Raw genomic sequence first — 112879 nt, 5'->3', positions numbered from 1 at the left:
GCTGGCCCAGCTTGCCCGCGACCTGGTTGGCCAGGAAGCGGGCCGTGATATCGGTGCCGGTGCCGGGCGCATTGCTGACAATGACGCGCACGGGCTGGTTGGGATAGGAAGCGGCTTGCGCCCACATGGGCAAGGCCGCGCTGACGATAGCCAGGCAGAAAAAACGGCGGTTGATCATCGAGTCTGTCTCCGATAGGTGGAAAGGCGCCGACTTCGCATGCCGCCGAACCCGCGTTGCCAATACCGGCCGGGCAGCTTGCCGTCAGTCTGGCTGCGAATATTGCCACCGGCTGCGATGGCGGCAATCACCGGCGATGGCTTGTTCCGTACATCAGCACCGCGGCCGATGCAAAAGGCGCCGCATGGCGCTTGCGGCACCCTCCCGAAGTACGGAACACAAGGCACGGGCGCATTGATAATCGGCGGCGCCGCCGATCTAATTCCCGTATACCAGGGAGAAAGACATGGACATGAAAATCGCAGGGCAGCGCGTACTGATCACCGGCGCCTCGCAAGGCATCGGCGCCGGACTGGCGCAAGCCTTCGCGGCCGAGGGCTGCCACCTCGCGCTGACCGCCCGCTCGGCGGACAAGCTGCAGGCGCTGGCGCAGGATCTGCGCGGCCGCCACGGCGTGCAGGTGGACGTGCTGCCGCTGGACATGACGCAACCCGGCGCGGTCGACCAGGTCGCCGCCTTCGCCGGCGATATCGACGTGCTGGTCAACAACGCCGGCGCCATTCCCGGCGGCAATCTCTGGGACGTGGACGCGCCGGCCTGGCGCCAGGGCTGGGAGCTGAAAGTCTTCGGCTACATCGATCTGGCGCGGGCGGTCTATCCGCGCATGAAGCGCCCGTGGCCATGGCGTCATCCTCAACAACATCGGCAACGGCGGCCAGAACCCCGACTTCAACTATATCGCCGGCTCGACCGGCAATGCGGCGCTGATGGCGTTTACCTGCGCCCTGGGCGGCCGCAGCCTGGAAGACGGCATCCGGGTCATCGGCGTCAACCCCGGGCCGGTGGCCACCGAACGCATCGCCAAGGTCCTCAGGAGCCACGCCGCCCGCCTGCTGGGCGACGAACAGCGCTCGGACGAACTGCTGGCCGGCTATCCGCTGGGCCGCACCGCCACGGTCGCGGAGGTCGCCGACCTGTTCGTCTACCTGGCGTCGCCGCGCTCGGCCTATACCAGCGGAACCATCGTCACCGTGGACGGCGGCATCTCGTCCAAGCGATCCGTGGCATGAGCATGTACCGACGCATTTTCTCGCCGCTGCGCATCGGCGGCGTCGAGATTCCCAACCGGATCGTGCGCACCGCGCACGCCACCCGGCTGGCCCAGGGCTATGTCAACGACGACCTGATCGCCTACCACCTGGAGCGGGCCAAGGGCGGCGCCGGGCTTTCCATTCTTGAAAGCACCTCGGTCCATCCTTCGTCCACGTTCTCGCTGAGCGCGGCCGACGACGGCGCGATCGCTCCCATGCGCCGCCTGGCCGACGCGATCGCGCCGACCGGCATGAAACTGTTCACGCAGCTCTGGCACGGCGGCTATACCGACCCGGCCGCCGATGGCGGCCTGCCCTGGGCGGTCGGCCCGCTGCCCGGACGTTACTCGGTGGCGCCGCCGATTCCGATGACGACCGGGCAGATCGGCGAACTGGTCGAGGCCTACGGCAAGGCGGCCGCCCGCATGCAGGCGGCCGGCCTGCATGGCGTGGAAGTGCTGGCCGGCGCCGGCTACCTGTTCTCGCAGTTCTTCTCGCCGGTGCTCAACCAGCGCGACGATGCCTACGGCGGCAGCTTCGACAACCGCATCCGGGCCTTGCTGGAAACGCTGCGCGCCATCCGCGCGGCGACCTCGCCCGATTTCGCCCTGGGCGTGCGCATCGGCGGCAGCACCGACGCCCGCATCCTCTCCACCGACGACGTCAACGCCATCGCCTTGCGCGCCCAGGCCGAAGGCCTGATCGACTTCGTGAACATCACCCATGGCGACTACTACTTCCACGTCGAGCGCTATGCCGGCATGGACCGCCCCGTCGGCTACCAGCTGCCCGCCAGCGACCACGTCAGCCAGGGCATTACCGTACCGCGCATCATCGTGGGCCGCTACGCCACGCTCGACGATGCCGAGCAGGCCCTCAAGGAAGGCCATGCCGAGATGATCAGCATCGTGCGCGGCATGATCGCGGACCCGATGCTGGTCGCCAAGGCCCGTGACGGCCGGGGCACCGAAGTGCGCCCCTGCATCAGCTGCAACCAGGGCTGTATCGGCGGCGTGTTCACCGGCCGCATGCGCTGCGCGGTGAACGCCGCGGTCGGCGACGAGCGCCGGCTGGCCGAAGACCTCATCGTCGCGGCCGCGCAGCCCCGCAAGGTGGTGGTGGTCGGCGGCGGCGTGGCCGGCATGGAGGCCGCGCGGGTGGCCCGGCTCATGGGCCATCGCGTCACCCTCATCGAGGCCGCTTCGGACCTGGGCGGGCTGCTCAACACCGCCAGGCGCCTGCCCAAGCTGCACCTGATCGGCGACATCGCCATCTGGCTGGAAAGCGAAATCTATCGCCTGGGCGTGGACGTTCGGCTTGCGACCTACGTGGAAGCCGACGAAGTCCTGGCCGAACAGCCCGAGGTCGTCATCGTCGCGACCGGCTCGCAACCCGTCGATGCCGGCGAGTTCCGCCAGACGGCCGACCCGACCGCAGCGCTGGCCATCGCGCCGGATGCGCGCGTGCTGACCTCGTTCGAACTGGGCATGGAAAGCCGCGGCGATTTCGGCAAGACCGCGCTGGTGTTCGACGACGTCGGGCATTACGAAGCCATAGGCTGCTGCGAAGCGCTGATCGAGGCCGGCGCCGAGGTCACCTATGTGACGCGCCACCAGATGTTCGCCCCAGCCGTCGAAGGCACCGGGCGTACGCAGGCGGCCCTGCAGCGCTTCTACAAGGCGGGCAATTTCCGCATCGTGACGCAGTCGGCGCTGGTATCGATCGAGCGCGGCAGCGCGCAGATCCGCTCCCTGTATGGCGAGCGCACCGAGACCGTGGCCGCCGAGACGGTCGTGCTGGCCGGCTACCGGCAGTCGCAGAACGAAGTCTGGGCAGCGCTGCGCGAACGCGTACCGCAACTGCATATCGTGGGCGACGCGCTGTCGGCGCGCGATATCCAGCCCGCGATCCGCGAGGGCCACCTCGCGGCGCGGTCCATCACCTGAGCCACCACCACGCCTCAAAGGCCCAGATACGCCTTCTTGATATCCGGGTCGTTGAGGAACACCTCGGCGGGGCCGTGCTTGACGACCGTCCCCGATTCCAGCACATAGCTGTAGTCGCTCACGCGCAGCGCGACCTCGGCGTTCTGCTCCACCAGCAATACGCTCACGCCCTGCTGGTTGATGTCGCGCACCACTTTGCTGATGACATTGACGAAGGCCGGCGCAAGGCCGATCGTGGGCTCGTCCAGCAGCAGCATGCTGGGCGCGCTCATCAGCGCGCGGGCGACGGCCACCATCTGCTGCTGTCCGCCGGACAACGCGTTCGCCGGGCTGGGCAGCTTGGCCTCGAGGTCGGGGAAATAATGCAGGCAGGTCGCCAGCAGCTCGGCCCTCCTGCGCGCGTCGTCGATCCGGTAGGCGCCCATCTCGAGGTTCTCGCGCACCGTCATGCTGCCGAACAGGCGCCGGCCTTCGGGCACCAGCGCGACGCCGTGCCCGAGAATGACGTTGGGTTCGCGGTTGGCAAGCGGCTTGCCGCCATAGTGGATCTCGCCCCCGGCCACCTTGACCAGCCCGGTAATGGCCTTGATCAGCGTCGACTTGCCGGCGCCATTGGCGCCGATCAGGCTGACGATGCTGCCGCCCTTGACCTCCAGGTCCACGTCGATGATGGCGGGAACGGTTCCGTAGCTGACCGACAGCTTGCGCACCGTCAAGGTATTCTCAGAGGCCATGCGCTTCCCCCAGGTAAGCCTTGAGCACCGTCTCGCTGGCCTTCACCTCGTCCGGCGTGCCGCTGAAGATGATTTCCCCGTGGTGCAGGACGTAGATTCAATCGCAGATATTCATCACCGCGCGCATATTGTGCTCGACCAGCAGAATGGACATGGCGTACTCGGACTTGAGCCGCCGGTAGACACTCAGCGTCTCGGCCACCTCGGTCTGGTTCAAGCCGGTCAGCGGCTCGTCCAGGCACAGCAGGGAGGGCCGCGCCGCGAATGCCATGGCCATGCTCACCAGGCGCTGCAGGCCGTGCGGCAGGTTGCGGGCAATGTCGTTCTCGTGCCCGGCCAGGCCGAACAGCGCAATGGCCTGCGCGATGACCTGTTCCTGCTCGCTTGCGGCCACGCGGCCGGTGCGCCGGCCGCCCAGGCAGCCGATGAGCACGTTGTCGCGCACGGACATGGACGGCAGATAGCTGCCGTGCTGGAAGGTGCGCACCAGGCCCTGCCTGCTGATGCGTTCCGGCTTGGCCTTGGACATATCCGCGCCGGCGATCTCCAGGCTGCCCGAAGTGGGCCTGAGAAAGCCGGAAAGCAGGTTGAACGTCGTGCTCTTGCCCGCCCCATTGGGCCCGATCAGGCCGACGATCTCCCCCCGCGCGATCCGGATGTCGACGCCGGATACCGCCAGGAGGCCCTTGAACTGCTTCGAAAGATTCTGCCCCGTGAGCAGCATTGATCCTGTCTGCATGCGGTCCTCTCAGCGACTCTTGAACAGGCCCATCAGGCCCTTGGGCATGAACAGCACCGACACAATGATGGCCAGGCCGTAGAGAATGTGCTCGTTGCCTCCGAGGGTCTGCGCATAGCTGGCGATCCCCACGAGCAGCACCGCCCCGATGATGGGCCCCAGCGGGCTGTCCTCGCCGCCCACCTTGAGATAGGCCAGGGCGAAGGTGGAGAGCATGAAGCCGAAATCCAGCGAACTGATGACATTGCTCGCATAGGCATGCACCGAACCCGCCAGGCCGGCCACCGCCGATGCGACCGCGAAGCACAGCACCTTGGTCATGAAGACCGGAATGCCCAGGCTGCGCACCACGTTCTCGTTGTCGCGGATGGCGACGAAGACCTTGCCCAGGTTCGAGCGCTCCACGAACAGCAACGCCACGATCAGCGCGAAGCACAATACCGTCGCGAAATAGTGGTAGTGCGCTTCGAGCCAGATCGGCGGGAAAATGCCCACCAGGCCCGAGTTCCCGCCCAGCACGTCGGTGCGGGTGTAGAGAATCCGCAAGGCCTCGGTGAACGCAAAGCCGATCAGCAGGAAGTACGGCCCCTTCACCTTGAGCGTGATGCAGCCGAACACCACGCTCACCGCCAGCGCGAGCAGCGCGCTCAGGGCCAGGATCAGGAAGAACGGCAGGTCCAGGTAGTTGGCGATATAGCCGGTGCAGTACGCGCCGATGCCGAAGAAGGCCGCCGTGGCGAAATTCAGTTCGCCGATCAACAGCACGAAGCGCAGGCTGGTCGCCATGACGGCGGCAACGCTCATCCACACCACCAGGTTGCCGATATAGCCGCTGCCCAGCGCGATGCAGCCGACCAGCACCGCGGCGATGAACAGGATGAATACGAGGTCTTTGCTTTTAGTCATTGCCGAAAAACCCCTTGGGCTTGATCAGCAGTACCAGCATCACGATGACGAAGATGGTCAGGTTGGCCGCCGAAGGGTCGAAGTAAAACCCGATGAATGATTCCAGAAGCGCGATCAGCAGACTGCCGAAGATGGCCCCGACGATGCTGCCCATTCCGCCCACCACCACGGCGATGAAACCCTTGACCAGGTACGAATCGCCCAGCGTGGGCGTGACCGCCGCCACCGGCGCGATCAGCATGCCGGCGATGGCCGCCACGCCGGTCGCGATCAGAAAGCCATAGAGCGCGATCTTGCGATAGGCGATGCCCTGCAGCATCGCCGCCTCCTGGTCGATGGCCACGGCGCGCAGCGCCTTGCCGAACTTGGTGCTTCGAAGCAGCGTGATGATGAGGGTCGTCAGCGCCACGGCGAACACGAACAGCACCAGGCGCTGTTTCGAGACCGACAGGCCCAACAGGTCGACGTTGCCGTCGATCAGCGCGGGAACGGGGCGTACCGCACCGCCGAATATCTCCAGCATGAGGCCTTCGAAGAACAGCACCAGGCCGGCCGACAGGATGAAGGATCCGATCATGTCGCGCTCCAGCCGCTTGAAGCCGAACTGGTACAGCACCAGCCCGAACAGCAGGCAGGCTGCCAGTCCGGCCAGGCCCGCAAGCAGGTAAACCACGAATGGATTGCCCACATGCGGAGCCAGCCAGGAAAGCGCCAGCGACAACACCAGTGCCGAAAAGGTGAAGAACTGGCCGTGAGCGAAGTTCACGACCTTGAGCACGCCGAAGATGATCGTCAGCCCGAGCGAGAAAAGTATGTACACCGAGCTGATCTGCAGCGCCGTGAACAGCAACTGGAGGTTGTCCTGCATGAGCGTGGCTCCTGGCTTATTTCTGCACGCGGCCGACTTCCTTCAGCGCGGTCCCGGAGATCTGGGTAATGATGACGGGCAACTGCATCTGCTGGTCGCTGCCGTAGACGCTCTTGCCACCGAAATCGACCTCGCCGAAGAAGGACTGGAACTTGACGTCGGGCATGACCTTGGCGACCTGTTGCGGGTCGACGCTCTGGGCCTTTTCCATCGCCGCCTTGATCGCGTACACCGAGTCGTAGAAGCCGATCTGCACCGAGTTGATGTTCTCGCCGGTGACCTTCTTCACGCCGTCGTTCAGCGCTTTCTGGTGCGCGCTCAAGCCATCCACGGCCACCGCGGCGCCCAGGTACGTGCCATCGACGGCATCCTTGCCGGTCGCCAGCAAGCCATCGGCTCCCGTGCCCACTTCCACCACCTTCACGCCGTTCCAGCCCAAGGCTTTCAATTCCCGGAACACCAGGCCGGCGTCGGCCGGCGGCGTGGAAGCCAGGTCGACCAGATCGGGCTTGAGGGAATTCAGCTTGGCGGCGATGGGCTGGAACTCGCTGGTGCCGCGTTCGTACCAATCGCTTGCCAGGACTTTCACGCCATTCTTTTCCCAGGCGGCCTTGGCCACCTTCTCGGTTTCCTGGCCCGTCGCGTCGTTAGGGTTGAGCAGCACCACGGTCTTGATTTCCGGGTGCAGCTTCTTGACGTGCGCGATCATGGGCTCGGAGATTTCATTGACCGAGTTCATCTGCGTAAAGGTCAGCGGAAACTTCGGCCCCTTGATCGAATTGCCCCAGGCCGCGGTGAACAGCAGCACACCCCTGCGCTCGGTCAACGACTGCAATGCGCGCACCGGCGCCACGCCGATGCTGCCCGCCACGTACTTCACGCCGTCGCGCGACACCAGCGCCTGCGCGACCTTGGCGCCTTCGGCGGCGTTGTACTTGTTGTCGTAGCCGACGCACTCGAAGTCGTAGACCTTGCCCTGGACCTTGACGCCACCCGCGGCCTTGATCTCTTCGGCTGCCTTCGCGCACAGCCATTCGGAGCCTTTGCCCCAGTTGGCGCCGGAGCCGGACAGGGGAATCGACATTCCCAGCTTGATGGTCTCGGCATGGCTCAAGGTGGCGGCCGCCAGCATGGCAATCGCGAAACCGCTCTTAAGCGTTACCGCAAGGTGAAACGATGTTTTCATGATGTCTCCTTCGGACGGGCTCGTGAAGGCTAAGCCGCCTGGCCCGTACGCATTAGATGCGTGGAGACAGAACCCGGTCAATCCAGACCGCGCGGTTGTTCCGTACCCTGGAAACGCGCGCCAGGCGCGGCATCATGATGGTGTTGCGGCCAGTCTCAACCGTCCTTGCGGCCGCCGGCAAAGCGCGCCACGCCCGCCTCCAGCGACGGCGACTGGGTCCGATAGCGATGCTGCATCCAGCGTTCGTGGCGCAGCCCATCCGACAGCGGCAGCTCCATCGATTTGCGCACCATCTCTTTCATCGACGCCAGCGCCAGCGCATCGGCCCGGGCGATTTCGCCGGCCAGCTCCAGCGTGGCGCGCTCCAGTTGCTCGGCGGGCACGGCCTGCGCCGCCAGGCCCAGCTCGACCGCCTCCTGGCCCGTCATGCGCCTGCCCGTCACCAGGTAGTACATGGCGCGCTGCAGGCCCAGCTTGCGCGGCAAGCGCTGGGAACTGCCGCCGCTGGGCAACAGATTGCGGCGGATGTGTTCGTCGCCCAGCTGGGCCTGGGCATCCGCGATCATCAGGTCGCAGGCCAGCGCCAGCTCGAAGCCGCCCGCCATGGCATAGCCGTTGACGCTGGCCAGCACGATCTGCGGCGCGGACTCCAGGCGCTCGTAGGTGTCCTGCATCAGGTCCTGGTGGCGCATATGCGCCGCGCGATCGGCCAGCACCCCGCCGGCCAGCCACTTGAGGTCATTGCCTGCGCAGAAGGCGCGCCCTTGGCCGCGGATGACCAGGACCTTCACGTCCGCGGCCGCGCCGCATTCGCGCACCGCATCGTTGAGCATTTGCAGCGTCGGTCCGTCCAGGGCGTTCATCCGCTCGGGGCGGTTCAGCGTCAGGCGCCGCACATGGGGCGCGGGATTGTCGATCAACAATGTCATGCTGGGTTCTCCGGCGTCATCGCCATCGGATGGATCAAACCATTTGCAGGATGTCGTCCAGCCCCGCGCGTTCGGTACGGTATCCGTTGACGGGGTGCGCGCGGTCCGCGTAGCCGAACGAAATGCCGCACACCACGGCGCGCCCTTCGTCCAGGCCGAAATACCGCCGGATGAATCCCGACTGCATCGCCAGCGCGGCCTGGGGCGTGGTCGCGACGCCGTGGGCATGGGCGGCAAGCAGGAACGCGCCGACAAAGCCGCCCACGTCCACCGCGCCATACGCGCCCAGCTCCCGCGCGACCGTGACGATGGCCACATGGGGCGCGCCGAACAGGCGGAAATTCTCGAACGACTGGCTCGCGCGGCGCGCCTTGTCGTCCCGCTCGATACCCAGCGCCTCGTAGAGCTGCAGGCCCGACCTGCGCCGGCGATCCAGGTAGACGCCCCGGTACTCGGCCGGAAACGGCAAATCGGAATCCAGCTCGGGATGCCGGCGCGCCTGCTCCATCAAGGCCTGGCGGAAACGGTCGGTGCTCGCGCCCGAGGCAACCACCAGCTGCCAGGGCTGGGTGTTGCACCACGAGGCGGTACGCCGCGCCACATCGACGATGTCGCGGATCACCGCCTCCGGTACCTGGCGCGGCAGATAGGCGCGGCAGGTGGAACGCCCCGCGCTCAGGCGCTTCAGCGCTTCGATGTCGGCGTGGCCTGCGGTCATGAATGCGACTCCCGGAAGATCAGTCCTGGCCCAGCGGCGGCGCCGCCGGTTCGGAGGAAAAGTGGTGTTGGAGGATGCGCCAGCGGCCCGCGTCGCGCCGCAGCACCAGGGTGGCGCGCAGGGTCGACCGCGTCTGCGCCTGGCCGGCCAGCGTGAACGCGAAACACACCATGCCCTGGGCAAGTATGCAATCCTCGCCCAGCGTGCGCAGCGCCGTCTCCGACAGCGTCATGCCGCCGGCGAGGATCACGCCGTCGTAGGTGGCGAAGTAGGCCCTTATGGACTCACGCCCCACGTAGTGGCCGGGACGTCCGCCAAACAGCAGGCCGTCCTCGCAATACGTGGCGGCCAGGCCGTCGGCGTCCCAACGCGCGCCCGCGCGGTTCCATTCGGCGCACACCGCGTCCAGCGCGGGCTGCGCGATATCGCAGAGATCGGCCACGCGCGCCTCCTCAGCCTTTCGGCGCGCCGGCCGTGCTCATCAGCTTGCGCCATTTTTCCAGCTCTCCGGGGCCGGCCGCCTTGGCGGTCGCGGCATCCTGGATGTCCACTTCCAGGCCCTGCTGCCGGCACAAATCCTGGAACTCGGTCGTGCCGGCGGCCGCGGTAACGCCTGCGGACAGCCTGTCGACGATCGCCTGCGGCGTGCCGCGCGGCACGAACAGCCAGATCGGCGAGGCCGTCTCGTAACCGGGATAGCCCGACTCGGCCACCGTCGGCACATCGGGCAGGCTTTGCGAGCGCTGCAAGGTGGTTACCGCCAGGGCGCGCAGGCGGCCGCCCTTGATCAGCGGCAACACCGAGGACATGCCGTTGAAGCTGAGGTCGATCTGCCCCGATGCGGCGTCCAGCGCCACCTGGCCCGGCGCCTTGTACGGGATATGGTTGAGCTTGACCTTCGCCATTTCCTCGAACAGCGTCGCGGCCAGGTACGAGGTCGTGCCATTGCCGGACGAACCATAGGTAATGACGCCCGGCTTCTTCCTGGCGGCCTCGATCACGTCGCCCAGGGTCTTGTACGGGGAGCTCGTCGACACGGAGATCACCAGCGCCGAATTCGCGACGCGGGCGACGGGCTCGAAGTCCTTGACCGCATCGTAGGGCGTATTCATCACCAATTGATTGGTGTAGTGCTGCGCATAGGTGGTCAGCAAGGTATAGCCGTCGGGCGTCGCCTTGGCCACGAATTCCGTGCCTATCATGCCGCTGGCGCCAGCCTTGTTCTCGACCACGACCGGAACGCTCCATGCCTTGCCCATGCTGGCCGCGATCTGGCGCGCGGTCAGGTCCGTGCCCGATCCCACGCCGGTCGGCACGATGATGCGCACGGGTTTGCCATCGGGAAAATCCGCGCCCATGGCGGGGCTGGCCAGCACGGCAAGCATGGCCAGCGCGGCGGCGCCGAAGAGTGTGCGCGCAATCGTCATGATCGTCTCCTTAGATAAAGGTCTGTCTTTCTTGGTATGCGAGGATGTGTTCGTCCGGCAGCCAGCCGCGCAACGCGGCGACGGCATTGCCGGTACTGAGCGGCGCGGGCGGCTCGGGCCGCCCCGCCGGGGTGCGCGAAAAGCGCGGCCCCGGCGCGGGATGGACCACGCCCTCGATGTCGGTCAGCGTGCCGCGCTGGCGGATATGCGGATGCGCGAGCGCCTCGTCGAAATCCAGCACCGGCGCCAGGCAGGCGTCCGACGCTCCCAGCAGTTCGGTCCACTCATCGCACGTGCGCTCCCGGAACCGGGCCGCCAGAACCTGCTTGGCCTGCGGCCACGCGGCGCGGTCCATTTGTTCCTGCAGCAGCGGATGATCCTGCAGCTGCAGTTTCTCCAGCAACAGCCGGTAGAACTTGTCTTCGATGGGCGCCACCGACACATACTTGCCGTCCGCGCATTCGTACACCTCATAGCAGGGCGCGCCCGTATCGACCAGATTGGTGCCGCGCTGCTTGCCGTGCATGCCCGCGCCATGCATGCCCATGATCACCGTCATGAGCGAAGCGACCCCATCCACCATGGCGGCATCGACCACCTGGCCCTTGCCGGACCCGCGCGCCTCCAGTATGCCGGCCAGCAGGCCAAAGGCCAGGTACAGCGAGCCGCCCGCGTAATCGCCCAGCACGTTCAGCGGCGGCGTGGGCGCCTGCCCGGCCCGGCCCATGGCATGCAGGGCGCCCGTGATGGAAATGTAGTTCAGATCGTGGCCCGCCGCCTTGGCCAGCGGCCCCTCCTGCCCCCAGCCCGTCACCCGGCCATAGACCAGGCGCGGGTTGCGGGCCAGGCACGCATCCGGCCCCAGGCCCAGGCGCTCCATCACCCCCGGGCGGAAGCCCTCGATCAAGGCGTCGGCCTGGCCCAGCAATTCCAGCACCATCTCGACGGCGGCCGGGTCCTTGAGATCGACGCGGATGGACTTGCGGTTGCGCAGGCCCAGGTCGAACTGCACCGGACGCGGCGCCCCCAGCCCGGAGGGCTGCTTGCGGTCCACGCGGATCACCGTGGCGCCCAGGTCGGCCAGGAACATGCCGGCCAGCGGCCCCGGGCCGATGCCCGCGATCTCGACCACCTTCACGCCGGCAAGCGGGCCAGGACGGTGGCCGGCCTTCGCAGCATCGCCCATCTCAGATCACCCCTGCGCCGCGCAACTGGTCGAGCTGGGCGTCGGACAGCTTGAGCAGGCCCTGGTAGATCTCGTTGTTGGATGCCCCGAGCTCCTGGGCGGGTTGCCCGAAGCTGGAAGGCGTGCCGGAAAACTGGATGGGCAGGCCCATGCCCATGGCATCGATATTGGCCAGGCCCGGGTGCTCCAGCTTGACCACCGCGCCGCGTTGCCGCAATGCCGGATCCTGCAGCACCTCCTGGGGCGAGCGCACCGGCGCGGCCGGCACGCCGCGCTTTTCCTGCAGCTCGTGTATGACTTCGGCGCTGGTATGGCGGCGCGTCCAGTCCTCGATCATGGCGTTGATCTCGGTCGCGTGCTTCATCCGCGGCCCCCGCGTGGCATAGCGCGGGTCCTCGGCCAGCTCGGGCTTGCCGATGGCCTGCATGAGACTGCCGAACCAATCCGGCTGGAAGGCCACCATCGCCACATGGCCGTCGGAGGTGCCATAAACCCCGAACGGCACGAGCCGGTCGTGGAAGTTGCCCGAGCGCTTGGGATAGCCGTGCGCCATGAACACGTCGAAATGCTCTTCGGCCACCAGCGAGGCCAGGCAATCGAGCATCGATACCTGCACGCACTGCCCCTCGCCCGTCTTGCCGCGATGGATCAGCGCGGCGAGAATCCCGTTTACCGCGTACAGGGGCGCGACCATGTCGGCAATCGGCAGCGCCCAGCGCGTGGGCGGACCATCGGCGACGCCGGTCACGTCCATGATGCCCGACAGCGCCTGCACGATGATATCCATGCCCTTGAGCTTGGGATACGGGCTGGGCTCGCCGAAGGCCTTGACCGAAGCGTAGATGATCTTCGGGTTGGCCTTGCGCACGCTCTCATAATCCACGCCCAGGCGGGCCGTGGTGCCCTCGCTGGCGTTCTCGATCAGGACATCGCACTCCTTGGCCAGCTCCATGAACAGCGCCCGACCCTGCTCGGTCTTCAGGTTCAAGGTGACGCTTTTCTTGTTGCGCGCCCGGTTGAGCGTGGTCAAGGACACCTCGTCCTCATGCCTGACGCCGAAGTGAATGCCGTCCTTGCCGACATAGGGCGGATTGTTGCGCGCGATGTCGCCGCCGCCCGGCGATTCGACCCGGATCACTTCGGCGCCCAGGCCGCCCAGCAGCAGCGAGCCCAACGGGCCGGCCAGCGCCACAGTCAAATCAAGAACGCGTATACCTTCCAAAGGTCCTGTTACTGCCATGGCCGTCTCCTCAAGCCCTGTGCGGTCGGGGCCCGGCCATCGAAGGCCGGGTTGGCGCCGCAACCATTATTGGGAACATCCGCGCCCGCCGCTCAATACGACTTGGGCAGCCCCAGCTTGCGCTCGGCGATGTTCGACAAGACCAGCTGCGGCGAAACCGGCGCGATGTAGCCGATCCAGGCCTCGCGCATGAAGCGCTCCACGTGGTACTCCTTCGCATAACCGTAGCCGCCGTGCGTCAGGATCGAGTTCTGGCACGCTTGCATGCAGGCCTCGGACGCCAGCAGCTTGGCCGCATTGGCCTCCGATCCGCAGGACTCTCCGCGGTCGTACAGGTCCGCCGCGGCAAGCATCATGTGATTGGCGGCCTCCAGCTCGGCCCAGCTGCGCGCCAGAGGATGCTGGATTCCCTGGTTCTTGCCGATGGGGCGGCCGAACACCACGCGCTCCTTGGCGTACTGCGTGGCCAGCTTCAGCACGGCGCGGCCCATGCCGACCTGCTCCGCCGCCACCAGGACGCGTTCGGCGTTCATGCCGTGGAAGATATAGGACAGCCCCTTGCCCTCTTCGCCGATCAGGGCATCCTTGGCTACCGGCAGGTTGTCGATGAACAACTCGTTCGTATCCACCGCCCCCCGGCCCAGCTTGTCGATCTCCCGGATGTCGACGTAGTTGCGGTCCAGTTTGGTGTAGAACAGGCTCAGCCCTTCGCTGTGCTTCTTCACTTCCTCGATCGGCGTCGTGCGTGCCAGGATCAGCATGTGGTCGGCCACCTGCGCGGTCGAGATGAAGACCTTTTTCCCCGTGATCAGGTAGCTGCCGTCGGGCTGCTTCCTGGCCACGGTCTTCAGCTTCGTCGTGTCCAGCCCCGGATCTGGCTCGGTGACGGCGAAGCACGCCTTGTGTTCGCCGCGGCCGAAGGGCGGCAGCCAGGCCTGCTTCTGGGCCTGCGTGGCGAAATGCACCACCGGCTGCAGGCCGAAAATGTTCATGTGGATGCTCGACGCCGCGGCCTGTCCGCCGCATTCGGCCACCACGCGCATGAACAGCGCGGCCTCGGTCACGCCCAGGTTCGCCCCGCCCACCTCCTCCGGCATGCAGATCCCCAGCCAGCCGCCGCTCGCGACAGCCTCGAAGAACTCATGGGGAAACTCATGCTTCTTGTCCTTCTCGCGCCAGTAGGAATGCGGAAAGTCCGCGCAGATCTTCTCCGCCGCGTCGACAATGGCCTGCTGCTCTTCGCTGAGCTGATAATTCATGCTGCATCTCCTTGTAGCGACGCGATCAGGCGGCGGGCCTGAGCATCATCAGGCCCGTGCGCACGGCCGTGCATACAATCTCATCGCGCTGATTCCTGGCCACGTGCTTGAAGGTGACGATGCCGGAATCCTGGCGGCTCCTGGACAATCGGGTTTCAAGGATCTCGGTCTCGACGCGAATGGTGTCGCCGTGGAAGGTGGGCTTGGGAAACGCGATCTCCCCGAAGCCCAGGTTCCCCAGCGTGGTGCCCAGCGTGGTCTCGTACACCGTAATGCCGGCCACCAGCGCCAGCAGGAACATGCTGTTGACCAGGCGCTGGCCGTAGATGCTGTTCGCGCTGTACTCGGCATCGATGTGCAGCGGCGCGCAGTTGTAGGTCATGGCCGAGAACAGCACGTTGTCGGTCTCGGTGACGGTACGGCGGATGGCATGCTCGACCACCATGCCGGTTTTGAAGTCTTCGAAATACAGGCCTGCCATGTCGGATCTCCTGGGTATGGGGGGTGTTGCCGTGCTCAGGCGTCGAAGGCCCGCGCGAGCGCAATTACCTCGTGCGCGGTCTTGACGTGGGCGATGTCGATGTGTTCGCCGTCGTACATGACCGATGCGCGGCCTTGCGCCTGGGCGGCGTCGAGCGCGTCTATCATTCCTTGGTAATACGCCACGTCCTCGGCCGTCGGCGTATAGGTGCGGTTGATCGTTTCCACCTGCATCGGATGCAGGGCCAGCTCGCCGGACATGCCGAGCTGGCGGTCGAACGCGGAAGACCGGGCCAGTCCCTCCAGGTCCTTGATCTGTTGCCAGATGCCGCCGATGGCCTGCTTGCCCGCGGCGCGCGCGGCCATGACCACGCGCGATTTCAGGTACTCGGTTTCGCGGCCTTCCGGCGTCCAGACGAACTTCAGGACGCGCCCCATGTCGGCGTTCTTGGCCGTGGCGCCGACGATGCCGACCACGCGCGGCATTTGCGCGATCTCGTAGCACAGCTGCATCGAGCGCGCCGTTTCCAGCAGGGGGATCAGACCGATGGAGCCCAGCGGCAGATTGGCGCGCGTTTCCGCCTCGGCGATCATGCTCGAGGCCATGTACACATCTTCCGGCCCCCAGGGCTTGGAGATGACGACGCCTTCGACGCCGGGCTGCGCCACGGCAAGAATGTCGTCCAGGTCATAGATGTGCGCGCTGCGGTTGATGCGCACCCAGATGCGCTGGCCCTGGGCGATCAGCGCGGGGATTTTCCGCGCCACCAGCTCGCGCGCGGCCAGCTTCTCCGCGGGCGGCACGCTGTCTTCGAGGTCGAGAATCAGTGCGTCGGCCTTGGCCAGCGCGGCCTTGTCGAGCATGGACTCCTTGTTGCCGGGAACGAAAAGAAAGGAACGGATAGGCTTCACTTGCGTCGTCATGTCCACCTCGACTTGGGGGTATCGATCAGGTTCAGTCGGCCGCCAATCTACCAACTGATAGTTAGCTGCCTAACAACAGTTAGTTAGTTTTACGACGAAAGCGCGCGCCCGAAACTAGGGTTTTCACTGAGTGAAGGACGTCGCAGGCCCGCATCGGGCGGCGGGCGCGGGGCGCCGCGGCGCCCCCCCTGTTCAGGCGCCGGACCAGGCCTGGCGACGCAGGCCCGGAAGGTCGCAGCAGCGTGCGACCGCCTGGATCAGCCTGGGCGGCCGGCGTCAGAGCTGGCGGCGGCCCGGGCGGCGATATATCCGAAGGTCAGCGCGGGGCCGATGTTGATGCCCGCGCCGGGATAGTTCCCGCCCATGATGCTTTGCATATCGTTGCCGGCGGCGAACAGCCCGGCGACGATCCGTCCGTCGCCGTCCAGCACCCGGGCATGTTCGTCGGTCGCCAGTCCCGCGAAGGTTCCGATGTCGCCGATCAGCAGCCTGACCGCATAGAACGGCGCGCTGCGTATCTCGGCCACGCACGGGTTGCCGGCGTGGCCGCCGTCGCCCTGGAAGCGGTTGTACCGGGTGCTGCCCTTGCCGTACTCCGGGTCGATGCCGCTCGGCGCTCCCGCGTTGAATCTCGCCAGCGTCTCGGCCAGGTTCGCGGCGTCGATTCCCGCCTTTCCGGCCAGGTCCGCGATCGACTCGCCCCTGATCAGGTAGCCCGACTTCACGTGCTTGCCGACGGGAAACGGGAAAGGCTTGACGAAGCCCAGCCCATAGCGCCTGAGCGCGCGGCGGTCGCAGATCAGGAAGATGTCGCCGTCGCTGCCCGACTTGATGTACGCACGGCCGAAGTCATGGTACGAGTGGGATTCGTTGACGAATCTCTTTCCATTGCGCAGCACGGCGATCATTCCCGGTTTGGCTCGGTCGATCACATGCGGGAAGGCCGCCGTCTCGCGCCCAGGCATGGGGACCAGGGAGACCGGCATCCAGGCGGCATTGTCCGGCAGCTGGTTGCGCACCACGCCGCCGGCCGACATGCCCAGCCGCAGGCCGTCGCCCACGTTGCTTGCGATAACCGGCGAAGCATGCGGGCGCCCCGCTGCCACGTGCCTGAAGAGTTCCTGCTTGAGCGCGGCGTCGTTGGAGAATCCCCCGCATGCAAGCACCACGCCGCGATCGGCCCGGATTCGTCGCGCGGGCTTGCCGTCGATGCTGACCCATGCCCCCGTGACCCGCCCGCCCTCGCGCTCCAGCCTCTCCACCTGGGTCGAGACGCTGAACCTGACGCCGGCGTCCATGGCGCTGTTTATCAGCCTGGCCGCCAGCGCATTGCCGTTGGCAAGCCGGGTTCCGCGCCGATACAGCAGCAGGTCGCGGCAATGGGCCGCGAGGCGTTTCGAGACGATATACGCGGACTTGACGGACCGCGTGGCGTTGAAGAAATGGCCCAGCTCGGTGCCGGACCCGATGTTCAGCCCGAACAGCGTGGTTTGCCGCAAGGGCCGGCGCAGCAACTTGATATGCTTGCCCAGCAGGCGCGCGTCATAGGGTTGCGCGACGATGGAGCGCCCCATGGCGGCGCCCGGGGCTTCGGAGTGGTAGTCGGGAAACGTCGGCGACGCGAGAAACCTGACCTCGGTGGCATCCTCCAGGAAGGCAACCATCTCGGGGCCGTGCTTCAGGTAGGCCTCGACGTGAGGCGCGGAGTAGGCCTCGCCCAGCTCGTGCTTGAGATACGTCGCGGCCTGCTCCGTGGAGTCCTCCACGCCGGCGCGGCGCGCGACCGGGCTGCAGGGAATCCAGGCCCAGCCGCCCGATACGGCGGTGGTACCGCCAAGCACCGGGGTTTTCTCCACCACCAGCACATCGAGCCCCAGCTTGCGCGCGGTGATGGCGGCGCTCAATCCGGCCGCGCCCGAGCCGATTACCAAAAGGTCTACCTTGTCTTCCGTGGTCATGCATTCCTCTGCCAATGACGGACTGCGGCCCTGCCCCAGCATATCCTGGCGCCGGGCGGCCATGCAGGCCTTGCGTGCGCCTATGGCGCGTCCGGAAGCAGGTCCCGGCGTATCTTGAAGTACATGTCGTGCCGGTCGCGGGTGGACCAATGATTGGCGGGATTGCGCCCCGATGGCGGCTGCTGCGGCGCAAGCACCGACTCATAGACATTGGTTCGTTCGGCGACGCGCCAGTCCGGCCTGGCCGCGAACACATCGATGTACCTGCCCAGCACGATCAGGTTGGCGCCGCCGCCGGCCTGGCCATCCAGCCACAGCGCCCTGGCCTCGCGCGCGTCGCCGTCCAGCGTGAAGTGGGCCTGGTAATAGGTTTCCACCAGGGCCCTGCGGCCGGGCAGCCATTCGACGAGCAAATTGCCGATGAAATGCATCGACTGATGGATGGCCGCATGGCGCCGTGCAATCCATTCGATCATCCCGTCGATGCCGCCCCGGTATTCGCCATGATCGTCGGTGGCGCCTTCATGGAAGGCGGCCCGCACCGCGCTCCAGTCCTTGCGGTCGATGGCGCGGGCGTATTTCAGGATCACGTCCTGGATTGCCATCCGGCCGCGGATCTCTTCGATGCAGCCGGCCATGGGATCGCCTTGCATGGTCAGAGCGTGCCGTAAAGTCCGGCGTCCCTCACCGCCTTGCCCCATTTTTCCAGCTCGGCCTTCTGATAGGTCGACAGCGCCTCTCCTTCGAGGGGGAAGGTTTCTATCCCGAAGGTGGTGACAAAATCGCGCACATACTTGCTCTTGGCCGCCTTGCGCAGCGAATCCGTGAGGATCTGCGTCACGTCGGCCGGCGTACCCTTGGGAACATAGGCCGCAAACCAGCCCGCGATATCGACATCGGCCAGGCCGTATTCCGCCAACGTGGGGATGTCGGGGTAGGCGCTCAGCCGCGCGGGCGCGAGCACGGCGAGCGGCCGCACGCCCTTCGAGAAGAACGGCTGGATCGACGGCATGTCCGCCGCGATCATGTCGACCAGCCCGCCCAGCATGTTCGACATGGCGTCATTGAGCGACTTGTACGGGATATTCAGGTAGTCCACGCCAGCCGCCTTGGCCACCATCTGGCCGGCCATTTTGGTGGTGGCGGTGTAGCTGGCATAGGTATGCTTGCCGGGGTTCTTGCGGGCCGCCTCGAGAAAATCGGCCGCCGTGCCCTGCGGGAACGACGGCCCCACCGCCATGACCAGGGTCGTTTTCATGGTCCCGATCAGGGGAATGAAGTCGTTGATCGGATCGTAGGCCAGCTTCTTGAAGATGTGCGGGTTCACCACCTGCGTCGACAGGGACGTGAACAGAATGGTGTATCCGTCGGGCGCGGCGGTTTTCGCCGCCGAAACCCCGATGACGCCATCGGCGCCCGGCCGGTTTTCCACCACCACGTTCGCCCCCAGATCCTCGGACAGCGCCTGCGCGTAGGCGCGCGCGCCCGCGTCGAAGGAGCTGCCCGCCGTGAAGGGCACGATCAGCCGCACCGGCCGGTCCTTGTTCGGAAACGGCGCGGCGCCGACATGGGCGCAGAACGCGGAAAAAGCCAGCATGGCCAGCACAGGCACGGCCCGCCGGAAAATCGAACTCCCCATCTCAACGTCTCCTCGTGGATCTTTCACAGACCATCGTTTGTTGGCGCCGGGTCGCGGCCGGCCGCATCCGGCGCCGGCCTTCCAGGCGCAGCGAATTTATCATGAAATTGAATGACTAGTCATTCAATTTGTGTGCCCCCCAGCCATCCTGCCCGCGGGCGATGGCAACGAAGGGCCGCGCCGTGGCTCAAGGCAGCCGGGCGGATGGAAAATCGGGAGCCCGCTTGTTGCGTACCGCGTCCAGGCCCTCCCGGGCGTCCGCGCCGAGGAATCCGAGCATCTCGATGCCGAGCGACGCATCGAAGATCGGACCGGCCATGTGCATCCAGTTGTTCAGCGCTTTCTTGGTGCCGCGGATGGCGGTCTGGCTGCCCCGCGCGAGTTTGGCGGCGATGGCCATGGCGCGCTCCATGAGTTCGTCGCGGGCCACGGCGAAGGTGACCAGGCCCAGCCGCTCCGCCTCCCTGCCATTGATGAAGTCCGCGGTCATCAGGTAGTACTTGGCCTTGGCCATGCCGCACAGCAAGGGCCAGACAATGGCGGCATGATCGCCGGCGGCCACGCCGATGCGGGCGTGGCCATCGGTGAACGTGGCGTCCTCGGCGATGACGCTGACGTCGGCCAGCAGCGCGACCGCCAGTCCGGCGCCGACCGCCGTGCCGTTGATGGCCGAAATGATCGGCTTCTCGCAAGCGAGCATGTTGTAGACGATGTCCGCCACTTCCTTCATGACGGCCGTGACCACCTCCGGATCGCCGATCATGCCTTCGATCCATTCCAGGTCGCCGCCGGCCGAAAAGGCCCGGTCGCCGGCGCCGGTGACCACCACCACCTTCACGCTGGCGTCGTCATTGATCACGTTCCACAGCTTGCTCAGCTCCCAGTGCAGGCGCGCGTTGGTGGCGTTCATTACTTCGGGGCGATTCAACGTGGCCAGCAGCACGCCATCCGGGCGGCGGTCGAAGTCGATGTGCTTGAAGTCGTCGTAGTTCATATCAGCCTTGATCGTGGTTCTAGGGAAATATCCTGTTGACGGGCAAAAGGGTGTCACGTAAGCTAAATGAACATTCATTCGATGTCAATTTCAAGCCTGCGGATAACGGCGGGGGAGTCGCAACCGACTATGAACAGCAAGGGCTTTCTGATGGTGACCATGGAACCGCCATCGGCCATGGAGGAAGAGTTCAACGAGTGGTACGACACCGAACATCTTCCCGAGCGCGCGGCCGTCGACGGATTCGAGACGGCCCGGCGATACGTGTGCCTGGACGGATTTCCGCGCTATATGGCGGCCTATGACCTGAGTTCGCCCGCCGTGCTGGAAGGCGAGTCCTACCGCAACATGGCGGGCGAGCGCTTCAGCCCCTGGTCCCAGCGGATACTGCGCAAGGCCAAGGGCCTGTGGCGCGTCACCGGCGAGCAGGTCTACCCCGGCCAGGCGCGCGCCTGCGAGGCGCCGCGCCTGCTTCTGCTGCACTACCGCGGCGTCCCGCAGGCCGCGGCCGCCAGACTGGTCGACGAACTGCGCGCCACTTACGAACCCCACGCCCAGGTCAGCCAGCTGCGGGTCATCCGCTACCAATCCGGCGCCGGCGAGCCGCCCGGCCATGTCGCGCTCATCGAGGGCAAGGGCAGCCTGGGCGCCCTGCGCGGTCCCGCCCTGGAGGGGGAAAACGGCCGTTGCATCGTGGTGGCAAACGAGTACGCTCGATACTGGGCATACGCGCCCAATCCCGTGCTGGGGAAAGTGCTGGACGACTGACCGCGGCGCGCGGCCCCGACGGACACATCGAAACTCGCATTGGTTCAAACATGGCTCTGGAAAATTATCGAATGACTGATCATTCAAAAAATCCGCTGCAATTCGGATTTCCGCTGGGCGCTGGCTTGGCCGCCCCCTCGGAAGATCCGCTACCGCTTGGCGAGCGCGTCGCGGCGAAAGTGCTCGCCAGGCAGGCCGAGGCCGCGCCGGATCGGCCTTTTGTCTATTTCAACGGCCAGTGGCTTACCTATGCGGAAGCCGACCGGCGCGCCAACCGGGCCGCCCACGCGCTGGCCGCCGCCGGCGTCAAGCCAGGCGATCGCGTCGCCATCGACCTGCACAACCGCCTCGAGTACCTGGATCTGTGGTTCGGCCTGTCCCGGCTCGGCGCCATACAGGTGCCGATCAATACCGATTACCGCGCCCCGCAGATCGCCCATACCTTCAAGCGCTCGGGCATCGACGCCGTGGTGGTCCAGGCCGCCCTGTTGCCCGAGCTGGAAGCGGCGCTCGAAGGCCTGGAAAGCCGCCCGGCGCTGCTGTTGCTGGACGCGGCCCCCGCGCAAGTGTCCGCCGCCCGCGGGTTCGATTACGCCGAGCTGGTCGCGGCCGCCTCCGACGCGCCGGTGCCGGGCTGCGCCGATGTCAGCGGCGCGGACATCGGCGCGGTCATGAACACCTCCGGCACGACCGGCCCGTCCAAGGGGGTGCTGCTGACGCACGCGCAGCAGTACATCCTGGGCCGGATGATGGCCGCGGACATGCATCTCGGCCCGGACGACGTCTACTACAACTACTTCCCGCTCTTTCACAACACCGCGCAGGCGATGCTGACCATCCCCGTCATGCTGGTCGGCGCCCGCATGGTGCTGACCGAGCGTTTCAGCACATCGCGCTTCTGGCCCGAGGTGCGGGAGCACGGTTGCACCGCCTTCTACTACATCGGCGAGATCCTGCACATCCTCTTGAAGTCGACCACGCGGGAAGACAGCAAGGGCTCGACCCTGCGGGTCGGCTGGGGCATCGGCGGGGCGGCGGACGACCTGGTGGCGTTTCGCGAGCGCTTCGGCGTCGACCTGCGTTCGGGCTATGGATCCACCGAGGCGAACGTGCCCTGCTACGTGCCGCACGGATCGGCCAAGGCCGGCAGCGCGGGACGCGCCGCGCCCGGGTTCGAGATACGCATCGCCGACGAGCACGGCCAGGCCCTGCCCGCCGACAGCGTGGGCGAGATCCTGGTGCGGGCCGCCGAGCCCGGCGCCCTGATGGCCGGCTACGACGGCGATCCGGCGGCGACCGTCGCCGCGTGGAAAGACCTGTGGTTCCACACGGGCGACTCCGGCAAGCTGGACGCCGATGGCGATCTCTACTTTACCGGCCGCATCAAGGACGCGATCCGCGTGCGGGGCGAGAACGTATCCGCTTTCGAGGTCGAGCGCGCGATCAGCGAGGACGCCGCCGTGCTCGAGGTGGCGGCGATCGCGGTGCCGTGCGAACTCGGCGGCGACGACGTGAAGATCGTCGTGGTCGTGCGCGACGGCGCGCAACTGGAGCCCCAGGCCCTGGTCGAGCATGCGCTCGCGCGGCTGCCCCGGTTCGCGGTCCCGCGCTATGTCGAGTTCGTCGACGCCCTGCCCAAGACGCCCACCAACAAGGTGATGAAACACGTCCTGCGCGCCCAGCCTTTTACCACCAACACATGGGACCGCCTGCAAACGCCGCGGTCCGGAACCTGAATCCTGCGGAGATTGTTTTGTTCGATTTGAGCGGAAAGACCGCCCTCGTCACCGGGGCAAGCCGTGGCATCGGCCAGAATGTCGCGCTGTGCCTGGCGCAGGCGGGCGCGAACGTCGTGCTGTGGGGACGCGACCAGGCGGAACTGGAACAGACGCGCGTACGGATCGACGAATACGGCGTCCAGTCCACCATCGACGCCTTCGACATTACCGAGGCCGAATCGGTGCGGCGCGCCACGGCCCAGGCCATCGAGCGTTTCGGCCACCTGGACGTGCTGGTCGTCAACGCCGGCGTCAATGTGCTGCGCCCCTTCCTGGACTGGACCCCGCAGCAATGGGACCACATGATCGGCGTGAACCTGGTCGGCGCGATGCACACGCTGCAGGCCGTCGGCCGGCACATGACCGAGCGCAAGCAGGGCAGCATCATCACCATGTCGTCCATCTACAGCCATGTGGGCGCGCCCGACAACAGCTTCTATTGCCTCACCAAGGGCGGCTTGCTGCAACTGACGAAAAGCCTGGCGATGGAATGGGCCCGCCACAAGGTGCGCGTCAACGCGATCTGCCCGGGCTGGATCGAGACCGACCTGACCGCGCCGTACATGCAGGACGCACAGGTGCGCGCGGCCGGGCTGAAACAGATTCCCTTGCGCCGCTTCGGCCAGCCCGCCGATATCGGTCCGATCGCCGTCTACCTGGCCTCGGACGAGGCGCAATGGACGACCGGCCAGAGTTTCGTGGTCGACGGCGGGCAGATCGCCCGCTGAGGAACCACGCCATGTCCATTGAAACCTCGAACCTGCCCGGCCTGAAGGAAGAGCACGAACTGCTGCGCTCGCAGGTGTGGCGCTTCGTCGAGCGCGAAGTCATCCCCCATGCGCAGGCGTGGGAGCACGATGGCCATACGCCCCGCCCGGTGATCCGCCGCATGGGCGAGCTCGGCATGCTCGGCATGCGCTTTCCGGAAAGCTACGGCGGCGCCGACGCCGATACCGTCGCCTCGGTCGTGTTCGCCGAGGAACTGGGCCGCAGCACCTTCGGCGGCTTCGCCATCACCATCCTCACCCAGACCGATACAGCTTCGCCGCCCATCGCCGCGGTCGGCACGCCGCAGCAGAAGGCGCGCTATCTGCCCGCCATCGTCCGCGGCGAATGCCTGGTCGCTATCGCCATGACCGAGCCCGACGTGGGCTCGGATATCGCCACGCTGCGCACGCGCGCCGTGCGCGACGGCGACGAGTGGGTCCTGGACGGCGCCAAGACCTTCATCACCAACGGCGTGCATGCCGACCTTTACGTGGTGGCCGCGCGCACCGATGCGTCGGCCCGCCCCTCGCAGGGCGTCTCGCTGTTCCTGGTCGACAAGGGGACGCCCGGACTGCGCGTGGAGCGCCGCCTGGACAAGATGGGCTGGAAAAGCTCCGACACGGCGCAATTGTCTTTCGATGGCTGCCGCGTGCACGCTGGCGCCTTGCTGGGCAAACCGAACCGCGGTTTCGCCGCGCTGATGAGGAACGTCCAGAACGAACGCCTGGTCCTGGCGGCGCAGGCCCTGGGGGGGTCCCAGGCCGCGATCGCCCAGACGCTGGACTACACCAGGCTGCGCAAGGCCTTCGGCGCCACCCTGTGGGACAAACAGGCCATCAGGCACCGCCTGGCCATGCTGGCGGCGCGGGTCGAAAGCGCCCGCCACTTCGTCTACAGCGTCGCCGCCCTGGATGCGCGCGGCGTGGAGTGCGTCAAGGAAGTCTCGATGATCAAGGCCCTGTGCGGGGAACTGGTCAACGAAGTCATGGACGACTGCGTGCAGTTTCACGGCGCGACGGGCTACATGCAGGGCACCGCGGTCGAGCGCATGTACCGCGACGCCAGGGTGCACGCCATCGGCGGCGGCGCTACCGAGATCATGCTCGAGGAAGTGGCCAAACGGATGTAGGCGCAACACATATGGGCACAGCGTGCCGGTGCACGGAATAGCAAACCAAAAGGAGCAAGACCATGTCGCAGGACTTCAACGATAAAGTGGTGCTGTTGGGCGGGGCCTCGGGCGGGATCGGGCTGGCCGCCGCCAGGATGATGCTGGAACGCGGCGCCCGCGTCGCCTTGCACTATCGTTCCAGCGCCGACGAGCTGAACAAGATCGCCGCGCAGTACGGCGACGAACGTGTGCTGCTGGTCAAGGGCGACCTGACGCGGCGCCAGGACGTCGCGGCCATCGTCTCGGCCACCGTCGAGCGCTACGGCAAGATCGACGCATTCATGAGCACGGTGGGCACGGCGCTGCGCATCCTGCCCTTTCTCGAGACCTCGGAAGACACTGTCGACCTGACCATCGCGGTGGAGCTGCGCAGCGTGATCGACTCCGTGCGCGCGGTACTGCCGGAACTGATCCGCAACGGCGGCGGCCGCATCGTGATCATCGGCTCCGATTCGGGCAAGGTGGGCACCAGCGGCGAATCGGTCTCGGCCGCCTGCCGCGGCGGGGCCATCGCGTTCGCCAAATCGATCGCGCGCGAGTATGCCCGGCACAACGTGCTGGCCAACGTCGTTTGCCCGGGTCCGACCGACACCGGGTTGTGGGACGACCTGGTGAAGAACGACGAATTCGGGGGCAAGATCGGCAACGCCATGGTGCGGGCCATTCCCCTGCGCCGTACCGCCCGGCCGCAAGAGGTGGCCGCCGCGGCGGTCTTCCTGGTTTCGGACGAGGCATCGTTCATAACCGGGCAGGCCATCAGCGTCAGCGGCGGCCTGACCATGTGCTGACCGCCATGAACACGCCGGCCCACACATTGATGCCCTACGACGCGGCGCTGCGCAGCTTCCCCGGGCTGCTGCGCGCGCCCGAGGCGGCGCGCACGCGGCTTGGAGTGATCCTGCCCAGCGTCAATACCGTGGTCGAGCCCTGGTTCGGCCAGGCCGTCGCGGCCGACGTCCGCGTGCACGCGACCCGCATGCTGCTGGCCAGCGAAGTCACGGCCGAAGCGCTGCGGCGCATGGACCACGAGGAAGGGCTCGACGCGGCGCGGCGCATCGCCAGCTGCCGTCCGGACGCGATTGCCTACTGCTGCACGGCTTCCAGCATCGTCCAGGGGCTGGATTACGACCGGCGCCTGCGGCAATCGCTCGAGGAAGCGACCGGCAAGCCGTGCTTCACGGCCGTCGGGGCGATCATCGAGGCATTGCAGGCATGCAACGCGCGCAAGATCGCCATCGCCTCTCCGTATACCGACGCGATCGATCATGCCGAAAAGGCATTCTTCGAGGAAGCGGGCTTCCAGGTGTTGAACGCCGCCAACCTGAACATCGCCGAATCGTTCGCGCTGGCGGCGCCGGACGCGCGCCAGATGTACGAGCTGGCGCAGCGCGCCTGGCACCCCGACGCCGACGCGTTGCTGATCAGCTGCCTGAACATGCACGCCCAGGAAGTCGTCGGCCTGCTGGAACAGCAGCTGGGCCGCCCGGTCATCACCTCCACCACCGCCACGCTCTGGAAACTGTTGCGCAGCGCGGGCCGCGCAGACCGGATACCGGGCTATGGCCGCTTGCTGGCCGAGCACTGAGCGGCGGGACAACGAGCAAGGGACGAAAAGGAGCTTCGAATTGAAAGTAGGCATCGTGGGCGTAGGCCTGATTCCATGGCGGGTTCGATACGCCGACAAGACATATTATGAACTGGCCCTGGACGTGACCAAGGCGGCGCTCGAGGATGCGCGCCTGTCGCCCGGCGACGTGGATCACGTCGTCTGGGGGCTGTCCGACCTGATGGTGGCCTGGGTACGGCAATGCTGCCCGAGCACCACCATGCAGGACTACATCGGCATGGCGGGCAAGTCGTCGGTGCACGTCAGCGCCGGCGCGGTCACCGGCGCCATGTCGGTGCGGCAGGGAATGATCGAGATCATGTCCGGCATGTCGGATGTGACGCTGGTCGTAGGCTCCGGCAAGGGCATGGATCTCTGGGACCCGGAACAGAACAAGCGGTCCTCGGCGTTCCTGAAGGCCATCATGCTGGACCTGGACACCAACTGGGAAGTCCCGGTCGAACCGCTGGCGGCAGCCAACTTCGGCTTCGCCGTGCAGGCGCATATCGACCGGTACGGCGCGCCCACCGAAGCGCAGATGGCCAAGGTTTCCGTCAAGAACCACCGCAACGCGCTGGCCAACCCGCTGGCGCAAAGCGGCATGGAACTGACCGTCGACGAGGTCATGAACTCCCGGCGCATCGCCGGCCCCATCAAGATGTTCGACTGCTGCCTGTACAGCGAGGGCGCGGCGGCGCTGATCCTGGCCTCCGAGGACCGGGCGCGCGAGATCTGCGACGATCCGATCTGGATCGAGGGCGCCGGCGCGTCCAACCTGCGCAGCTACATGCCCGACTTCGACCACCTGGGACGGCTGCCCTGCCAGCAGCAATCGGCGCAGCGCGCCTATTCCATGGCGGGCATCAGCGATCCCCTCAGGCAGCTCGATTTCATCGAAACCCACGATTTGCTCAGCGGGGTCGAGCTCATGAGCTATGCCGAGCTGGGCCTGTGCGAACCGGGGCAAGGAGGCCGGCTGATCGACGAGGGCTTCACCGAGCGTGGCGGCCCCATGCCGGTCAACCCCTCCGGCGGCATGATCGGCTGCGGCCACGCGGCCGGCTGCTCGGGCATCTCCCGCGTGGGCGAAATCGTGCAGCAGCTGCGCGGCCGCGCGGGCGGCACGCAAGTACCGATCAACCAGGGGCGGGCGATCTTTTCGGCGATCGGCGGACCCGGGATTTCGCAGAGCTGCACCATCGTATTGGGGAAATCATGAACGAGACGGACATTTTCGAAGTCGAGCTCGAGGACGTCTACCGGTACCGCCTCAGTTACGGCGGGCAATCCGCCTATTTCCACGGACTGCAGAACAAGACGCTGATCGCCAGCCGCTGTTCCGGCTGCGGCTTCGTGTGGCTGCCGTTGCGCCCGATCTGCTCCAAATGCTACGCCCCCGCCAGCGAATATCCGTTGAGCGGCAAGGGCGAAGTCATCACCACGATCGTGCTGCCGCAAGCGCCGGCGCACCTGGCGCACCTGGACGCCGTGATTGCCACGGCGCTGGTGCGGCCCGACGGCGCCGACACATGCATCAAGGCGTTCATGGTGGTGGGCGAGAACGGGGCGCCGCCGGGCACGCGCGTCGAAGCGCGCTACCTTTCGAAAATCCGCACCATCGCCGATTTCTACTTCGTGCCCGAACAGGCATAGGCGGCAGGGCGCGCACCGCGCCCGCCCGCGCCAGTCTCAGGCGGCGCGGCTGCGCCGGGCGCGCTTTTTCGCCTTCGGCGCGGGGGCCTGATCGGCATCCTCGACTTCGGGCTCGCTTGCGATACGGGTGGGGCACAGCTCGCCGGCGCGGCGCAATTCCTCGTACCGGCTGGTGCCGCGCGGCAGCAGCAGGCCCATCCAGGGCGCGTGGATGGCCTGCTCCAGGTACTCGTCGAGCGTGACGATGTGGCGCAGGCGCCAGTGCTTCAGCGGCCACGCATGGGCCGCGACAATGATGCGGTAGACCAGCAGCTCTTCATGGGTCTGGGCCAGGTAGCCCGCGCGGATGCAGTCGGTGACGCACTCGGTGATCAGCTGGTTGGTTTCCAGCTCGAGCTCTTTCATCTGCTCGATGTACTCGGGCTTGAGCGACTTCGTTTCGCGATAGGTCAGCAGCACCGCCTGCTGGTTCGCCGCGATCACGCGCGTATAGGCGTCGATGGCCCGGTACAGGCGGGCGATCGGGTCTTCGACCCCCTTCAGCGCCAAGGGCATTTCTTCCTTGTTGCGCTGGACGATGTGCTGCAACGCCAGGAACAGCAGGTCCTGCTTATCCGATACGTACTGGTACATCAGCCCGGCGCTGACGCCGGCTTCGTCGGCGATGTCCTTGACCGTGGCCGCGTGATACCCCATCCGGGAGAAGAGCTTGATTGCTGCCTTGACCAGTTGCGCGCGGCGCCTTGTCACCAGAGAGGACTCATCGACGGTGTTTTGCATTTTGATATGGAACTCCTGCAGCCGGCTCGAAGGCGCCGCTGTAACCCGAAAGCCCGGCGCCACGGCCACGGCCGGTCGCGCCAAGGCACGGACGCATTATGAACCAATGTTCATCCAAATGCCAAATTGATACCGGATTTTCTTGATCCGACGCCTTCCGTTCGGGATTTCCACTAGCTGTTTCCCCAGGATTGCCAATTGACAGGCTTTCGGCGCGGCCCAATAATGAATGAATGGTCATTCGATAACATTCCAAGAAACCACGAGAGAGAGCTCAGGATGAGAGACAAATCCCCCGACGGCCACCGGCCGGTCGACGCGCAAGTGAACCAGACACGCCGGCGCCTGACGCTGGGCACAGGCGGACTGGCCGCTGCCATGGCCTTCCCCGCCATCGTGCGGGCGCAGCCCAAGCGCATTCCGATAGCCGTCGTGGCCGGCCTGACCGGCCGCGCCGGCCCCTGGGGCATCCCGGTCAACGATGCCGTGCGGCTCGCCGTGGAGCAGATCAACGCCTCGGGCGGCATCAAATCGAAAGGCGGCGCGCAGATCGACCTGATTTCCGTCGACCATCAAAGCAATCCGCAGATGGCCGGCACGCAGACCGAGCGGGTGATCCAGGTCAACAACGTGCTGGCGGTCATCGGCAACGTCACCAGCGGCGCGACCATGGTCGGCAGCGCCGTGGCGGAAAAATCCCGTACCCCCATGGTCAGCACCGATCTCGGCGATTCGCTGACCCAGCGCGGGATGAAGTATTTCTTCCGCATCGGCGCGAAAGCCAGCCATCTGGCGGCCACCGCCGTGGACTTCTCCGAAGCCATGATCAAGGCCACCGGCACCAAGCCGCGCAAGGTTGCGACCATGGCGGACGACTCCACCTTCAGCCAGGACGCCATCCAGGGCGCCATCGCGCGCATCAAGAAGACGGATTGGGATGTCCAGGAGAACGTCTCCTTCCCGGCCGGCAAGGTCAGCGATTTCCTGCCCGTCCTGCAGCGGCTGAAACTGTCCGGCGTGGATCTCATCTTCCACGCCCTCTTCGCGCCTGACGGCATACAGATCATGCGGGCCATGAAGACGCTCAATTACGACCTCATGGCGTCGGTGCACATCGCAGGGGCGCCGTACACGCCCGAGTATGTCGAGAACCTGAAGAAGGACGCCGCGTTCGTCACCGATGCGGTGGGGTTCGTTCCCGAGCTGGTCGCCAACAACCCCCTGCTGGCCAACTACGCCAACGCCTACAAGGCCAAGTACCGCCGCGACCTGGACGATCAGGCCTCGCTCGCGGTGACATGCGTGGGCGCGCTGTACGACGCGCTGGAGCGCGCCCCGGATCTCAGCCGCGAAGCGCTGACCGAAGCCCTGCGCGCCACCGACCTCCAGGCGGGCGGAAATCCGTTCGTGCTGCGCGATGGCGTCAAGTTCGACCAGGCGGGCGACAACGTCCGGGCCAAGGGCCTGGTGATGCAGCTGCTCGACGGACAACAGCGCATCGTCTACCCGGCCGACATCGCCACGACCAAGCCGGTATGGCCGATGCCGCCCTGGTCCAAGCGCACCTGACAATCCTTTTACGCCCGATCTCCATGATGTTCCTGACTCTGTTATTGGTGGGTATCGTCAGCGGCGTGCTGGGAGGGCTGATACTGGCCCTCCTGTCCACCGGCTTCAACCTTGCCCTCGGGGTGTCCCGCGTCGTGAACTTCCAGCACGGCGCCGTAGTGCTTTGGTCGATGTACGCGGCCTACGTGCTGTGGGAGGCTACCGGCATCAATCCCTATCTCGGCCTGCTGCTGATCGTGCCGGTGGCTTTCGCCATCGGCTACTTCCTGCATCGCTGGCTGATCATCCGCTCGCTCCAGACCCCTGAAGACAGCCAGATCCTGTTCTCCATCGGACTGCTGATCGCCTTCCAGTACCTGGCCCAGTTCGTCTATTCCACGGACGCCCGCTCGCTGACCGAGGAAAGCCTGCAGCATTCCCTGATCATCGGTCCGGTCATCCTGCAATACACCCGGCTCGCCGCCGCCGCCGTCTCGCTGCTGGTGCTGGTGTTGCTGCATCTGATGCTGACCCGCACCGATCTGGGACGCAAGCTGCATGCGTGCGCCCAGAACCCCGTCGGCGCGCGGGTGGCCGGCCTGAACGTCGAGCACCTTTCGGCGGTAGCGCTGGGCATCGCGGCCGCCTGCGCGGCGGTCAGCGGCACCGCCCTGGCCACCATGGCGCCCATCTTCCCGGAACGGGCCTTCGAGTACTCGCTGGCCGCGGTGGTGGTGTCGGTGCTCGGCGGGATGGGCAGCATGAGCGGCAGCATCCTGGGCGGATTGATCGTGGGCGTCATCATCGCCGTCTCGCAGGTCACCGGCCATGGCGATCTCGCGCTCGCCATCGTCTATGCGCTGGTTTTCCTCATCTTCCTGGTCCACCCGACGGGGCTGATCAGTGCGGTCAAACGTTGAGCACGCAGGAAAATGTATGTTCTCTAAATTGACAGACTCATTCCGGCAGCAGGGAACGACGCTCTGGTGCATCGCCGCCCTGGTGGTCGTCGCGGCGGCGGTCGCCGCCCCGTGGATGAATCCTTACTACACCCGGGTCATGACCATGGGCCTGATGTGCGGCTACCTGGCCGCCAGCTGGAACCTGATCGGCGGCTATGCGGGCCAGATGTCGCTGGGCCATGCGCTCTTCTTCGCCATCGGTTCCTATTCGGTCGCCCTGCTTGCCCGCATGCCGGACGTTCCGCTGGTCGCCGCGTTTCCCCTGGCCATTCTGGTCTCCGTCGGGCTGGCCTGGATCATCGCCACCATATGCTTTCGCTATGCGCTGCGCGGCATCTACTTCGCCGTCGGCACCCTGTTGCTGGCGGAGATCGCCCGCATCCTGGTCATCAACAGCGATGTGCTGGGACGCTCGCAAGGCCTGCAGATCCCGGGCATGCAGGGCGCCCTGAACTTCAGCTTCGGCTCCGACCTGCCCTTTTTCTACATCTTCCTGGGCATATCCATTGCCCTGGCGCTGGGCAGCCTGGCGCTGGAGCGCTGCAAGCTGGGTTACGACCTCGTGGCCCTGCGCGAGCAGGAAGAAGGGGCGCAGGCATTGGGGGTGGATGTCGCCGCGATCAAGCGGCTGGCGTTCGTCCTCAGCGCCGCGCTGACCTGCGTCGGCGGCGTCATCTACGCGGGCCTGGTCAGATACGTCGAACCCGGCTACGACCTGTCGCTGTCCATCACCCTGTTCATGGTCATGGGCGCGGTGCTGGGAGGACGGGGCACCGCCCTGGGGCCGTTCCTGGGCGGCGTCGTGATGGTCATCGTCCAGGAGACGCTGATCACGGTCGGCAGCGCGTTCGGCACGACCTCCGTGTCGGCGCTGGCGCAAATGATCTACGGCCTGTTCTTCGTCGTGATCCTGCTGGTGTTCCCGCGCGGCATCGTCGGCCAGCTGCTGCATCGGCGCGTCGACCGCAAGGCCACGCGCCTTCCCGCCAGCGCAACCCCGGAGGCGTCCTGACATGCTGAACGTGGAAAACGTCAGTGTCCGGTTTGGCGGGCTGGTGGCGGTCGACAGCATATCCTTCGACACCGATACCAACCGGATACTGTGCATCATCGGCCCCAACGGCGCTGGCAAGACGACGCTTTTCAGCGTGCTGTCGGGCTTTCTGCGGCCCACGCTCGGGCAGGTCAGGTTCAACGGCCTCGACGTGTCGTCCATGCGCCCGGACCAGGTCGCGCTGGCCGGTATCGCGCGCACGTTCCAGATCGTCAGGCCGTTTCGCGACATGACGGTGCTCGACAATGTCATGGTGGGCGCCTACGCCCGCTGCTCCAGGTACGAGGAAGCGCGCGAGCGCGCCCTGCACATCATCGACGAAGTCGGCCTGCACAGGAAGCGCGACTTCCTGGCGTCATACCTGACCTTGCCGGGCCTCAAGCGGCTGGAGGTCGCCAAGGCGCTCGCCACCCAGCCCTCCTACCTGCTGCTCGACGAAGTCATGGCCGGCTTGAACCTGCCCGAGCAGCACGAAGTGGCCGCCATGATCGAGAAAATCCACCAGCGCGGCGTGGGCGTGCTGCTGGTGGAACATTCGCTGGCGATCGTCCAGCGCCTGGGGCAGCACGTACTGTGCATGGATTCCGGACGCAAGATCGCCGAAGGCACGGCCAGGGACGTGATCCAGTCGGAAGCGGTCCAGGTTGCCTACATGGGAGTCAGCAATGCCTAGCCTGCTTGAAGTTTCCGGCCTGCGCGCCGGCTACGGTCTGTTCTCGGTGCTGCACGGACTGGACTTCCACGTCGCCGAACGCGAGATCGTGTCGCTGGTCGGGTCCAACGGCGCGGGCAAGACCACCACCATGCGGGCCGTCTCCGGGCTGATCGCGCCGTCCGGCGGCACGATCCGCTTCGACGGCAAGGATACGACCGGCCTGTCGCCCAGCCAGATGGTGGCGCGGGGCCTGGTGTGCGTGCCGGAACGCCGCCAGCTGTTTCCCCAGATGACCGTGCTCGACACCCTGCTGGTCGGCGTCTCCACGCCGCGCGCCAGGCAACGGCGCGACGAGAACCTGGAGCGCGTCTACCAGCTTTTCCCGAAGCTGAAGGAACGCCGCGGCCAATTGTGCGGCACGCTTTCCGGCGGCGAACAGCAGATGGTCGCCATCGGCCGGGGGTTGATGTCGGCGCCGCGCATGCTGTTGCTGGACGAACCCTCGCTGGGGCTGGCGCCCACCATCGTCAAGCAGCTTTTCCAGGCCATCGCCGGCATCCGCGAACAGGGCGTGACGGTCCTGATCGTGGAGCAGAACGTGCGCTCGGTGCTGTCCTTCGTCGACCGGGCCTATGTCATCGAGAACGGCTCGGTCGAGCTCTCGGGTTCCGCCGCGGAACTCTCCAACAATCCCAACGTGGTCAATGCCTATTTCGGCATCGGCTCGAAGGAAAGCGTGCACTGACGATGCCCTATGTCCAGCTTGACGGCCCCGGCCGCGCTACCCCGCTTTGCCTGCATTACCGGCGCTTTCCCGGGCCGGCGCACGCCACGCCGCTGGTGCTGCTGCATGAGCTGGGCGGCACACTGGAAAGCTGGGAGCCTTTCGCCCAGCGCCTTTGCCGCCGCTACGACGTCTATGCGTTCGACCAGCGTTGCGCGGGACGCTCCGAACATACCGGCCAGCCCTTCACCCTCTGGGACCTGGCCCGGGACACCATCGATTTCGTCGATGCCATGAAGATCGAAGGCCGCTTCGCCCTGATGGGCCTGGCCATGGGCGCGGTCACCGCCGCGCATGTCGCCGCCCGGCACGCCGATCGACTGCACGGCCTGGTGCTGTGCGATGGCACGCCCGCCATCGACAGGAACAGCAGCGACTATCTGCTGGGCCGCGCCGCCAAGGTACGCACCGACGGCATGCGCGTCGTGGCCGAACCCAGCTATCGCAACGCCTTCAAGGGCCTGCTCGGCCAGGCCGAGAATGACGGCTGGGACCAGTACCTGGAGCGCTTCATCTGCAATGCGCCCGTCTCCTACGCCATGCATTCCGAAGCGCTGGCCGCGTTCAGCCTGGACGACAGCGACTTCTCGCGCATCGCGGCGCCGACACTGGTGCTGACTGGCGAGCACGATTTCATCTGGCCGCCCGCAACCGGCGCCGCGCTGGCCGCGCGCATCAGCGGCGCGCGGTTCGAGGCGGTGGCGGGCGCCGCCCATTTTCCCCCGCTGCAGCGCCCCGACGCCGTGGCCGCGCGGGTCGCCTCCTTTCTCGACAGGGACGTGTCATAAATGCAGGCCTTGCCCTTGAACATCCCCCGCTACCCCATGCTGCGCTTCGTTGCGCGGCATGGCCGCAACCTGGTCCTGGCCATCGCCATCGTGCTGCTGGCCGCCGGCGTCGCGATGCTCGCGCAGATGCCCTCGGCCATCCCGGGCGCCATCGCCATCGGCGCGGCCGTCGTCGTGTTCGTGGTCGGCCGCGCCCTGGTCGAAATGGTCGAACTGATCACCGACATGCTTCTGCCAAAATGACCCGGACGGACGCAGGCCGGCGCGAGCCTATGCGCATCGCGGTCATGGGCGGCGGCATCGCCGGCATGGTGTTCGCCGCGCGCGCGGCCGAACTCGGCGGCAAGGTCGTCGTGCTGGAACAGGGCGACGACGAACTCTACCGCTGCAATACCCGCTACACGGGCGGCGCGTTCCACCTGTGCTTTCACGACATCGACAAACCCGCCGAGACGCTGGCCACGGCCATCAAGGCTGCGACCGCGGACTTCGCCACCGACGCGCTCACCGAGGCCATCGCCGCCGACGCCCGGCACGCGGTCCGCTGGCTGCAGGGCAAGGGCATACGCCTGATGAAGGCGGGACCCGATGCCTGGCGCCAGCATTTCCTGGCGCCGCCCAGCCTGATGCAGCCGGGCCTGCACTGGCAGGGGCGCGGCGGCGACATGCTGTTGCGCACGCTGCGCCAGCGCCTGGAAGCCGACGGGGGCCGTCTCTTGCGCGGCGCGCGCGTCACCCGCCTGCTGATGGCGCAGGGCCGCTGCGCCGGCGTGGAATACGAGCGCCACGGCGCGCGCCACGCCATCGAGGCCGACCTCGTCATGCTGGCCGACGGCGGCTTCCAGGCCAACATGGACATGCTGCGCCAGTACGTCGGCCCGGCGCCCGAAAAACTGAAGCAGCGCGGCGCCGGCGTCAGCCAGGGCGACGCCATCCGCCTGGCGCAAGAGGCCGGCGCGGCCCTGGTCGGCATGGAGAACATCTACGGGCATCTGCTGTGCCAGGATGCCCTGCATGACGACCGCCTCTGGCCCTACCCCATCATGGACATGCTGGCCGGGGCGGGAATCGTGGTCGGCCAGGACGGCCGCCGCGTCATGGACGAGGGGCTGGGCGGCGTCTACATGACCAACGCGCTGGCCCGCCTGCCGGATCCGCAAGGCACGATACTGGTTTTCGACCGCGCCATATGGGACGGTCCGGCCACCGAATTCATCCTGCCGGCCAATCCCTACCTGCCGCTGTCCGGCGGAACGGTGCAATCGGCCGACACGCTGCCGGAACTGGCCGCCAGGACCGGCGTCGATGCCGATGGGCTATCGCAGACGGTGCTGGCCTACAACGCGGCCCTGGCCCGGGGCGCGACCGCGGCGCTGGCCCCGCCGCGCAGCGCCGGCGCGGCGCGGCCGATCGCGCACCCGCCCTACCATGCGGTCAGGCTGGTGCCGGGCATCACATTCACGATGGGCGGCATCGCGATCGATGGCAACGGCCAGGTGCTGCAGGCCGGCGGCGCGCCGGTTCCGGGCCTGTACGCGGCAGGCTGCTGCACCGGCGGTTTCGAAGGGGGAGCCCGCTCCGGCTATGTCGGCGGGCTGACCAAGTCGGCGACCATCAGCTGGCGGGCCGCCGCCCACGCGCTGGCGCGATCCTGACCAACCCGGGCCGGCCGCCATGCCGGCGCGGCGCTAGCCGGCGGGATGGACGTGCCGCAGGCAGCGCAGGAAGGCCGAGGCCACCGGGCTCAGCCTGGCCTGGGCCAGCGTGATGACCCCGACGTCGCGCGTGGTGCCCGGAATCGGCACCGCCGCCAGGCCGCGCATGTCCAGGCCCGTCGTCGCGCTCGACGAGGTGACGGTCACGCCCAGGCCCTTGCGCACCATGGTGATGGCGGTGGACGGTTGCTCGACCTGCACCGGCGGCGCGCAATCGGCATCCAGCTCCTGCAGCGCCTCCAGGGAGGGGCCCGGGGAGACCACCACCACGTCGTACTTTCCCAAGTGCTTCAAGGGCTGGCGCTGGCGCGCAAGCGGGTGGCCCTTGGGCGTCACGACGACCAGCTGGTCGCTGAACAGATACTGGAAGTCCAGGTCGGCATGCGCCTCGTGCAAGATGCCGACGCCCAGGTCGACCTCGCGCCGGCGCAGGGCCAGGAAATACGTGCGCTCCATCAGCTCGATCTGGATGCCGGGACGTTCGGCATGCATGCGGGCGATCGCGGTCGTGACGGCCTCGGCCGCCAGGGAAGTCAGGGTCGCGATCCTGACCCGGCCATGCTCGGCCTTGCCCGCGGCATTGGCGTATGAATAGGCCTTCTCGAGCTGGTCGAGCGAGCCCTTGATCTGCTGGTAGAAATCGCGCCCCGCGTCGGTGAGCTCGGCGCTGCGCGTGGCGCGGTCTATCAGGGCGACCCCGAGATCGCTCTCGAGCTCCCGGATCATGATGGACATGGAAGGCTGCGTGACCGCCAGGCTGTCGGCGGCATGCTTGAAGGACCCAGATTCAGCAAGAATGCGGAACGCCTTGAGTTGTCTGTACTTGATATTGTGCGACACGGTCAGCCCGCCAGTCATGCCATCCGCGCATTCTATCAAGAGCCCTGCCGCGCCGGACATAGGCGCCTGCTATGAATCGGTGCCTCGAATCAAATTGCGGGCCCGATACGGCTATGCCACGATTCCAGCGTCGGGAAGCAAGGCCGGCCTATTCCATGCCCGGAACGAGCGCGCCCGACTCAGGAGATGGCAGGCATGGGCAAGACCATGACGGAAAAGATTCTGTCGGCCGCGGCGGGCAGGAACGTGTCGCGCGGCGATTTCGGCTGGGCCAAGGTTCACGTGGTGTCGATGATCGATGCCTTGCACTTTTGCGACTGGGACTTCTTCGATCGCAACCAGGTCAAGGTGTGGGACCCATCGCGGGTGGTGTTTTCGTTCGACCACCTGGCCTACCCCGGGTTCGGCCTCGGCGTGCAGGGGCTGGGCCGCATCCGCGACTGGGCGCGACGGCATGGCGTGCCGAACGAGAACATCTTCGACATCGGGCGCAACGGCATTTCGCACCAGGTCCCCGCGGAACACGGCTGGGTCTTGCCCGGCACCGTCTACATCGGCGCCGACACGCAGGCCGCCACCCTGGGCGCATTCAACTGTTTCGCCATTCCGGCTCTTGCCGAAACGCCCTTCATCATGGCCACCGGCGACACCTGGTTCAAGGTTCCTCCGTGCGTCAGAATCCGCTTGTCCGGCCGGCTGCCCAAAGGCGTGCTGGGCAAGGACATCTACCTGCGGCTGCTGCAGGACCTGCGCGGCAAGTTGGAAGGATGCGCCATCGAATTCGACGGCCCGGGCGTGGCGACCATGCCGCTGGACGTGCGCATGGCGGTGGCCAACGGCGCGTCGCACATTGGCGCCACGACCATGATCTTCCCGTCCGACGATATCCTGCTGGATTATCTGCGGCCACGCGCGCGCGAGGCCTTCGCGCCGGTCGCCGCCGACGGCGATGCGGCCTATGACCAGGCCTATGAATACGACCTGGCGTCGTTCGAGCCCCTGATCGCCGGGCCGGACGATCCCGGGCGCATTTCCCCGTTGCGGGCCATGGCGGCGACGCGCATCCACGCCGCCTACATCGGATCCTGTTCGTCGGGCCGGCTCGAAGACCTCACGCAAGCCGCCGAGGTGCTGCGCGGCCGGAAAATCTCCCCGGACGTGCGCATGGTGGTGACGCCGATCTCCACCGAGGTGATGCTGCAGGCCGTCGAGGCGGGACTGGTCGCCGCGTTTGTCGAGGCGGGCGCCACGGTCACGGCGCCAGGCTGCGGCGCGTGCTTTTACGGCAACGCGTCGCCGCTGCATCTGGAAGACGGGGAAAACTGCATCACGGGCTCGGTCGAGAACTGGCCGGGCCGCATGGGCAGCAACAAGGCAAGCATCTACCTGGCCAATGCGGCGGTCGTAGCGGCCTCGGCATTGGCCGGGCATATCGCCGATCCGGACATGGTCCGGCCATCCAACGCTGGCGCGGCCAGCGCCAGGGAGCAGCCATGATTCTCTCGGGACGAGTGTGGAAATTCGGCGATCAGCTGCACAGCAGCCATTTCCTCTCCGGCAGGCACGATGCGCTGGGCCGGGCCGGAAAATTCGAGCAACTTTCCCGCCACATACTGGAAGACGCGAACCCCGCGTTCGTGGACCAGGTACGGCCCGGCGACCTGCTGGTGGTGGGCGCGGCATTCGGCACGGGCAAGCATCTGGACGGCCTGATCCATGCATTCAGGACCCTGGGCATCGCGGCCATCCTGGGCAAGGGTTTCTCCGCGGCGTGGGAGCGCGACAGCATCAACCTGGGCCTGCCGGCCCTGGTGTATCCCGAACTGTACGAGCACGTCCAGACCGGGGAAGAACTCCAGCTTGACTTGCGGGGCACGCTGGCCCGCAACCTGACCCGCGGCACGACGATCGCCGTACATGCCACCGACGCCGGCCTGCTCGCCTTGCTCGAGGCCGGCGGCATCGCCGCCTACACCGCACGGCGCCTGGGCATTGTCGACCGCCCCAAGGCCGGCGCGCATACGGCCTGAGGCACGGACGACGGCAAGCGGGGCGTTCGTTCCTGAACGCCCCGCTTTGTTGCGCCCCGCGATGCGGGCGCCCGGCGCCTGTCCGGCGTGCCGCTCACTCCGCCTTGATGCCCGCCAGCGCGACCAGCTTCTGATATTTGGCGAACTCGCCGGGCATGGCCGCCTTCATGCCCGCTGGGCCAACGATATCGATGTCGATGCCGTTGGCGGCGCACAACTCATTGAACTCGGCCGACCTGGCCGCGGCGGTCATGGCGTCGGCAAGTTTGCGCACGACCGGCTCCGGCGTTCCGGCGCGCACCAGGGCGAACACCGCGGTCTCGATCGCGTAGCCCGGCAAGGCCGCTTCGGCGATGGTCGGCACGTCCGGCAACAGGCGGGAGCGCTTCGGGCTGGTGACAGCCAGCGCCCTGATCCGCCCGTCCCTGATCAGCGGCAGCGGACCGGTCACGCCATTGAACCCCATGTCCACCTGCTTGCTCGCCACATCGAGAATGGCCTGCGCGGCGGATTTGTACGGCACGTACTGGATGTCCACGCCGGCCATCGAGTTGAACAGCGCGCCGGCCAGGTGGGGCGACGCCCCCGTGCCCGACGACGAGAACGACAGCTTGCCCGGATGCGCCTTGGCCGCGGCGATCACATCGCGCACGGTGGCGTACGGCGAGTCCGCCGGCAGCAACAGCAGCGACGGCGTGTGCCCGACCTTCGCCACGGGCGTGAAATCCGCCGCGGCGTCATAGGGAAGGTTGCGGTAGAGCGACGGGAAAATATAGTGTGCGGCATTGGTGAACAACACCGTGGCGCCATCCGCGGGCGCCTTGGCGACATAGTTGGTGCCGATCGTGCCGCCGCCGCCCAGCTTGTTCTCGACGACCACCGGCGAGCCCCACTGCCTGGCCATGTGGCTGGCGACGAAGCGCGCCAGGTTGTCGGTCGCCGTGCCCGGCGCGTTCATGACGATGAGATGGACGGGTTTGTCCGGATAGCCCGAGGCAGGCCCATCCGCCCCGCGCGCGATGCCCGACGCTGCCAGGGCGGCCAATGTGGAAAGAAACGTCCGACGGTCTATCATCGCTGGCCCCCCCTGTAATCGGTGAATGCATGGTAGATGCTCGGTGCATCGCCAACAAATTGATTTTGGCCGTCGATTCATAGGAAAACGGCCGGCGGCGCCGGGCGTGCCGGCGCCGTCAACCGGCCTCGCGCAGCGTCTCCTGCGCGATGATCCATTTGAACAGCGTGGATCCGCCCTGGATGATGGTCAGTCCCTTCGCATCGCGATAGCGCCGGGAGACCCCCACGCCATCCATGTATCCCATCCCGCCGAATATCTCGCTGGCGTAATGCGATGCCTTCACGGCGTTCTCGGCGCTGACGTATTTCAGGATCGCCGAATCGGCGGCGCTCAGGGTGCCCGCTTCGTAAAGCACCGCCGCACGGTCGCGCAGCAAAGTGGAAATCTGGATATCGGCAACCATCTCGGCAATCCAGCCCTGGATCCGCTGCCGCTCCGACAGCGGAACACCCCAGGTCTTGCGCTGCTTCGCGAAGTCGATAGCCTGGTCCAGGCAATACCGCTGCAGGCCGATGGCGTTGGACGCCAGGAACAGCTTGCTGTGGTATTGCGTGTCGGACTTGAACGGACTTGCCTGTCCCGCGGCGCCGCCGTTCAGGATGTGCGCCGCCGGAATGCGGCAATCCGTGAAGAACAGCTCGCGCGTGTCCGCCGCCCGCATGCCCATCTTGTGCAGTTTGGAACCGACCGTGAAACCTGGCGTACCGTACGGGACCAGGAACAGCCCCGACTTGCGCGTCTGCTTGTCCACGATCGCCCAGACAATGACGAACTTCGCCCCCTCGAGACCGGCGGCCGTGCTGTACATCTTGTTGCCGTTGATCACCCACTCGTCGCCGTCCCGGCGGGCGAAAGTGGACATGGACGCCGCATCCGATGAAGAACTGTTCGGCTCCGTGAGCGCGGTGGCGCCGAACGCGACGCCGCGCGAAATCGGCAGCACGTATTCCTCGATCCACTGCGAGCGCTGGGGTTCGTTCGCATACCGCAGGATGTGGCGGCAGCAGGTCTGCTGGGCGGTAAAGACCGGGCCGTACGAGGAATCGTGGTAGCAGACTTCCTCGACGGCCAGGCACATGGCCAGCATGCCCGCCTCCGAACCGCCACAGTCCTGGGGAAAGTTCATGTTGATCACGCCCAGCTCGGCCAGCCTGCGCCAGGTGTCATAGGAGAACGACTCGCTCCTGTCGCATTCGTCGGCGATGGGCGCGATTTCGTTCCGCGCGAACGCGCGCACCATATCGCGGACCGCCTGCTGCTCGTCGGTGTATGTGAAATCCATTATCGGGATCCTAGATCGATTGTTCGTCGTGCCTCGTACCACTGAACCGGACTGCTCGCGGCCTGCCAAGTACGCCCGAGAACCCGCGCAGCGTCAATTTGATAATCGCGGCGGATTGATAGCCCGCGCCTCATCTCGTCGCACCGCGGCGGCGCGCGGCCCGATCCGCGGATTGGCTAAGAATGCGCCGGCAAATTCAATTTGCCGCCGACGCGGGCGCATGCCACCATTTTCATGAACCTCCATTCACCGGGACATGCGCGGGCCGGGCAACGCACCGCCGCGACACAACCAACAACCCGACCATCAATGGACAGGAGACAACCATGAACCCCACGAGACGCGCCATGCTGGCCTGCGCAGGCGCCCTGGCCGTGGCCGGCGCCGCCCCTCGGACATGGGCGCGCGACGCCTTTCCGTCCCGGCCGATGCGCATCATCGTGCCGGTCTCTCCGGGTGGATCCAACGATCTCGCGGCGCGCCTGCTCGCCCCGTCGCTTTCCCAGGCGTTGGGCCAGCCCGTGGTTGTGGAGAACAAGGCCGGCGCGGGCGGGGCGATCGGCTCCACGCTGGTCGCGCGCGCCGACCCGGATGGCTACACGGCGCTGCTGTACAGCAATTCGATCCTGACCCTGCCCGCCCTCATGAAGAATCCGGGATTCCAGGTGCAGCGCGACCTGATCCCGGTATCCATGCTGGTGAAAAGCGGCGCCGTGCTCGTGGTGGGCAACTCCGTTCCGGCAAACACGTTTCCGGAGCTCTTGAAATACATCCGGGAAAATGGCTCGGCCATCAACTACGGCTCGGGAGGCATAGGCGGATCGACGCACCTGATGGGCGAGATGTTCAACAAGATGGCCGGCACGAACATGACCCACGTCCCGTTCAAGAGCGCTGGCGAATACAACCAGGCCATCATCGCCAACCAGGTCCAGCTCGCCTTCGATGTGCTGTCGTCGGCCAAGCCGCTGGCCGATTCCGGCAGGCTGAAGATCCTGGCGGTGACCAGCAAGGAACGGGACCCCGCGCTGCCGCAAGTGCCTACCCTCGACGAGGGCGGACTGCCGGGATACGAGTACCTCGTATGGCAGGGACTGTTCCTGCCCGCCCACACGCCGCGGGATATCGTCATGAAGTGGGCCGCCGCCTGCAAGCAGGCCGTCGACACGCCCGAAGTGCGGCAGAAGTTCGCCAGCAGCGGCGTCGAGACGGTCGGTTCCACGCCCGAGGAGTTCGCCCGTGTCGTGCAACGGGATGCCCCGCTCCTCACGAAGCTGGTCGAGGCGGCGGGCATCGCGCCCCAATGACATCCCGGCCATCCCGCCGCCACGGCCCACCGCTCCATCCCAGGTTACCGACATGAGCCTGCACGAACCGAACTCCCTGCCCCTGGCACCGCGCATTCCGTCCACCGCCGTCCTCGCCATCTGGAACGACATCGACCCGGAAATCGCGTCCGAATACGAACTCTGGTATCAGTACGATCACATCCGCGACCGGGCCGGCACGCCGGGCTTTCGCAGCGCCCGGCGCTACCAGCGCGTGGCCGGCGCAGGCCGCGAGTACTTCACCTTCTCCGATCTCGAATCGATCGAGGCAAGCCGCTCCCCCGCATACCTGGAGCGCTTGCGCAACCCGACCGAGTGGACGCGCCGCATGATGCCCCACTTCCGGCGGTTGATCCGCACGGCCTCGCACGTCAGTATCGATTGCGGCGAGGGCACGGGCGGGATTGCCGGTACGGCCGTCTTCGATACGGTCGCCGGCGACCGCCTGGCGGCGATACGAACCCTGATCCAGGCCGAGGCAGAACGGGCGGTGCGGCAAGCGGGCGTCACGCGGCTGCGCCTGTTCGAGGGCGACGCCCAGGCCACCGGCGTGCCCAACCCGGAAGCCGCGCTGCGGCCCGATCCGCCCCGCACGGCAGGCCTGGCCCTGGTGCTGGAAGGCACGTCCGGCAAGGCCGTGGCGGACCAGCTGCGGAACCTGTGCGCCATGCCCCTGCTTGCCGCGCTGCCGGAAGTCATGCCGGCCTCGATCTACCAGCTCATCTATTCCTCGCAAAGCTGAACATCGCCCTGCATATCGATGGCGTGTCCGCGCGCAAACGCAGCGGGGCGCGCCCCTGCCCGTCTGGTACCATGGCCCGGTACCACGACTACAAAGACCAAGGTCGCCATGGCGCACAACATCAAGTACCGCCAACTCAAGGCGTTCAAGATCGTGGCGGAAACCGGTTCGTTCAAGGTGGCGGCGAACAGGCTGGCCATCACCCAGCCTTCCATGTCGATCATGATCAAGGAACTGGAAGAGGACGTTGGCGTCCCCCTGATCAACCGCACGACCCGCAGCACCGAACTGACCGATGCGGGGCGGGACTTCTATGAACAGGTCAAGGGCTCGCTGGACCAGCTGGAAAAGGCCTATGCCTACGCCAAGGCCGCCGGCAAGGCCGAACACGGCAGGATCCGTATCGCCACGCTCCCCACCCTGGCGGGAAGCCTGCTGAGCACCGTCATCGCCGAGTACCGCAAGCAATATCCCAAGGTGGCCATCGAGCTCGTCGAACGCACGTACCTGGGCTTCATCCGCGCGCTGCGCCAGCAGGAGGTCGATTTCGGCATCGGCATACTGCGCAGCGAAGAGCCCGACTTCGAGTTCACGCAGCTGTGCACGGACCGCCTGGTGGTCGTCGCGCCCAAGGGCCATCCCATCACCCAGAAGCGTATCGGCGTCAAGACCATCAGCCAATACGACATCGTGATGATCAGCGTGGGCCCCCAGGCCGAAGCGCTCAGGCAGCTGGGCCTGGAGGCTTCCGCCAAGGTGCTGGTCGAGCAACCGTCCACCGCCATCGAGATCGTGCGCAAAGGGGCCAGCCTGACGGTGACCTCGTCCAGCGCGCTGGTCGGCATAGACAAGCGCGGGCTGGCCTCCGTGCCCGTTCCGGGCGCGCTGTCGTACCGCAACATCGGGCTTCTGGTCGGCAAGGACAAGAAGCTGAATCCGGCCGCGACCAAGTTCATCGAGTACGTCCAGGCCCATATCCAGGCCGGTCCGCCCTGACGCCTGGCCTGGACGGCCAGGCCGCCTGCCAGCCGCCCCGCTCCAGGCGGCGCCTACTCCGCCACGATATTGTTGGCCCGCACGATCTTCGAGAGGCGGTCTATCTCGCTCGCGATGAAGCCGTCGGCCTGGTCCGGCCCCATCCCGACCACTTCCAGCCCGGCCTCGATCAGGCGTTGCCTGATCGCCGGCTGAGCGAGCACGGCCAGCAGGTCCTGCCCCAGCTTCTGCACGACTTCGGGCGGCGTTCCGGCCGGGACGACCGCCGCTGACGGCGAGAACATGTATTTGCCCATCGGAAAGCCCTGCTCTTCCAGCGTCGGGACATCCGGCAGCAGCTGCGAGCGGCCGGTGCCGCCCACCGCCAGCACCTTCAGGCGGCCGGCCTGGATATTGCGCAGCACGGCGCCTGCCGCGTCGAACATGACGTCCACGCGATCCGCCATGATGTCGATATGCGCCGGACCCGATCCGCGAAACGGCACGGCCAGGAAGCGGGTGCCGGTTTCCTGCTCGAAACTCTTCAGCCAGATGTTGTTCATCGTCGCGGGCCCCGCGGTGCCCGCGGTGACGTTGCCGGCATTCGCCTTGGCGTAGGCGACCAGTTCCGCGACATTGCCGGCCGGGAGATTGGGGCGCGCCAGCAACGCCATCGGCACCTTGGTGAGGATTGCCACGGCCTTGAGGTCGGTCATCGCGAAGGGAAGGTGCGCGGATAGCGAGGGCAGCGTCGAATGCTGGCCCGACACAAGGCCCACCGTATAGCCGTCGGGCGCGGCGCGCGCCACTTCCGCCGTGCCGATCACGCCATTGGCGCCGGGCTTGTTCTCCACCACGACCGGAACCTGCCAGATCTTGGCAATCGCCTCGGCGATCACACGGGCCTGCAGGTCCAGGGTTCCGCCGGTCGTGTAGGGAACGATGAAGCGCACCGGCCTGGAGGGGTAGTTCTGCGCATGCGCCGGAATGTGGCATCCCAGCGCAAGCATGACGGCGGCGTAGCGAAAAAAACGAAGCATTGATTGTCTCCCGAATATGCCCTGGCTCTACGCTGACGCTGTTGGACGGCAGCCCGGAAAGCGCACAGGCTTTCATTTATCTGGCATGCAATGATGCTGGCCTCACATTGGACGAAACCGCCATGGTTCGCGTCAATTTAAGAATTGGCCGGGATTCTTAGCCTGCATGGCATCGGCCGCGGCAATGGCTGCCGTTGCGCGCGCGTCATGGGTCGCTGCGGAAGAATCCTGCGCTCAGGCCGCGCTCGATCTCGGCCGCGTCAAACCCCCAGGATTCCAGGGCCTGGACGGTATGCGCACCCGGCGCCGCGGCGTTGCCGCGGATGGACGCGGGGGTACGGGAAAACCGCGGCGCGGGCGCGGGATGCTCGATGCCGTCCACATCGACCATCTGGGCGCGGGCCTGGTTGTGGGCATGCTGCGGCGCCTCGTGCAGGGCCAGGACCGGCGAAACGCAAGCGTCCTTGTCCTGGAAATGCGCCGCCCAGTCGTCGCGGGTGTGTTGGGCGAAACGGGCGGCGATGGCCTGGCGCAATTGCGGCCAGCGCGCGCGGTCCTGCTGCGCGGGCAATTCACGCTGGTCCAGACCCAGCTCCGACAGAAGCACGGCGAAGAACTTCGGCTCGATGGCGCCCACCGCCATATGGCGCCCGTCCAGCGTGGCATAGGTCGTGTAGTACGGCGCGCCGCCATCGAGCACGTTCGCGCCGCGCTCGGGGTTCAGCATGCCCGCCTGGCGAAAGCCGTGGAAAACCGTCAACAGGCTGCTCACCCCATCGATCATCGCCGCGTCGACCACCTGTCCCACGCCGCTCCTGGCGGCCTCCAGCCCCGCGCTCACCACGCCGAGCGCCAGGTAGAGCGCGCCGCCGGCATAATCGCCGACCAGGTTCAGCGGGGGGACCGGCGCGCCGCCGGCCGGGCCTATCATGTCGAGCGCCCCGGTCAACGCCAGGTAGTTGATATCGTGCCCCGCGGCCTGCGACATCGGCCCGCTCTGGCCCCACCCCGTCGCGCGTCCATAGACGAGCGAGGGCCGCAACGACAGACAGGCTCGCGGACCGATGCCCAGGCGCTCGGCCACGCCCGGCCGGAAACCCTCCAGCAACACATCCGCACGGGCCACCAGGCGCAGGAACGCCGCCAGCCCGTCCGGATGCTTCAGGTCCATGGCCACGGATTGCTTGCCCCGGCCCCTGAGTTCGAACCGGGGATCCAGCGCGATGCCCAGGCCGGCATCGGCGGTCCGGTCCACGCGCAGGACCTCGGCCCCCAGATCCGCGAGGAGCATGCCGCAGAAGGGCACCGGCCCCATGGCCGCCACCTCGATGACCCTCAGCCCATGCAAGGAACCCACGGCTGGTTCCGCCGGCGAACCGGGGCGCGTTGCATCGGTATTCATCTCAGGCACTCCCACTCTCTCTTCCTTGTTCCGGCCACTGCCGGCGGCCTGGCAAGCCGCCGGCGGCGGCAGGTCGCCGCACTTGACAGCCTAGCGGCCGGCCGGCCGCTGTCAAATTGAAAATCCGCCGCCTTTGATAGCGCTTTGCCTCAAGCCCGAAAGGCCGGGGCGATACCTATCAATGCGCGCCCAGAATCAATTGGACGGGCCCTGGCGCGCTGGCTATCGTGTTCCAGCCCCCCCCGCATCGAGCGATGCCGCACACCCCTTTCCCCTGCCACACGCGCGCCGACGACATGACCAGCCCAAGCACCCCGCAACGCCCTCGATTTCCGCTTCGCGAACTGGATGGCCGGCAGCCGGCCATACTCGACGGCATCAAGGTCCTCGATCTCACGCGCCTGCTCGCCGGCCCCGTCGCCACGCAGATGCTGGGCGATCTCGGCGCCGAGGTCGTCAAGGTGGAGCATCCGAAGGACGGCGACGATACGCGGGTATGGAGCCCGAAACTGGAGGGGCATTCCGGCACGTTTCTGTCGGCCAACCGCAACAAGGCCAGCATCACGCTGGACCTGAAGAGCGCCGACGATCTGGAGACCATGAAGACGTTGATCCGCCGCGCCGACGTGCTCGTGGAGAACTTCTCCGCCGGCGTGATGGCGCGCCTGGGCCTGGCCTACGACGCCTGCGTGGAACTGAACCCGGCGCTGATCTACTGCTCGATCTCGGGCTATGGCCAGGCCGGGATATTTCGCGGCCGCGGCGGCTACGATGCCGTGTTCCAGGCGGAAAGCGGACATATGTCGGTCACGGGCAGCCCGGAGGGCGAGCCCATGCGCATGGGCGCGCCGGTCACCGACTTCACATCGGGCGTCGTCGCCTCCAACGCCATACTCGCCGCGCTGTTCCATCGGCAGCGCACGGGCGAGGGCCAGTTCATCGAAATCGCCATGCAGGACGTGGCGTTCAATATGCCGATCAACTTCGGCATGAACTACCTGGCCAGCGAGATCGTGCCGCACCGCGAAGGCAACAGCTCGCCGCTGGCCGCGCCGACAGGGGTGTTCCAGGCCGGCGACGGCGACCTGCTGCTGAGCTGCGCCAATGATCGTCTGTGGCAAAAATTCGCGCTGCTCGTCGAACGCGAAGACCTGCTCGCGGACGAACGCTTCCAGGATAACGGCGCCCGCGTCAGACACCGCGCCGCGCTCGCGCAGGCGCTGGCGCCCGTCATGGCAGGCCGCACGGTCGACCAATGGCTGGCGCTGCTGATTCCCGCCGGCATTCCCGCTGCCGCCGTCCGCAACCTCGATGGCGCATACGCCCAACCCTACGTGCAAGAGCGCCAGCTCGTCACGGAAATCCTGGACAGCAAGGGGCGCAGCGTCCCGACGGTCGCCAATCCGATCCGCTTCGCGAAGACGCCGGTGGTGATCCGGCGCGCGCCGCCCGAGCTCGGCGAGGACAATGCGGCAATCGGGCGGCTGTTCACATGAATACGCCGCATCCGCCCGCCCGTCCTGACGGGCAACGCTGGAGCAACGCATGATCCACACCGGAAAGATCGATAGTCCGCGGATCGGATCCGTCCTGTTCGGGCCGGGTGCGCTGCAGCGGCTCGGCCAATGCGTGCCGCAGCTGCACGCGCGGCGCGTCCTGCTGGTGACGACCACCTCGCTGGCCAGGCAGCCCGACGTACTGGATGAAGTCCGCGGCGCGCTCGGCGGTGCGAGCGTCGCGATATACGGCGGGGCGCGCCAGCACGTGCCCTGGGAACAAGTGGTCGAGGGCGCGCGGGCCGCCAGGCAGCACGAGGCGGACCTGCTGGTGTCCCTGGGCGGCAGCAGCGCCACCGACGTCACCAAGGGCATCAACCTGGCGCTGGCCGAAGCCGGCGCCGAAGGCTGCGCACCGTTCCTCGCCCGCCACGCCGCCCTGGGCGCGGATGCCGCAAAGCGGCGTTTCAGCCGGCCCAAGCTGATGCACGTCGCCATCCCCACCACGCTGTCCGGCGCGGAGTTCTCCAGTTCCGTCGGCATGACCGACGCGCGCACCCGGCGCAAGTTCGCCATGGTGGACGCCGCCCTCACTCCCGGGCTGATCGTGCTGGATCCGGCCGCCACGCGGCAGACCTCCGCGGCCCTGTGGACGTCGACCGCGCTGAAAGTGCTGGCGGACTGTTTCGAGGAGATCTGCTCGCCGCGGCACGTGCCCATGGTGGATGCGCTGGCGCTGCAGTCGGTCCGCATCATCGACCGCTACCTGCTGGCGTCGGCGGCCGCCCCCATGGACCAGCAGGCGCGCGCCATGCTGCAGCATGCGACATGGATGTGCGAATCGGTCAAGGCCTGCACCGGCCTGGGCATCGTAACGGCGCTGCGGCACCAGATCGGCGGCATGTTCGACGTTCCCCACGGCATGGCCTCGTCGGTGGTCTTCCCCGCGGGGGTGCGCTTCAACCGGCCCGGCGTCGACGAGCGGCTTGCCCTGATCGCCGACGCCATGGGGTTGCAGGCGCGCGATACCGCCGCCGCGGCCGGCGCGGCGCTGCAACGCGCCCAGGAACTGATTGCCGCGGCATCGCTGCCCACCCGCCTGCGCGATGTCGGCGTGCCCCGCGACGGGCTGGACCGCCTCGCCGAGGCCGTCATGCTCGACCGGCAGACGCTCAACAACCCCAGGCCCGTTGAATCCGTCGCCCAGGTCCGCGAGCTGCTCGGCCAGATCTGGTAAGGCGGCCCGCCACACCCGTCAACGCCTTCCGAAAAAGGCCTCGCCCATGGACGATACCCTGCTCATCGACGACCCCGCCCCCGGGGTGCGCGTCATCACGCTGAACCGCCCGCAGCGGCTCAACGCGCTGGACGGGCCGACCCTGGCGCGCCTGAACGCCGCGGTGCGCGACAGCACGGCGCCCGAGCGCAGCCTGCGCGTGCTCGTGATCCGCGGCGCGGGCCGCGCCTTCTGTTCCGGCGTCGACCTCAAATGGGCGGCCAGCGGCGTGCTCGACGACCGCGCCGCCCACCAGCGCAACCAGGATCTGATGCAGGAAACGTACGAGGCGTTCGAAGCGGCGCCGCAGATCGTCATCGCGTCGGTCAATGGTTTCGCGGTTGCCGGCGGCCTGGAGCTGGCGCTGGCCTGCGACATCATCGTGGCCAGCGACGAGGCCCAGCTGGGCGACGAACACATCCGCAGGAATCTGTTCCCCAGCGGCGGCAGCACGCAGCGGCTGCCGCGCAAGATAGGCCTGGCGCGCGCCATGTACTACCTGGTCACGGGCCGGCGCATGAGCGGCCGCGAGGCCGAGCGGATAGGCCTGGCGTCGCTGGCAGTGCCGCCCCTGGAGCTGGACGCCGTCAGCCTGGGGCTGGCCGAGGAGATCGCGCGCGCCGATGCGCTGGCGCTGGCCTCCATGAAACTCATGGCGCGCCGTTCGCTCGAACTGCCTTTGAAGGATGGCCTGGCGATGGAACGCTGGATGCAGTTTCGCTACCGCACCGCCTCGCCGTCGCTGGACGCCGGCGTGCGCAAGTTCGCCGAAGGCTGACAGGCCGGGTCGGCGCGGACAGGATGGCGGTCCTATCCGGGGCCGCCTCATTCCCGCGCAAGGATCTCCCAGGCCCGCATCGCCGCGGAGACCGCCGACGGCCAGCCCGAGTAGTAGGCCATATGGGTAATCATCTCGACCAGTTCCTCCCGGGTAACGCCATTTTCAAGCGCCCTGGGAAAATGCGTCGCCATCTGCTCGGTAGCGCCCAAGGCCACGAGCGCCGTGCAGGTGATCAAGCTGCGGTCGCGCTTCGAGAGCTGCGGCCGCTCCCACAGGCCGCCGAACAGCACGTCGTCCGTCATCTGCGCCAGCGCGGGGGCAATTTCGTCCAGGCGCTGCCGGTACAGCTGACGGGCCGCCTCGAGCCCGCGGGCGTCCCGGCCCGGGTCGGAATTCCTGGTATCGGTCATGGCATGTTCTCGAACAGCGGCAGGTCAGCCTACCGGGTACTTCTGCAGGATGCGTTCCTTCTCCGGCAGCCCGACAAGCACGTTGGCATCGGCTCGATCCGCCTCGTCTTCCGGCCGCACATCGAACTTGCCGTCCTGCAGCCACCTGCCGTACTCCTGCGTCATGAACCGGTGGGCGCGCGACAGCATATTGGTCGCGTAGATCACCATCCTGACGTTCCACGCCAGCAGCTCCGAGGCCGTTTTCTCGGGTTCCGCCACGCCTGCCGCCTCTGCCCCCCAGTTCTTCGGCGCGCCGCCCAGCACCACCAGGGGCTTGGGAATGCGCGGTCCGTACCGTTCGAGCCAGCTGTTGGTCGCGAACAGCGGCATGATGGCGTCCGCGCCGGCGTCGCAATAGCGCAACGCCCGCTCGAACGCTTCCTCCTCGCACGCGGCGCGCCACGCATGGATGCCGTCGCGCCAGGGCGACATGGCGTCCGTGCGCGCGATGATGAGCATATCGGGGTCCGTCCGGGTATCGAGCGCGACCTTGAGATGCGTGACCATGTCCTGCACGGGCAATGGCAGGCCGTGCTTCTTGATGGCGAAATCCTCCAGGTGCAAGGCCGCCGCGCCCGCGCGCTCGAACTCGTGCACGGTGCGGGCGATCTTGAGCACGCTGCCGAACCCCTCGTCCGCGTCCGCGATCACCGGAATATTGACGCGATCGGCTACTTCCGAGATGCGCTGCGCGATCTCGGACAGGGTCAGCGTTCCATCCGGATATCCGCGCGTGTGGTTCACGTAGGACCCCGAGATGTAGACCGCGGGGTAGCCCACCCGCTCGACCAGCCGGGCCTGGCCCGCGTCTCCAACGCCCGCCGCGAGAATCGAACCGGAGCCAGCCTCCAGTTGCCTTCGGAACGCGTGCCGTGCCTTCGTCATTACCGCTCTCCTGTCGTGTCGAGCGGAAAAAGTAAGGTGGCGCCGCATCACCGTCAATTTGGTTTTTTTCCTCCATTGATAGGCAGTGGCAGCCGCGCCGCGCTCGCGCGCCCATGCCTTGCGGCAAGCCTATGAATCCGCGCTTACTTTCAAATTGACCGCCGGATACCCGTGCGCTGTACTGGTTCCCGCGACATGCAAGTGCAATGAACCCCGGAAAACAGGCAGACAATGAAAACTCACGCAATCGTCCAGCGCGGCCCCCGGCGGCTGGAATACGTCCAGCTTCCCTTGCCCGAAGTGCTCGCGCCCGACGAAGCGCTGGTGCGCGTGGAAGGCTGCGGCATCTGCGGCACCGACTACGAACGCTACGAAGGCTCGCTGGGCCACGTACCCGAACTGATTCCCGGCCACGAACCGGTTGGTCGCATCGAACGTATCGGCGACAGCGCGGCCCAACGCATGCAACTCAAGGAGGGCGACCGCGTGGCGGTGCAGCCCCACTATGGCTGTGGCGTGTGTTCATACTGCGTGGAGGGCATGTTCCAGCTGTGCGCGCGAAAGATCAACCTGGGCCTGTCGCCGCTCTCCGAAGGCTGCGGACTGTGGGGCGGATTCGCCGAGCACATGATGCTCAAGGGCAATGCGATCGTCCACAAGATGCCCGACAGCCTGCCGATCGAAGATGCCGTCATGTTCAACCCGCTGGGCGCGGGCTTCGAGTGGGCCATCACCTCGGCCGGCACCCGCGTCGGCGACGACGTACTGATCTTCGGCCCCGGCCAGCGCGGCCTGGCCTGCGTGATCGCCGCGGTCATCGCCGGCGCCAACCGGATCGTCGTGACCGGCCTGCAGAAAGACGCGTACAAACTGGAACTGGCCCGCTCGCTGGGCGCGACGGAAGTGGTGGCGATCGATCCCGCCGACCCCGCTTCGCTGGCCCGCGCCCTGGAAGGGCAGAAATTCGATCGCGTGATCGACGTCACGCCGGTCGCGACGCAACCCATACTCGACGCCATTGCGCTGGTGCGGCCCGGCGGCACGATCGTGCTTGCGGGGCTGAAGGGAAACACCCGCACGGTGGCGCTGCGTCCCGACGATCTCGTCATGGACGGCATCGAAATCAAGGGAGTCCGGGGGATCTCGACGCGCTCGTACGGACTGGCGGTACGGGCCATCTGTTCCGGCGCCTACGATTTCTCCGCCTGGCACACCCACACCATGGCATTGAAGGACGCCGAGCTGGCCATTCGCATTCTCGCCGGCGAAGTCAGGCAAGGGCCCGAGCCCCTGCACATCACCATCGTCCCCTGATGGCGGCCGTGGCTTGCGACACACTGATCGGCCGCCTGGCCGATTTCGCCGCGGCGGTGCGCTATGACGCGCTGCCCGCCCAGGTCGTCGCCGAATGCAAGCGCATCCTGCTCGACAGCCTGGGCTGCGCCTACGCGGCGCTCGGCGCGGACAAGGGCCGGCTTGCCATGCAGGCCGGCCGCGACATGGGCGGACCGGCCGAGGCGTCCGTGTTCGGCGGCCAGGAGCGCCTGTCCGCGGCGTCGGCCGCGTTCGTCAACGGCGAGCTCATCAACGCGCTCGACTTCGACGCCTGCACCATTCCGCCCGGGCACGTGGCTCCCTACGCCCTTCCACCCCTGCTCGCCGCCGGCGAGGCGGCGCGCGCCGGCGGCAAGCGCATCATCGAGGCAATCGCGGTGGCGCATGAAGTTTGCGCCCGCGTCGGCTCGGCGATGTCCCATTACCGCGACCTCACCCCCGGACAGCGCCTCGGCTTTCCGCCCGTCACGGGCTACAGCAGCACCATCATCGGCAGCACCCTGGCCTGCGCGCTCGCGCGCGGGATGCCGCGCGACCTCACGGCGCATGCGGTCGGGCTGGCGGCGCGCATGGCGCCGGCCCAATCCATGACCAAATGGATCCAGACATTGCCCGCCACCGACGACAAGTACCTCATGGCCGGCTGGATGGCGCAGGCCGCCCTGCAGGCGGTCCTGCTCGCGTCCAACGGGTATCGCGGCGACGTGGCGGCGCTTGAAGGCGAGTACGGATTCTGGCGCTACATGGGCGTACGGAAGTGGAACCCGCGCGCGCTCACCGACGGCCTGGGCACGGACTGGCGCTTTCCGGATCTCACCATCTACAAGCCCTACCCGACCTGCCGCATCTCGCATACCGTGCTGGACTGCCTCGGCGCCATCCTGGCCGACCATGCATTGAAGCCGCACGAAATCGAGAACGTCGCCGCATACTGCGACCCGCATGCCGCGACCCTGCCGATGTTCGTCAATACGTTCATCGCGTCTGCGGGCGACGCGGCGATGAACGTCGCGTATGCGGTCTCCATGATCGTCCATGGCGTCAGGAGCGGGCCTGCATGGCACGATGACGCCACCTTGAACAATGATCGGCTGCTTGCCTTCATGCGCAAGGTCACCGTGCTGCCCCACCCGCGGTTCGAGGAAATGCTGGCCGCCGAGCCGCAGTCGCGCATCGGGCGCGTGGAGATCCGCGCGCGCGGCAGGACCTTCGAATCGGAGCTTCACTACCGCAAGGGCTCACCGGCTACGCCGCGCACGCGCATGGCCGATACCGAGCTGCTCGAAAAATTCACCCATTGCGCAAGCCGGGCAAAAGCCGGGTCCGCGGAACGGATCGCGGCCATGATCTTCCGGCTGGAGCAGCTCGACGACATCGGCGAGCTCGCCCGAATCTGGTGAGCAGCCATGTGCGTGAACTGCGTCGCGGGTCTCTTCACCTTGCACGAACCGTCTTCCCCGCAAGCCGGCTTCGAGACATTCAAGCGGCTCAAGGCGCGGCGCCCGGAGGTCATGGGCGCCCGCCCATCGAGCGAGGCCGCGAACGAGAAGCCGCGCGCCGCGCAACCCCTTCTACGGCTCGCGGAACCGCCGCGCGCTTGCCGACCCCGACTGACCGGGCCGGGCCGGCCCGACGGCGGCGGCCAGCGGCCCGCGCTCAGTGGCGACGGTGCTTGTACCGGTGCTTGTTGCCGCGGTACTTGTCATGGCCCCGGTAACTGGCCCGCTTGTAGTCGCGGCCGCGGTCGCGGTCCCAATGGTGGCGGCGCCCGCGCCGGTCGTCGTCGGTAATGACGTGGCCGAGCACCCCGCCGGCGGCCGCGCCGCCCAGGGTCACCCAGGGATCGCCGTCGGACAGCAGCGCGCCGGCCACGCCGCCCAGCCCGGCCCCGATCACCGTATTGCGGCCCTGCTTGTCGGCCAGCGCCGCAGTGCTCAGGCCCAGCGCCAGCGCGCCGGCCAGAATCGCCTGAATCAGTCGTTTGTTGATTGTCATCGTTGTTCTCCTGTAGCGGGGCGTCCCTGCGATGCGACCCCGCGTCGGGCCGGGCAGAGCAAGGCGCCACCGGCCTGGAGGACAAGATACCCGTTCAGGTATGTTTCAGTCCTGCATACAGGGATACGGTACGTATAAGCTGTTTCAATGGCTTTCCGGGCCGGCATTCAGCGCGCCGGGGCCGGCCCGCAGGAGCTGCCCAGGATCAGGTCGGAGGGAATGACCACGGTGCGCGCCTGCGGCGGCGCGGTTCTTTCGATGCGCTCCAGGATCAGCTGCACCACGGCGCGGGCGCTGTCCTGGAAGTTGTAACGCAGCGCGGTAACCGGCGGGTACATCAGCTCCAGGGTCTGCATGGTGCCGATGGCCACCACCGACATGTCGCGCGGGATATCCATCCCCGCCTCGCGCACGACGTGCACGGCGCCGGACAGCAGCTGCGTGCCCACGGCGACGATCGCGGTCGGCGGCGCGTCCAGCCCCAGCATGCGCTGCATGGGCTGGCGCGCGGACTCGAGCGACGAATCGGTCAGGTACACCAGCCTGTCGTCGAACGGCAGGCCGGCCGCCTCCAGCGCGGCGCGGTAGCTGCGCAGCTTCAGCCTGCCCGGGCGCACCTGGCTGCCGATGGCGAACAGGGCGATCCGCTGGTGGCCCAGGCTCAGCAGGTAGTCCATGACCTGGCGCATGCCGGGCTCGTGGTCGATCAGCACGGCATCGAAACCCGGGCCCATGTCGCGGTCCATGATGACCGTGGGCAGCTTCGTGGCGGCGAAGGGCGAGGCGGCGATGGGGTCGTACTCGTGCGCGGGCAAGGCGATGATGCCCTCCAGGCGCCGGTTCTCGAAGAACGCCACCAGCTCCTTGTCGCGCGACCGTTGCTCCGAACTGCCCACCAGCAGGGAATAGCCGGCCGCCTGCGCGAGCCGCTCCACCTCGCTCAGGAGCTGGGCGACGAACGGGTTGGCGATGCTGGGCAGCAGGCAGCCTATCGTCCGGCTGTGGCCGGTGCGCAGATGGCGCGCCGTGTAGTCCGGCTCGTAGCCCAGCCTGGCGACGGCCTGCTGCACGCGCAGGCGCACATCCGGGCTCGCATAGCCCGAACCGTTGAGCACGCGCGAAACGGTACTGATGGCAACCCCGGCCGCATGCGCGACCTCGCGCACGGAAACTCGTTTCGTCATGGTTTTCCTGGATGAAAACGTTCCATGTCATTGTCCATCTCGGACCGGCATCGTAGCATCATCGATAGGGAAACGTTTTCCTATTGTCGTGGCCGCCGAGAGGAGCAGCGGCCCGGGGCAGGCAAGCATCGCGCCCGCACGGCATCGAATCGCGCTCCGGAGACAACCATGCAATTGATCGACACTTTCGATCGAGGCGCCGGCTACGGCCTGGCCGAACCCTGTTTCATCGAACCCGGCGGGCGCACGCTCAGCTACGGGCAGATCCAGGACATGTCCCATCGCATCGCCAACGGCCTGCGCGCCGCGGGCCTGGACCGCGACAGCAAGGTCGGCACGCTGTCGGCCAATCACTTGCTCACCTTTCCCGCCACGCTGGGCATCGTCCGCTCCGGCTACATGTGGCTGCCCGTCAACGCGCGCAACGCCGCCGAGGAAAACGCCAACATCCTGGCGCGCGGCGGCTGCGAGTTCCTGTTCATCCACAGCCAGTTCGCCGCCCAGCTGCCCGGCCTGCTCCAGGCCCTGCCCGGCCTGAAGGGCGTGGTATGCATCGACGGCGCCTTGCCGCAAGCGCCTTCGCTGCAAGACTGGATGGCGCGGCAGTCCGCCGCACCGGCCCGCAGCGATGCGCGGATCGACGACGTCGTCGCCATCCGCGGCACCGGCGGCACCACCGGGCTGCCCAAGGGCGTGCTGGTCACGCACCGCAACTACCTGGCGCTGCTGGCGAACTGGTACGCCGCCATGCCCGTGCTCGAACGGCCCGTGCACCTGGTCGTGGCGCCGCTTTCGCATGCGGCGGGTTCGGCCACCTTTGCCGCCTGCGCCTACGGCGGGTGCAACGTGATCCTGCCCACCGCCGACCCGGCCGCGATCATCGACGCCATCGGGCGCTACAAGGTGACGCAGCTATTCCTGCCGCCGACGGCGATCTACAAGCTGCTGGCGCATCCGGAGATACGCCGGGGCGACTATGCGTCGCTGCGCTACTTCCTGTACTCGGCCGCCCCGATGTCGGTCGACAAGCTGCGCGAAGCGCTGGACATCTTCGGGCCGGTCATGGTCCAGGCCTACGGCCAGGCCGAGGCGCCCTTCATGTGCACCGTGCTGAGCGCGGGCGAGCACGCCGGCATCCTGCGCGACCCCGCCTTGCGGCACCGGCTGGCAAGCTGCGGCCGCGCTTCGCCGTTCGTGCGCCTGGGCATCATGGACCCGCACGGGAATCTGTTGCCGGCGGGCGAGCGCGGCGAAATCGTGGTCCAGGGCGACCTGGTGGCCCAGGGCTACTACCAGGACCCCGCCAAGACCGCCGAGACATTCAAGCAGGGATGGCTGCACACGGGCGACGTGGGATACCAGGATGGCGACGGCTATCTGTATATCGTCGACCGCATGAAAGACCTGATCGTCTCCGGCGGATTCAATATTTCTCCCAGCGAGGTCGAGCAAGTGCTGTGGGCCCATCCGGCGGTCGGCGATTGCGCCGTGGTCGGCGTGCCCGACGACCACTGGGGCGAAGCCATCAAGGCAGTCGTGGAGCTCAAGGCGGGCGCGCAATGGGATGCGGAGCAGGTCCTGGCCTACTGCCGCGAGCGGCTGGGCAGCATGAAAACCCCCAAGACCATCGAAGTGTGGGAGCAATTGCCGCGCAGCTCGGTCGGCAAGGTGCTCAAGCGCGACATCCGCGAACGCTACTGGAGCGGCCAGGCGCGGCGCGTCTGAGCGCGGCCCGCCACTCCGGATTTCATATCGACTGGATAACGACATGGCCTTTCAACATCCCGCCTTCGTGGCAGGCGCCTTCGAACACCCCACCCGCCATGCGCCGGACAAATCCACGGCGCAACTGCACGCCGAATGCGCGCGCGGCGCCCTGGCCGACGCCGGCCTGTCCCTGGAGGACGTGGACGGCTACTTCTGCGCGGCGGATGCGCCGGGCGGCATTCCCGCGCTGATGGCCGATTACCTCAACCTGCGCAAGCTGCGCCATGTGGACGGCACCGAATCGGGCGGCTGCTCGTACATCGCGCACGTCGGCCACGCGGCCGACGCCATCGCGCGCGGCAAGTGCTCGGTGGCTCTCATCACGCTGGCGGGCAAGCCGCGCAGCAGCGGCCAGACCACCGGCACCGAGATCCGCCAGATCCCGCCCGAGCGGCCGGCCGCCGCCTTCGAACAGCCCTATGCCTGGACGGTGGCCGGCATGTACGGCCTGCTGGCGCGCCGCCATATGCACGAATACGGCACGACCATGGAACAGCTGGCGTGGGTCAAGGTGGCCGCGTCGCACCATGCCCAGCACAACCCCCACGCCCTGCTGCGCAAGCGCTACACGACCGAAGACGTACTGGGCTCGCCGCTGGTGGCGGACCCGCTGCGCCGGATGGACTGCTGCGTCATCACCGACGGCGGCGGCGCGCTGGTCCTGGTCGCGCCGCACATCGCCGCGTCGCTGGCGCGCCCCCGGGTCGGCGTGCGCGGCTACGCCGAAACCATCCGCACCAACGAAGCCGGCCGCCTGGACCTGCTGCAGACCGGCGCCGCCGTCACCGGCCCGCGCGCGTTCGAGATGGCCGGCCTCGCGCCCGCCGACGTGAAATACGCCTCGGTGTACGACAACTTCACCATCATGGTGGCCCTGCAGCTGGAAGACCTGGGCTTTTGCGCCAAGGGCGAAGGCGGCAGGTTCGTGGCCGACGGCAACCTGATCTCCGGCGTCGGACGCCTGCCCTGGAACACCGATGGCGGCGGCATGTGCAACAACCATCCCCAGAACCGCGGCGGCATCACCAAGGTCATCGAAGCGGTGCGCCAGCTGCGCGGCGAAGCGCACCCCGCCGTACAGGTGCCGTCGTGCGACATCGCCCTGGCGACGGGGCCCGGCCTGGTAATGGGCGCCGGCCACGCCCACGCAACCGTGCTGCTGGAGCGCGTATGACATCGACCGAACTCTCCCATGACCCCTACGTCGCGGCCTTTCCGGAACTTGCGCCCTTCTGGCAGGCCGCGGCCGGCGGCGCCTTGCTGCTGCCGTACTGCCAGGATTGCGGCCAGACGCACTGGCACCCCCGCGACCGGCGCGGCCACGCTGCATACCTTCTCGGTCATCCACCGGGGACAGGCGCCCGCCTACGTGCTGGCCTATGCGCAGCTCGACGAGGGGCCGCTGGTCATGACCAACATCGTGGAGGCCGAGGCCGCCGCCCTTTGCATCGGCATGCGATTGCGCGTGGCCTTCCGGCAAACCCCCGAAGGGCGCCATGCGCCGGTGTTCGAACCCGCGTGAATTCCGCGCCACCGCCGGATATCCCGCAAAACGCGCTCCGGCCACGACCGGCAAGCGCAGACCATAACGACAGGAGACATCATGCACCGACGCTCGTTTCTGACCGCGACCTTGTTAAGCCTGCTGGCCACCCGCGCCTGGGCGCAGAAAACGGCCTATCCCGGCCAACGTCCCGTGCGCCTGGTCGTGCCGGCCGCCGCCGGCGGCGCCACCGACCTCGTCGCCCGGCTGATCGCGCAGCACCTGAGCCCGTCATGGCCCGAGCCCATTGTGGTGGAAAACCGGCCCGGCGGCGGCGGGGTGATCGGCACCCAGGCCGTAGCGCGCGCCCCCGCCGACGGCTACACCCTGCTGATGGGCGCCATCAACCACACCATCAACGCCAGTCTGGTCAAGAACCTGCCTTATGACACGCTCGGCGATTTCACGTTCATCGCCGGCGTGGTTTCGATCCCCAACGTCCTGGTCGTCAACCCCAAGGTGCCGGTCAACAGCGTGGAAGAATTCATCCGCTACTCGCAGACCCACGACCTGACGTTCGCCTCGTCGGGCAACGGAACCTCGCAGCACCTGTCGGCCGAGAAATTCCGCATGGACACCGGCGCCAAGTACCAGCACGTGCCCTACAAGGGCTCGGCCCCCGCCGTCACCGACCTGCTGGGCGGCCACGTGGACCTGATGTTCGACAACCTGCCGTCGGCGGCGCCCAACATCCGCACCGGCAGGCTGCGCGCGCTCGGCGTGACCAGCGCCCAGCGCAACCCGGCGTTCCCCGACATCCCCGCAATCGCCGAGACCGCGCCGGGCTTCGATGTCCGCTCATGGTTCGGCCTGATGGGACCCGCCGGCCTGCCCCGCGACGTGGTCGAAAGGCTGCACGCCGAAATGGCGCACGTGTTCGCCCAGAAAGACGTCCTGCAATGGCTGGACAAGATGGGCGCGCAGGCCGAGGTCACCGACCCGGCGGCCTTCGATGCGTACGTGCGCCAGGAGATCAAGCGCTGGGCGGAAGTGGTCCAAGCCTCGGGCGCGACCGTGCAGTAGGCGTTTCGGGCAGGGCCGGGCCCCTCACTCCATTTGCGCCAGCAGCACAAGCTCCGCGTCGATGGCCGTGGCAATCTCGCGCTGCCGGGCCTTCGACATGCGTTCGGCCACGGAGCTCACGCTCATGACGAGCACGGGCACGCCCTGCCTGCGCTTCATGGCGCAGCCCACGCCCAGCGCCTGCTTGGCCACGTAATTCTGCATCACGGCATAACCGCTCTCGACCGCGCAGGCCCGCAAGCGCAGCAGGACCTCGGGCGCCAGCCCGTCGAATGCGCGGATCCTGTCGGCATTGCGCATGACCAGCGACTCGGCCGCCGGCGCCGGCATCGCCGCCAGGATGGCCATCCCGGCCGAGCCCACCCCCAGCGGATAGCGGTTGCCCGGGTACGAGCCGACCACCTGGATCGGATAGGACCCGAACTCGCGGTGAATCGACACCGAGTCGCCGCCGTCGCGCCAGACCAGGTAGACGGTGTCGCCGAAGCGCTGCGCCAGGCGCCGCATCGCGGGTATCGATTGCAGGATCAGCGAGCGCGGCGCGCGCGCATCGAGGCCAGCGTCGAGAAAGCTGGCGTCGGCGCCGCGCTCGCGCGCCAGGAACCGCCGCCCGTCGTCCCGCCTGGCCACCCAGCCGAACTGTTCGAGCGCATCCAGCAGGCGATGCACGGTCGGCCGCTGCAGGCCGGTACGCTGGGCTATCTCGGTAACCGACACCGCTGGCGTAGCGGCGCCCTCCAGGAATTCCACGATAGCCAGCCCCCGCCGCAAGGCCTGCGGCCCCTTGCCCTGCTCCTCGTCCGATGTGTCGATGTCGCGCGCCTTCAAGGCCTTCACTTCACTTGCAACCCCAGCCGGTGGACCAGCCCGGTCCACAACGCCGCCTGCGCGTCCATGTACGCGCCGAAGGAAGCCGGGTCCGAGCCGATGAATTCGAAATAATTGTAGTCGTCGCCGAAGCTGTTGCCCTTGACGATCTCGCTGGCCGCCTGGCTGACCCTGGCCACGATCTCCGGCGGCGTGCCCTTGGGCGCCATCAGGCCGAACCATTCCTCGGCCACCAGGTCCACGCCCTGCTCGCGAAACGTCGGCACCTCGGGAAACGACGGACTGCGGCGCTCGCTCGATATGGCCACCGCGTTCAACCGCTTGGCCCGGTACTGCTCGAGCCCCTGCGCCGCCGTCCCCCACAGCAGATCCACGTTTCCGCCCATGACATCCGTCATGGCCGGCGAACCGCTGTTGTACGGAATGTGGCGGATCTCCGTCTTGACCTTCTCGTTGAACAACTCCCCGGTCAAGCCGGCCGTCGATGCCGCGCCCGGCGACGCGTAGGTGATGTCCGCGCCCGGCTTGCGGGCCTGCTCGACCAGTTCGCCCAGCGTGTGCGCCGGAAAGGCCGGGTTGGTATAGATCAGCAGCGGAATCTTGCCCAGCAGCGACACCGGCACCAGGTCGCGCTTTATGTCGTAGGGCAGGTTCGGGTACAGCGCCGGCTGCGTCGACACCGTGCTGACCGCCAGCAGCAGCGTGTAGCCGTCGGGCCGGGCGCGCACCACCTCCTGCATGCCCACGATCGTGCCGGCGCCGGGGCGATTGACGACCACGAACGGCTGTCCCAGCTTCTCGGCCAGCTTGGCGCTGAACAGCCTGGCGATCTGGTCGGTGGACCCGCCCGGCGAGAAGGGAACCACGATCGTCACCGACTTGCGCGGCCAGGACGATGGCTGATCGGCGGCCGTCGCGGCCGGCGCGCCGGATCCGAACGCCACACCGGCCACCACCAGCCGCCCCAGCCACTTCGCGAGATTGGTATTCATCTTTTGTCTCCTGGTCGTTTTTCTTGTCCAGCCGGCCGCGCGCCGCCGCTAGGCCCGCGCCTTGTTGAACTGGCCGCGCGCGCGCGCCGCCTCGGGCGAGGCGCCGCACACCATGGCCTGATCGACATCCATATACGTGCCGAGATGATTCAGCGCGTTCGCGTGGGCGTTGATGCTCTGCTTGCTCATTCTCACCACATGCGCCGGACACTGCGATACGCGGCCGGCGACCTCGATGGCGCGCGCCTCGGCGCTGCCGCCCGGCACCACCCAATCGACCAGGCCCAGTTCCCTGGCCTGGGCGCTGGGCATCTTCTCGCCCAGCAGCACGATCTGCTTGGCCATGGAGGCGCCGACCATGTTCACCAGCCGCGGGATCGCGTTCCAGCTCAGGTTGATCCCGATCTGGGCCTCGGGCACGAACAGATACGCGTCGTCGGCCATCACGCGCCAGTCGCAGGCGAGCGTCAGCGCCACGCCGCCGCCCACATTCATGCCCTCGATGGCCGCGACGGTGATCTGCGGCAGTTCCTCCCACGCCCGGCACATGCGCGTGCCGAGGGTAAGGATCTGGCGTTGCTCGCTCAGGCTCTTGCCGGCCAGGTCGAAACGCTCCGGGTCAGTCAGGTCCACCCCGGCGCTGAACGCCGCGCGGCTGCCGCCGAGCACCACGCACGTGATGTCGTGGCGATCCTTCAGCGCCTCGGCCGTCGCGGTGAGGTCCCGGATGATCTGCATCGACATCGCATTCTTCTTCTCTCCCCGGTCGTAGGTCACCACCGCCACCGAGTCCTCGTACCTGATACTGATATGGTTCATGCTCGCTCCTTGGAAACCTTGACCACGCCCTCGTCCACCAGCCTGGCGATCTGCCCCGGCGGCAAACCCAGCTCGCCCAGCAGCTCGTCCGTATGCATCTCCGATGCCGGGCGGACGGGCCCGTACCGAAGGCGGCGTGCGCTGCATCCGGATGGGCGAGCGCAGCCCCTGGTATTCCCCCACCCGCACCAGGCCGTCGCGCTGCCGCAGATGCTCGAGCTCGAGCGCCTCCTGCACCGAATGCACCGGCGCGCACGGCACCCCGTTGCTCAGCAAGCCCTGGAACAGCTCGGAACCATCCACGTCCTTCAGGCGCTGCGTCAGGATCTCGCGCAAGGCCGCGCGGTTGGCGACCCGCAACCGGTTGGACGAAAAGCGGCCGTCATCGGCGAGCTGCGGGCAGCCGAGCGACTTGCACAGGTAGCGAAACTGGCCGTCGTTGCCCACGGCCAGATAGATATCCGCCGTGCGGGTCGGGAACAAGTCATAGGGATAGATGTTCGGATGCAGGTTGCCGCTGCGCTCGGCCTTCCCGCCGGCCAGCACATTGGCCGCGTGCGGGTGCAGGATGGCCAGCGCCGTGTCGAACAGGCTGACCTCCACCAACTGCCCCTTGCCGGATTTCGACCGCTCGAACAGCGCCATCGATATCGCGATCGCCGCATTCAAGCCCGTGCTGACGTCGATGATGGGCACGCCCAGCTTGGTCGGGTCCGCCTCGGCGGGCCCGTTGATCGTCATGAATCCGGTCAGCGCCTGGACCGCCGCGTCATAGCCCGGCATGCCGCCGAGCTGGCCATCGTCGCCGAAACCGGAAATGCGGCAATGGACCAGCCGCGGGTTGCGCGCGCTGAGCTGGCCGAAGTCCGTGATGCCCCACTTGCGCCACGTGCTGCGCTTGAAGTTCTCGATCAGCACGTCGGCGCCCAGCACCATATCCAGCAACAGGTCCCGGCCCTGCGGCCGGGACAGGTCGACGGCGATGCTGCGCTTGTTTCGATTCAGGCCCAGGAAATAGGCCGCGTCCTCGCCGACGAACGGCGGGCCGTATCCCCGCGTGTCGTCGCCGTTGAACGATTCGACCTTGATGACATTGGCGCCGTGGTCCCCCAGGATCTGGCCGGCCAAAGGGCCCGCCAGCACGCGCGATATGCCCAGTACGACCAGCCCATCCAACGCGGGGCTGCCAGGAATGGTTGATGTCACCCGTCTGTCTCCGATGCTTGGCAATGCACCCATCGGTGCGCAGCCATCGTAGGATCGGAGACTCGTGAAACAGAAGCAGGGTGTTCACAATGTGAACACCCTGGCACGGGCGCCGGCTTCTTGCGGCCTGCCGCCCGCTACGGCGCTTCCTGGGACAAGGCCTTTTCCTCGGCGGTCATGATTTCCAGCACCGCGGGCCGGCCGGTATCGGCGACGCGCGCCGCCTCGCGCAAGGCCTCGACCAATCGGGCCGGATCCTCGACCCGCTCGGTCCACGCGCCCAGGCCGCGCGCGATCATCTCGTAGTCGCCGGACAGAAAGCGCGTGCGATGCGTGGTGCTCGACAAAGGCATGTGCTTGTCGTAGCCGCCCATGCAGCCATTGTTCATCAGGACCGTCACAGTGCCGATCCGGTTGCGCACTGCCGTCTCCAGGTCCATCGCGCATTCGCCGAACGCCGCGTCGCCCAGCAAGTGCGCCACCAGCGCGTCGGGGCGCGCCATCTTGGCGCCCAGCGCCAGGGGCAGGCTGTAGCCCAGATGGGTCGACCGCCCCCAGCCCAGGTATTCGCCCGGCCGGCGGCAGCGGTAGAACGGACTGAGCTGGTCGCGCGGGCTGCCGGCATCGTGCGTGATGATCACGTCCCGATCCGCCCAGGCGATCTGCAGGTCATGCACCACCCGATACGGATTGATGGGCCGCGACGCCGACGTCAGCTTGTCGTGCCACTGGCGCAGCCAGGCCTGCCGTATTGCCTCGAGTTCGCCGCCTGTGCGCGCGGTGCGGGCCGGATCCGGCTGCACGCCGAACTCGTTCTTGAGCATGTCTATCATCTGCCGCAGCACCAGCCTGGCATCGCCCAGCAAGGCATGGTCCAGCGGATAGTCCTTGTTCAGGTCCGAATCGTCCACCGCCAGCTGCATGGCGCGCCGCCCGGCGGGCAGGGGCGCGGCGAACACCGATTTGGTCAGGCTCGCGCCGACGCCGAACAGCAGGTCTGCCGTGCGCAGCCCATGCGCCACCGTCGCCGGCCATGCCATGCCGCCGCTGCCCAGCGCCAGCGGATGCCGCTCGGGGAAACCGCTCTTGCCGGACAACGTCGTCATCGTCGGAATCGACAGCAACTCGGCCAGCTCCACCAGCTCCGGCGTGGCGCCCGACTGCAATACCCCCGCCCCCGCGTGCAGCACCGGCCGCTCGGCCGCCAGCAGCAGCCTGCACGCCGCGCGCACCGTATCCGGATCGCACAGCGTGCGGATGGCCTGGCTGGGCGCGTGGCGCGACGCCGAGCGGCCGACCGGCTGCTCCATCACGTCCATGGGCAGCTCCAGCGCCACGGGCCCGCGCCGGCCGTTGCGCAGCCCGGTGTAGGCGCGCCGCATCATCTCGCCCACGCGATCGGGCCGGTTGACGCGCGCCACCCATTTGGTGATGTTCCCATAGTGCTTGGCCGTCTCGAAATTCGGCCGCACGTCCGTACACGACTCGTTCACGCCGCCCGGCAGCATCAGCACCGGCGACGAATCCGAATACGCCTGCGCCATCGCGCCGAACGCGTTCTCGCAGCCGGGCCCATACTGCACCGCACATACCCCTACCCGCTCGCCCAGGCTGGCGCGCGCATAGCCGTCGGCCATCCCCACCACGGCGCGTTCGGTCCGCGCCACCACGGGCCGGATGCCTGCCGCCGTCGCGGCGTCGATCAGGGAGTTGATCGGAAAGCAGAACAGCAGCTCGGTGTGTTCGGCCTTCAGTATCCGGGCCACCTCATCCACCGCCTTGCGATCGGGGTCGAGCGGATCGGGGTCGGCCAAGGGCGCCTCGGCGGGCAGGCAAGCATTCATGTTGTCTCCATCTCATGTTGGAATGCCCGGCAATGCTCCAGGAACCTGGATGCCAGGATGGAAAGCGGCTGGGAATTCGAATACAAGGCCCCAACCTCGACGATGACTTCCGGATGGAACGGCCGGAGCACGACCTGCGCATCGCGCACCGCCCCCAACGTAAAGGCATCGACGACAAAAGCCCCGGCCCCGGCCTCCACCAGCGCCATGGCCGCGAGCATCGTGCCCGCCTCGATACGCGTGCGGGGCCTCGCCCCATGCGCTTCGAGAATGCGGGTAATGCGATCGTTGAAACGCATGCGCGGCACGCTGAGGAAATCCACGCCGTGCAAATCCATGGACCGTATCGCTTCCAGCTCGGCCAGGGGATGCCCGGTCGGCAGCAGGCACACCACCGGCGTGCGCGCGATCGGCAGCGACTCGATATTGGGATGGTCCACCGGCAGCGTCGCGAAACCGATCTCGGCGCTGCCTCGCGACACCGCGTACACCACGTCGTAGTGGCGCTGCACGTCGAACATCACCGAAATCCCGGGATGCTTGCGCATGAACTCCGTCACCAGCCTGGGCAGCGCTCCCTGCTGCAGCGAACTCATCACGCATACCTTCAGCATGCCGCTGCCGATCTGCGCGATCCGCTGCGCCGCGAACTGGATCTCCTTCAGCCCGATGTACGAACGCATGGCCTCCGCGTGCAGCGCCTTGGCCTCGGCCGTCGGGGCCATCAGGCCCTGGCGGCGATCGAACAGCGTAAAGCCCACCTCGCGCTCGAGCCGGGAGATCAGCCGGCTTACCGCCGACTGCGTCACATACATGGTTTCCGCCGCCCGGGTCACTGTGCCCAGGTCGACCACCGCCAGAAACGCCTCGATTTGCCTCAGATTCATATCGTCTTCCTCCCTGGATGGAGAAAGCTCTACCAGAGGCTCATTCCTTGTACAAGTCGAAGCGTATGGCGGGATGGCGCTGCACCGCGTCAAGCAGGCCCACCTCCCAATCCAGGTAGGCCTGCATCGACAACTCGCGATCCCTGGCCTCGAAGGGCTTGACGAAGGCATCGTCGGGCTCGTGCAAGGGCCGCCCGTCGCCCTCCTCGACCGGCCGGCCCTCTGCGCGCCAGCGCGCCATGCCGCCCTCCAGCACATATACCGGCCTGGCGGCCGAGGCCGCCACATCGGCGCAGGCAAGTTGCGCGAGCAAGGCGTCCGGCGACACCAGCAGCAACGGCCGGTCGGCCGGCAACCCGTCCAGCGCCTCGGCCAGGCGCGCCCGCGTCACCCAATACGCCTGCGGCAGGTGGCCGGCCTGGTAATCGCGATAAGCGCCGACGTCCACCACCGTGTATTGCGCCAGGCTCCCGGCCGCCTCGGCCGGCGCCAGCCGGCGCGCCCGCGCGCCATCGAGCCCGGCCACCCGCACCGCCTGCGGGCCCGCGGCCAGTTGCGCCGCGGACACCGCATCGGCCCGCAACGTCACCACATCCTCATGCCCCATCTGGCGCAACCACGATCCGGTCATGACATCGCGCACCCCATGATGGTCATACAGGACGATGCGCGCATTGCGCACCGCCACATAAGAATCGGTCGCCTGCACCAGCTGGCCGCCCGGGGCATGCACGGCGCCGGGCACGTGCCCGCGCTCGTACTCCTGCTGCGTGCGCACATCGAACAGGTAAACCGTTCGCTCGCCGCCGGCGCGCAGACGCTGCAATTCGGCCGCGCCGATCTCGCCGATCCCGAAACGGCGCCGCACCGCCGCCGCGCGCTGCTGCGCCAACGCCAGCGTCGCCGCGCCCGGCTCCGGGGCCTGGCGCGCGGACTGCGTTTCGACCTTGTGGCCGGCCAGCGCCCAGCCCATCGTGCCGTTGCGCAACGCGAACACCGGATTCGGCACCCCGGCATTGATCAGCGACTGCGCCCCGATGATGCTGCGCGTACGGCCCGCGCAGTTGACCACCAGGGTGGTGTGCGGATCCGGCGCGAGTTCCGCGTAGCGCAATACCAGTTCCGCGCCCGGCGCGCTTACCGAACCCGGAATCGTCGCCCGGCGGTGCTCGGCCGGCGTACGGCTGTCCACGATCACCAGCGGACGGCCCGACGCCACCATCTCCCGCAACTCGTCGGCCGAAATCGACGGCGTCGCGCAACCATGCTCCACATACTCGCCAAACGCCTTGCTGGCCGTGTTGAACCCCGTGAACAACGGCAGCCCCAGGCCGGCCCAGGCGGGCGAGCCGCCCTCCAGCCGCACGGCGCCCGCGTACCCCAGTTCCTGCAGCCGGCGCCGCGCGCGCTCGTCCAGCGCGTCGCCCGCGCCCGCCACCACGATCGGCACGTCGCGGCGCGGAAACAGGCGCTCCACCCGCAGCTCCAACTGCGACAGCGGCAGGTTGACCGCATGGAACAAGTGCGGCGACACCGAATGCGCCCCCTCTTCGCGCGGATCCACCACCGCGCACTCCGCCCCGCTTTCCAGGCGCTGCCTCAACCATTGCGCGCTCACGACCTCGGACATCTCCACCCCCATGCATGCATGCCGCCCGCCCATCCGGCCCGGCCAGCGTTCAATCGATCGAAGCGCCCGCCTGCTTCACCAGATCGGCCCAGAACGCCACCTGCTCGCGCACGAACGGATCGAACTTGCCCTCCGACTGCGGATTCGCGGGCTGATACCCCGCCTGTTCCAGCTTTTCGCGCACGTCCTGCTTGCCCAGCACCTGGACCGACGCCTGTTCCAGGGCCAGCCTCGCCTGGTCGGGCGTACCCGACGGCACCACCAGCCCGAACCACACCTCGGTACGCTCGAAGCCCGGCAAGCCCTGCTCCGCCAGCGACACCGTCTGCGGCAGGCTGGACGGCGGCTTGAGCGAGGTACAGCCCAGCACCCGCAGCCGGCCGGCGCGGATCTGCGCCAGCGCCGACGGCAGGGACGCCAGCGAGAAATCCACCTCGCCCGACGCCACCGCCATCACCGATTCGGCCGGACCGCGATACGGCACATGCTCGGTCGGCAGCTTCGTCGTACTGCTGAACAACACCCCCGCCAGATGCTGCGTCGTCCCATTGCCGGGAGAACTGAACATCAGCGACTTGCCGTCGCGCGGCTTGAGGTCCGCCAGGGTCTTCGCCGGGCCGCCGGCCGGCACCACCAGCACGTTGGCCGTCGAGGCGAACTTCACCACCGACTCGAAGTCCCGCAAGGGGTCATAAGGCAGGTTCTTGTACAGCGCGCGATTGATCGCCATCGTCGCCGTCGAGCCCAGGCCCAGCGTGTAGCCGTCCGCCTTCGATTGCGCGACGGCCGCCATCCCGATGCTGCCGCCCGCCCCGGGCTTGTTGTCCACGATGATGCTCTGCCCGAGCTGGGTGCCCAGCTCCGGCGCCAGGATCCGCACCAGGATGTCATTGGCCGACCCTGGCGTGTAGGCCACCACGTACGTCAACGCCTTGGAGGGGAAACGCCCCTGGGCCCGCAAGATCGCCGGAAGACCGCCACAGCCCAGCGCGATCACGGACTTGCCGCAAAGACTCAACATTTCACGTCGCTTCATCGCCATCTCCCCTGCCGGATTATTGTCAGGACCACGACCCGCTACGCTCCCGCCCCATGGACGGCGCCTTCCCTTCAGGATGGCTTCACATTGGGATTGGGCGGGAACATCTCGCGCTTGCCCGTGCCGGGATCGAATTGCTCGCGGTCCACCTGGTCTTCCAGCGGACGCTCGTAGAAGCGCAGTTGCCAGACCGGCTCGTCGCCCACGCCCTGGCCGACCATGATCGCGTCGCGCTGGCGAAAGCTGCCGCTCTCGTCCACCTCGTAAAGCCGGTTTTCCTCGGCGCCGACCAAACCGACCAGCACCGCCCAGTTCTTGTGATTGTGCGGCGGGCTCGACTTGCCGGGCAGCGCCAGCGACAGATACATCGCCCGCCCCGTGCCGTCCTCTTCGTTCAAGCGATAGGCAACGAAGTCCTTGAAGGTCCCCCGCTTGGCCGGCTTGAATTCCGTGGTAAGGAAAACATCCCGTTCACGGGCCAGCGCCAGCAATTCATTCTTGATCGCCTCCAGCGCCTCGCGGGTCGGGCCGTGCTGCTTTTCGATGGCGCGCACCCGCGTCATCGTTGCCTCGACCAGTTCGCGACGGCGCGCCACCAATTCAGGAGTGGGCTCACGCATAAATGCCTCCAGTACACGCAGTGAAAAAACAAAACATCACGAAAACAGCGTGCGGCTAGGTTGGGGCACGGCAATTATTCTGTCAATTTCCGATTTGCCTGCCGGATATTCCATAAAGTCATAATGCAATCAATGCATCATGGCCATGCCTGGAGGCGCGCGGCGGCGGGTGCAACGCCATGGAAACCGGCCGTGCGCGCGCTGGAGATCACGCGCCGGCGCGGCCTTGCCGGCAAGCCGGGATGCATGGGGCGCAACGCCGCCTGCCGGCGCAACCTGTGCCTGGAGGAATAAGAAACTGCTTCTTTTTATTATTTATTATTGAATTTTCTTATTCAGGAATCGCACCGCAAATATTAATAATGAATATTTAAATTCAATATTGGAACCATAATTCGCGGCACCCGGCCCATGTTGCATCCGGCGCCGCGGATTGCGGGTGGGCCATGGCCCGCCCGGATCAGCGCACCTTGGCTCCGGACACCTGCACCGCCAGCGCCCAGTTCTTCACTTCCTGCTGCAGCTTGGCCTGCGCCTTGTCCAGGGTCCCGCCGGTCTTGATCATCCCCTGGGCCTCGTAGGCGCCCGCGACAACCGGGTCGGCCAGTGCGGCATTGATCGCCGAATTCAGCTTCTCGAGCACGTCCCTGGGCGCGCCGGAACGCGCGGCGACCACGAACCATGAAGTCACGCTCAGGTTCGGATACCCGCTTTCCTGCAGCGTCGGCACCGTGGGCAGCAGGGGCGAGCGCTGCGTGGAGGTTTGCGCAAGCAGCTTCAGCCTGCCCTCCTTGGCCAGCGGCAACATCAAGAGCGGCGTATCGAACATGAATGTGGTGCGATTGGCGACCAGGTCCATCACCGCCGGCATGCTGCCCTGATACGGAATGTGCGTCGCCTCCCCGTTCACCTCGTGCAGCAGCAGTTCGCTGACCAGGTGCGGCGAACTGCCCGGCCCCGCGGAGCCATATGAATTGTCCTTGCCGGTTTTCAGCCTGTCCACCAGCTCGCCCAGGGTATTGATGGACGTGCCGGAACCGGCCGCCACGACCAGGGGCGTCTCGGCGATATCGGACACCACCGTGAAATCCTTCAACGTGTCATAGGGCAGCTTTTCGAACAACGAGGGATTGATCGCGAACGGCGTGGCGGTGAACAGCAGCGTGTACCCGTCGGCGGCGCTATTGGCCACGAACTGCGTGCCGACCACCGTTCCCGCCCCGCCCTTGTTCAGCACGATCATGTTCACGCCCAGCCGCGCGCCCATGCTTTTCGCCAGCACCCGGGCCAGGCTGTCGGCCGTGCCGCCCGGCGGATAGGGAACGACGAGCGTGATCGGCTGCGCCGGAAACCCGGCGGCCGCGCCCGCCGCGCTGAATCCCATCAGGCAGCCCAACATCACCAGACAGGCCGACAAGCGGCCCAACGAAGGCATCATGATTTGTCTCCTGAACACATCCTGCTCGAGAAGGGCAGGCCCGTCTGCGCGCGCCCTGCCCCGAACCGCCGCTGCCTAGCAGCCCTTGAATACCGGATCGCGCTTGTCGCGCAGCGCCTGCAGGCCCTCCTCGGCATCCTGGCTCCTGGCGATCGCCTCGAGCATGCCCTTTTGCGGATAGAACGTTTCCATGGGGTTGGCGGGCAAGGTCTTGAGCGCCAGATGCTTCATGGCCTGGACAACCAGTGGCGCGCTGGCGGCGATCTTGCGGGCCATCTCCAGCGCCGCCTCGACCTGCTCGCCTGTCTTGCATACCTTGTTCACGAAACCCAGTTCGTAGGCGCGCTGCGCGGACATGGGATCGCCGGTCGTGATCCACTCCAACCCGGCTGCATAAGGCAGCTTTCTGGGAAAGCCCCCCATGATGCCCTGGAAGATGCCGATCTTCGCCTCCGGATAGATGAATTGCGCCGACTCGCTGGCGACGATCATGTCCGCGTAGAGCGCCAGGGTGCAGCCGCCCCCCACGGCACGGCCGCTCACGGCGGCAATGACCGGCTTGTCGGTGGGCACGGCGAAGTTGGGCAGCGCGCGCCATACCTCGCCGGGCAACTCCTTGAGGTCCGCCCCGGTACAGAACGCATCGTTGCCCGCGCCCGTGATCACCGCGACCAGGTCGTCCCCGCCGCTGAATCGTTCCCAGGCCTGGGCCAGTTCCCTGACCACCGCCGGGTTCATCGAATTCCCCCGCTGCGGACGGTTGATCGTGACCAGCGCAACCCGGTCGAGCGACTGGTAAGTGACTTCCATGTGTTTCCCCCTGTCGAACTTGAATAAGGTCTTGGGCGCGCTCCGTCTCAACCCGACAGCGCGCGCCCGTCCACCGCGACGCATCCCGCCCCGTCGGCGAGCACCAGCACGGGATTGATGTCCAGCTCCTGCAGGCTGTCGCGCAGGTCGTGGCCGAGCCAGCTCAGGCGCACCATCGTGTCCACCACCGCCGCCACGTCCAGCGGCGGACCCCCGCGCACGCCGCCGAACAGCGGCGCCAGCTTGAGCCGCTCCAGCAATCGTCCAGCGCTCTCCCGAGAGACCGGACACGGCGCGAACAGCACGTCGCGCAGGATCTCGGCCAGCGTGCCGCCGGCGCCCACCGCCAGGGTCACGCCGAACTGCGCGTCCTGCTTCAGTCCAAGCAGCAACTCCAGTTCGCCGCGCACGAACTCCTGCACCAGGAAGCCATCGACCCGCGCATCGGGCCGCTTCTGCCGCACCTGCGCCGCCATCTCCACTGCCGCCGCCCGCACCGCGGGACCGTCGGCCAGACCCAGCCTGACGCCGCCCACCTCGGTCTTGTGGCTGATGTCCTCGCTGATCACCTTGACGACATACGGCGCGCGCAGCGCCTGGGCCGCGGCCGCGACCTCATCGGGCGTCGCGGCGACCCTCCCCTCGTTGACGCGGATGCCGTAGCGCCCCAGCAGCCGCTTGACCCCGGCCTCGTCCAGACGGCCGGCGCCGACCGGCTCCGGGACGGGCAGCCCCTGCGGCCGGACCGCACTGCTGGCCGCGGGCCGCCGCGCCCACGCATGCCAGGCGCCGATGGCGCGCATGGCCGCGTCCAGCGAATCGGTGCAAAGCACGCCCGCCGCGGCAAGCTGCTCGCGCGCTCCCTCGGCATAGCCGCCGGGTATGACGACCGCCAGGAGCGGCTGGTCCACCGCCCGGGCCGCATCGCCTATCATTTTTCCGACCTCGGTCAGCACCGGCGCGTTGGTCACGACGGACAGCACGAGATCCGCCTGCTCGTCCTGCAGCGCGGCCCGGTGGATCGTCTCGACGTAGCCCATCGCAGCGCCGTCGTTGGCCGCGCCGATGTCCACCGGATTGCGCACCGGGCCATCGAAAAGCGGCGCCAGCGCCGCCGTGGCGCGATCCGAGAAGCGGGCCAGGGGAACGCCGATATCGCTGAGCCGGTCCGCGGCGATCGTGCAGCCGCCGCCGGACGGCGACAGGACCGCCACCGACCGGACCCGCATGTCCCGATATTTGTTCCAGCCGGACGCCGCGACCAGCATGCCCTCGACGTCGTCGACCTGCAGAATGCCGAACTGGCGGCACACGCCATCGAGGATCGCCTGGTTCGACGCAAGGCTCGCCGTATGCGAGAACGCCGAAGCGGCCCCGGCCTCGGTCCTGCCCGACTTCATCAGCAGCCAGGGCTTGCTGGCCGCCTGGGCGCGCCCGGCCGCGCGCAGGAACAGATCCGGACGCTTGATGCCTTCGACATAGGTGCAGATCACGTGCGTGCCCGGATCGTCGATCATGAAGTCGACGAAATCGCAGAAATCCACATCCGCCTGGTTGCCCACGGAAATGCAATGGGAGAAGCCGACGTTCTGGCTGATGCCACGGTCTATCATCGTCCCCATGACCGCCCCACTCTGGCTGATGAGACCGATGTGCCCCGGCAGCGGGGCGCGGTCCACCAGGGACACCGTGGTCGCCAACGAAAACCCATGCGCCGGGCTGACCACGCCCACGCAATTCGGCCCGATGATGCGCACCGCCTTCTCGCGCGCGACGGCAAGCAGCTGCTGCTCCAGCCTGGCCCCCTCATCGCCCGATTCCGAGAACCCGGAAGCGACCACGATCACCCCCTTGGCGCCGATATCGCCGCAGTCGGACACGGCCTGCACGACCAGATCCCGGGGAATCGCCAGGATCACCAGGTCCGGCGCCTGCGGCAAGTCCATGATGCAACGGTAGGCCTGGTGCCCCAGTATCTCCGCGCGCACCGGATTGACCGGAAGAATCCGCCCCCGGAACCCCTGGTTGTTCAACAAATGCAGGATGCGGCCGCCGAACTTCCGGCGGTCCTCGGACGCCCCGACCACCGCCACGCAAGCCGGATTCATCAACTCGACGACCGATGCGGACCGACCCGCCTGCTCTTCAATCAACGTCATGACTGCACTGCCCCCCATCATTGCTTTGCCAGATTCTGCTCGCGCGCCAGCGCCTGGAAACGCGCCGTCTCGGCCTGCATCGCGGCATCGATCTGCCGCGGCGCCGCCGGCTCGGCCGCCGCCGCGCCGGCCTTGCCCAGGCTGGCCCGCACCTGCGGATCCGCCAGCGCCGCAACCACCTCGCGATTGATGCGCGCCACGATCGCGTCGGACGTGCGCGCCGGCACGTGGATCGCGAACCACGGCACCACCGGCTCGACGTTGAACCCGGCCTCGGCCACCGTCGGAATATCCGCGGCGCCCGGAAAGCGGCGCGTGTCCATCACGGCCAGGCCCTTGAGCTTGCCCGCGCCGATCTGCGCCGCCGCCAGGCTCGCGCTCACCATCATGAACTGCACCCGCCCGCCGATCAGATCCAGCAGGGCCGGCGGCGCGCCCCGGTACGCCACCTGCGTGGCGCTGAAGCCCGCATCGCGCATGAACGCCTCGGTACCGAGGTGCGCCGAACTGCCCGCGCCCGGCGTCGCATAGGAAATGCCGCCCGGCGCCTGCCTGGCATAGGCGACCAGCTCACGCAGATTCGACACCGGCAGCTGCGGCGGCACCACCAGAATGTTCGGCGCCGTCGCCAGCATCGCCGCCGCGCGGAAATCCTTGAGCGGATCGAAAGGCAAGGCCTGGAAAAGCGCCGGCGCCGCCGTGAACACCGGCCCCGACGAGGCCAGCCAGGTATATCCATCCGGCGCGCTCTTGGCCACGAAATCCGTGCCGATGGCCCCCGCCGCGCCCGCCTTCACCTCGACGATGATCGGCTGCCCGAGCGCGGCCGCAACCTTCTCGCACACGATGCGGATCACCGTATCGTTGATGCCCCCGGCGGGAAACGGCGTCACCACCCGGATCGGCCGCGCCGGCCAATCCTCCCGCGCATCCGCGCCAGCCCCGGCGCAAAGCATCAGCGCGGCCATTCCGACAACAAACGCCCGCCGTGCTGGAAACACTCGCTTCGCATCCGGCATTGCAGCTCCTGAGCAGTGCATTGATTGGGCAAATCTTAGGAGGCAACGGCGATTTGCTGAAGTAATATCTTCTTATCGTGTGAAAACCTCTTGTTATCGCGATGGACCTCCTCGACCCCGACCTCAACCGGCTCGCCTCGCGCCTGCGCTTTCGCCATTTCCAGCTGCTCCTCACGCTGGCGCGCGAAGGCAGCCTCAGGGCTGCCGCGCAGGAAATGCACGTCACCCAACCCGCCCTGAGCCGCATGCTGGAAGAAATCGAGGGCGTCCTGGGCGTGCAGCTGTTCGTGCGCACCTCGCGCGGCCTGTCGCCGACCGGACACGGCATCGCCGCTACGCGTAGCGCGCGGCAGATCCTCGAGGAACTGGGACGCGTCCCGCAGGAAATCAACCTCGGACCGCAAGTCGCGGCGCTGATCCGCGTCGGCGCGCCGCACTTCGTCGCGCACAGCGTCATGTCCAGGGTCATCAGCCGCCTGGCCGCCCTGCGGCCGCGCGTACACGTCCAGCTGATCGAGCGGCCCGTGCCCGAACTGTTCGCCGCGCTCCAGGAAGGCGACGCCGACGCCCTCGTCACCACCTACGCGCCGCAGCACATCGAAGCCGCCAAGATGCCGCTGCACCAGGAAAAACTCTACGAATCGAACTACCAGCTCGTCGCGCCCCCGGACCATCGGTTCGCCAAATCGCGCCGGCCCGTGCCGCTGGCGAAACTGGTCAACGAAGACTGGATCCTGCCCGCGCAGGACTCGATGCTGCGCAAGGAAATAGACTGGGTCTTCCGCCGCGCCGGATTGCTGCCCCCGGTGCCCGTGGTCGAAGCGAACAACTCCACCACCAGCATCCAGCTGGTCGTGGCCGGCATAGGCCTGGGCTTCGCGCACGGCGAAACACTGCAGAACGTGCCCCCCGGCACCGTCGCCCCCATCCGCATATCGCCCTCCCCGGCCAGCGCGCAGGTCGCGCTGGTCTATCGCGCCAAGCGGATGAACGAAAAGATCCAGGCATTGCGGGCGGCGCTGGGGTTGTAGGGGGATTTCACAGGCTGCGCAAAGCGCTGCGGCCACGTCGCGAGCAATGGCTGGACATCCATCTGCATCCACTCTTTCGCGCACGACTGCAGCGACGACGTACGGCAATCCGTACCGGTCTGACAGGCCCGGATAGTGCGGCCCTACGCAAACGCAGGCTCGAAATCCACCAGATCAGTGCCTTGCATGCCAAGCCCCCTGGCCACGACGCGCCAGCTGCCTACGGCCTGAGCTACCTCCGTCCAGATTGCGGCCGCTTCTTCCGCAGCCAATCTGAAGTAAGGCGCCCCTTCCATCAACATGTCCCGGCTCTCAATCGGCCCGGAATCCTCCGTCAACCATGTCTTGCTCTCGCGGCGATCCCCTGGCATCGGATTGAGGTCGAATGCTGGCGACAGACGCCAGCCATGGTTACGCGCGTCATACAGGAACCCGGTATTCCGCAAATGGTCATCGGTATTGCAGATCAGAAAATTGAGGACCAGCCGGCGCCACAACTGATGTATGTCAGCAATCGGGTCCGCACCTTCCCGCAGCAGGACATCAACCAGTTCCGTATAGGCGTGCACGGTGTCCCGGCCATCAGACTGCAGCATCGTCGCGGCCGATACATAGGGAATACGGCCGCCATCGTCGGTACGATCGAACCGCCGGATGATGGCAACCGCCGTCCCGCCGATCAACTCCACACGCGCCGCTGCCACCTTGATGCCTGCTTTGGCAGCAAGATGCATGGCCAGCACTTCGCCTCGGATGACATCGCGCCGGTCAGCCTGGCTGGGAAACTTGCCCAATGCCAGGCGGCCATCCGTATCCCGCACGCTCGACTTGGGCCGAGCTCCGCCCAGCGAAGTGCCTTGCCCGAGCAGATATTGCAGGTCGCGCGCGGTCTCCGTTCCAGCCTCCAACGCTCGAGCCGCTTGCACGACCTTATCCAGCTCCACCAACGGCGGCACATGTCCGGGCGTTGCGCCTGAGCGCAAATAGACTTTGGCGTGAGGATCGAAAAGCCGCAGCGCGCCGACACGAGCTTCGTCATCGACCCACATCAGGAAGTCGACAGGCTCCAGAGGAGGCGTCTCTCCGTCCTGCTGTCGCAACCTCGCATGCGCACGCCGAATCACGCGTTCGCCCCACGAGTCCGGCGCCGTGTCCTCCAGCGCGCGAAAGAATACTTCTTGAGGGTGCTGTACGCTCAAGACGGGTAGCAGATCAGGCGACAGCGTGAAAAACCTCGCATCCCGCAACCAACGCTCGTCGTAGCTGAACGCACTGCGCTTGCCACTGCCCAGATACAACCGCCCGACAACCTGGCCGGCAGATCCCAGATGCACTTCCAGGTCCTGGCGCCTCGAGGACTTGGTCGCCATCAGAAACCCTCCAGTTCATCGGCGTCATCAGACGCACCTTCTTTGGCGGCAGCGGAACGACCAACTCGCGGTTTGCTGCCACGAACCGTATGCACTCGTTGCGGCAGTTGCTCCCGCACCAGCTCCATTCCCAGCACATCGTTCTCCGTGGCCATCACGCGCAGCACATCGTCAAGACGACCCAGCACATGTAAGGCACGCAGGAAAGTATGCAAGGCAGTGCCGGGATGGCCGTCTTCCATACGCCTGACTGTACTGAGCGAAGTGCCAACACGCTGCGCCAGGTCTTCCTGGCTCAAGCGACGCACACGGCGCGCGGTGGAGATGTCCTGTCCAAGGCGTTGCAACGCACGCTCCACAGGCCGAGGCATCGCGACCCGCAGGCTGGAATTTCTCTGTTCGGAAGTCGGCATGTGCGCACCTGCTCAGATATGGATGAAAATCGCCACTAGGCGCTCATATTTGAACATATCGACACAGCACAATCAACGGAACGATTTAACAATAAACATTCAAATATGAATGTTTAATTCAGTTAAAGACTTATAAAAGAACGAAATACTCTGCAAGCCTTGTGATCAGCGAAGCGAGCGACTGATCAGTTAGGTACCAACCTCGTTAAACCAATGAACTACTTCGAACAAACGTGGCTCAGTGGTCAACAACATCCGAACGGCTTCAAGCACACGGTGTGACACGACAGGATTACGCGCGCCCGCACGTGCTTCGCCGATAGTGAAGCCGCAGAATCGCTCGCCGTTGTTTGACAGCGTCATCGCGATCACTCGGTAACCGACCTCTACCGGCAGGCCTAAAGCAAGCACTCTACCTTCTTGCCGCCTGGCACTGGCCAGAGGAAAAGGGTCGAATATAAAGTACTCACCTGTTTCTATCAGCTCACCATTCGAGCCCGCGATGTCAGATATCTCTGGAACCTCCCAGTGCATATGCGAGGGCATAGACTCCGGCACAGAGATATGTACTAAACCCACAAATGGGAAACCATCGCACAGCAACCCTCTTACCTGCGCTCTCCCCATTGTGTTTGCATTCCGCCCCGGATTGCTAATTGATGGACGAACGATCTTGGCTTCAATGGCAATCGTCCGTTCTAAGAGGATTTCGTTGTCAGAGAACGGAACGATCAAGCAGTCAACGTCTCCTGGCCGTTGATCAGGAGAAAGCTGCAGCTTGGCTCTTGGAATGTTGATCCCGACGTAAACGCTTTGAGCGAAGGCATGTTCAGGATAAGGAAATGCGGAGTCAAGCGCAAAGTGCATCGTGCTGGCAAGCGCTTGCCGATTAGCAACAATACGCTTGAGAACTTCTGCCTCGGAGCTAAGCCAATCAAGCATAAGTGCCGCCATCTGACGGATTCGGAACGCACCAAGCAGTCTTGGGCGCGAAACGAGCCTGCTGTCCCACAGAAAATCGCATCGAAATTCAACTTCGGACATCCGGAATGCACGGGTCAGTTCCGGAACAGCACCGCCTATAACTGCCCCACCGTCCGCATGCTCCAAGGACGGAAGCTCGGTATCCATATGGGTTTGCGGTGAAAGTTGGAACGGGTGATGGCGTAAAAGGGCATAGCGATCCGCTATATCCAGCCTAGCAAGCCAAATCAGAACGCCTTTATCGAGCGCTTCAATCGAACTTATCGGACCGAGGTGCTCGACGCGCACCTGTTCGCCAACCTTGAGCTGGTCCAAGCGATTACCGATCAATGCCTGGTCGATTACAACCAGTACCCGTACGCACAAATCGCTGGGTGGCCTCCCGCCGAAGCAATTCATGCCTCGGTTAACCCTCGCTCCGGTCGTCTATCAGACAATGTCTACTTGACAGGGGGGGGCTTACGACAGCAAACGCTCATGGCCCACTGCCTCTGTCTCGATCAAGGGCCGTTTGAACGACCATCGTGGTCCCTATTTTGAGTTGCATAAAGGACGTACAACCGGCTCACATCACTCGTCTTCTTTCAGCGCTTCGGTGGCCGAGGCTCCCCAAGCGCGTACATTTTCATTAAATAGCGTCTGCCACTCTCCGGGCGATGTAGACGGTGTTATCGGAACAGTGCCGCTTGCAACGATCAATTTTTGCATCTCGGGTCTAGCCAGAATTTTATTAACTGCCACGTTCAGGATTTGCGTTATCGCTGGTGACAGGCCTGCTGGAGCAAACAAGCCAAACCAACCTACATCATCATACGAAATGCCGGCCTCGACGAGCGTTGGCACATCTGGCAGCGCCTGAGCCCGCACAGGTCCTGTTATGGCCAATGCTTTCAATTGCCCATCCTTGACCATGGGCATCATCGATATAACGTCGAGAATGCCAATGGACACCTGCCCAGACAGCAGCTCGGTGATTGCCTCGCTTCCACCCTTGTATGGAATGTGCAGCATTTTAATGCCTGCCAACTCCTGTATTTTCTGCCCAGTGAGATGGGGTGGGGAGGCGACGCCAAAGGTAGCAAAAGAAATACTTTCTTTATTTTGCTTTGCCGCTGCGACAAGATCTGAAATCGAGTTCAGCGGTGAGTTCGCACGCGTTACCACCAGCAGCGGCACCATGGATATCTGCGTTATTGCAGTGAAGTCCTTGATGGGGTGAAAGCTGAGATCTGGAAAAATGGCGGGAGCGATGGCAAATGGCGCGGAGGTCATTAATAGTGTATAGCCATCATTATTCGCACGCGCCACGGAAGCCGCACCAATATTACCGGCGGCCCCACTCCGATTTACCACAATGACCGGCTGCTTTAACTCCCTGCCTAACTGTTCTGCAAGGGCACGGCCCATGATATCCGTGCCCCCACCGGGTGGGAACGGTACGACCAGTGTAATAGGCTTGTCGGGATAGGTCGCAGCATTCGCGCCCCCCAATGCCCCCAAGATACCGAGTGCCGCTCCCACTACCGTCCTAGTAATCCAGTTCATTTGTCTCTTCCTTTATTCTTAATATGATTTCTTTTTACAGGAAAGGCCGGCCCTACTTAATTGTGAGTAATTTTTGTTCCCAGCAACGTTGCAAACTGAGCAATCCACGCCGGGTGTGAGGGCCAGGCAAAGGCGGTAACCAGGTTTCTATCGGTAATCGCTTCGTCCATGGGAATATCGACATACGTTCCGCCCGCCGCTGTCACCTCGGGGGCGCAGGTGTTATAGCAGGCACATTTATACCCTTCCAACACACCCGCAGTACTGAGAATTTGAATGCCGTGGCAGATACAGGCAACTGGCTTTTTGGCTTCAAAGAAATACCGAACTAACGCCAACAATTTCGAGTTGAGGCGCAAATACTCGGGCGCCCTGCCACCCGGGACCACCAGTCCGTCGTACTTCTCCATCTCTATCTGATCGAATGAAGCATTCAATGTGAATCTGTGGCCCGGCTTTTCACTATAGGTTTGCGCTCCTTCGAAGTCATGAACGGCTGTCATGACGTAGTCCCCGGCGGCCTTGTCCGGGCACACAGCATCTACCTGATACCCGAGCGCCTGGAAGGCCTGAAAAGGCACCATCGCTTCATAATCTTCAACGTAATCCCCTACGAGCATCAGCAATTTCTTGGCCATACTGTTCTCCTATTAATTATCCACACTTACGTAGACGACACCTTCTTTTACAGTCGTCTTGTATATCTGAATCGGCTTCTCCGCGGCGCCCAAGGGTTTCCCGGTTTCAAGATCCCACTGCCAGAGATACTTGGTACATATCAATTTTGTTTTTTTAAACAAGCCATTGCATAGCTTTTCATCCATATGAGGACAGATAGCCTGGGCCGCGAAGAACTGCTCTCCGTTTCGCATCAAAATGATATCGAGGCCGTTAATCTTTATCTCGACTATGTCGCCTTCGCTTATCTCGTTTTCTTCGCAGGCTTTAACCAAATTAGCGCTCGTCACAGAGAACCTTTATTAGAATATACAGTGATTTTTTCACTGCCCTTTGAAAAAATATTTCCGAAGATTTCAGGGTTTGAGTTTTTAATGAATCATCCCAACTTCAAACAAAACTATCGCACTTGATATCCTGCGCATCAATCTCTGTGTTGATCATCAGCTGCCTGACCGTATGATCCACCATCGGCGGTGGCCCTGAAATATATACTTCCTTGTCTTCCCAGCGTATGCTCGCGTCATTAACGATATGATCAGCGGGATAACCTTTAAAAAACTCAACATGCGGAAATCGGGCCCGGTCCTGAACGCTTGGCGATATATCGCTGCACACGGCAACCTGGAGGTTGGAATGAACCGCCGCATATCGATTCAACACTCCAATAAGGTCGATGGGCGATGTGTCGCGAACTCCCCAGAATATCGTCAGGTGCCGATCATCTATGTAATGGGAAGAAATGGCCCACTCCAATGTAGACAGAGCCACCGACACGCCCGACCCGCCGACTAACATGACAATTTCTTTATCTTTACTGGGACGGATGTAGGCTTTGCCCAGTGGCCCATAGCCTTGCAATTGCATGCCGATATTGTTGATATCACAGAGCTGCGGCGACATCGCTCCATTCGGGTTGCATGAAAGAATAAATTCCAACTGGCGGGAATTCTGCGCAAAATTTGCGACAGAATATGCGCGCGCCCGTCCCCCCGCCTCTGTAGCCAGCATCACATACTGGCCAGGTAAAAAGCGAATGCTATCGTCAAAATCCGCCAATAAACGATACAAGCCAGAACCCAATGGCCGTACATCGCTAAGCGACGCAGCGTAATGTTTTGGCGTTACCAAGTCAGGCGGTACATTCTTATCGTATAAGGCCTCGAATACGCAATCGGACACGGCGTGGCTTTGACACAAATGCACCTCGGGGTATTCGCACACTTGGTCCGCTGCATGCGAAACCTGTATAAAGTCGGTACCGGTATGGACTTTCAACGCTCCTTGAATGAGACGCGCCTTGCAAGAACCGCAGCTGCCACTTGCGCAATGATAATTGAGCGGAACCGACTGCCGCAGTCCAGCTTGCAGTACCGATTCTTCTCCTGCTGCTACTGCAGCGTAATCGCCGGCATCGTTCTTGAATAATATTCGCTGTTCTTGCTGCATCAATTTTTACCCTTCAAATAAGCCGGCATCTCATCTATACAAAAACAAGGCTGATATATGGGAAAGCGGCAACGATAATCCAGGCGATAAGAATCGGAACAATCATTCTCACAATCTCGGCCATCAGCTCCCCGTAATTTATTTTCATTGTCATTGACGTAATGAACAAATTCAGGCCATGCGGAGGGCTGATGAATCCTATCGATGCGCCAATGATGAAAATTATGCCCCAGTGCACACCATTCAGACCAATTTCCGTCGCGATAGGAGCAAATATTGGTGCCAGAATTAGTATTACTGCAATGACTTCCATGAACGTGCCGAACAGCAAGACAATGCCCATCATTACCGCTAGCGTAACCGTTGCGCCATAAGCAGAAGAAAGCTCTACCAACTGGACCAATATCAGGTCTGGAATCTCCATTACGGAAAGAACTTGTTGAAACTGGATGGAAAAAACAACGATCGGCCCGATGATTCCAGTCACCGAAGCACTTTCCATAAGTATTTTTGGTATGTCTCGAATGCCAAACTGACGTGACCAATATAGTCCGATCACCGCGCAGTAAATCGTGACGACGCCCGCGGCTTCGGTTGGGCTAAACAGACCCGAATACAGGCCGACAAACAAAAGCGCGATAGCGATAAAGGCCGGGGTTGCCCCAAGCACCGAAGTTCCTACTTCTTTAAAGTAGCCATCTGTGGATTTCGATGCGGGCTCATACTGACGCGTACGCATGATCGACACAAAAAAATATAAACAGCAGTACAAGTATGCCTGGCAGTATCGCTGCCAGATTGAGCTCAACCGGAGAAACGTTAACCGTCAAGCTATAAATGATGATGATGGTGCTTGGCGGAATGAGTCCGCCAAGGATTCCGCCCGCGGCTACCGTCGCGCCTCCTCGTCGCATGGGAATGTCGGCCCGTTTAAATTCCGGAGCCATCAACTTACCCATGGTCGCTGCAGCGGCTGCACTCGAACCACTAATGGCGCAAAACATGCCACTGGCCAGCACCGAAGTGGCAGCCGTTCGACCCGGCACGGCACGGATAACCGCGCGCGAAAATTTGATCAATTGTTGTGAAACGCCGCCCGCAGTGAGTAGATCCCCCGTAGCAATAAATAAAGGCACTGCCAGGAATGTATAGTTCTTTAACGCATCGATGGACGTCAATCCTATACTCATCAAAGGATAATCAATTACCCAGTAAGAGGTTGCCGCTACCCACACAGCGAGTAAGAGGACCATCGGCGTGCCGAGAATGAACAGCGCTATACAAAGGAATGAAATTAGTAAGAGCATAAATAGTTCCGGAAATTAAATTCAGGTGACTCAAGCGCTCAAATAATTATTAGCTCGCTCGTTTTCAAGAAAGTCCCACTGAAACAGAACTAGCCATAACCGCTGAACAATTCTCAACATGGAAAAGGCCCAACCCAGGGGTACCCCCAAATTGATGATCCATGCGGGAATTGGCGTACCCATGACCATTTGCTCGGTCACAAAATTGCTCGAGATAAGTTCGGCCGTACTCCAGAACACTACGGAGCCTATGGCCAGCCATAGAATTGCATCGATGACTTCCAATACTCTTCTGACAGGCGCAGGAAGGGAGTTTCTGATCTTTGTGAAGCCCAGGTTGGTTCCATAGCGACAATGCCTTGCCATGGCAAACCAAGATAGCCAGATAAATGAGTACATCGCAATCTCAGGCCCCCAAGTTGCTTGCTCTTGGAAAATGGCTCTGCGAATAGTCTCTCCGCCCACCAGACAGATGAGTATGAGGTAGGTGACTATCATCACCGAGTTCTCTATTTTTAGAAGAACCCGGTCAAGATTGGCGTTTGTGCAAATCTTCTTCAGCGTCATCTTTTTCCGCCGCTTTTAGTATTCAAGTTTTTGATGCATTGGCGAATTGCAGAGACGTGCTTACGTCCACCACTTCTCGGCCATTAGCTCTGTACTTGATGTATTTTTGGCATACTCACTCAGGGCGCCGTAGACATCGATTCGTGCAATGTCATCAAGTTGCTTTCTCAGATTTGCGTACAACTGCAAGTTGTTTTCAACCGAGCCTCTCTCCTTGAACGCTGCGTGCTGCTCGGGGCTCAGTTTTATCTGACGGATTTTGCCTCGTTGATACGCGGAATCAGGAGACGGGTTGGGGCCAATACCCACTAGCGTAGACTCGGCAATAATCGCAGTTTGATATGCTTCGACCATGCTCTCGTATGCGGATTCGTAGATCAGCTCTTGCAAGCGTTCAGGCAGTTTGTCAAAAGTCTTGGCTGCCATGAAAATCATCGAATAGCCCGGACAAAACTGAACGTCAATATCCTGAGACAAGACCGAATACATACCGAACCCCGCGGCAGCGCTTGGGTAGGTTTCTGTCGCATCCACCAACCCAGACTTCAAGCCCTCCAGCAGTTCTCCCCAGGCTAATGGGATGGGTGCCATCCCCATACTCTTGGCGAAATTGCTGATCATCTCGCTATTCGTAATTCGGATCTTGGCGCCGTTGAGTGCATCGGGCGATGTGATATCCGCTGCCTCAGAGTATTTTTTGCCCATCATAATGTTGCGCATACCGCCGCTTGCATACAGGGGCACCACGCCGTATTTGTTTCGCAGCACGCCGCGATACAGGCGATTCGATTCTTTACTCAACAAGAAATTATGATAGGCGACTCGGCTTTTCCAAAGGAATGGCCACTCCAACGCGACGGAATACGGCATGGTCGCACCGGTATTCTGAAAGGTCGAGGAACCCATGTGCAGAATGCCATTCATTACTCGCTGAGCACACTGATCTTCAGAGCATGCCTGGGCTTTATCAATCAGCTGAATTGCAATCTCGCCATCCGATTTTCGCTGGACGCGCTCCACGAAGTCGTAAATACCGGGAGCCGTATACTCTGCCGCTGCCGGAGTATAAATGGTCCCGAATCTGAAGCGGTAAGCCGCCTTTGATTCCGATTTGGCGAAGGAATTAAACGGTGCGATGACCGCGGCGGCACCGGCTCCAGCCGTCAGAATGGTGCCCATGCCAAGACCGGTCAACTTGCGCAGCGTGCTACGGCGCATACTGTTGTGATTGCTGTGTGTCATACCTTGTCTCCGTTAGTTTATTAAATAGGCACATGAATGCCTGAGCCAAGATCACGGGTATTCAAATACACCTTGCGTTCCAGCAGCCGTAGTTGATCCTGTTTACGGGTGACTTTGTCTGTGTAATTACCTATTGCAAATAACTTGGTGGTTCCGTACTGGTCGGTGTGCATGACCATAATCTGCGAGCGAACCTCATAGCAGTTCTCCTCAGCAGTTCTAATGCGCACCATGCTGATATTTCTAGTGAAATTTCCCTTCATCCGAACATGCTGATGAATCAGCAGCATCAAATTACGTATTTCCTTGTAATCATGATCCAGCCAGACAATCTCCTTGCCCAATTCCGGGCTGAACGCGCTTACCTGGTAATGAAAGTCAGCATCGCACAACGACAGAAAATCTTCGTATAACTCTTCGTCCAGCTTTTCTGATAGCAGATAGAGAAATCCACCAATCTTTTCGCGATAATCGCTCATTAATCACAACTCCAAATCGTTAAAATTTACGGAAACTTATGAAGGAAAATAGACAAATCAGCCCAAGGGATTGCTGGCTGACTTGCCCATCATGCGTCCCCAGACTCGATAATAGGCGCGCATGATTTCATCGTCCTGGGCCTTGAGCCCTTCATGCCGAGCGAATAATCCCCACTTGGATGCTTCGCGGCGATGCGTTTCCGAAACGGTTTCAACGAAAATGACGTCTTCGGCCAGATTTCTTCCCAATGGACCCCATATTTCGTTGTGATGCTTGACTCGCACCTTGCGATCCTGCTCTGGCTCACCGAGAATTCCCAAACCGCGCTGCTCAAGCAAGGTGATGCCTGGCGCAATTGGCGTGCTTGTATCTATACGGATCGCTGTCGCCCGCACCAGAATGGTTGTGTTGGGGAAGAGATCAACCATACGCAATTCGCCGGGCCCCAAGCCAGGTAAAAGATGACCGCTTCGAGTTTCCCAACCCTTGTAGTTGTCATACGAAACTTCCATGGGATCCAGTGTTCCGTGACCGTTCTCGTGGATACGCCAGGTACGGTTGTGATAACCATCAGCAGCAATAGCGGTGGATCTGTTCACGATGTGCCCCCATTCGTGATATAGCTCCATGTTCGTTTCATGCCATTGTTTCCAATTGGCGTTCATCCTGACCTGGTGGTGATGGAAGACCTCCAGGGGCTTGGTTGTCATCACCTCTTCCAGGCAATCCATGACATTTCCGATGTGCTGATCAAAATCATCGGCATCGTCATCTAGATTAATAAAGAACATGCCAAACTTGTTATGGCACCGGATCCGGCGAAGCCCCTGCTTGCCCTTACACACACCCGACTGGGCATAACCGTCTTCGCGCGTGATCTCAATGCATCGCCCCTTATCGTCAAATGTCCACAGATGAAAGAAGCAAGTCAGATTTTTCGCATTACCGCGAACATCCGTGACCAGCTTGGATCCTCGATGCGGACAGGCGTTAACAAAGGCACGTACGCTGCCATCCTCACCCCGGATAACGAAGACGGGAATGCCCGCGTGATTCAATGCTCGATAGTCACCGAGATTAGGAATCTCGCTTTCGTGGTATGCAAATTTCCAGGTCTTCGCGAAAATGTTCTTCAACTCGTCGTCAAATATCTGCTGCGACGTGTAAATGTCGACGTCAACATAATGGTCGTCGGGAAGATCCGGGCGAGCTAGCCATTGCTGGGAGGATCTGGACATTCTAAATTTCCTTCAAATAGGAGCGAATATTGATGAAATATCAAAAGAGCCAGTCATGAAGCAGTTTCAGCGAACCGGAAACGGCCTGAATGCTTTTCACGCAGCGCAACATTTCTTGAATCAGGAATGCTTCACGACTCTCATTTAGTGATGCACTCTCTACCGTTAATGTGATGCAACCCACGGTTTTCCCGAGTACCACCACTGGATAGCCGAAAGCGGACACGCCCTCATAGCCCTCATTCTTGGAGACACAATAGTGCTGTCTCCGGATGGCCTGAATTTCTGCCACCATCTCTTCATACGTCGTAATGGTGGAAGGCGTGTGCGCCTGGTAAGGCTCATGGCCGATTAAATCGACCCAATTATTTTCGGGAACCGTGCTGAGCAGCAGTTTTCCAGACGCGGATCCGTGCATTGGGCTTCTCAGCCACGTCTGGTAGTTAGGGCTCAAAAGCCGTTGACCAATTACAAAATCCTGCACCAGCCGTTCGTATCCAATAAACAGCACAAACGCTGAAGTTTCCCCAGTTCGCTCACGCAGCTCTTCGATTGCCGATCGACACGCCAGCCGCACCAGGGTGATTGGGTGCTGGAAACTTAGTGATGCCAGGACTTGGGGGGCGGCCAAATAACGCTTGCCTCGAGGCTCCCGTACAACCTGGCCGAGCTTTGTCAGTGTCCCCAACAGTCGGTGCACGGTACTGGGGCCTAGCGCTAACTCTTGTGCGAGCTCTGCCAAGCTCATTGGACCTGGCGCATCCAATAAGACACGGATGATCAGGAGACCTCGCTCCAGGGAGCCCACTGCACCTTCTTTCTCATTTTGTTCAGACATTTTTACAATTCCGTATATCGGGATAAATATTCCAACATTAGAAAAAAGTATGCCAGTTTTAGCGATGGCAGTCACATCCGGGTTATCCCTGGATATGCAAAATCGCGATATTCGGCTGAATTTCGCCCTGAAAATCGGGCAGTTGAGGGTCAGGAGGGTTCAGGCGAAACGAGCCCAGAGAGGACATCGCCATGAAACAGTCAACGTTCACGCAAGCGCGGATGGCGTTCGACACCACGGCGCCACTCGAGGAGGTCTGCCGCAAGATGGGCATGTTCGAAGCGGCGTTCTATGCGTGGCTGCATGAAGGCAACCGGATCGCAGTTCGTTATGCGTATGAGTGGCGCGACGATGCGGGGAATTGGTTCCGGTCGTACGGGAACGAGGACTGGGAATTCGAGGTTGACGGCCTCATGCGCCGTCGCCATGCATGCATCAACGACATGCCTATCCAAGAATCGGAGCGGAAGTTCCACTGGCCGCTTGGTCGTCGACCCGACGGCCATCCCGGACTATCTGACCTCGGTCTGTAGGGAAAAACTTCGGACTACGGCACAGTGAGTTCACCGAGGCGCCCACGCTCGCCAGCGGCACACATGGCCCACGATTCAGCGACACAAACAAAGTGGACAATCCGCTTTCGGATCACACTTGGACTTACATCTCGGAGTGACAAGATGGATGTGAGCCGTAATTGGAGCGGGTGATGGGAATCGAACCCACGCTTGAGGCTTGGGAAGCCGCCGTTCTACCATTGAACTACACCCGCTCTGGATGCCGCCGGCCCGCAAGGGGCCGGGGAAGCTGCGCATTATAGCGCCCAGCGCCGCCGCGCGCACGCGCGGCGGGCGGGCAGTCGCGCAGCCTCAGTTGGCGCTGATATGGGCGGCCTTGACGACCTTGCCCCAGCGGTCCAGTTCTTCCTGGGTGTAGGCGCCCAGTTGCTTCGGATCCATGTAACGCGCCTCGGCGCCCTGCTCGGCGGCTTTCTGGCGGAAGGCGTCGGTGGCCATGATTTTCCGGATTTCGCCCGACAGTTTCTCGACAATGGCGGGCGGGGTGCCGGCCGGGGCGTACATGGCGAACCACGACGAGACGATGAGGTCGGGGTAGCCGGCTTCGGCGGCGGTGGGCACGTCGGGCAGGCTGGGCAGGCGCTTGTCGCCGGTGACGGCCAGGGCGCGCAGCTTGCCGGCGGCGATGTAGCCCAGCAGCGGCGGCGGGGTGGTGATGGTGAGGTCGACGGCGCCGCCGAGCAGGTCGTTCAAGGCCGGGCCGGTTCCCTTGTAGGGAATGTGGGTGATCTGGATGCCGGCCATCTGGTTGAGCAGTTCGGTGGCCACTTGCTGCAGCGAGCCGTTGCCGGAGGAGGCGTAGTTCAGCTTGCCGGGGTTGGCCTTGGCGTAGTCGACCAGGTCCTTGAGGGTCTTGACGGGCAGGTCGGGCCGCACGACGACGACTTGCGGGGCCGAGAGCACGTTGGCGACGGGCGCGAAGTCCTTGATGGGGTCCCAGCCGAGGTTGGTGGAGACGTGCGGGGTGATGGCCTGGAAGCCCGAGTATTGCAGCAACAGGGTGTAGCCGTCGGGCTGGGCGCGCGCGACCATCTGGCCGGCGATGCCGCCGGAGGCGCCGGGCTTGTTGTCGACCACGACGGTCTGGCCCAGGGCCTGGCCCAGGGCCTGGCCCAGCGGCTGGGCGATGAGGCGCGCGGCGATGTCGGTGGTGCCGCCCGGCGCGGCCGAGACGATCAGCGAGACAGGCCGCTCGGGGTAGTCGCCGGCATGCGCGGCGGTGGCGCCGGCGGCCAGGGTGGCGGCCAGGGCGGCGCCGCGCAGCAGGCGTAGCTTGGCAATATGCATGGTGGGTCTCCTGTTTGTTATGGGTACTGGGGTGACGAGGGCCGCCGTCAGGCGGCCGGGAAACGCTCGGCCAGCCAGGCCGGCGGCTGGTGGGTGGCCAGGCGTGGGCCGGCCGCCAGCAAGGGGTTGGTCAGGGCGCGCCGCACCAGGCCGGGCAGGCCGCGCACGATGTCGAGCAGGGGCGCCAGCGCGACGCCGGTGGCCACGCCCATGCACGCGAACATGTGCACGAGTTCTTCGGTGTTGACGTTGCCGCTGGCGCCGGGCGCGTAGGGGCAGCCGCCCAGGCCGCCGGCGGCGGCGTCAAAGCGCGTGACGCCGGTCTGCCAGGCGGCCACGGCGTTGGCCAGGGCCATGCCGCGCGTGTTGTGCAGGTGCACGGTCAGCGCGGCGCCGGGCAAGGCGCGCTGGAAGGTCTCGCACAGCCGCGCGACCTGGGTGGGATAGGCCATGCCGGTGGTGTCGCACAGGGTGATGCCCTGGGCGCCGGCGTCGGCCAGCCGGCGCGCCAGCCGCATAACGTCGTCGGCGGGCACGTCGCCGTCGAAGGGACAGCCGAAGGCCGTGGACAGCGAGACGTTGCACGGCACGCCGGCCTCGCCGGCGCGGCGCAGGATGGCGGCCAGCTCGTCGAAGGACTGGTCGCGCGTCATGCGCAGGTTGGCGCGGTTGTGGGTTTCGCTGCACGACATGACGAGGTTCATCTCGTCGGTGCCTGCTTGCAGCGCGCGTTCCAGCCCGCGGATGTTGGGAATGAGCGCGGTGTAGACGACGCCGGGCCTGCGCGCGATGCGGCGCATGACGTCCTGGGCGTCGGCCAGGGCCGGAATGGCCTTGGGCGAGGTGAAGCTGGTGACTTCGATGCGCGCGAAGCCGCAGGCCGACAGGGCGTCGACAAAGGCGACCTTGTCGTCGGTGGCGACCAGGGCGCGCTCGATCTGCAGGCCGTCGCGCGGACCGACTTCATTGATTTCGATGCGTTGCGGGCCGTTCATGCGATCACTCCACGGGCGCGCAAGCCGGCGCGCGCCGCGTCGTCGAGGCCGGCCTCCTCCAGCACGGCGTCGGTATGCTCGCCCAGCAGCGGGGCGCGCTCGCGGATGGCGCCCGGGTTGTCGGACAGGCAGGGAAAGACCGCCGGCATGTCGACGTCGATGCCGCTGGCCGCGCGCAGCCGGGCGATGGCGCCGCGGGCCTGGTAGTGCGGGTCTTGCGCGATGTCGGCCACGCTGTAGATGCGCCCTGCCGGCACGCCGGCCGCGCGCATGGCCTCGAGCACGCTGCCGATGTCGCGCTGGGCGGTCCAGGCGCCGATGGCGGCATCCAGCTCGTGGGCGCGGCGCGCGCGGCCGTCGTTGTGCGCGAGTTCCGGGTCGTCGCCGAGATCGGCGCGGCCGATGCGCTGCATGAGGCGCTGGAAGATGGCGTCGCCGTTGCCGGCGATGAGCACGTAGCCGTCGCGGCACGGATAGGCGTTGGACGGAGCGATGCCCGGCAGCGCGGCGCCGGCCGGCTCGCGCACGGCGCCGAACACGGAGTACTCGGGCAGCAGGCTCTCGCTCAGGTTGAAGATGCTCTCGTAGAGGGCGGCGTCGATGACCTGCCCTTGCCCGCCGCGCGCATCGCGCTGGTACAAGGCCAGCAGCACGCCCATGGCGCCGTGCAGGCCGGCAATGGTGTCGCCCAGCGACAGGCCGGCGCGCACCGGTGCGCGGCCGGGCTCGCCGTTGAGATAGCGCAGCCCCGCCATGGCTTCGCCGATGGCGGCGAAGCCGGGCTCCTGCGCCTTGGGGCCGGTCTGGCCGTAGCCCGAGATGCGCAGCATGATGAGGCGCGGATTGAGGGCGTGCAGCGCCTCCCACGACAGGCCCCATTTCTCCATGGTGCCGGGGCGGAAGTTCTCGATCAGCACATCGGCCTGGGCGGCCAGCTGGCGCACCAGGTCCTGGCCCTCGGGCTGGCGCAGGTCCACGCACACGGATTGCTTGTTGCGCGACTGCGCCTCCCACCAGACCGAGGTGCCCTCATGCAGCAGGCGCCACTTGCGCAGCGGGTCGCCCTGCCCCGGCGGCTCGATCTTGACGACCTGCGCGCCGAAGTCGGCCAGCGTCTTGGCGGCAAAGGGCCCCGCGATCAGTTGCCCGAGCTCCAGCACCCGTATGCCGGCCAGTATCTGCCCCGCCATGTCGTCTCCGTATTTGTGGCTTGATATGGAGAAGCAGTGTGCGGGCAATCGCCGCGCGGCAGGTATGGGCAAATGGGCAAGGGGGCTTTCGTGGATGGAGAAGGCCGGCCGCGCCTCAGGCCGCCCCTTCGGCCAGGCTGCGCACCAGCAGCCGCGCGGCCACGGGCAGGCTGTCGAGGTCGCGCACGCCCAGCAGCAGCCAGCGCTGGGCCCAGTCGTCGGCCAGCGGTATCAGCCGCACCTGCATCGAGCGCGCGTGCGGCTCGGCGGCGATGCGTGGCAGGATGCCGACGCCGCCGGTGGCCACCACCATGCGGCAGATCGCGTCGAAGCTGCGCACCTGGATGCGCAGCCGGATGCTCTTGTCGAGCCGCGCGCTCTCGTCGGCCAGGCGGGTGGCCAGCGAGGTGGCCGGCGGCAGCCCGACGTAGTCGCAGTCCAGCGTGTCGGCGAACGCCACCTGGGCGCGGGCGGCCAGGGGGTGGCGCGGCGGCGTGATCAGCACCAGCTCGTCCAGCCGGTACGGCACGGTGGTCAGCCCGGCCGCGGGCGTGCGGTCGGCGAAGATGCCGACGTCGGCGCGGTTCTCGGCCACGGCGGTGACGATGTCGCTGCTGTTCTGCTCTTCGAGGTGGATGCGCACGGCCGGATGGCGCTGCATGAAGCCGGCCAGGTCCTCGGGCAGGAACTGGGTGATCGACGAGGTATTGGCGGCGATGCGCACCTGGCCGCCCACGCCTTGCGCGAAATCCGACAGCACGCCGGCCATGTGCTCGACCTCCTGCAGCACCCGCAGGGCGTGCGCCAGGCAGGCCTGGCCGGCGTCGGTCAGTTCGACGCCGGCCGCGGTGCGATACAAGAGCGGCGTGCCCAGCGCGTTCTCCAGGTCGGAAATGCGCTTGCTGGCCACGCCCACCGCCAGGTGCGACTGGCGCGCGCCGGCCGAGATGCTGCCCTGGCGCGCCACCGCGACAAACAGCGCCAACGTGACCAGATCGAAGCGGGCTGGGTTCATGGATGGGGTGTCGTGACAGATACGCAGTGATGAACTATACCTGTAGCCAGCGGCCCGCCGGCCGGGGTCGCGGCCCTACTACAATTCAGCCTATGAATACGAACACCCCCGCCCATCCCCCCGAAGGCGCCCCGCTGAGCGAGGCCACCCAGGCCGCGCTGGCCAGCGCCGAGCACGCCCCCGACAGCCCGGGCGCCACCCATATCCGCAGCTTCGTGCACCGCCGCGGCCACATCACGCAGCGCCAGCGCGACGCGCTGGAGCAGCTGATGGGCAAATGGTCCGTGCCGTACGCGCCGCGCCCCCTGGACATGGCCGCTACCTTCGGCCGCCAGGCGCCCACCATCCTGGAAATCGGTTTCGGCATGGGCGAGACCACCGAGAAAATCGCGCTGGCGCGCCCGGGCGACAATTTCCTGGGCGTGGAAGTCTTCAATGCCGGCGTGGGCTCGCTGCTGCACCGCATCGAGGAATCGGCCATCGCCAACCTGCGCATCGTCCAGCACGACGCGGTGGAAGTGGTGCGCGACATGATCGCGCCCGACTCGCTGGCCGGCGTGCACGTGTATTTTCCCGATCCGTGGCCCAAGAAGCGCCACCACAAGCGCCGCCTGCTGCAGCCGCCCTTCGTGGCGCTGCTGGCCAGCCGGCTGGCGCCGGGCGGCTACCTGCACTGCGCCACCGACTGGGAAGACTACGCCGTCCAGATGCTGGAAGTGCTGGGCGGCGAGCCGCTGCTGCGCAACACCGCCGACGGCTACGCGCCGCGCCCGGATTTCCGTCCGCAAACCAAGTTCGAGACGCGCGGCCTGCGCCTGGGCCACGGCGTCTGGGACCTGATGTTCAAGCGAGCCTGAATGCTCTACCCACCGATCGAACCCTATCGCCAGGGCACCCTGGACACCGGCGACGGCCACCAGGTCTACTGGGAGCTGTGCGGCAACCCCCAGGGCAAGCCGGCGGTATTCCTGCATGGCGGCCCGGGCAGCGGCTGCTCGCCGGTGCACCGCCAGCTGTTCGACCCGCGCCGCTACAACGTGCTGCTGTTCGACCAGCGCGGCTGCGGCCGCTCGCTGCCGCACGCCAGCCTGGAAAACAACACCACCTGGCACCTGGTGGCCGACATCGAGCGCCTGCGCGCCGAGGTCATGGGCGCCGAGCGCTGGCTGGTGTTCGGCGGCTCGTGGGGCTCGACCCTGGCGCTGGCTTACGCGCAGACCCACCCGCAACGCGCCAGCGAACTGGTGGTGCGCGGGATTTTCGGGCTGCGGCGCGCCGAAGTGCAGTGGTTCTACCAGGAAGGCGCGTCGTGGCTGTTTCCCGACCGCTGGGAAGAATACGTGGCGCCCATCCCGCCCGAAGAGCGCGGCGACCTGATCGCGGCCTACCACAGGCGCCTGACCGGCGACGATCCGGCCGAACAATTGCGCGCGGCCAAGGCCTGGAGCCGCTGGGAAGACCACACCATTACCCTGCTGCCCAGCCCGCGCCACCAGCAAAGCCATGCGGCCGACCGCGCGGCGCTGGCCTTCGCCCGCATCGAGAACCACTACTTCGTGCACGCCGGCTTCATGGAAGAAGGCCAGCTGATCCGCGATGCGCACAAGCTGCACGGCATACCCGGCACCATCGTGCAGGGCCGCTACGACGTGTGCACGCCGGCGCGCACCGCCTGGGACCTGCACCGCGCCTGGCCGCAGGCGCAGTTCCACCTGATTCCGGACGCGGGCCACGCGTTCGACGAACCCGGCATCCTGGCCCGGCTGATCCAGGCTACCGATACTTACGCAGCCAACCCCGCTTGAGGAGATTCGTATGCACATCACATTGAACGGCGAGGCACGCGAGTTCCCTCTGCAGACCACCGTCGTCGAACTGCTGGAAACCCTGGGCTACCAGGGCAAGCGCGTGGCGGTCGAGCGCAACGGCGAAATCGTGCCCAAAAGCAAACATGGTGATACCCTGCTGGACGATGGCGACCAGATCGAAATCGTCGTGGCGGTGGGTGGCGGCTAAATCGCGAGGCCGCCCATCCGCGGGCGCCGCGGCGGCAGCATGAAGCTGCAAGACGTTACATCTTGCTGCATCACCCACGCCGCCGCTGCACCCATAATCGTTTTCGCGATCAATGCTTTTTTCAACGCACAAGGAAGAAAAATGGGCTTGCTCAACTTCATCAAGGAAGTCGGAGAGAAACTGTTCGGCGCCAGCGAAGCGAAGGCCGCGACCGCCGACGAGCTGAAAAAGGAATTGGACAAGCACGGGCTGTCGGCCGAAGGGCTGGACATATCCGTCGATGGCGACAAGGTCACGGTCAAGGGCAGCGCGGCCTCGACCGAGGCGGCCGAGAAAATCGTGCTGGCCCTGGGCAACACAGTGGGCGTGGCGCAGGTGGACAACCAGCTGCAGACCGCGCAGGCCGCCCCCGCCGCCGTGATGTACACGGTGCAGAAGGGCGACACTCTGTGGAAGATCGCCGAAGCCAACTACGGCAAGGGCAAGGGCGCCAAGTACCCGACGATTTTCGAGGCCAACAAGCCCATGCTCAGCGACCCGGACAAGATCTACCCGGGCCAGGTGCTGCGCATTCCGCCGCTTGCCGAGTAACAACCAGGACAGACCGGCAAACCCCGCAGCGTTTGCCGGTTTGTATCGGGGCAGCTATCCCCGCTTAGCCCCGATCGATTCGGCCAGACGCAAAGTCTGGCCGTTTTTTTTACTGCGCGCCCACGCTCGCCGCTAGCGCATGCCGCCAAAGCGGCCCAGGCCCTTCATGCCGCCCATGGCGCGCATCATCTTGGCCATGCCGCCTTTTTTCATCTGCTTCATCATGCCCTGCATCTGCTCGAACTGAGACAGCAGGCGGTTGACTTCCTGCACCGGCACGCCGGCGCCGGCGGCGATGCGGCGCTTGCGCGAGGCCTTGATCAACTCGGGCTTGGCGCGCTCGCCCGGCGTCATGGAGTTCAGGATGCCCTCGGTGCGGCGCAGCTGCTTCTCGGCCTGGCCGCCCTGCAGCTGGCCGGCCGCCTGCTGGAACTGCGCGGGCAGCTTTTCCAGCAACGAGCCCATGTCGCCCAGCTTCTTGACCTGGCCGAGTTGGTCGCGGAAGTCGTTCAAATCGAACTTGTTGCCGGACTTGATCTTCGAGGCCAGCTTCTGCGCCTCGGCGATGTCGATGTTCTTCTGCGCCTGCTCGACCAGCGACACGATGTCGCCCATGCCCAGCACGCGCTGCGCCATGCGCTCGGGGTGGAACGGCTCGAGGCCGTCCAGCTTTTCGGAGACGCCGACGAACTTCAGCGGCTTGCCGGTGACGTGGCGCACCGACAGCGCCGCGCCGCCGCGCGCGTCGCCGTCCAGCTTGGTCAGCACCACGCCGGTCAGCGGCAGCGCGTCGCCAAAGGCCCGCGCGGTATTGACCGCGTCCTGGCCCTGCATCGCGTCGACCACGAACAGCGTCTCGATCGGCTTGACCAGGTCGTGCAGCGCGCGGATCTCGCGCATCATGGCCTCGTCGATGCCCAGCCGGCCCGCCGTGTCGACGATCAGCACGTCGTAGTGGTGGCGGCGCGCATGGTCGATCGCGTTGCGGGCGATGTCTTCCGGCTTCTGGCTAACGTCCGACGGCAGAAAATCCACCCCGACCTGGGCGGCCACGGTCTTCAGCTGCTCGATGGCGGCCGGGCGATACACGTCGGCGCTGACCACCAGCACCTTCTTCTTGCCCGTCTTGCGGCCGCCCTGGACGTGCTGGCCCTCGGACAGCCAGCGCGCCAGCTTGCCGGTGGTGGTGGTCTTGCCCGCGCCCTGCAGGCCGGCCATCAGGATGACCGCGGGCGGCTGGGTGGCCAGCGACAGCTCGCCGGCGTGCTCGCCCAGGTCGCCGCCCATCAGGCTGGTCAGCTCCTTGTGGACCACGCCCACCAGAGCCTGGCCGGGGCTGAGGCTGCCGGCCACTTCTTCGCCCAGGGCCTTTTCCTTGACGCGCGCCACGAAATCGCGCACCACGGGCAGCGCCACGTCGGCCTCCAGCAGCGCCATGCGCACTTCGCGCAGCATCTCCTGGGTGTTGGCCTCGGTCAGGCGGGCTTCGCCGCGCAGCGTCTTGACGACGCGCGACAGCCGTTGAGTCAGGTTATCGAGCATGAGAGGCGTTTCCGCTTACACTAGTTGATTGAACGAGGCCGCCTGGGCGCAGCTAGCCGCCGGCGGGCGACAAGCGCCCATGGCCCCATCCAGACAACGGTTTTTATGTCATCAGGCATTGTATTTCACGCCGTGGCCGCGCTGGCTTATGCGGTACTCGCAGGGTCGCTGTGGCGACGCCTGCAAGGCCGCGGCAGCGTGGATCAAGCAAGCAAGCTAACCCGAACCGGCCTGCTGGGCGCGCTGGCCCTGCACGGCGTGGCCCTGCAGCAAGCCATGCTGGGGACGCAACACCTGTACATCGGCTGGGCGCTGGCCCTGTCGGCCGCCGTATGGCTGGGCCTGGTCGTGTTCTGGCTGGAAAGCCTGCTGATCCGCATCGACGGCCTGCAGCTGCTGTTGCTGCCGGCAGCCGCTATCGTAACCGCAATAGCCGCGCTGTTCCCGCAGGCCCAGCTGGTGCCCCATGCCAACAACCCCTGGCTGCGCGCCCACCTGCTGATCGCGCTGGCCGCCTACGGCCTGATCACCATCGCCGCGCTGCACGCCATGCTGATAGCCCTGCTCGACCGCCACCTGCACCGCCCGCTGGATGCGCCGGCCGAACGCAGCATCGTCGGCCGCGTGCTGGACGCCCAGCCGCCGCTGCTGGTGCAGGAGCGCCTGCTGTTTCGCGTCATCTGGATCGGCTTCGTGGTCCTGACCCTGGCGGTGGGCTCGGGCTCGGTCGCCTCCATCACCCTGACCGGCAAATTCCTGCCGTTCGACCACAAGACCATCTTCACGCTGCTGTCCTGGGCCACCTTCGGCGTGCTGCTGCTGGGCCGCCACATCCGCGGCTGGCGCGGCCGCGTGGCGCTGCGCTGGACCCTGACCGGCTTCGCGTTCCTGATCCTGGCCTACACCGGCAGCCGGTTCGTGCTGGAAGTCATTCTGCATCGAGGTTGAAGTGGGCAAGCTGATCTTCTGGTTCGTCGTCATTCTGGCCGTGCTGTTCATCGCGCGCCTGGCCGGCGCCCGCGCCGCCTCCAAGCGCGCCCCGCGCGCCGAGCCGCCCCGCCCCGCCCAGGACGCCGCCAGCCAGCCCATGGTGCGCTGCGCCCACTGCGGCGTGCACCTGCCGCATTCCGAGGCCGTGCTGCTGGGCGGGCAGACCTGGTGCAGCAGCGACCACGCCCGCCGCGGCGCCGATCGCGGCTGAACGGCCGCCGCAAAACCCCACGGGCTGGAGGATCCGGCCCCATCCTGCATAATGCAGGGTCACCCGCAACAAGCCTGACCCCATCATGCAACGATTGCTACTGGACCGCCACGGCTGGCTGATCCCCGGGCCCGCGGTCACCCGCGCCCCTTCGCCCAACGTCAACGCCCGCCCCGCGGGCACGCAGATCAGCCTGCTGGTCATCCACAACATCAGCCTGCCGCCCAGCCAGTTCGGCGGCCCGTACGTCGCCGACCTGTTCCTGAACCGCCTGGACTACAGCGCCGACCCGTGGCTCGAGCGCCTGCGCGGCCTGCATGTCTCGGCCCACTTCTTCATCCGCCGCGACGGCGCCATCATCCAGTTCGCCGCCACCGAAGCGCGCGCCTGGCACGCCGGCGTATCCCGCTTCAGGGGCCGCGACAACTGCAACGACTTCTCGATCGGCATCGAACTGGAAGGCACCGACATCCTGCCCTACGCCGACGCCCAGTACGCCACGCTGGCGCGCCTGGCGCAGGTGCTGCGCGCGCGCTACCCGCTGGCCGACGCGCGCGGCCACGAACACATCGCCCCGGGCCGCAAGACCGACCCGGGACGCGCCTTCAACTGGGTGCGCTTCGGCCGCGAAAGCGGGTTCCCGCGGCGCAACCTGCCGCCCGTATAGCGGTACCGACAATCAAACCAGGGGTTTCGACATGCTGAAGATCTGGGGCCGGCTGAGTTCGGTCAACGTGCAAAAAGTCATGTGGGCCGTGCGCGAACTGGCGCTGCCGCACACCTTCATCGAGGCCGGCGGCCCGTTCGGCGGGCTCGACACCCCCGAATACCGCCGCATGAACCCCAACCGCAAGGTGCCGCTGATCAACGACGGCGGCTTCATCCTGTGGGAATCCAACGCCATCGTGCGCTACCTGGGCGCGCGCTACGGCGAAGGCGCCATCAGCCCCGCCGACCCCTGCGTGCGCGCCGACGCCGACCGCTGGATGGACTGGCAGACCACCGAATGGCAACCCAGCATGCTGCCCGCCTTCATGGGCCTGGTGCGCACCGCGCCCGAACAGCGCGACGCCGCCGCCATCGAAGCCTCGGCCCGCCAGGCCGGCAAGATCGCCCTGATGCTGGAAAACGCCCTGGCAGGCCGCGACTTCATCGCCGGCCCGCAATTCAGCATGGGCGACATCGCGCTGGGCTGCGCCGCGCACCGCTGGCTGGGCCTGCCCATCGAACGCCCCGCCACGCCGCACATCTCGGCCTGGTACCGCCGCCTCATGATGCGCCCCGCCACCCAGGGCATCCTGACACTGCCGCTCGCCTGACACTTCGGTGCCTGTCCCCGCAGGGGGACTGGCACCGACCGACTCCTCCGCGTGCCTGTCCCGAACGGGGACTGGCACCGACCAACTCCTCCGCGTGCCTGCCCCAAAGGGGGACTGGCACCAGCCACCTCCTCCGCGTGCCTGTCCCGAACGGGGACTGGCACCAGCCACCTCCCTCGCGTGCCTGTCCCCGCAGGGACAGGCACCCCGTCGTACGCCCTCAATGCCAGCCTGCCAAGACGGTGTCAGCCCCCGCGCGAGGACAGCCACCCCTTGATCGAGCGCATCCTCAAGCCTTCAACAGCAACCCGTTCAAGCGCTTCACGAAGGCCGCCGGGTCGGCGATCTGCGCGCCTTCGGCCAGCAGCGCCTGGTCCAGCAGCAGCGCGGCCCAATCGCCGAACTCCGCATCGCTGGCATCGCGGATCCGCGCGATCAGCGCGTGGTCCGGGTTGATCTCCAGCACCGGCTTGACCTCCGGCGCCTCCTGGCCCGCCGCCTTCAGCATGCGCAGCAGATGCGGGCTGAGCTCGTTCTGGCCCACCACCACGCAGGCCGGCGAATCCACCAGGCGCTGCGTCACCCGCACCTCCTTCACCTGCTCGGCCAGCGCCTGCTGCAGGCGCTCGACCAGCGGCTTGAACGTCTCGGCCACCTCGGACTGGCGCTTCTTCTCTTCCTCGTCCGCCAGCTCCGCCAGATCCAGGCCGCCCTTGGCCACCGACACCAGCGACTTGCCGTCGAACTCGCGCAGATAGGACAGCATCCACTCGTCCACCCGATCCGACAGCAGCAGCACCTCGATGCCCTTCTTCCGGAAAATCTCCAGGTGCGGACTGTTCGCCGCCGCCGTGAACGTATCCGCCGTCACGTAGTAAATCTTGTCCTGGCCATCCTTCATGCGGCCCACATAATCCGCGAACGACACCGTCTGCGCCTGCTCGCCATCGTGCGTCGACGCAAAACACAGCAGCCTGGCGATGCGCTCGCGGTTGGCCGCGTCCTCGCCCGTGCCTTCCTTCAGCACCTGGCCGAACTCCGTCCAGAACGTCGCGTAATCCTCCGCCTTGTTCTCCGCCATGTCCTCCAGCAGCGACAGCACCCGCTTGGCCGAACCCTCGCGGATCGCCCGCACATCGCGGCTCTCCTGCAGGATCTCGCGCGACACGTTCAGCGGCAGATCCGCCGAATCGATCACCCCGCGCACGAAACGCAGATACGACGGCAGCAACTGCTCCGCGTCGTCCATGATGAACACCCGCTTCACATACAGCTTCACCCCGCGGCGCGCATCGCGGTCCCACAGATCGAACGGCGCGTGCCTGGGCACATACAGCAGCTGCGTATACTCGCTGCGGCCCTCCACCCGGTTATGCGTCCACGCCAGCGGATCGTCATAATCGTGCGACACCGTCTTGTAGAACTCGCGATACTGCTCGTCGGTAATATCCGATTTATTGCGCGTCCACAGCGCATTCGCCTGGTTCACCGTCTCCAGCTCATCGCCCTTGACCTGCTCGCCCTTCTCCGCGTCCCAATCCTCCTTGGCCATGCGGATCGGCAGCGAAATATGGTCCGAATAGCGGCGCAGGATCTCGCGCAGCTTCCAGCCATTGAGCAACTCGTCCTCGTCGGCGCGCAAGTGCAGCACCACATCCGTACCGCGCCCGGCCTTCTCGGCCGGCGCGATGCTGAACTCGCCCTGTCCGTCCGACTCCCAGCGGATCGCCTCATTGGCCGCCAGGCCGGCGCGGCGGCTCAGCACCGTCACCTTGTCTGCCACGATGAACGAGGAATAGAACCCCACCCCGAACTGGCCGATCAGCTGCGCGTCCTTCTGCTTGTCGCCCGTCAGCTGCGAGAAAAACTCGCGCGTGCCCGAGCGGGCAATCGTGCCCAGATTGGCCACCGCCTCGTCGCGCGACAGGCCGATACCGTTATCGGAAATCGTGATCGTGCGGGCGGCCTTGTCGTAATCCACGCGGATCGCCAGCTCCCCGTCGCCGTCCAGCAAGCCCGGCTGGTCGATCGCCTCGAAGCGCAGCTTGTCGCACGCGTCCGACGCGTTCGACACCAGCTCGCGCAGGAAGATCTCCTTGTTGCTGTAGAGAGAGTGAATCATCAGGTGCAGCAGCTGCTTCACCTCGGCCTGGAACCCCAGGGTTTCGGATGCGGAATTCGTGGTGGTCTGGCTCATCGTGGTACGTAACTGGTCAAAAAATGAACAATCGCGGGCCGGCGCACGGCAGCGGCCCCGGGCATGCCCCTACACATGAGGGCACAAGCGAAGATTTTCAAGACCGCATATAATCGCAACCTTCCTTCCAGACGGCCTTCGCTCGAAGCCCGTTCCCCCGTGCCCGGGTGGTGAAATTGGTAGACGCAGGGGACTCAAAATCCCCCGCCGCAAGGCGTGCCGGTTCGATTCCGGCCCCGGGCACCATCCCCAAATCTTCTGCTAATTCAAGCCATTAGAAGATTTCGCAGTACAAGCCCCGTACCGGGGGATTTTCCTAAAATTGTAGTCAGGTACAGTTTCGGTACAGTGATGCCGCGCTAGCCTCATACGAAGTACTCATGGCTACGATTGTGAAGACTTCTTCGGGCACGTGAAAAGCCCTCACTCGCAAGACAGGCTGGCCGGCCACGGCCACGACGTTCCGCACCAAGCGGGATGCCGAAGACTGGGCGCGGCGTATACATCCAGTGGGCGCCCGCCGAGCGCATGACCGTCGAAGCGGCCTTGGCCCGCGACTGGCTGGCCACCTGGACAAAAATGGCAAGCTACGACCCCACGGTAAGGTGTTCTTCGGCGAACCCGGCAGGGATCGCATACGACGCCCCTACTTGTTCTACGAAGCATGGACCGATGCCAAGCGGGCAGCGGGCCTCGAAGACTTCCGCTTTCACGACCTGCGGCACGAGGCTGTCAGCCGATTCGTGAAAGCCCGCTTGAGCGATCGGGAGGTGTCGGCCATCAGCAGTCTTGCTCTTACCCTTGCCGCGTGCGGCAGCGCCAAGGACGCGAACAAGAGCAACTTCAGCAAGACCATATAGGCATACCTGGACACTCAGAAAGGCGTGTGCGCTGCGATTCCTGCAAAGGGCTTGCCGTTCACCCTGGCGAATCAAGACATGCTGGGCGGCCAGAGCAAGAAGCGCGCCGACGCGCTGGTCGAAGCCGGGCTACTGACGAAACGAGACACCGAAGTCAAAGCCATGTTTGGCAACAAGATGGAGCCGGCCACCGAATACCAAGTCACCGACACCGGCAAGAAGTTCCTCGTCGCCAATGGTGCCAATACCATGGCTGGACAAGATGCCTTCTGCAGCGGCAAGTACACCGTTGTGGAAGTGAGCAACTTCACCGAACCCAGCGACATGATGGGCGTAAAGCTGTCGCAGGTGAACTACCGCTACAAAGTAGAAGGTGCAGATGACTGGGCCAAATCGGAAAGCATGCGTGCCAATTACAAGAATTTTGCGGAACGGACGCAGGGAGATATACAGGGTAAGGCGGCTGTCATCCTGACCAACGATGGATGGATGCACGAGCGCCTGTTCAAGCGCGGATAACAACCCTGAACCACTCCAAAACGAAAGGGCCTTTCGCCTAAGGGTGAAGGGCCTTTTCTTTGGTTCTACGCCGATCTGCGGGGTAGTTGGGGGTCGCGGAGCGACCCAAAGCGGAAGTTCAAGAGACCAAGGACGATGACCGCTTCGCAGCGGCCGCAGTCCTACGTTTAATCCGAAGTGAACAGTGGAATGGCTACCGCCGATGGGCCTTCCGGAAGCGCAGCAGTGTGATCCATACTAGTCGTGAAGCCTGGTGGCAAGTGCTTGTACGTGGCGTTTGGTTTAGTGTCGAAACCGTGGATGGCTGCATCAAGATCGCGCACTGGAAGCGGAACGCATTGAGCTGTGAAAACCTTTCCCCCGTCGACCGAGTATCCAATGCGCTTGAACGCCTCGTAGTACGGGCTGACGACCAGCGAGCCGCCAAAGTATCCAGTATTGCAAACCACCACATTGCAGAAGGCCGTTCTCGATAAAGAAACGGCCAACGACTCAAAGAGCTTTACATCACGGTTGTAGGCTATGACAAACAAGTGGTGAACCCGGCCGCGATAGAGGAGCGCTCGCTCAATGTCCATGAAGTCGTAGCAAATGCTGACCCCGATTCGTCCATAAGGTCCTGCATCGAAGACATAGACGTTCGGGTCCGAATGAAATGCCCATGGTGGCATGTACTCTTTGAAGCCAGACGCCTCAGCCGGTGCAGGGTCTCGCTTGCCGAACCAGACTCTGGCAGCATAGCGCGAAGGTGTACGCTTCCAAAAATTTCTAGGAACAAGAACGAGACCTTCATTTTTTGCAGATTTCGTTCGATGATTCAGACGGTAGTCAACTCCAACGATCGCTAGTGCGTTCATGGAGCAGACAAGCCGTTCGAAGTCATCCAGTCGCGTTCTTGGGAGTGCTAGCTCAGGGAGAAGAATGATGCGAGGCTGATCTTCGTGGTCTGCCAATGCCCTCATCGCTCTGCGAATCTCGTACCATGCACGGCTATCCTCGGATGCCGAGATTTTTGGCTCACCACTATCAGTGTTCCATGCAGCCGTGGAATCCAAGGTGGTCTGAATTACGCCAAGAGTAAGCACCTCAACCAATGCTGGCTTCTCAGAAATCATGCTGGTCCCTTTTCAAAGTAGCGTTTCCAATCAACGTCAGTGAGGTGCATGAGATTGACAGGCGTCACTTGTCGAGATTGCTGATTGAATGTCGAGATTTGATTTGCCTCAAGTTCGTTCTGTGCAATCGAGATAACGCGCGCCAAATCCGCGGTGTCGATGAGACTTACCGGATCATGCTCAGTGTCATCATCGGAGCCAGGACTCCATGCTTGATAGAGGTTGGCGAATACATTCTCGGCCGTGCGTGGTTGAAGACACGCCTCAAGAATTCCAAGAGTTGCCGATGAATAGGAAATCTCGTCTCGCAGGAGCTGAGGGAGATGCCTGAGCATGCTTTCATGCCCAAGTCCATTCCATTGCGCCGGAAGTAGGAACGAGCGCGAAAGCAAGGCAAAGAGGCACAGGCCAAGACCGCGAATTGGATTCTGTGCAGAGCCTATTTCGCTCACGACGAGCGGCGCATATCGTCTGTCATAGATCTGGCGCCGCTGGGGAACCTGTCGTAGAACTCCAGTTCCTGGCTCTCGCAGCTTCTGCTTCCACTCTTGCCAGGACACAGCTGTCGTGTCGATGAGATGCCTTGGTAGCGCGAAGTTGAGCGGGTGTGCGCAATGGGAGCGTGTATCAATGTCTTTACGCGATGCGCGTTCAAGATAGTCTTGATCCAACGTCTGGGTGGTAGACGACAGTAGCAACGCTGCTTGCCTAACGATCTCTAGGCAGGTCCATTCGCCGAGCCGCCATTCCGTTGTAATTCTGGGATCGCAGCTTTTCCAGATCATTGTTGCCCAGACGGGCAGCGGTAGAAATTTCCCCGCCTCAGATTCCTCGAATGATTTCCAAACACGAGACGCTTCAGGGGACAGAGTCGCTACTTGTTCCATGTCTCGGTAATCAAGGCGACCCATCATCGCGTCAAACCACCACCCTTCTTGCTTCATTTGACCCGACTTAGTCGCTGATGCGATCCGCACTAGTGGTGTGATTGGTGCATCTGCAGGAAAGAAAGTCCACAGATCGTCGGATTCGGGCAGTGCCTCTACGAGAGTTCCCAAGTGAACGATCAGCTCAGACGCTCGACGAACGGGCTTGCGAAGGTCGAACTTACATCCCCACCAAGCAAGCGCAACGCGCAGATCCGGCAGCACTTCATGGCCCGCTAGCAGCTCGCGACCTTTGTCGACAAATGTTTGATTTAGCGGTTTCCCCAAGAGTTGCAAGGAGCCTGAATATTGCTCCAACAACACAGTGGCGCAATATACACCGACGAAAAACTGATTTAGGCTTTTCTGTACAAACCATCGGCCTGTTTTAGGCTGACATTGGTTAGTAAACTTCGCGATATCCCGCAGAGATCTAAGTGCGGCAGCTCTACGCCATCCTGCCGCATTGGTATCAACAAGCAATTGTGCAGCTCGTACTGTTTCTGCAGCGAGTACAGCATAAGAATTGCCGAGAATGTAGCTGGCAGCTAGCCGATTCACCGGATCACTCGCATAGCGATCGATGTCATCAAAGAGAAGCTCCAGCCCCGTAGCGCCGAGGCGGCGCGCGATGGTCAGAGCATGGGTCCACAGACGGACACGATCAGGCCGTTCTCGCAGAACTTTTCTGATCAGACCAAATACCCTGTCGGCAATGCTGTTCAGCCGAGCGTGAATCTGAGAATCACTTATGCCAGTAAGGCCAGCGATTGGATCAAGCGAAAGGCCCCCGCTATAGCGACTGGTTGCTTGAGTCCTGGTCGTTCGGCTTTGCCCGGACCCACCATGTCGGATATCGAGTGTTTCCGGGGAAGCAAGTCTTGCTTCGGCAACGCGAGCAAGACGAGTCGCCGCGAATGCCAGACGTGTTCGTGCTGGTATCTCCGCTTCAGGAAGATCTACGAGCAATAGATGCTACAGCTGCTGCGGCAGGATAGAGAGTTCGTTGTCTTCGAGCGCAGTGAAGTCTGTTTTGCCAATTGCTGAAACCAGCGCAATCGTCTTCGTCATTAGTGGAGTTGGAAACTCCGGATCGAGGCGGCACTCCTTTTGGGCTCGATTCCATAGGTCTGACCCGGCAAAGCGTTTGCTGGTATCGCTCGTTCCCAGTAGTTCCCCTAGGGCTTTCGGTTCGGTCTTTGCAGGGTTAATGCTTGCGCCGGAACCTAGATTATCGATCACATCCTTGTAGTGATCGATCCACGTTATCAGGTCATCAAACGTCTTGGTCAGTATCACATGATCATCGACATAGCGGAAGTGCGCGACGCGTCCGCGAGGAAGCGTTTTCTGTACCTCTTGATCGACCGGAAGGAGCGCAGCGTTTGCGAGAAACCCTGACACCATGAGCCCAGTAGGAATTTTGTGGAAAGTCTTCCGAGACTCATCAAGTTCGATGTGCTTCAGTTCGGCGTCCGTCCAACCATCAAGGTTCAATGGAAGCTGTGTTAACGTTTTTAGCAGTCGCTGAACTTCTGGGCGCAATTCGGCTGGAACAAACTGGGAGATTGCATCAACGCATGCTGTAAGAGGGATGGACGGATAGAACTTCTCAAGATCAACAGATGCCCAATAGACGTCGCTCTCGTTGGGGCCGGTTGGTAAGTTAGTCCAATAGTCAGCGAGAACAAATGGGCATTGATTGGCTCGGTGCATGCGACGCTGAAAGCCAAGCTCTTCGCGCTCATCGTCATCAAGGCTGTCCACCTTGGAATAACCGTGTGCCGCTGCTGAAACCGCCAAGGCAATGTGACGCCTAAATAGTGGCCAGGATTGCTGAAACAGCCGATAGATTCGGCCCGAGGAATGTCTGTACGGCCCGATTTTCCGTATCTTGTTTCCGTGAATATCTTCTTCAATCCATGCTGACCGGAAGAGTCTATTGCCATAGCTCCAAACGGGCATCTGTTCGTCGATATAGCGTCCTAAAACATTCACGACGGCAACCCACGCTTGATCCCTGACCGTGAAGTGGAAGTACTGTCGGACCCTAGGGTTCCCATCTCCATCAGGGTTCTTCGGAAAAACCATAGGCCGAATGGGTGACATCCGAAATCTTCCGGAGAGTAGATCGTCACCAAGACCCCGGAGTTCGTGGCCCAAGTGCACTTCAAAATGGGCCAAGTCTGCCTCGTCGATCCAGATGTCGCCAGGGACAGACGCTCGCTTCACCTTCTCCCATGCCCAGCGCATGTTCAATTGGTCGCATACCTGACTTAGAAAACTACGCATTCTTTCCTCGCGCAATAACGTCACTTGCATCCATGCCTTCAGGTGGAACTACAAACCGAATGCTCTTACTTCTGGCCCGAAATTCATTGGCGAGGCACTTCATGAATTTCTCGCCTGCAGCATCACCATCGGGAACGCCCACTAGATCAAAAGGGAGAAGCTCCTCGACCCATTCAGAGCGAAACGATGTAGCACCTAAAACTGCAACTGCGGCTAGCCCGGACCCCTCCATGGAAATTGCGTCTGGGACGCCTTCGCAAATGTGGAGGAGGCTCCCTGGCCGCAACTGGCTAAGCCGTTGACTGTTGAACATAGGCTTAGGGATACCACTTAGACCTAAGAATTTCCTACTGATCTGAAGGCAGCGAACCTGTAAGTACTGAGTGATGGCATCGAATTTGAAGGGAAAAATTAGGGCATAGCCAGACCAGCTTAGGGCTCGTCGGCTCCCGGACAATCCTGCGCTACGGATTCGATCTGGCCCCCAATGCCTTTCTAATTCTCGATACGCCCTCACCGGGTCTATGAGTTCCACGACGCCGAACCTAAGGGCCAGATCCGGTGTAATTCCGTGAGTTTGGAGGTAGGTTGTTCCCAAGGACGCTTTAACTGGTCCGCAGCGCGCCACGAGCCAGGTGTAAAGCTCGAAGTCAGGACTAGTCGAGGGTGCAGAAGGAAGGGGGTTAACTGGCTTGGGACTTGTAACCCGCGAAAGTGAATGAGCGCGTAGGCCATACGGGACGTCGCCGCCGATGATGCCGAAGTGGTGGCAGAGCCAGTTACAGGCATCCATAAACCGAAGGCCGTGAATCTTCTGGACTAGCGTGATTGCGTCGCCATACTCACCGCATCCAAAGCACCTCCAGGTATTTCTCGCTTTGCTGACGGTGAAGCTTGGAGTCGCTGTATCGTGCCCGTTGAAGCACATCGCCTTGTTGCCACGTAGGGTGATCCCTACGGCTGATGCAACGTCCGCTATTGGCAATTCGCGCAGGCGTGCAAGCGCCTGATCGCTTAATAACTTCGGCTTGGCTGTCGATAAGCTGGGCCGCCGCAAAACCATCCTCCTTACGTTATTTTATATTTTATTACTACAATTATCTCATGGATACAAGGAGCTGCATCTACTGGCATCTGAATGGCACTGGACACACAGATCAAAGCAACGGGAGCCTGCCCGAGCAAGGTAGCTGCGGCAAGAATTCAGCCAGGAGTCTAGGCATCGATCTCTCTGCGCAGTGAACAGTGGCGTCAGAAGCAAGGCCCCGTCGGCGCTAGCGAATTGGCTTTGTCTTGGGACTCATGACACGCTTTTTAGCGCTTCTCCTTACGGCAAATGCTAGCGGGCTAGCGCATGGTCATTTAGATGGATCAACTGAAGTACCGGGAAGCGGCTGTTGTCGAGCTTCGGCTTTCAGCCTGAAGCGGTCGCTCGGAAGTCTGCGGCAGCCGACTGCTTCTGACCGAACTCGGCCTTATGTCTTCCCGAGCGAATCATCCCCTCCTACGCGACGACCGAGAGGCGCGCAAGATCATCAGGTCCTCGCGCCGGCTGCTACTGCGCAATCTCGAAAACATCACGCGAGAAGCCTTCCCCGGAAATCCGCGATGCACCTTTTCTTTTGCCCTATCAGATCACTTCTCTGATCTGCCCGTGAGGCGGGTTTTTAAAGGCTGCGCCATGTATTCCAGAGGTGGCAGAATGATTAGCGCGGCCACGACTTAAGCGTATGCAAGTCCAGCAACGTAAACCTCCCCGAATCCTGCCACCCATCTGTATCGATGTAGTAGACGTTGCCAAGCTGCGCAGGCTTGCGCAGCGTCATATGTCCATGGACCACCGCACGCACATTGCGGACAGGCTGGGAATACTGCATTCGATAACGATCTATGGACCATAGGCAGGCATCTTCGTCCTCCGAGCTGAAAGTAGCGCCATGAATAGCCTGCCAATCGTCATAGGGGAAGTCGGCGTGAACCACACTGACCACGCCACTCGGCGTTTCCACCTCGATAGCCAGCGGCAAGGCGCTCAAGCAGGCCGCAATGCGTTCACGAACATCACCAACGCAGGCATCCAACCGTCCGCCACCGTGGACGCGATGATCGACATCCGGAATCGGATTTCCCTTCGCCCGTCACCACGCCATCAGATCGTGATTTCCATCAGATCGCGTGAAACCACGGACGCTCCAGCCATTTCAGCACATCGGCCGATTCAGGGCCTCGGTCCACAAGGTCCCCCACGGAAAACAAGCGGTCCTTTTCTGGCGAAAATCTTACGGCAGTCAGCGCGACTTCAAGCCGAGCAAACCACGGACAATCCCATCAATTCGTTTGTGCAGATCATCGTTCTTGCCTTGATCATCTTCTTCGCGCAGAGAAGAACGAGTGGCTTAGGGGCGAGACTGGCTGGCGGTATCGCCTTTGACGCTGACATTCAGGAGTATGGCGCAGGGTATTGTGGCCACGTGGTGAACCCTAAGACGACTCGCCGCGATATGCAGTCGGGCATGATGGTTACTGCTGGCCGAACCAACCACATGATTGCAGGCAACACCATGTGGAACCCAGCCTATCGGCAACACGTCTTGCAGAACATGGGCAAAAACTGGGACCGGCAACGGGCGGCTCCGTCAACGGTAAGTGATGTGCATGTTGCGTCCGCATCGGCCTCGCCATCAGCGAGGCCTTTTCATTCATGGGCGCACATATCTCCGCACTACGCTTGGGCAACCCCTTCGGTTGCGTCCCGCGTCCGTTCTTGCCGGACTGGCCGCGGGGGCAGGCCCAGCGGCTTCGCCTTGTTCCTCCCCCCGGCCGACAGGCTGCATGGCTTCCAGAGGCATCAAGGGTGAAGGCTGCGCCCGGGATCCTCACCCGTTCCCTACGCTTTGCTCCGGGCTGCGGCCTCCGGTCCCACCCTTGACACCTCTTCCAGTCAGAATCACTACACGCATGCCGAATTGCGCCATAGACAGCGCGGATGACGGGTCAAGGGGTTGGTGCGGCCCGCAGCCCTACGGGCGAGGACACGGCCCCTTGACGCGGCAGGAGTGCCCACACGCTACGCCCGGGGGTAGGTGTTCAGGGCCATCGGCCCGTAACCCCTGCCCCCGAGGCCGGCGAGGGTGGAGAGTCCAGAGAGGCAAGGCCTCTTTGGGAAGTACCCTCACCAACGGAGGGCGGCCAGTATCGTGGTCAATCGGGAAAACCTATTGATAGGCAGAAAAACAAGACAATTTCTGCGTGAAGCCTTATTTGCTGGTTCTCCCTACAAATCACCAAAAAAAATCCCACACCTTGTAAAATAACGTTACCTAGAGCACGGGAGACAACCATGGCTGAGATGGATTCGCGCGAAACGGAACTAACTAAAACGATATCCGGTGCCGAGCGCGACCGGCGTGTAGTGGCCGTCAATTACGCACGCGCATCAGTCGGTTTGGAGGGGTTCTCGCTCAGTGCAGCAGATGAAGAACATGCTCAACGGTTCATAAACGGGGACATTGACCTCGAAGAATTTGTGCAACCGCGTAGTGCCTTGGCAAGCCCTAAAGCTTAGTCATGACGAAGAAAATATAGGTGGTTGAAGCTAGTGCAGGATAGGCTGTCGCCGGTAACTGTCACACGAAAATTGCATGTTGGCGCTTTGTCCAAAGCGAATGCCAGAAAAGCAACTGTAAGGTAAGCCGATGTTCGCAACGATCGAAGATATAAGAAAGCACCTCATAGCGAATAAATTTCAGCCTGATATGTCTGACCAGGTGGCTGAGGGCGTACTGAAGTCCACGGACGGAAGATCTGTAGTTTATTCGTTTCATTCTGGCTGGGATATTGTCAAGGCTCATCTATGTAACAGGCGTTGGGGAGCGTTCAACATGGAGCTCCTCAGTTTTGTGCATGAGAATTACAAAAAC

General features: G+C 64.6%; 108 protein-coding genes, 2 tRNA genes and 7 pseudogenes (2 of these 117 only partly in view). 49 read left to right on the top strand and 68 right to left on the bottom strand.

Annotated features, from left to right (window positions below; genetic code table 11):
* A protein-coding gene (locus LK409_RS00835) for a Bug family tripartite tricarboxylate transporter substrate binding protein (RefSeq protein WP_003819275.1) crosses the window boundary here: on the bottom strand, positions 1 to 178 show its start. The gene continues 788 nt to the left of window position 1, outside the view; 178 of the gene's 966 nt are visible here — the first part of the coding sequence; it begins with the start codon at positions 176 to 178; its stop codon lies off the left edge, out of view.
* 286 nt (positions 179 to 464) lie between these two features.
* Between LK409_RS00835 and LK409_RS00830 the strand changes: the two are divergent.
* A pseudogene (locus tag LK409_RS00830) lies at positions 465 to 1248 on the top strand (SDR family oxidoreductase).
* Positions 1245 to 3215, top strand: a complete 1971-nt coding sequence (locus LK409_RS00825) for an oxidoreductase (RefSeq protein WP_010927583.1) — start codon at positions 1245 to 1247, stop codon at positions 3213 to 3215. The pseudogene LK409_RS00830 and the gene LK409_RS00825 overlap by 4 nt, the downstream one beginning before the upstream one ends.
* 14 nt (positions 3216 to 3229) lie before the next feature.
* Here LK409_RS00825 and LK409_RS00820 read toward each other — a convergent pair whose 3' ends face one another.
* The 18 genes and pseudogenes from LK409_RS00820 to LK409_RS00730 form a co-directional block, all read right to left on the bottom strand.
* A complete protein-coding gene (locus LK409_RS00820; RefSeq protein WP_003807978.1) occupies positions 3230 to 3949 on the bottom strand; it encodes an ABC transporter ATP-binding protein in 720 nt (239 codons plus the stop codon).
* Positions 3939 to 4688 (bottom strand): annotated as a pseudogene (locus LK409_RS00810) (ABC transporter ATP-binding protein). Before LK409_RS00810 ends, LK409_RS00820 begins: the two are co-directional and overlap by 11 nt.
* A gap of 9 nt (positions 4689 to 4697) precedes the next feature.
* A complete protein-coding gene (locus LK409_RS00805; RefSeq protein WP_010927582.1) occupies positions 4698 to 5594 on the bottom strand; it encodes a branched-chain amino acid ABC transporter permease in 897 nt (298 codons plus the stop codon).
* Positions 5587 to 6462: a branched-chain amino acid ABC transporter permease gene (locus LK409_RS00800; RefSeq protein WP_010927581.1), complete on the bottom strand. Its 876-nt coding sequence runs from the start codon at positions 6460 to 6462 to the stop codon at positions 5587 to 5589. The genes LK409_RS00805 and LK409_RS00800 overlap by 8 nt, the downstream gene beginning before the upstream one ends.
* A gap of 16 nt (positions 6463 to 6478) precedes the next feature.
* Entirely contained in the window at positions 6479 to 7648 is a 1170-nt protein-coding gene (locus LK409_RS00795) for an ABC transporter substrate-binding protein (RefSeq protein ID WP_003807973.1), read from the bottom strand.
* A 155-nt stretch (positions 7649 to 7803) separates the two neighbouring features.
* Positions 7804 to 8577 carry an enoyl-CoA hydratase/isomerase family protein gene (locus LK409_RS00790; RefSeq protein WP_003807972.1) on the bottom strand — a complete coding sequence of 258 codons (774 nt, stop codon included), beginning with the start codon at positions 8575 to 8577 and terminating at the stop codon, positions 7804 to 7806.
* A gap of 34 nt (positions 8578 to 8611) precedes the next feature.
* A complete protein-coding gene (locus tag LK409_RS00785; RefSeq protein ID WP_010925888.1) occupies positions 8612 to 9295 on the bottom strand; it encodes a nitroreductase in 684 nt (227 codons plus the stop codon).
* 19 nt (positions 9296 to 9314) lie between these two features.
* Entirely contained in the window at positions 9315 to 9737 is a 423-nt protein-coding gene (locus LK409_RS00780) for a YybH family protein (RefSeq protein ID WP_003807970.1), read from the bottom strand.
* 10 nt (positions 9738 to 9747) lie between these two features.
* Positions 9748 to 10722, bottom strand: a complete 975-nt coding sequence (locus LK409_RS00775; RefSeq protein ID WP_010927580.1) for a Bug family tripartite tricarboxylate transporter substrate binding protein — start codon at positions 10720 to 10722, stop codon at positions 9748 to 9750.
* Between the two features lie 10 nt (positions 10723 to 10732).
* A complete protein-coding gene (locus LK409_RS00770) occupies positions 10733 to 11908 on the bottom strand; it encodes a CaiB/BaiF CoA transferase family protein (RefSeq protein ID WP_010927579.1) in 1176 nt (391 codons plus the stop codon).
* A 1-nt stretch (position 11909) separates the two neighbouring features.
* A complete protein-coding gene (locus tag LK409_RS00765; protein WP_003807966.1) occupies positions 11910 to 13148 on the bottom strand; it encodes a CaiB/BaiF CoA transferase family protein in 1239 nt (412 codons plus the stop codon).
* Positions 13149 to 13240: 92 nt separating this feature from the next.
* The gene (locus LK409_RS00760) at positions 13241 to 14407 is read right to left on the bottom strand and encodes an acyl-CoA dehydrogenase family protein (RefSeq protein WP_003807965.1); all 1167 of its coding nucleotides are present in this window, start codon (positions 14405 to 14407) and stop codon (positions 13241 to 13243) included.
* 25 nt (positions 14408 to 14432) lie between these two features.
* Positions 14433 to 14888, bottom strand: coding sequence for a MaoC family dehydratase (locus LK409_RS00755; RefSeq protein WP_003807963.1), 456 nt, complete (start codon positions 14886 to 14888; stop codon positions 14433 to 14435).
* Between the two features lie 35 nt (positions 14889 to 14923).
* On the bottom strand, positions 14924 to 15811 hold the full coding sequence (locus LK409_RS00750) for an HpcH/HpaI aldolase/citrate lyase family protein (RefSeq protein WP_010927578.1): 888 nt from the start codon (positions 15809 to 15811) through the stop codon (positions 14924 to 14926).
* 257 nt (positions 15812 to 16068) lie between these two features.
* On the bottom strand, positions 16069 to 17832 hold the full coding sequence (locus LK409_RS00745) for an FAD-dependent oxidoreductase (RefSeq protein WP_010927577.1): 1764 nt from the start codon (positions 17830 to 17832) through the stop codon (positions 16069 to 16071).
* A gap of 17 nt (positions 17833 to 17849) precedes the next feature.
* A complete protein-coding gene (locus tag LK409_RS00740) occupies positions 17850 to 18422 on the bottom strand; it encodes a nuclear transport factor 2 family protein (RefSeq protein WP_010927576.1) in 573 nt (190 codons plus the stop codon).
* Positions 18423 to 18424: 2 nt separating this feature from the next.
* Positions 18425 to 19408 (bottom strand): Bug family tripartite tricarboxylate transporter substrate binding protein, encoded by a 984-nt coding sequence (locus LK409_RS00735; protein WP_010927575.1) that lies wholly within the window; start codon positions 19406 to 19408, stop codon positions 18425 to 18427.
* 187 nt (positions 19409 to 19595) lie between these two features.
* Complete coding sequence (locus LK409_RS00730; protein ID WP_003807958.1) at positions 19596 to 20402, bottom strand: enoyl-CoA hydratase/isomerase family protein; 807 nt, start codon at positions 20400 to 20402, stop codon at positions 19596 to 19598.
* A gap of 129 nt (positions 20403 to 20531) precedes the next feature.
* On the opposite strand from LK409_RS00730, the gene LK409_RS00725 reads away from it, so the two are divergent.
* The 8 genes from LK409_RS00725 (at position 20532) to LK409_RS00690 (ending at position 28146) form a co-directional block, all read left to right on the top strand.
* Entirely contained in the window at positions 20532 to 21170 is a 639-nt protein-coding gene (locus tag LK409_RS00725; RefSeq protein WP_226376482.1) for a DUF4286 family protein, read from the top strand.
* A 71-nt stretch (positions 21171 to 21241) separates the two neighbouring features.
* Positions 21242 to 22906, top strand: coding sequence for an ATP-dependent acyl-CoA ligase (locus tag LK409_RS00720; protein WP_226376481.1), 1665 nt, complete (start codon positions 21242 to 21244; stop codon positions 22904 to 22906).
* Between the two features lie 17 nt (positions 22907 to 22923).
* Complete coding sequence (locus tag LK409_RS00715) at positions 22924 to 23676, top strand: SDR family NAD(P)-dependent oxidoreductase (protein WP_010927573.1); 753 nt, start codon at positions 22924 to 22926, stop codon at positions 23674 to 23676.
* Between the two features lie 11 nt (positions 23677 to 23687).
* Positions 23688 to 24845, top strand: coding sequence for an acyl-CoA dehydrogenase family protein (locus tag LK409_RS00710; protein ID WP_010927572.1), 1158 nt, complete (start codon positions 23688 to 23690; stop codon positions 24843 to 24845).
* A gap of 62 nt (positions 24846 to 24907) precedes the next feature.
* A complete protein-coding gene (locus tag LK409_RS00705; RefSeq protein WP_003807952.1) occupies positions 24908 to 25675 on the top strand; it encodes an SDR family NAD(P)-dependent oxidoreductase in 768 nt (255 codons plus the stop codon).
* A 5-nt stretch (positions 25676 to 25680) separates the two neighbouring features.
* Positions 25681 to 26472 carry a maleate cis-trans isomerase family protein gene (locus LK409_RS00700; protein ID WP_225665571.1) on the top strand — a complete coding sequence of 264 codons (792 nt, stop codon included), beginning with the start codon at positions 25681 to 25683 and terminating at the stop codon, positions 26470 to 26472.
* Between the two features lie 40 nt (positions 26473 to 26512).
* On the top strand, positions 26513 to 27712 hold the full coding sequence (locus LK409_RS00695; protein WP_010927571.1) for a thiolase family protein: 1200 nt from the start codon (positions 26513 to 26515) through the stop codon (positions 27710 to 27712).
* Positions 27709 to 28146, top strand: coding sequence for a Zn-ribbon domain-containing OB-fold protein (locus LK409_RS00690; RefSeq protein ID WP_003807947.1), 438 nt, complete (start codon positions 27709 to 27711; stop codon positions 28144 to 28146). The genes LK409_RS00695 and LK409_RS00690 overlap by 4 nt, the downstream gene beginning before the upstream one ends.
* Positions 28147 to 28182: 36 nt before the next feature.
* On the opposite strand, the gene LK409_RS00685 is transcribed toward LK409_RS00690, so the two are convergent.
* Together LK409_RS00685 and LK409_RS00680 are read right to left on the bottom strand one after the other, a co-directional pair.
* Positions 28183 to 28926, bottom strand: coding sequence for a TetR/AcrR family transcriptional regulator (locus LK409_RS00685; protein WP_003807945.1), 744 nt, complete (start codon positions 28924 to 28926; stop codon positions 28183 to 28185).
* A complete protein-coding gene (locus tag LK409_RS00680) occupies positions 28907 to 29167 on the bottom strand; it encodes a hypothetical protein (RefSeq protein WP_125327407.1) in 261 nt (86 codons plus the stop codon). The genes LK409_RS00685 and LK409_RS00680 overlap by 20 nt, the downstream gene beginning before the upstream one ends.
* A 38-nt stretch (positions 29168 to 29205) precedes the next feature.
* Between LK409_RS00680 and LK409_RS00675 the strand changes: the two genes are divergently transcribed.
* From LK409_RS00675 to LK409_RS00640, 8 genes are read left to right on the top strand one after another with little or no spacing between them, the layout of a single operon-like run.
* The gene (locus tag LK409_RS00675; RefSeq protein WP_003807943.1) at positions 29206 to 30495 is read left to right on the top strand and encodes an ABC transporter substrate-binding protein; all 1290 of its coding nucleotides are present in this window, start codon (positions 29206 to 29208) and stop codon (positions 30493 to 30495) included.
* A gap of 23 nt (positions 30496 to 30518) precedes the next feature.
* The gene (locus LK409_RS00670; protein ID WP_010927568.1) at positions 30519 to 31394 is read left to right on the top strand and encodes a branched-chain amino acid ABC transporter permease; all 876 of its coding nucleotides are present in this window, start codon (positions 30519 to 30521) and stop codon (positions 31392 to 31394) included.
* 28 nt (positions 31395 to 31422) lie between these two features.
* Complete coding sequence (locus LK409_RS00665; protein WP_226376480.1) at positions 31423 to 32448, top strand: branched-chain amino acid ABC transporter permease; 1026 nt, start codon at positions 31423 to 31425, stop codon at positions 32446 to 32448.
* Position 32449: 1 nt separating this feature from the next.
* Complete coding sequence (locus LK409_RS00660; protein WP_010927567.1) at positions 32450 to 33163, top strand: ABC transporter ATP-binding protein; 714 nt, start codon at positions 32450 to 32452, stop codon at positions 33161 to 33163.
* The gene (locus LK409_RS00655; RefSeq protein ID WP_010927566.1) at positions 33156 to 33890 is read left to right on the top strand and encodes an ABC transporter ATP-binding protein; all 735 of its coding nucleotides are present in this window, start codon (positions 33156 to 33158) and stop codon (positions 33888 to 33890) included. Before LK409_RS00660 ends, LK409_RS00655 begins: the two co-directional genes overlap by 8 nt.
* 2 nt (positions 33891 to 33892) lie before the next feature.
* A complete protein-coding gene (locus LK409_RS00650; protein ID WP_010927565.1) occupies positions 33893 to 34717 on the top strand; it encodes an alpha/beta fold hydrolase in 825 nt (274 codons plus the stop codon).
* Positions 34718 to 34960, top strand: a complete 243-nt coding sequence (locus LK409_RS00645; RefSeq protein ID WP_003807929.1) for a PhlB family protein — start codon at positions 34718 to 34720, stop codon at positions 34958 to 34960.
* Between the two features lie 29 nt (positions 34961 to 34989).
* Complete coding sequence (locus LK409_RS00640; RefSeq protein ID WP_226376479.1) at positions 34990 to 36372, top strand: FAD-dependent oxidoreductase; 1383 nt, start codon at positions 34990 to 34992, stop codon at positions 36370 to 36372.
* A gap of 33 nt (positions 36373 to 36405) precedes the next feature.
* Here LK409_RS00640 and LK409_RS00635 read toward each other — a convergent pair whose 3' ends face one another.
* Positions 36406 to 37290 carry a LysR family transcriptional regulator gene (locus LK409_RS00635; RefSeq protein ID WP_041937099.1) on the bottom strand — a complete coding sequence of 295 codons (885 nt, stop codon included), beginning with the start codon at positions 37288 to 37290 and terminating at the stop codon, positions 36406 to 36408.
* 177 nt (positions 37291 to 37467) lie between these two features.
* Between LK409_RS00635 and LK409_RS00630 the strand changes: the two genes are divergently transcribed.
* Entirely contained in the window at positions 37468 to 38769 is a 1302-nt protein-coding gene (locus LK409_RS00630; RefSeq protein ID WP_226376478.1) for a 3-isopropylmalate dehydratase large subunit, read from the top strand.
* Positions 38766 to 39302 (top strand): 3-isopropylmalate dehydratase small subunit, encoded by a 537-nt coding sequence (locus LK409_RS00625; protein WP_003807922.1) that lies wholly within the window; start codon positions 38766 to 38768, stop codon positions 39300 to 39302. The genes LK409_RS00630 and LK409_RS00625 overlap by 4 nt, the downstream gene beginning before the upstream one ends.
* 94 nt (positions 39303 to 39396) lie before the next feature.
* Here LK409_RS00625 and LK409_RS00620 read toward each other — a convergent pair whose 3' ends face one another.
* Both LK409_RS00620 and LK409_RS00615 read right to left on the bottom strand, forming a co-directional pair.
* Positions 39397 to 40377, bottom strand: coding sequence for a Bug family tripartite tricarboxylate transporter substrate binding protein (locus LK409_RS00620; protein WP_010927561.1), 981 nt, complete (start codon positions 40375 to 40377; stop codon positions 39397 to 39399).
* 118 nt (positions 40378 to 40495) lie between these two features.
* Positions 40496 to 41704, bottom strand: a complete 1209-nt coding sequence (locus LK409_RS00615; RefSeq protein ID WP_227889228.1) for an acyl-CoA dehydrogenase family protein — start codon at positions 41702 to 41704, stop codon at positions 40496 to 40498.
* Between the two features lie 284 nt (positions 41705 to 41988).
* On the opposite strand from LK409_RS00615, the gene LK409_RS00610 reads away from it, so the two are divergent.
* From LK409_RS00610 to LK409_RS00600, 3 genes are all read left to right on the top strand, one after another.
* Positions 41989 to 42969: a tripartite tricarboxylate transporter substrate binding protein gene (locus LK409_RS00610; protein ID WP_003807916.1), complete on the top strand. Its 981-nt coding sequence runs from the start codon at positions 41989 to 41991 to the stop codon at positions 42967 to 42969.
* A gap of 52 nt (positions 42970 to 43021) precedes the next feature.
* Positions 43022 to 43732 (top strand): DUF4286 family protein, encoded by a 711-nt coding sequence (locus LK409_RS00605; protein WP_010927559.1) that lies wholly within the window; start codon positions 43022 to 43024, stop codon positions 43730 to 43732.
* A gap of 108 nt (positions 43733 to 43840) precedes the next feature.
* On the top strand, positions 43841 to 44728 hold the full coding sequence (locus LK409_RS00600) for a LysR family transcriptional regulator (RefSeq protein WP_010925878.1): 888 nt from the start codon (positions 43841 to 43843) through the stop codon (positions 44726 to 44728).
* 53 nt (positions 44729 to 44781) lie between these two features.
* On the opposite strand, the gene LK409_RS00595 is transcribed toward LK409_RS00600, so the two are convergent.
* Together LK409_RS00595 and LK409_RS00590 are read right to left on the bottom strand one after the other, a co-directional pair.
* Positions 44782 to 45747 carry a Bug family tripartite tricarboxylate transporter substrate binding protein gene (locus tag LK409_RS00595; RefSeq protein WP_003807909.1) on the bottom strand — a complete coding sequence of 322 codons (966 nt, stop codon included), beginning with the start codon at positions 45745 to 45747 and terminating at the stop codon, positions 44782 to 44784.
* A gap of 205 nt (positions 45748 to 45952) precedes the next feature.
* Entirely contained in the window at positions 45953 to 47164 is a 1212-nt protein-coding gene (locus LK409_RS00590) for a CaiB/BaiF CoA transferase family protein (RefSeq protein ID WP_010927558.1), read from the bottom strand.
* Positions 47165 to 47403: 239 nt separating this feature from the next.
* Here LK409_RS00590 and LK409_RS00585 point away from each other — a divergent pair, with 239 nt between their 5' ends.
* Genes LK409_RS00585 through LK409_RS00575 form a run of 3 tightly spaced genes read left to right on the top strand, consistent with a single transcriptional unit; the run spans position 47404 to position 50699 of the window.
* A complete protein-coding gene (locus LK409_RS00585) occupies positions 47404 to 48645 on the top strand; it encodes a CaiB/BaiF CoA transferase family protein (RefSeq protein ID WP_041937098.1) in 1242 nt (413 codons plus the stop codon).
* 49 nt (positions 48646 to 48694) lie between these two features.
* On the top strand, positions 48695 to 49882 hold the full coding sequence (locus tag LK409_RS00580; RefSeq protein ID WP_010927556.1) for an iron-containing alcohol dehydrogenase: 1188 nt from the start codon (positions 48695 to 48697) through the stop codon (positions 49880 to 49882).
* A 46-nt stretch (positions 49883 to 49928) separates the two neighbouring features.
* Positions 49929 to 50699 carry an enoyl-CoA hydratase/isomerase family protein gene (locus tag LK409_RS00575; RefSeq protein WP_010925874.1) on the top strand — a complete coding sequence of 257 codons (771 nt, stop codon included), beginning with the start codon at positions 49929 to 49931 and terminating at the stop codon, positions 50697 to 50699.
* A gap of 47 nt (positions 50700 to 50746) precedes the next feature.
* Here LK409_RS00575 and LK409_RS00570 read toward each other — a convergent pair whose 3' ends face one another.
* Both LK409_RS00570 and LK409_RS00565 read right to left on the bottom strand, forming a co-directional pair.
* Complete coding sequence (locus LK409_RS00570) at positions 50747 to 51112, bottom strand: carboxymuconolactone decarboxylase family protein (protein ID WP_003807901.1); 366 nt, start codon at positions 51110 to 51112, stop codon at positions 50747 to 50749.
* A gap of 24 nt (positions 51113 to 51136) precedes the next feature.
* The gene (locus LK409_RS00565; RefSeq protein ID WP_010927555.1) at positions 51137 to 52039 is read right to left on the bottom strand and encodes an isocitrate lyase/PEP mutase family protein; all 903 of its coding nucleotides are present in this window, start codon (positions 52037 to 52039) and stop codon (positions 51137 to 51139) included.
* Positions 52040 to 52270: 231 nt separating this feature from the next.
* On the opposite strand from LK409_RS00565, the gene LK409_RS00560 reads away from it, so the two are divergent.
* Both LK409_RS00560 and LK409_RS00555 read left to right on the top strand, forming a co-directional pair.
* The gene (locus LK409_RS00560) at positions 52271 to 53353 is read left to right on the top strand and encodes a zinc-dependent alcohol dehydrogenase (protein WP_003807897.1); all 1083 of its coding nucleotides are present in this window, start codon (positions 52271 to 52273) and stop codon (positions 53351 to 53353) included.
* Positions 53353 to 54774, top strand: coding sequence for an MmgE/PrpD family protein (locus LK409_RS00555; RefSeq protein ID WP_010927554.1), 1422 nt, complete (start codon positions 53353 to 53355; stop codon positions 54772 to 54774). The genes LK409_RS00560 and LK409_RS00555 overlap by 1 nt, the downstream gene beginning before the upstream one ends.
* Before the next feature lie 256 nt (positions 54775 to 55030).
* On the opposite strand, the gene LK409_RS00550 is transcribed toward LK409_RS00555, so the two are convergent.
* Both LK409_RS00550 and LK409_RS00545 read right to left on the bottom strand, forming a co-directional pair.
* Positions 55031 to 55369 carry a glycine zipper 2TM domain-containing protein gene (locus LK409_RS00550; RefSeq protein ID WP_003807892.1) on the bottom strand — a complete coding sequence of 113 codons (339 nt, stop codon included), beginning with the start codon at positions 55367 to 55369 and terminating at the stop codon, positions 55031 to 55033.
* A gap of 167 nt (positions 55370 to 55536) precedes the next feature.
* Entirely contained in the window at positions 55537 to 56553 is a 1017-nt protein-coding gene (locus tag LK409_RS00545; protein ID WP_003807890.1) for a LacI family DNA-binding transcriptional regulator, read from the bottom strand.
* Between the two features lie 168 nt (positions 56554 to 56721).
* On the opposite strand from LK409_RS00545, the gene LK409_RS00540 reads away from it, so the two are divergent.
* The 4 genes and pseudogenes from LK409_RS00540 (at position 56722) to LK409_RS00525 (ending at position 60886) form a co-directional block, all read left to right on the top strand.
* Positions 56722 to 58278 carry a class I adenylate-forming enzyme family protein gene (locus LK409_RS00540; RefSeq protein ID WP_041937097.1) on the top strand — a complete coding sequence of 519 codons (1557 nt, stop codon included), beginning with the start codon at positions 56722 to 56724 and terminating at the stop codon, positions 58276 to 58278.
* A gap of 43 nt (positions 58279 to 58321) precedes the next feature.
* Positions 58322 to 59494: a thiolase domain-containing protein gene (locus LK409_RS00535; protein WP_010927552.1), complete on the top strand. Its 1173-nt coding sequence runs from the start codon at positions 58322 to 58324 to the stop codon at positions 59492 to 59494.
* A pseudogene (locus tag LK409_RS00530) lies at positions 59491 to 59842 on the top strand (Zn-ribbon domain-containing OB-fold protein). Before LK409_RS00535 ends, LK409_RS00530 begins: the two are co-directional and overlap by 4 nt.
* A gap of 81 nt (positions 59843 to 59923) precedes the next feature.
* Positions 59924 to 60886, top strand: coding sequence for a Bug family tripartite tricarboxylate transporter substrate binding protein (locus LK409_RS00525; RefSeq protein WP_010927551.1), 963 nt, complete (start codon positions 59924 to 59926; stop codon positions 60884 to 60886).
* A gap of 24 nt (positions 60887 to 60910) precedes the next feature.
* Here LK409_RS00525 and LK409_RS00520 read toward each other — a convergent pair whose 3' ends face one another.
* The 13 genes and pseudogenes from LK409_RS00520 to LK409_RS00465 all read right to left on the bottom strand — a co-directional run bounded on the left by LK409_RS00520 (position 60911) and on the right by LK409_RS00465 (position 76051).
* Positions 60911 to 61723, bottom strand: coding sequence for an IclR family transcriptional regulator (locus LK409_RS00520; protein ID WP_041937096.1), 813 nt, complete (start codon positions 61721 to 61723; stop codon positions 60911 to 60913).
* Positions 61720 to 62706: a tripartite tricarboxylate transporter substrate binding protein gene (locus tag LK409_RS00515; RefSeq protein WP_010925872.1), complete on the bottom strand. Its 987-nt coding sequence runs from the start codon at positions 62704 to 62706 to the stop codon at positions 61720 to 61722. The genes LK409_RS00520 and LK409_RS00515 overlap by 4 nt, the downstream gene beginning before the upstream one ends.
* Positions 62707 to 62754: 48 nt before the next feature.
* On the bottom strand, positions 62755 to 63525 hold the full coding sequence (locus tag LK409_RS22740) for an enoyl-CoA hydratase/isomerase family protein (RefSeq protein WP_010927549.1): 771 nt from the start codon (positions 63523 to 63525) through the stop codon (positions 62755 to 62757).
* A pseudogene (locus LK409_RS22735) lies at positions 63522 to 64701 on the bottom strand (CaiB/BaiF CoA transferase family protein). The gene LK409_RS22740 and the pseudogene LK409_RS22735 overlap by 4 nt, the downstream one beginning before the upstream one ends.
* A 167-nt stretch (positions 64702 to 64868) precedes the next feature.
* Positions 64869 to 66575 carry a thiamine pyrophosphate-requiring protein gene (locus tag LK409_RS00505; RefSeq protein WP_010927548.1) on the bottom strand — a complete coding sequence of 569 codons (1707 nt, stop codon included), beginning with the start codon at positions 66573 to 66575 and terminating at the stop codon, positions 64869 to 64871.
* Positions 66572 to 67462, bottom strand: a complete 891-nt coding sequence (locus tag LK409_RS00500) for a LysR family transcriptional regulator (RefSeq protein WP_010927547.1) — start codon at positions 67460 to 67462, stop codon at positions 66572 to 66574. The genes LK409_RS00505 and LK409_RS00500 overlap by 4 nt, the downstream gene beginning before the upstream one ends.
* Before the next feature lie 40 nt (positions 67463 to 67502).
* Complete coding sequence (locus tag LK409_RS00495; RefSeq protein ID WP_010927546.1) at positions 67503 to 69092, bottom strand: rhodanese-related sulfurtransferase; 1590 nt, start codon at positions 69090 to 69092, stop codon at positions 67503 to 67505.
* Positions 69093 to 69141: 49 nt separating this feature from the next.
* Positions 69142 to 70134, bottom strand: a complete 993-nt coding sequence (locus LK409_RS00490) for a Bug family tripartite tricarboxylate transporter substrate binding protein (RefSeq protein ID WP_010927545.1) — start codon at positions 70132 to 70134, stop codon at positions 69142 to 69144.
* Between the two features lie 68 nt (positions 70135 to 70202).
* Positions 70203 to 70751: a cupin domain-containing protein gene (locus LK409_RS00485; protein WP_010927544.1), complete on the bottom strand. Its 549-nt coding sequence runs from the start codon at positions 70749 to 70751 to the stop codon at positions 70203 to 70205.
* Positions 70752 to 71211: 460 nt separating this feature from the next.
* Positions 71212 to 72189, bottom strand: coding sequence for a tripartite tricarboxylate transporter substrate binding protein (locus LK409_RS00480; RefSeq protein ID WP_010927543.1), 978 nt, complete (start codon positions 72187 to 72189; stop codon positions 71212 to 71214).
* Between the two features lie 75 nt (positions 72190 to 72264).
* A complete protein-coding gene (locus LK409_RS00475) occupies positions 72265 to 72999 on the bottom strand; it encodes an enoyl-CoA hydratase/isomerase family protein (protein WP_003807859.1) in 735 nt (244 codons plus the stop codon).
* A gap of 47 nt (positions 73000 to 73046) precedes the next feature.
* On the bottom strand, positions 73047 to 75158 hold the full coding sequence (locus tag LK409_RS00470) for an acetate--CoA ligase family protein (RefSeq protein ID WP_226376474.1): 2112 nt from the start codon (positions 75156 to 75158) through the stop codon (positions 73047 to 73049).
* Positions 75159 to 75175: 17 nt separating this feature from the next.
* Complete coding sequence (locus LK409_RS00465) at positions 75176 to 76051, bottom strand: tripartite tricarboxylate transporter substrate binding protein (RefSeq protein WP_226376473.1); 876 nt, start codon at positions 76049 to 76051, stop codon at positions 75176 to 75178.
* Positions 76052 to 76278: 227 nt separating this feature from the next.
* Between LK409_RS00465 and LK409_RS00460 the strand changes: the two genes are divergently transcribed.
* Complete coding sequence (locus LK409_RS00460; protein WP_010927539.1) at positions 76279 to 77208, top strand: LysR family transcriptional regulator; 930 nt, start codon at positions 76279 to 76281, stop codon at positions 77206 to 77208.
* A gap of 143 nt (positions 77209 to 77351) precedes the next feature.
* Here LK409_RS00460 and LK409_RS00455 read toward each other — a convergent pair whose 3' ends face one another.
* The 3 genes from LK409_RS00455 to LK409_RS00445 form a co-directional block, all read right to left on the bottom strand.
* A complete protein-coding gene (locus LK409_RS00455; protein ID WP_033452602.1) occupies positions 77352 to 78578 on the bottom strand; it encodes a type II toxin-antitoxin system HipA family toxin in 1227 nt (408 codons plus the stop codon).
* Positions 78578 to 78991 (bottom strand): helix-turn-helix domain-containing protein, encoded by a 414-nt coding sequence (locus LK409_RS00450; protein ID WP_003807847.1) that lies wholly within the window; start codon positions 78989 to 78991, stop codon positions 78578 to 78580. Before LK409_RS00450 ends, LK409_RS00455 begins: the two co-directional genes overlap by 1 nt.
* A gap of 189 nt (positions 78992 to 79180) precedes the next feature.
* Positions 79181 to 80122 (bottom strand): hypothetical protein, encoded by a 942-nt coding sequence (locus LK409_RS00445; RefSeq protein WP_010927538.1) that lies wholly within the window; start codon positions 80120 to 80122, stop codon positions 79181 to 79183.
* Between the two features lie 42 nt (positions 80123 to 80164).
* Between LK409_RS00445 and LK409_RS00440 the strand changes: the two are divergent.
* A pseudogene (locus tag LK409_RS00440) lies at positions 80165 to 80423 on the top strand (integrase core domain-containing protein); the annotation flags it as partial.
* 122 nt (positions 80424 to 80545) lie between these two features.
* On the opposite strand, the gene LK409_RS00435 reads toward LK409_RS00440, so the two are convergent.
* From LK409_RS00435 to LK409_RS00425, 3 genes are read right to left on the bottom strand one after another with little or no spacing between them, the layout of a single operon-like run.
* A complete protein-coding gene (locus LK409_RS00435) occupies positions 80546 to 81520 on the bottom strand; it encodes a tripartite tricarboxylate transporter substrate binding protein (RefSeq protein ID WP_010927536.1) in 975 nt (324 codons plus the stop codon).
* 56 nt (positions 81521 to 81576) lie between these two features.
* Positions 81577 to 82158 (bottom strand): DJ-1/PfpI family protein, encoded by a 582-nt coding sequence (locus tag LK409_RS00430; protein WP_010927535.1) that lies wholly within the window; start codon positions 82156 to 82158, stop codon positions 81577 to 81579.
* 12 nt (positions 82159 to 82170) lie between these two features.
* A complete protein-coding gene (locus tag LK409_RS00425) occupies positions 82171 to 82446 on the bottom strand; it encodes a Rieske (2Fe-2S) protein (protein ID WP_227889232.1) in 276 nt (91 codons plus the stop codon).
* Here LK409_RS00425 and LK409_RS00420 point away from each other — a divergent pair.
* A complete protein-coding gene (locus LK409_RS00420) occupies positions 82345 to 82611 on the top strand; it encodes a hypothetical protein (RefSeq protein ID WP_227889233.1) in 267 nt (88 codons plus the stop codon). The genes LK409_RS00425 and LK409_RS00420 overlap by 102 nt on opposite strands.
* On the opposite strand, the gene LK409_RS00415 is transcribed toward LK409_RS00420, so the two are convergent.
* The 7 genes and pseudogenes from LK409_RS00415 to LK409_RS00385 all read right to left on the bottom strand — a co-directional run bounded on the left by LK409_RS00415 (position 82589) and on the right by LK409_RS00385 (position 89394).
* Entirely contained in the window at positions 82589 to 83647 is a 1059-nt protein-coding gene (locus LK409_RS00415; RefSeq protein WP_010927533.1) for an FAD-binding oxidoreductase, read from the bottom strand. The genes LK409_RS00420 and LK409_RS00415 overlap by 23 nt on opposite strands.
* Before the next feature lie 34 nt (positions 83648 to 83681).
* A pseudogene (locus LK409_RS22730) lies at positions 83682 to 84954 on the bottom strand (TRAP transporter large permease).
* Positions 84955 to 84984: 30 nt separating this feature from the next.
* On the bottom strand, positions 84985 to 85521 hold the full coding sequence (locus LK409_RS00405; protein WP_010927532.1) for a TRAP transporter small permease: 537 nt from the start codon (positions 85519 to 85521) through the stop codon (positions 84985 to 84987).
* Positions 85522 to 85581: 60 nt separating this feature from the next.
* Positions 85582 to 86763 (bottom strand): TRAP transporter substrate-binding protein, encoded by a 1182-nt coding sequence (locus LK409_RS00400; protein ID WP_010927531.1) that lies wholly within the window; start codon positions 86761 to 86763, stop codon positions 85582 to 85584.
* A gap of 20 nt (positions 86764 to 86783) precedes the next feature.
* The gene (locus LK409_RS00395) at positions 86784 to 87242 is read right to left on the bottom strand and encodes an aromatic-ring-hydroxylating dioxygenase subunit beta (protein WP_010927530.1); all 459 of its coding nucleotides are present in this window, start codon (positions 87240 to 87242) and stop codon (positions 86784 to 86786) included.
* 57 nt (positions 87243 to 87299) lie between these two features.
* Positions 87300 to 88481 carry an aromatic ring-hydroxylating oxygenase subunit alpha gene (locus LK409_RS00390; RefSeq protein WP_010927529.1) on the bottom strand — a complete coding sequence of 394 codons (1182 nt, stop codon included), beginning with the start codon at positions 88479 to 88481 and terminating at the stop codon, positions 87300 to 87302.
* 40 nt (positions 88482 to 88521) lie between these two features.
* Complete coding sequence (locus LK409_RS00385) at positions 88522 to 89394, bottom strand: IclR family transcriptional regulator (RefSeq protein ID WP_226376472.1); 873 nt, start codon at positions 89392 to 89394, stop codon at positions 88522 to 88524.
* Positions 89395 to 89615: 221 nt separating this feature from the next.
* On the opposite strand from LK409_RS00385, the pseudogene LK409_RS00380 reads away from it, so the two are divergent.
* A pseudogene (locus LK409_RS00380) lies at positions 89616 to 89852 on the top strand (DUF1348 family protein); the annotation flags it as partial.
* A gap of 162 nt (positions 89853 to 90014) precedes the next feature.
* On the opposite strand, the gene LK409_RS00375 reads toward LK409_RS00380, so the two are convergent.
* The 5 genes from LK409_RS00375 to LK409_RS00355 all read right to left on the bottom strand — a co-directional run bounded on the left by LK409_RS00375 (position 90015) and on the right by LK409_RS00355 (position 94381).
* Positions 90015 to 90088 (bottom strand) — tRNA-Gly (locus tag LK409_RS00375).
* A 97-nt stretch (positions 90089 to 90185) separates the two neighbouring features.
* Positions 90186 to 91181, bottom strand: a complete 996-nt coding sequence (locus LK409_RS00370) for a Bug family tripartite tricarboxylate transporter substrate binding protein (protein WP_010927526.1) — start codon at positions 91179 to 91181, stop codon at positions 90186 to 90188.
* A 47-nt stretch (positions 91182 to 91228) separates the two neighbouring features.
* Entirely contained in the window at positions 91229 to 92176 is a 948-nt protein-coding gene (locus LK409_RS00365; protein ID WP_003807822.1) for a hydroxymethylglutaryl-CoA lyase, read from the bottom strand.
* A complete protein-coding gene (locus tag LK409_RS00360) occupies positions 92173 to 93366 on the bottom strand; it encodes a CaiB/BaiF CoA transferase family protein (RefSeq protein WP_033446656.1) in 1194 nt (397 codons plus the stop codon). The genes LK409_RS00365 and LK409_RS00360 overlap by 4 nt, the downstream gene beginning before the upstream one ends.
* A gap of 115 nt (positions 93367 to 93481) precedes the next feature.
* Positions 93482 to 94381 carry a LysR family transcriptional regulator gene (locus tag LK409_RS00355; protein ID WP_010927525.1) on the bottom strand — a complete coding sequence of 300 codons (900 nt, stop codon included), beginning with the start codon at positions 94379 to 94381 and terminating at the stop codon, positions 93482 to 93484.
* Between the two features lie 92 nt (positions 94382 to 94473).
* Here LK409_RS00355 and trmB point away from each other — a divergent pair, with 92 nt between their 5' ends.
* The 4 genes from trmB to lysM all read left to right on the top strand — a co-directional run bounded on the left by trmB (position 94474) and on the right by lysM (position 96988).
* Positions 94474 to 95238 (top strand): tRNA (guanosine(46)-N7)-methyltransferase TrmB, encoded by a 765-nt coding sequence (gene trmB / locus LK409_RS00350; protein ID WP_033446655.1) that lies wholly within the window; start codon positions 94474 to 94476, stop codon positions 95236 to 95238.
* Positions 95239 to 96186 (top strand): prolyl aminopeptidase, encoded by a 948-nt coding sequence (gene pip, locus LK409_RS00345; protein WP_033457338.1) that lies wholly within the window; start codon positions 95239 to 95241, stop codon positions 96184 to 96186.
* A 10-nt stretch (positions 96187 to 96196) separates the two neighbouring features.
* Complete coding sequence (thiS, locus tag LK409_RS00340; RefSeq protein ID WP_003807812.1) at positions 96197 to 96397, top strand: sulfur carrier protein ThiS; 201 nt, start codon at positions 96197 to 96199, stop codon at positions 96395 to 96397.
* A gap of 141 nt (positions 96398 to 96538) precedes the next feature.
* Complete coding sequence (gene lysM, locus LK409_RS00335; RefSeq protein WP_023853464.1) at positions 96539 to 96988, top strand: peptidoglycan-binding protein LysM; 450 nt, start codon at positions 96539 to 96541, stop codon at positions 96986 to 96988.
* Positions 96989 to 97120: 132 nt separating this feature from the next.
* On the opposite strand, the gene ffh is transcribed toward lysM, so the two are convergent.
* Positions 97121 to 98530, bottom strand: coding sequence for a signal recognition particle protein (ffh, locus tag LK409_RS00330; protein WP_003807808.1), 1410 nt, complete (start codon positions 98528 to 98530; stop codon positions 97121 to 97123).
* Positions 98531 to 98635: 105 nt separating this feature from the next.
* Between ffh and LK409_RS00325 the strand changes: the two genes are divergently transcribed.
* The 4 genes from LK409_RS00325 (at position 98636) to LK409_RS00310 (ending at position 101050) form a co-directional block, all read left to right on the top strand.
* On the top strand, positions 98636 to 99478 hold the full coding sequence (locus LK409_RS00325; RefSeq protein ID WP_041937094.1) for a cytochrome C assembly family protein: 843 nt from the start codon (positions 98636 to 98638) through the stop codon (positions 99476 to 99478).
* 1 nt (position 99479) lies between these two features.
* A complete protein-coding gene (locus LK409_RS00320) occupies positions 99480 to 99731 on the top strand; it encodes a PP0621 family protein (protein ID WP_010927522.1) in 252 nt (83 codons plus the stop codon).
* 85 nt (positions 99732 to 99816) lie between these two features.
* Positions 99817 to 100398 (top strand): 1,6-anhydro-N-acetylmuramyl-L-alanine amidase AmpD, encoded by a 582-nt coding sequence (gene ampD / locus LK409_RS00315; RefSeq protein WP_010927521.1) that lies wholly within the window; start codon positions 99817 to 99819, stop codon positions 100396 to 100398.
* Positions 100399 to 100429: 31 nt separating this feature from the next.
* Positions 100430 to 101050: a glutathione S-transferase gene (locus LK409_RS00310; RefSeq protein WP_010927520.1), complete on the top strand. Its 621-nt coding sequence runs from the start codon at positions 100430 to 100432 to the stop codon at positions 101048 to 101050.
* Between the two features lie 289 nt (positions 101051 to 101339).
* Here LK409_RS00310 and htpG read toward each other — a convergent pair whose 3' ends face one another.
* Positions 101340 to 103247, bottom strand: a complete 1908-nt coding sequence (htpG, locus tag LK409_RS00305; protein ID WP_010927519.1) for a molecular chaperone HtpG — start codon at positions 103245 to 103247, stop codon at positions 101340 to 101342.
* Between the two features lie 161 nt (positions 103248 to 103408).
* Here htpG and LK409_RS00300 point away from each other — a divergent pair.
* From LK409_RS00300 to LK409_RS00290, 3 genes are all read left to right on the top strand, one after another.
* Positions 103409 to 103493 (top strand) — tRNA-Leu (locus tag LK409_RS00300).
* Positions 103494 to 103897: 404 nt separating this feature from the next.
* The gene (locus tag LK409_RS00295) at positions 103898 to 104107 is read left to right on the top strand and encodes a site-specific integrase (RefSeq protein ID WP_226376471.1); all 210 of its coding nucleotides are present in this window, start codon (positions 103898 to 103900) and stop codon (positions 104105 to 104107) included.
* Positions 104108 to 104158: 51 nt separating this feature from the next.
* Complete coding sequence (locus LK409_RS00290; protein ID WP_226376470.1) at positions 104159 to 104626, top strand: hypothetical protein; 468 nt, start codon at positions 104159 to 104161, stop codon at positions 104624 to 104626.
* 167 nt (positions 104627 to 104793) lie between these two features.
* On the opposite strand, the gene LK409_RS00285 is transcribed toward LK409_RS00290, so the two are convergent.
* The 5 genes from LK409_RS00285 to LK409_RS00265 all read right to left on the bottom strand — a co-directional run bounded on the left by LK409_RS00285 (position 104794) and on the right by LK409_RS00265 (position 110995).
* Complete coding sequence (locus LK409_RS00285; RefSeq protein WP_127806944.1) at positions 104794 to 105741, bottom strand: carbon-nitrogen hydrolase family protein; 948 nt, start codon at positions 105739 to 105741, stop codon at positions 104794 to 104796.
* Positions 105738 to 107636: a hypothetical protein gene (locus LK409_RS00280; RefSeq protein ID WP_010927515.1), complete on the bottom strand. Its 1899-nt coding sequence runs from the start codon at positions 107634 to 107636 to the stop codon at positions 105738 to 105740. The genes LK409_RS00285 and LK409_RS00280 overlap by 4 nt, the downstream gene beginning before the upstream one ends.
* 6 nt (positions 107637 to 107642) lie before the next feature.
* Positions 107643 to 108989, bottom strand: a complete 1347-nt coding sequence (locus LK409_RS00275) for an RNA-directed DNA polymerase (protein WP_010927514.1) — start codon at positions 108987 to 108989, stop codon at positions 107643 to 107645.
* A complete protein-coding gene (locus LK409_RS22835; protein ID WP_076879789.1) occupies positions 108952 to 109887 on the bottom strand; it encodes a CHC2 zinc finger domain-containing protein in 936 nt (311 codons plus the stop codon). The genes LK409_RS00275 and LK409_RS22835 overlap by 38 nt, the downstream gene beginning before the upstream one ends.
* A 778-nt stretch (positions 109888 to 110665) precedes the next feature.
* The gene (locus LK409_RS00265) at positions 110666 to 110995 is read right to left on the bottom strand and encodes a metallophosphoesterase family protein (protein WP_226376469.1); all 330 of its coding nucleotides are present in this window, start codon (positions 110993 to 110995) and stop codon (positions 110666 to 110668) included.
* Positions 110996 to 112299: 1304 nt separating this feature from the next.
* On the opposite strand from LK409_RS00265, the gene LK409_RS00260 reads away from it, so the two are divergent.
* Positions 112300 to 112524, top strand: a complete 225-nt coding sequence (locus tag LK409_RS00260) for an antitoxin VbhA family protein (RefSeq protein WP_010927509.1) — start codon at positions 112300 to 112302, stop codon at positions 112522 to 112524.
* A gap of 130 nt (positions 112525 to 112654) precedes the next feature.
* Positions 112655 to 112879: the 5' portion of a hypothetical protein gene (locus LK409_RS00255; RefSeq protein ID WP_127806941.1), read on the top strand. The gene runs 144 nt beyond the window's last position; the window shows 225 of its 369 coding nt (coding positions 1-225); it begins with the start codon at positions 112655 to 112657; its stop codon lies off the right edge, out of view.

Source organism: Bordetella parapertussis (assembly GCF_020735925.1).
Lineage (GTDB): Bacteria > Pseudomonadota > Gammaproteobacteria > Burkholderiales > Burkholderiaceae_B > Bordetella > Bordetella pertussis.
This window is presented reverse-complemented; position numbering and strand designations above follow the sequence as displayed.

Bases quoted from the DNA above. Each gene is read 5' to 3' on its own strand.
- LK409_RS00825 (WP_010927583.1), top strand. From the start codon at position 1,245: ATGAGCATGTACCGACGCATTTTCTCGCCGCTGCGCATCGGCGGCGTC.
- LK409_RS00820 (WP_003807978.1), bottom strand. From the start codon at position 3,949: ATGGCCTCTGAGAATACCTTGACGGTGCGCAAGCTGTCGGTCAGCTAC.
- LK409_RS00805 (WP_010927582.1), bottom strand. From the start codon at position 5,594: ATGACTAAAAGCAAAGACCTCGTATTCATCCTGTTCATCGCCGCGGTG.
- LK409_RS00800 (WP_010927581.1), bottom strand. From the start codon at position 6,462: ATGCAGGACAACCTCCAGTTGCTGTTCACGGCGCTGCAGATCAGCTCG.
- LK409_RS00795 (WP_003807973.1), bottom strand. From the start codon at position 7,648: ATGAAAACATCGTTTCACCTTGCGGTAACGCTTAAGAGCGGTTTCGCG.
- LK409_RS00790 (WP_003807972.1), bottom strand. From the start codon at position 8,577: ATGACATTGTTGATCGACAATCCCGCGCCCCATGTGCGGCGCCTGACG.
- LK409_RS00785 (WP_010925888.1), bottom strand. From the start codon at position 9,295: ATGACCGCAGGCCACGCCGACATCGAAGCGCTGAAGCGCCTGAGCGCG.
- LK409_RS00775 (WP_010927580.1), bottom strand. From the start codon at position 10,722: ATGACGATTGCGCGCACACTCTTCGGCGCCGCCGCGCTGGCCATGCTT.
- LK409_RS00770 (WP_010927579.1), bottom strand. From the start codon at position 11,908: ATGGGCGATGCTGCGAAGGCCGGCCACCGTCCTGGCCCGCTTGCCGGC.
- LK409_RS00765 (WP_003807966.1), bottom strand. From the start codon at position 13,148: ATGGCAGTAACAGGACCTTTGGAAGGTATACGCGTTCTTGATTTGACT.
- LK409_RS00760 (WP_003807965.1), bottom strand. From the start codon at position 14,407: ATGAATTATCAGCTCAGCGAAGAGCAGCAGGCCATTGTCGACGCGGCG.
- LK409_RS00755 (WP_003807963.1), bottom strand. From the start codon at position 14,888: ATGGCAGGCCTGTATTTCGAAGACTTCAAAACCGGCATGGTGGTCGAG.
- LK409_RS00750 (WP_010927578.1), bottom strand. From the start codon at position 15,811: ATGACGACGCAAGTGAAGCCTATCCGTTCCTTTCTTTTCGTTCCCGGC.
- LK409_RS00745 (WP_010927577.1), bottom strand. From the start codon at position 17,832: ATGGCCGCCCGGCGCCAGGATATGCTGGGGCAGGGCCGCAGTCCGTCA.
- LK409_RS00740 (WP_010927576.1), bottom strand. From the start codon at position 18,422: ATGCAAGGCGATCCCATGGCCGGCTGCATCGAAGAGATCCGCGGCCGG.
- LK409_RS00735 (WP_010927575.1), bottom strand. From the start codon at position 19,408: ATGGGGAGTTCGATTTTCCGGCGGGCCGTGCCTGTGCTGGCCATGCTG.
- LK409_RS00730 (WP_003807958.1), bottom strand. From the start codon at position 20,402: ATGAACTACGACGACTTCAAGCACATCGACTTCGACCGCCGCCCGGAT.
- LK409_RS00725 (WP_226376482.1), top strand. From the start codon at position 20,532: ATGAACAGCAAGGGCTTTCTGATGGTGACCATGGAACCGCCATCGGCC.
- LK409_RS00720 (WP_226376481.1), top strand. From the start codon at position 21,242: ATGACTGATCATTCAAAAAATCCGCTGCAATTCGGATTTCCGCTGGGC.
- LK409_RS00710 (WP_010927572.1), top strand. From the start codon at position 23,688: ATGTCCATTGAAACCTCGAACCTGCCCGGCCTGAAGGAAGAGCACGAA.
- LK409_RS00705 (WP_003807952.1), top strand. From the start codon at position 24,908: ATGTCGCAGGACTTCAACGATAAAGTGGTGCTGTTGGGCGGGGCCTCG.
- LK409_RS00700 (WP_225665571.1), top strand. From the start codon at position 25,681: ATGAACACGCCGGCCCACACATTGATGCCCTACGACGCGGCGCTGCGC.
- LK409_RS00690 (WP_003807947.1), top strand. From the start codon at position 27,709: ATGAACGAGACGGACATTTTCGAAGTCGAGCTCGAGGACGTCTACCGG.
- LK409_RS00685 (WP_003807945.1), bottom strand. From the start codon at position 28,926: ATGCAAAACACCGTCGATGAGTCCTCTCTGGTGACAAGGCGCCGCGCG.
- LK409_RS00680 (WP_125327407.1), bottom strand. From the start codon at position 29,167: ATGACCATTCATTCATTATTGGGCCGCGCCGAAAGCCTGTCAATTGGC.
- LK409_RS00675 (WP_003807943.1), top strand. From the start codon at position 29,206: ATGAGAGACAAATCCCCCGACGGCCACCGGCCGGTCGACGCGCAAGTG.
- LK409_RS00670 (WP_010927568.1), top strand. From the start codon at position 30,519: ATGATGTTCCTGACTCTGTTATTGGTGGGTATCGTCAGCGGCGTGCTG.
- LK409_RS00660 (WP_010927567.1), top strand. From the start codon at position 32,450: ATGCTGAACGTGGAAAACGTCAGTGTCCGGTTTGGCGGGCTGGTGGCG.
- LK409_RS00655 (WP_010927566.1), top strand. From the start codon at position 33,156: ATGCCTAGCCTGCTTGAAGTTTCCGGCCTGCGCGCCGGCTACGGTCTG.
- LK409_RS00650 (WP_010927565.1), top strand. From the start codon at position 33,893: ATGCCCTATGTCCAGCTTGACGGCCCCGGCCGCGCTACCCCGCTTTGC.
- LK409_RS00645 (WP_003807929.1), top strand. From the start codon at position 34,718: ATGCAGGCCTTGCCCTTGAACATCCCCCGCTACCCCATGCTGCGCTTC.
- LK409_RS00640 (WP_226376479.1), top strand. From the start codon at position 34,990: ATGCGCATCGCGGTCATGGGCGGCGGCATCGCCGGCATGGTGTTCGCC.
- LK409_RS00635 (WP_041937099.1), bottom strand. From the start codon at position 37,290: ATGACTGGCGGGCTGACCGTGTCGCACAATATCAAGTACAGACAACTC.
- LK409_RS00630 (WP_226376478.1), top strand. From the start codon at position 37,468: ATGGGCAAGACCATGACGGAAAAGATTCTGTCGGCCGCGGCGGGCAGG.
- LK409_RS00625 (WP_003807922.1), top strand. From the start codon at position 38,766: ATGATTCTCTCGGGACGAGTGTGGAAATTCGGCGATCAGCTGCACAGC.
- LK409_RS00620 (WP_010927561.1), bottom strand. From the start codon at position 40,377: ATGATAGACCGTCGGACGTTTCTTTCCACATTGGCCGCCCTGGCAGCG.
- LK409_RS00610 (WP_003807916.1), top strand. From the start codon at position 41,989: ATGAACCCCACGAGACGCGCCATGCTGGCCTGCGCAGGCGCCCTGGCC.
- LK409_RS00605 (WP_010927559.1), top strand. From the start codon at position 43,022: ATGAGCCTGCACGAACCGAACTCCCTGCCCCTGGCACCGCGCATTCCG.
- LK409_RS00600 (WP_010925878.1), top strand. From the start codon at position 43,841: ATGGCGCACAACATCAAGTACCGCCAACTCAAGGCGTTCAAGATCGTG.
- LK409_RS00595 (WP_003807909.1), bottom strand. From the start codon at position 45,747: ATGCTTCGTTTTTTTCGCTACGCCGCCGTCATGCTTGCGCTGGGATGC.
- LK409_RS00585 (WP_041937098.1), top strand. From the start codon at position 47,404: ATGCCGCACACCCCTTTCCCCTGCCACACGCGCGCCGACGACATGACC.
- LK409_RS00580 (WP_010927556.1), top strand. From the start codon at position 48,695: ATGATCCACACCGGAAAGATCGATAGTCCGCGGATCGGATCCGTCCTG.
- LK409_RS00575 (WP_010925874.1), top strand. From the start codon at position 49,929: ATGGACGATACCCTGCTCATCGACGACCCCGCCCCCGGGGTGCGCGTC.
- LK409_RS00570 (WP_003807901.1), bottom strand. From the start codon at position 51,112: ATGACCGATACCAGGAATTCCGACCCGGGCCGGGACGCCCGCGGGCTC.
- LK409_RS00565 (WP_010927555.1), bottom strand. From the start codon at position 52,039: ATGACGAAGGCACGGCACGCGTTCCGAAGGCAACTGGAGGCTGGCTCC.
- LK409_RS00560 (WP_003807897.1), top strand. From the start codon at position 52,271: ATGAAAACTCACGCAATCGTCCAGCGCGGCCCCCGGCGGCTGGAATAC.
- LK409_RS00555 (WP_010927554.1), top strand. From the start codon at position 53,353: ATGGCGGCCGTGGCTTGCGACACACTGATCGGCCGCCTGGCCGATTTC.
- LK409_RS00550 (WP_003807892.1), bottom strand. From the start codon at position 55,369: ATGACAATCAACAAACGACTGATTCAGGCGATTCTGGCCGGCGCGCTG.
- LK409_RS00545 (WP_003807890.1), bottom strand. From the start codon at position 56,553: ATGACGAAACGAGTTTCCGTGCGCGAGGTCGCGCATGCGGCCGGGGTT.
- LK409_RS00540 (WP_041937097.1), top strand. From the start codon at position 56,722: ATGCAATTGATCGACACTTTCGATCGAGGCGCCGGCTACGGCCTGGCC.
- LK409_RS00535 (WP_010927552.1), top strand. From the start codon at position 58,322: ATGGCCTTTCAACATCCCGCCTTCGTGGCAGGCGCCTTCGAACACCCC.
- LK409_RS00525 (WP_010927551.1), top strand. From the start codon at position 59,924: ATGCACCGACGCTCGTTTCTGACCGCGACCTTGTTAAGCCTGCTGGCC.
- LK409_RS00515 (WP_010925872.1), bottom strand. From the start codon at position 62,706: ATGAATACCAATCTCGCGAAGTGGCTGGGGCGGCTGGTGGTGGCCGGT.
- LK409_RS22740 (WP_010927549.1), bottom strand. From the start codon at position 63,525: ATGAACCATATCAGTATCAGGTACGAGGACTCGGTGGCGGTGGTGACC.
- LK409_RS00505 (WP_010927548.1), bottom strand. From the start codon at position 66,575: ATGAATGCTTGCCTGCCCGCCGAGGCGCCCTTGGCCGACCCCGATCCG.
- LK409_RS00500 (WP_010927547.1), bottom strand. From the start codon at position 67,462: ATGAATCTGAGGCAAATCGAGGCGTTTCTGGCGGTGGTCGACCTGGGC.
- LK409_RS00495 (WP_010927546.1), bottom strand. From the start codon at position 69,092: ATGTCCGAGGTCGTGAGCGCGCAATGGTTGAGGCAGCGCCTGGAAAGC.
- LK409_RS00490 (WP_010927545.1), bottom strand. From the start codon at position 70,134: ATGGCGATGAAGCGACGTGAAATGTTGAGTCTTTGCGGCAAGTCCGTG.
- LK409_RS00485 (WP_010927544.1), bottom strand. From the start codon at position 70,751: ATGCGTGAGCCCACTCCTGAATTGGTGGCGCGCCGTCGCGAACTGGTC.
- LK409_RS00480 (WP_010927543.1), bottom strand. From the start codon at position 72,189: ATGATGCCTTCGTTGGGCCGCTTGTCGGCCTGTCTGGTGATGTTGGGC.
- LK409_RS00475 (WP_003807859.1), bottom strand. From the start codon at position 72,999: ATGGAAGTCACTTACCAGTCGCTCGACCGGGTTGCGCTGGTCACGATC.
- LK409_RS00470 (WP_226376474.1), bottom strand. From the start codon at position 75,158: ATGACGTTGATTGAAGAGCAGGCGGGTCGGTCCGCATCGGTCGTCGAG.
- LK409_RS00460 (WP_010927539.1), top strand. From the start codon at position 76,279: ATGGACCTCCTCGACCCCGACCTCAACCGGCTCGCCTCGCGCCTGCGC.
- LK409_RS00455 (WP_033452602.1), bottom strand. From the start codon at position 78,578: ATGGCGACCAAGTCCTCGAGGCGCCAGGACCTGGAAGTGCATCTGGGA.
- LK409_RS00450 (WP_003807847.1), bottom strand. From the start codon at position 78,991: ATGCCGACTTCCGAACAGAGAAATTCCAGCCTGCGGGTCGCGATGCCT.
- LK409_RS00445 (WP_010927538.1), bottom strand. From the start codon at position 80,122: ATGGATACCGAGCTTCCGTCCTTGGAGCATGCGGACGGTGGGGCAGTT.
- LK409_RS00435 (WP_010927536.1), bottom strand. From the start codon at position 81,520: ATGAACTGGATTACTAGGACGGTAGTGGGAGCGGCACTCGGTATCTTG.
- LK409_RS00430 (WP_010927535.1), bottom strand. From the start codon at position 82,158: ATGGCCAAGAAATTGCTGATGCTCGTAGGGGATTACGTTGAAGATTAT.
- LK409_RS00420 (WP_227889233.1), top strand. From the start codon at position 82,345: ATGAGGACAGATAGCCTGGGCCGCGAAGAACTGCTCTCCGTTTCGCAT.
- LK409_RS00415 (WP_010927533.1), bottom strand. From the start codon at position 83,647: ATGCAGCAAGAACAGCGAATATTATTCAAGAACGATGCCGGCGATTAC.
- LK409_RS00405 (WP_010927532.1), bottom strand. From the start codon at position 85,521: ATGACGCTGAAGAAGATTTGCACAAACGCCAATCTTGACCGGGTTCTT.
- LK409_RS00400 (WP_010927531.1), bottom strand. From the start codon at position 86,763: ATGACACACAGCAATCACAACAGTATGCGCCGTAGCACGCTGCGCAAG.
- LK409_RS00395 (WP_010927530.1), bottom strand. From the start codon at position 87,242: ATGAGCGATTATCGCGAAAAGATTGGTGGATTTCTCTATCTGCTATCA.
- LK409_RS00390 (WP_010927529.1), bottom strand. From the start codon at position 88,481: ATGTCCAGATCCTCCCAGCAATGGCTAGCTCGCCCGGATCTTCCCGAC.
- LK409_RS00370 (WP_010927526.1), bottom strand. From the start codon at position 91,181: ATGCATATTGCCAAGCTACGCCTGCTGCGCGGCGCCGCCCTGGCCGCC.
- LK409_RS00365 (WP_003807822.1), bottom strand. From the start codon at position 92,176: ATGAACGGCCCGCAACGCATCGAAATCAATGAAGTCGGTCCGCGCGAC.
- LK409_RS00360 (WP_033446656.1), bottom strand. From the start codon at position 93,366: ATGGCGGGGCAGATACTGGCCGGCATACGGGTGCTGGAGCTCGGGCAA.
- LK409_RS00355 (WP_010927525.1), bottom strand. From the start codon at position 94,381: ATGAACCCAGCCCGCTTCGATCTGGTCACGTTGGCGCTGTTTGTCGCG.
- trmB (WP_033446655.1), top strand. From the start codon at position 94,474: ATGAATACGAACACCCCCGCCCATCCCCCCGAAGGCGCCCCGCTGAGC.
- pip (WP_033457338.1), top strand. From the start codon at position 95,239: ATGCTCTACCCACCGATCGAACCCTATCGCCAGGGCACCCTGGACACC.
- thiS (WP_003807812.1), top strand. From the start codon at position 96,197: ATGCACATCACATTGAACGGCGAGGCACGCGAGTTCCCTCTGCAGACC.
- lysM (WP_023853464.1), top strand. From the start codon at position 96,539: ATGGGCTTGCTCAACTTCATCAAGGAAGTCGGAGAGAAACTGTTCGGC.
- ffh (WP_003807808.1), bottom strand. From the start codon at position 98,530: ATGCTCGATAACCTGACTCAACGGCTGTCGCGCGTCGTCAAGACGCTG.
- LK409_RS00325 (WP_041937094.1), top strand. From the start codon at position 98,636: ATGTCATCAGGCATTGTATTTCACGCCGTGGCCGCGCTGGCTTATGCG.
- ampD (WP_010927521.1), top strand. From the start codon at position 99,817: ATGCAACGATTGCTACTGGACCGCCACGGCTGGCTGATCCCCGGGCCC.
- LK409_RS00310 (WP_010927520.1), top strand. From the start codon at position 100,430: ATGCTGAAGATCTGGGGCCGGCTGAGTTCGGTCAACGTGCAAAAAGTC.
- htpG (WP_010927519.1), bottom strand. From the start codon at position 103,247: ATGAGCCAGACCACCACGAATTCCGCATCCGAAACCCTGGGGTTCCAG.
- LK409_RS00285 (WP_127806944.1), bottom strand. From the start codon at position 105,741: ATGATTTCTGAGAAGCCAGCATTGGTTGAGGTGCTTACTCTTGGCGTA.
- LK409_RS00275 (WP_010927514.1), bottom strand. From the start codon at position 108,989: ATGCAAGTGACGTTATTGCGCGAGGAAAGAATGCGTAGTTTTCTAAGT.
- LK409_RS22835 (WP_076879789.1), bottom strand. From the start codon at position 109,887: ATGTGCTTCAACGGGCACGATACAGCGACTCCAAGCTTCACCGTCAGC.
- LK409_RS00260 (WP_010927509.1), top strand. From the start codon at position 112,300: ATGGCTGAGATGGATTCGCGCGAAACGGAACTAACTAAAACGATATCC.